Origin of the sequence: Dyadobacter linearis (assembly GCF_907165045.1) — a bacterium.
GTDB lineage: Bacteria > Bacteroidota > Bacteroidia > Cytophagales > Spirosomataceae > Dyadobacter > Dyadobacter linearis.
Genome location: NZ_CAJRAU010000002.1, coordinates 576,714 through 692,056, shown reverse-complemented (window position 1 = coordinate 692,056; position 115,343 = coordinate 576,714). Strand labels below are relative to the sequence as shown.

Below are 115,343 nucleotides of genomic sequence, written 5' to 3'. Positions count from 1 at the left end.
ACTGCTGGTTTTTCTGGAAGTACCGAAAACTGCTGAAAGAACGCTGGCGCTTTTGAAGAACGAGAAATTTGAGGATGTCGATAACATTCCTGCCACGGCATCTTCCGACCTTATCCTGAGAAATCCGCAATATGGTCTGGACATTGCGGGTCTGCTTGCCAAGCTTCCTCCCGCGCAGCAAACATTTTACGCAATGGTATTGAGCAGCGACAAAACGGACTGGACGCCGGCTTTGCGTGATGAGTATTTCAAATGGTACACCAATGCGTTTGGTTATAAAGGTGGCCGCAGCTACATTGGATTTCTCGACAAAGCCCGCCAACGTGCATTGCAATATGTTCCGAAAGACAAATTTGAGTATTACAATGATTTGTCAGGTGCTAAGTTGCTCACAGCCAGCGGGAATGATATCGCTAACGCGTACAGTCCAAAAGGTCCGGGTCGTGGGTGGAAAGTAGAAGAAGCTGTGGCGATGGTACAGGATAGTTTGCAGAACCGTGATTTTGAGAGAGGTAAAATGATCTTTTCTGCGGTGATCTGCGACAAATGTCACACAATCCAGGGAGAGGGCGCAGATGTAGGTCCGGAATTGACGCAACTTGGAACCCGTTTCGGGGTGAAGGATATGCTAGAAGCAATCATCATTCCTGACAAAGCGGTTTCTGATCAATATGCTTCGACGATTTACACGATGAAAGACGGACAGTCAGTATTGGGTCGCCAAATGAATGAAGATGCGAACTTCTACTATATCGCCCAAAATCCATTTGATTCAAAAACGATCCGCAAGCTCTCTAAAAAGGAGGTTACTTCCAGTAAAATATCATCGGTTTCAATCATGTTGCCAGGACTGATCAACGGTTTGAACCCGAACGAACTACGCGATTTAGTTGCGTATCTGATGTCGGGTGGCAACAAAAACAACCCGATTTACACTGAAAACGGTGCGCCGAAATCAGGAAAGTAGATCTCGTTTTTTTTGAGTAGAATATAATTTATTAAGCTTAAGATAGTGGTGCTGCGTGTTGTTCTGTGAGCTGTAAAAAGCAAAACGGGCCGGTAGCATCACTACTTTTTTTGACCAAACACATAGCCAAATTGTAATGACTAAAATTTCTGGCAGAAGGAAAGTATTGAGGAACCTGGCGCTTGGAGCTGGAATCGTACCGTTTTCTTCGTCGCTTTCAAATGCATTTACAGCTTCCAAAAATGCGCTCGGACCAGCATTAAACGGAAAGATAAATCACTCCGTTTGCAAATGGTGTTACAGCAAAATTCCGCTGGAAACATTTGCAGAAGACTGTAAGAAAATAGGGATCACTTCCATTGAACTGCTCGGACCAAAGGAGTGGCCGGTAATTAAAAAGTATGGACTTACCTGCGCGTTGCCCTGGGGAGAAGGGTTGACCAGAAATATTGAAAAAGGATTTAACGATCCGGCCAACCACGACGAGCTTGTGAAAGGTTTTGAAGATGTGATTCCAAAAGTGCAAGCCGCAGGTTACGACAAGATTATCTGCTTTTCAGGAAACAGGCGCGGGATGTCGGATGTAGACGGAATGCGGAATTGCGCCGTGGGTATCAAAAGGTTGATCCCGATTGCTGAAAAACACAATGTGACGCTCGTCATGGAATTGCTGAACAGCAAGGTGAATCACCGGGACTATATGTGCGACCGGACAGAGTGGGGGGCTGGCCTTTGCGATATGATCGGTTCTGAAAAATTCAAGTTGCTGTATGATATTTATCACATGCAGATCCAGGAAGGTGACGTAATTGCGACGATCAAAAAATACCATAAATACATTGCGCATTACCACACCGGCGGCGTGCCCGGCAGACACGAAATCGACGAAACGCAGGAGCTGTATTACCCGATGATCATGAAAGCAATCGTCGAAACAGGATACAAAGGCTTTGTAGGTCAGGAGTTTATCCCAAGCAGAAACGATGATCTTGCTTCTCTGAAACAGGGAGTTACCATTTGTGATATCGCCTGATTTAATTCAAATACTAAAATCAATATGTCAACCAGACGTAATGCATTGAAAAATATTGCAGCCGGAACCGCCGGTGTGCTATCTATTACCGACGTTTTTGCAGCGACAGAAAAAGCACTAGGGCCGAATCTGAAAGGTAAGATCAGGCATTCAGTTTGTAAATGGTGCTACGGAAAAATCCCGCTGGACACATTTGCGCAGGAATGCAAAAAAATTGGGATTACCTCTATTGAACTGCTTGGCCCGGAAGATTGGCCGACTTTGAAAAAGTACGGACTGACCTGTGCGTTGCCAAACGGCGCAGGGATGGGAATTGAAAAAGGTTTCAACGACCTGGCATTGCATGACGAGTTGGTCAAAAGTTACGAAGACCTTTTCCCAAAACTGAAAGAAGCAGGCTACTCGACAGTCATTTGTTTTTCGGGTAACCGCCGCGGCATGTCCGACTATGATGGAATGCGGAATTGTGCGATCGGATTGAGAAGGCTAATGCCTTCGGCTGAAAAGTATGGGATTACGATGATCATGGAACTGCTTAATAGTAAGGTGAATCACAAGGATTACATGTGCGATCACACAGCCTGGGGTGCGGGACTTTGCGAAATGATTGGTTCTGAACACTTTAAGTTGCTTTATGATATTTATCACATGTCGATCATGGAAGGTGATGTGATTGCAACGATCAATCGGTACCACAAATACATCGGGCATTATCACACAGGAGGGGTACCAGGAAGGAACGAGATTGACGAAGGTCAGGAATTATATTATCCCGCAATCATGAAGGCGATTGCCGACACCGGGTTCAAAGGCTTTGTTGCTCAGGAGTTTATACCAAAGCGTGAGCCGATTGCAAGTTTGAAACAATGTGTTGAGATCTGCGATATTGCCTGAGGTAAGGCAGGGTTGTAGTGGATTAATCTTCGAAAACGATCTCGTTTTCATTACAATACTTCAATCGTTTCCCGGCGCGGATCTTTCCAGGATCAGCGCCGGGAATTTTTTTGTTACGAAAGTAAATTTGGCGGTCATCACAGCTACAATGAAATTCTTCGCTGATAATTTTGAATGTTTGGGGACTTGCTTCCTGCATTTCAGTACCGCGCCAAAATACATTGGAAGAATCCTTGGTGAAATATTTTGAAACAACCTGAAAGGATCCGGCGTCTGCATTCGTGACTTTTTCTAACCTGGCTTCTCGGATCACGAATACCTGTGATTTGTCTTTTGAATATCCGTGAGCGAGCGGGACAAACGAATTTACATCTACTGAGTCAATCCGAATGTCATTTGCTATAATTCCTTTTGAATCACTGAAATATTCGATGTAGCCGTGCTGACCAAGATATTTCAAATTTACCGGATCATCGGAAACAATATAGCTGCCCCGGTAAACGTGTCTGCTGTCTTTGTAAAAGCCGCCTTCAATTTTGACGAAGTTTGCAGGATCGTCGGAAAGAACGGAATGCCGGTAAAAGACTGAATTCGAATCTTTGCCTAAACCATAATCCAGAATCACAAACGTTTTTGAATCTGCGCCGTTGATTAACCGACCTGCAAAGTATACCGCCTTATTATCACCAGCGTATTCGGCTGCATACTCGTTTCCCGGGAACCGCTGATCGAAAACTTCGAACTCTGTTGCATCAGCTTCGGTAAGTTCAATAAGCGACGCATTGCTGAACCCGCCGTAGAAATAAGCTTTTCCAGCGTAAACATAGTAGCCGCGGGGAGTCAGGACACCGGGCTTAAATCCAGACTTGCGATCTGAGCACGAGAATATGCCGGATAAAATTCCGAGTAAGCTCATTATAAAAAGGATTTGCGTGACTGGCATATTTAGATTTGCAATGGACATTAGGGATTGACTTTACAAACAAGTAGTCAAAGTTGTCTTTGAATGGCTGAATGTTTCTTTCTATCGGGCGTGATAACTAGCTGGCGGTAATTTCTAGACGATAATTTGATCAGATTGGAAAAGTTGAGATATGTTTTTAAATGCCACGAATGCACGAATTTGCACTGATATTCAGTCGATTCTGCTTGTTATTGACAACATTTTATTCGCTTAGAATTGACTAGACGCAGTCGAGCTGCACCATAGACCGAAATAGTTTAATCTAAGCCGCTGTTATAATATAATCAATTGTTGTATAATTTATATTATGTTAAATAGATATTTGGGTGAGCTCATATGAGCTCTTTGTTCCTCTACCTTACTATATTGATCAGTTTTGATACTATATCTTCCTGTCCGCGGAATTGCAAGATATATTTACCCGCCGGCAGCTCTGAGATATTTATGTGTCCAGTGGATTTCTGGATCAGCTCTCCGGATCGCAGCACTTGTCCATTTAAAGAAATGACACTTACCGACACGCCGCCGCGCCAGCTTCCGCTCAGGTTAAACATCACTTTGTCGCTCGCAGGATTTGGAAAAATATTTGTCTTGTCAGCCAGGTCCCGGCGGATTACAACGATTTTGCTATATGCGAATGTTCCGTCCATATCAATCGATTTCAGTTGATAGTAAATTCGGCCGGCTGCGGATTCGGGATCTAAGAATATATATTCGGCTTTTCCCATCGCAGCAACCTCGCCAATCGTGACAAAGTTTTTACCATCTTGTGCTGCTTCAACCACATACCTGTCGACATCGATTTCGTCTGCTACTCTCCATAGCAAAGTCACCCCTGACTTTTCAGCGATCGCATTGAAATGAATCAATGTCACCGGCAACGAACCGAAGTTGTCAGCTCCCGGGCTTCCTCCCTCCAACGCTCGCACCGCCCAATTGGCGGCACTGTTGTTGTCAGCTAACGGAGTTTTCAATTCAAGAGATTTCCCCCCACCGTCCGCAGACGTCGGCCACGGAGCTGAATCAGAATAAGTTACATCGTCGATTATATTTCCAAATGCATCTGAAAGCAACAATCGCTGTGATCTGTTAGACAAGTTTCTGGTGAATTGGCCGAAAGGTTGAAATCCATATTTCGCAGCAAATGCTGTGGGGTTACTTGCGATCACCAGGAAACCGCCCGCGTCGACAGAAGTATTTGGGGGAAACTGGTAACTTAGACCTAAGCCCGCAAAATAAAGACCCGACAGATTAACCGGACTACTTCCCTGATTCTTGATCTCTATAAATTCAAGATCATTACTGCTTCCCGCCGGACCTGCCGGAGCGTTATACATAATTTCATTTATAACTAACTGCGGAATGACCGGATTCGCGCAACCGCTAAATGAACCGAGATTATTGGTCATCCACGTACTCCTATCCTGGATGAATTGTTTCACAAATGTGATCTGATCGTCGAAGTTCCCTATCGTATGCCAGCGTTCTTCGTCCCGTGCAGCAGCAGCTATTAATTGACTTTTGACAGATTCAATATCATTTTGTATGCTGCTGACATTCAATGGCATACCAGCTTGTGTGAGCGAGTTCCAACGTTTCGCCAGGTAACATCGGTATTCAGGATTATAAAACATTTGTCTGAAAAACCGCGGGCCTTCGTTATTACCATTTTCAAACTGCCAGTCAGTTGTCTTGGAGCGCGGGTCAGTCTGCCCTCCTACCATCCCAAATCCATAATTGAAATCCCAGACCGGCCCTGCTCTTAGTTTCCCACCACGGTCTTTATGGAAAAATGTACTGAATTTATAAGCATCAACGCTACTGCCTAGCTCACTTACCAGCATGTAATCCAGAAATGTGGGAACGTCAATGATCGCGGGAAATCCGTTCGTGACTGAGGAGTTGTTAGCATTGGTCTTATTTTCCAAATCCCGAAAAACATATTCAATGTAGGCAGCCTGCTGGCCGGTAATCACTTCTGGCTCAGGAGTATCGTGAATAAAATCAATTGTTTCGTCATACCCATTCATGTTATTCCCATTCATGACAAACGCTACAGGATCTCCGCCTGTGGTCTTGTCAGCTTTGATTATATAGCCCCCGGTAATCTCGGGCACAGCATTATCACTATTTTCCAAATCTACCAGATCTACCCTATTGCCGTCAACCTTGATTTTTTCCTGTAACATATACACGCCGCGGTAATCTGCATTGACAAATAATTCGCAGTAGATCGTGCGCGACGCATAATGTCCAGCCGCACGAGACATGGAATATGCCAGCTAGTCGCGCATCAGGCTCGGGTCGAATATCAAACCGTTTAAGATCCAGTCGTTTTCACTTGGCAGTCCGAGCAAAGAAACATTTCTGTTATCTACATTATCATCTTGTCGCGTCTCAAAACCGTAGGACTTTTTGGGCGAATTCTGAGAACTCGAACCGCGGATTTCAATCGCAATTCTCCCATCATAATTTAAGCTGGCCGGATTCGTAATGTCCGAATAATTATTCGTCTGCCCCGCACCATTGTAAATAATCTTCATCCCCGCTCCTACCTTCGGGTCATCTAAAATCTCGCCATCCGAGGTAATGACCACAATCGGGAGATTCGTAGAAAGCGATTGAGAAAATGAAGGGCGGCCAAATGCCAGCAGTGAAAGTGTGATAAGTAGAAATCGACAGATCATAACAGCAGCGTTTAGTGTTGGAAAAGGCGAAGACAATATGGTATCAGTCGGACGCTGAAACCAATTAAAAGTAACAGATTGGCCTTTTAATTATTCAAGGTTTAAATAGTATTTATTAAATGGTAAAAAATCAAAGCCACAAAAAAAGAGGGCGCTGATATCAGCGCCCTCCCCTAAAATATTAAAACCTGAAAGGATTACTCCTCTACACAGGCTACGTTTTTGCTGGCAAATTGCTCCAACACTCCGTTAACGATTCCCAAGGTTTCTTTCGCCTCAGCCTCGTCTTTTGCTTGAATAGCTTTTTCGAAGTATGGTTTCGCTTTCTTGAATTTACCACAAACACGACCTTCAATTTCTTTACCTTTTGCCTGATATTCAGTCATGTTCATGTTATCCACTTCGCCTTTCAGGATAACCGCTTCGTTGAAGTAGAATACTCCCAGGTTGTAAAGTGCATCGTAGTTAGCAGCGTCAATTTCCAACACTTTTTTGTAGTTGGTCATTGCTTTACTGCTTGCATCTGCTTGTTTGGCTTTCAGGTCAGCAAGTTGTTTTTCCATTCCGGCGTTGTCGCTGCTTGCTGCTGATGCTTTGGCTGCGCTAACTTCACCCTCCATTTTCGCGATCGCTTCAAGTGTTTCTTTCTTTTTTGCGTTCACATCAGCAAGCTGGCGTTTCAAATCAGCATTTTTTGGCTGTTTTTTGATCAGCCCGCTGATACGTTTTACCTCTCCGTCATAGACTTCGATCTTACCTTTTTCGCTTTCCAGGTTTTTCGTCATAGCAGCAGCTGATTTGTTTCCAGTGCCCATTTTGCTTGACATTTGCTTGATCGAATCGTTAGCTGTACGTTGCATGTTGTCATACAAAATAGCGAGGTTAACGAGGTTCTGCGTGTTTTTTGGGTCAGATTGTGCCAAAGCTTCTAGTTCCTGGATAGCCTTATCTTCTTTACCCGAAGCCAACAGAATGTTCACGATCTCTGCTTTCAAGTCCTTATTGTTAGGAGCTTGTTTCAAACCTGTATTCAGGGTTTCGATCGCCTTGTCGAAGTTATTTTCAGCACGGTATAGTTGAGCCAGACCATAAAATACGCTTGGATCTTTTCCACCATTTGCAGCATAAGCTTCGAAAGATTTTTTAGCTTCTTCTTTCTTATCCAACTGCTGCGCCGCGATACCACCGTACAAAGATGCCAAAGTATCTTTTTTGTTGATATCCTGAGCAAGCGTGAACATTTCCAATGCACCGTTCAGGTTTTTAGCCTGGTATTTTTCAGCACCTTGTTTTACAAAAGCATTGAACAACTGAGTACCCTCTCCTGCTGTAAGTGCGCTGGTCGCTTCTTTTGAAGATTTTCCAGGCTCTCCTTTTTTGGTTACATCAAGTTCTACTACTTTTTTGTAAGCCTCCATCGCAGTTTTTGCTGCACTTGAGTCAACTCCGGAAGCCTGAGAAGCGATGTTTTCATAAAGTTTTGCACGCTCCATCCAAAAAGATGCTTTCGCACTAGCCTTTGGATCGGTCACATCTTTATCACTTTTCTCTTTTTCCTTTCGAAATCCGTCTACCAGAGCCTTGCTAACAGCGTCGTCTTGCGAAAATGCTGCGAAGCTGAAAAGGCTTAGTGCAGATACAAAAATCAGTCTTTTCATAAATATTTACTTTGATTGTGATTGGTTGTTCGAATGCTAAATATAAATCAATTAATATAATTTTTACAAAAATCATGCCTCTGGTTCCTCAGGAGCGTCATTTTCGTCTTCCTCATCGTCTTCGATCACATCTTCATCCAGCTCTTCATCCTCCTCGTCAGTCAGAACTATTTCACCCGCCGCGATCGCTTCCGACAGAGGCATTACGATTACATTACCCTCTTCGTCCAGCTCTTCAGCCTTCTCGTCAGGATCTTTAAGAATGCGCGTTACCGAGGTGATTTCATCAGAATTGTTCAGCCTGATCAGCTTCACCCCTTGCGTATTTCTTCCAGCCAAACGAATATCCAACACGCTCATTCTGATCGCAATACCATTTCTGGTAATGATCATCAGGTCGTCCTGCTCCGTTACTTCGCGAATTGCTACCAGCTTACCTACCTTATCAGTTGCGTTCATGGTTGAAACTCCCTTTCCGCCGCGGTTCGTAATGCGGTAACTATCTATATCCGAGCGCTTTCCAAAACCGTTTTCAGAAACAACCAACAGTTGCGCATCCTCGCGATTGATACAAACCATACCGATCACCTTGTTGTCAGGATCGTTCAGGTTAATACCCCGCACACCGGCTGCGGTCCTTCCCATCGGGCGAACCCCTTTTTCATTAAAACGAACTGCACGGCCGGCACTAGACGCAATGACAATATCGTTGTCTCCGTTGGTCAAAGCTACATTGAGCAGCCTATCACCTTCATTGATAGAGATCGCAATGATACCATTTGCTCTCGGACGTGAATATGCCTGCAGCAAAGTTTTCTTGATTGTGCCCTGCTGGGTACACATAATGAGATAATTATTGTTGATATAATCCTCATCCGACAAAGTCCGCACATTTATTACAGAACGGATAGAGTCGCCGTTTTCCAGACTGATCAAGTTTTGAATAGGCCGCCCTTTTGAAGTTTTGCTTCCTTCCGGCACTTCATATACTTTCATCCAGAACAACTTACCATATTCTGTAAAGATCAGCAGATAGTTGAGCATCGTCGCCGAGAAAAGGTGCTCCGTAAAGTCAGTGTCTTTTGTTTTAACACCGCGTGAGCCAACTCCTCCCCTTGTTTGCGTACGATATTCCGACAAAGGTGTTCTTTTAATATAACCGGCATTTGAAATCGTAATGAGCATTTCGTCATCAGGAATCATATCCTCGTCACTGAATTCCTCTGCTGCAAATTCGATTTTCGTTCTGCGTTCGTCGCCGTAACGGTCTTTGATCTCACCAAGCTCTGTTTTGATGATTTCAAATTTGCGGTATTCGTTTGCAAGAATGTCGCGCAAATCTGTGATCAGAAGCATGATCTCGTCATATTCTTTAACGATCTTATCTCTTTCCAGACCGGTCAACCTTTGCAGACGCATTTCCAGAATCGCTTTCGCCTGGATCTCGCTCAGTGCAAATTGCTCCATCAAACCGCTTTTCGCAGCTTCCGGATCGCGCGAACTGCGGATCAGGGTAATTACCGCATCCAGATTATCCAATGCGATGATCAAACCTTCCAGAATATGCGCTCGCTTTTCAGCTTCTCTCAGTTCATATTCCGTGCGGCGGGTGATCACAACAACGCGGTGATCTACGTAATGTTTGATCAGGTCTTTCAGGTTCAGCAATACCGGGCGGCCTTTTACAAGCGCCACGTTATTTACCCCGAAAGAGCTTTGTAAAGGTGTATACTTGAACAAATGGTTCAGTACGATATTAGGGATCGCATCTTTTTTCAGATCGAAAACAATGCGCATTCCGTCCCTGTCAGATTCGTCGCGGATATCAGAAATCCCGTCCAGTTTCTTATCATTGATCAAACCCGCGATCCTTTCGATCATCGCAGCTTTGTTGGTCATGTAAGGAATTTCAGTAATAATGATCTGCTCGCGTCCGGTTCTCGAAACTTCAAAACTCGCCTTCGAGCGCATAATAATGCTGCCCCGGCCGGTTTCCATCGCAGAACGAACACCGCTGTAACCATATATAATACCCCCAGTCGGGAAATCAGGAGCTTTTACGTGCTCCATCAATTGCGGGATAGTGATCTCGTTGTCGTCAATATAAGCTAGAACCCCGTCGATTACCTCCGAAAGATTGTGAGGCGCCATATTCGTGGCCATACCTACCGCAATACCGGACGAACCATTTACAAGCAGGTTCGGGAATTTGGCTGGCAAAACAGAAGGTTCGCTTAAAGAATCGTCGAAGTTAGGCTGGAAATCAACTGTATCTTTTCCAAGGTCATTCAGCAATTCGTCTGCGATCCTTTTCAGTCGGGCTTCCGTATATCGCATCGCCGCCGGGTTATCCCCATCGACAGATCCGAAGTTACCCTGACCGTCAACCAACGGGTAGCGCAGCGACCACGGCTGGGCCATACGCACCATTGTGTTATATACCGAAGAATCACCGTGAGGGTGATATTTACCTAAAACCTCCCCTACTATACGAGCTGATTTTTTATGGGACCTATTGTAATTCACGCCCAGGTCCGACATTCCGTAGAGAACCCGCCTGTGAACCGGTTTCAAGCCATCGCGAACGTCGGGCAACGCGCGGGAGATAATGACGGACATCGAATAATCGATGTAAGCCCCACGCATTTCATCCTCAATATTAATTGGGATAATGTTTTCACCAGAAGATTCTGCCATAAAGTGTTAGAAAAGAATCGAAATTTGTTAAAATGAGAGATTGAAAATATTCAACTGCTCAGTGAATTAATGCAATAATACCCTTTGTAAAAAGTCAAATTTCGCGATTTTAAAGCATTCTAGCAACTATCTTTTATGCTATTTGGAGCGGCCCGCCCTATATCGATGATCTGCCGCCATTTAGGCCAAAAACCGCTTCAATTAAAACTAAATTGGCATCTATCATTAAAAATCTCTTTCTTCCAACTTATTACATCAAGCTTACTTTCCTACCATTTCAATTATGCCCTTATTACTTACATTCTTTGCGATCCTGGCATTGATCCTCCTGATCGCCTGGCTAAAAATCGACACCTTCATTTCCTTTCTGCTCGTCTCCATCGGACTGGGACTGGCGAGCGGGCTGAGTGTAGCGACTGTAAGTACGGCGATTCAAAAAGGTGTCGGTGGCACACTCGGCGACCTGGTGCTGATCGTCGGTTTTGGGGCAATGCTGGGTAAAATGGTAGCCGACAGCGGCGCGGCGCAAAGGATAACCGACGCACTGATTGGTCTCTTTGGTCAAAAATACATTCAATGGGGAATGGCGCTGGCCGGTTTTGTGATCGGTATCCCGCTGTTCTATAATGCAGGTTTCGTGATCGTGATTCCATTGATCTTCATGATCAGCGCTACTGCCCGGCTTCCGCTACTTTATGTTGGTATCCCGATGCTTTCCGCATTATCGGTTGCGCACGGTTACCTTCCCCCTCACCCGTCGCCTGCGGCGATAGCCAGTCAGCTCAATGCGGATCTGGGACAGACGTTATTATATGGTATCCTCGTTTCCATTCCCGCCATCGCAGTAGCGGGGCCCATTTTTGGGAGTACTTTAAAAAGGTTTCAGCCCAAGCCCGACGAAGATCTTTTTAATGTAAAACCAAGACCGGCCGCCGAGCTACCGGGACTCGGGATCAGCGTTATTACTGCCCTGCTTCCCGTCTTTTTGCTGACGGCCATGTCCGCAATCAAGCGCTATTATCCCGACAACAAGATCATCGGTCTGCTCGCTGAGCCCTACTTCGGAATGCTCGTTTCCGTACTTTTTGCTGCCTATACGCTCGGCATTGCGCGCGGCATGAATATGAAAAAGATCAGCAAATCGATGGAGGAAGCCTTCAAGGGTGTGTCGGTAATTCTGCTAATCATTGCAGGTGCGGGTGTGTTCAAAGAAATCATGACTGCCAGCGGCGTAAGTACCTACATTGCCGAAAGTCTGGCAGGAATCGATATTTCTCCACTGATATTAAGCTGGTCGATTGCGGCTGTAATCCGGGTTTGTGTGGGTTCGGCAACTGTTGCGGGATTAACCACAGTTGGCATCCTTTCACCCCTTCTGGTGAATGCGAATGTGGAACCTGAACTGATCGTACTGGCCATTGGATCAGGAAGTTTGATGTTCTCTCACCTCAACGACGGTGGCTTCTGGCTCTTCAAAGAATACTTCAACCTCAGCATTAAAGACACGCTTCTCACCTGGTCCGTAATGGAAACAATCGTGTCCGTAATGGGATTGCTGGGGGTTTTGGTGCTAAATTTGTTCCTGTAAGCCGCAGGCCGCCCGTTGAAACGGACGGTAATTGATTGCGGCGGCGCGTTGCGATAGACCCGTAACCGTTCTTTGAAAAGAACGGAAATTGATGGCGGTGGCGCGTTGCAATAAACCTATAACCGTTCTTTGAAGAGAACGGAAATTGATTGCGGCGGCGCGTTGCGATAGACCTATAACCGTTCTTTGAAAAGAACGGAAATTGATGGCGGTGGCGTGTTGCAATAAACCCATAACCGTTCTTTGAAAAGAACGGAAATTGATTGCCTTATCTATTAAAATTCAAAATCAATACCCGTTCGTTTCAACGAACGGATAAATACAACCATGATGGAAAATACACCAGAAGCAAATTTCGCGGCCCTTGGCCTGAACCTACCTCCCGCCCCGAAACCGGTCGGCGTTTACAAACCATTATTGATCGTTGATAAACGCTGGGTTTACGTCTCCGGTCATGGAACTGTGCAGGACGACGGATCCCTGATCATTGGTCGCATTGGCAAAGACATGGATGCAGAGCAAGGAAAGCTGGCCTCTCGTCAGGTAGGACTGGCGATTTTGTCGACATTGAAAGCCAATCTGGGCAGCCTTAACCGCGTGAAAAGAGTAGTTAAAGTGCTAGGTATGGTTAACTGCACGCCGGATTTTGAAAAACATCCATTTATCATCAACGGAGCCAGCGAGCTTTTTGCGAAGGTTTGGGGCGAGGAAAACGGAATCGGAGTAAGAAGCGCGGTTGGAATGGGCAGCTTGCCGGATAATATCCCTGTGGAGATCGAGGCGATGTTTGAGCTGGAAGAGAAGTAGTTTAATTTTGAATGATTGAATGACTGAATGATTGAATATTAAACATTCAGTCATTCAGTCATTCAGTCATTCGATCATTCGATCATTCAATCATTAATATGTGGTATCAACTTAACAAGCCCGACGAAGTCATTTCGCCTTCGCTCCTATTTTATGAAGACAGGATCCGGCATAATGTGCGGAGTATGATTAGTATCGCAGGTGGCGCCGACAGGTTGGTACCGCATATTAAGACGCACAAATGCGCCGAAATTGTTGCTATCCAACTCGAACAGGGAATCAGTAAGTTCAAATGCGCTACGATTGCGGAAGCGGAAATGCTGGCAAATGTTGGCGCGAAATGGATTCTGATCTCCTACCAAATGGTTGGGCCAAATATTGACCGGCTCTTTAAATTGAAGAATGCGTTTCCTTACGTTACGTTTTCTTCGCTGGTAGACAACGAAAAGTCGGCTGATCAACTGAATGCGGCTGCATTGGACCAGGATTTGAAAGTTTCCGTTTTTCTGGATGTAAATAATGGTATGAACCGCTCGGGGCACCCTACCGATGTCACGTTGCTGTCACTGTACAGGTATCTCACGACGCTTTCGCATGTAGAGTTTGGCGGACTTCATATATACGATGGTCACATCCGTAATCCCGAGTTTTCCGAGCGTAAAGCAGCGGCGGACGAAGCATTTAATTCCGTTCTTCCACTGATAGACCTTGTTAAAAACGATATTGGTCGCGACCCGATGATTATTACAGGCGGCTCGCCTTCCTTTACTGTGCATGCATTGCGCGACAATGTTTTCCTTAGTCCGGGCACAAACGTTCTTTGGGACTATGGTTACGGCGACCGTTTCGATGGGCAACCTTTTGAACATGCGGCGTTGATATTGACCCGCGTAGTATCTAAACCCACAACCGGAACTGTTACGATCGACCTCGGACACAAAGCAATCGCCGCCGAAAATCCAATAGAAAATCGCTTTCGACTGCTAAATCTCAGCGGTTATACCGTCGTCGGACAAAGTGAGGAGCACGGCGTTTTGCAGGTATCTGCGGAAGTTTGGGATACGGTCAATATTGGCGACGTGCTGTATGCATTGCCTTACCATATTTGCCCGAGCGTTGCATTGCATGATTTTGCTACCATAATTGAAGACGGCGCTGTGAAGGCGGAATGGAAAATAGTAGCCCGTAACAGAAGACTGAGTATTTAACCCAGATTATTACAAAGATGTTTTTATTTGACGCACACCTTGACCTTTCCATGAACGCCGTGGAGTGGAACCGTGACCTGACCCAGGACCTTTACACAATAAGGGACAGAGAGAAAAATTTGACCGACAAACCCGACCGCGCCAAAGGTGTTGTGAGTTTTCCGGAAATGCGGAAAGGCAATATCGGTGTTTGCGTGGCTACGCAAATTGCCCGGTACGTGAAGCCCGACAGTAAAATTCCCGGCTGGCATTCGCAGGCGCAGGCCTGGGCGCAAAGCCAGGCGCAGATTGCCTGGTATAAGGCGATGGAAGAAGCTGGTGAAATGTTCCAGATTACTACTTTCGAACAGCTTTCCAAACACCTCGCGCTTTGGGAAAATGCTGCGTCGACAGAAAATCTGCCGATCGGCTACATACTGAGCCTGGAAGGTGCCGATTCTTTGATCAGTTTGAAAAACCTGGAAATTGCGTACGGATACGGGCTGCGGGCGATCGGTCCGGCGCATTACGGACCCGGCGTATATGCGTATGGTACAGATTCTGATGCTCCTTTGGCACAAAAAGGAAAAGACCTGCTGCGCGAAATGGATAACCTGAACATGATCCTCGATGCGACGCATTTGTGCGACACTGCATTTTGGGAAGCGATGGATATTTACAAAGGGCCTGTGTGGGCTAGCCACAATCTCGTTCGTGCGATCACCCCGCACAACAGGCAGTTTTCAGACGAGATGATCAAAACGCTTCTGGAAAGAAATGCGGTGATCGGAATGGCGTTTGATGCCTGGATGATGATTCCTGGCTGGGTACGGGGAAAATCGACGCCCGAAAGTACGGGACTGAAAATCGAGCATATCGTTCAGCATATTGATCACATCTGCCAGATCGCCGGTAATGCAAATCATGTAGGTATCGGTTCGGATCTCGACGGTGCCTACGGAAAAGAGCAGTCGCCGGGTGATCTGGATTCAATCGCCGATTTACAGTCGATCACTTCCCTGCTCGCTGCACGTGGCTATTCGGAAGCTGATATTGAGAAAATTATGTGGAAAAATTGGGTAGAATTCCTGCGTTCCGCCTGGAACTGACAGTGTTAAGTTTCGATTAGACTGAATTTATAAAATCTAATACTTTCTTAATATTATAATAAAAGTATTATCAAAAAAGCTTCGCAACTTTGGAAAAGAATTCCGGTTGCGAAGCTTTTTTATTAAAGCGTCCTTGTAATCATACTTATTTGGATTAATTATAAATAAGTACGATATTTACTCACAGTTCGGAGCAGCGGCGAATGCCGGTTTTATCAAATAATATCCTTCATCAAAAAAATGGCCCGTAAGTACAAGATATCATTCAGAACACGAATACAAAATAACAAGTCTTTCCAAAGACTGCACGATTGCCTTAAACAGCTTAATGTGAAACATTGGGCTTACGATTTCCAGGACTTTATGTTGACCCTTACCTCGGAATTATCGGATTTTACCCTGATCCAGGCCACTTTACGGTCGGCGGGTTATGTTTGTCACTTTATCAAGTTGGAAAACCTGAACGAGGCTGGTGACTTCTCGTCAGCCAGCGCTGCCTGATACTTTCAGATCGGTGATGTGAAGATTTCTTTTCGCTTGTTTTATATGTATTTATTTCGAGCGGTAGAAAATTGAGAGACATCACCGATTGTTAATTGGCTAATTAGTATTGCCTTCGTAAAAAAAAGTCAAGATCGAGACTATCATTAGTATAATGCAGGTTGGTTGTACCATTGGGCTGAAATAAATAATTTAACGAAATGCCTTTCTCTGCTATTTTAGTTTCATTTTCATCCCACTCACCAGTTGTTTCTTCAAATTCAAGCAGCACTTTTGCGTAAGAATTTCCTTTTGAACATTTTACAAAAAAACCTACTATCTCAGGTTCCAATGTCAAGTTATATTTGTAGCCACTAGTCGGTGCTACACAACGTTCATATAGCAAGGATGACTTCACCTCGCTTCGGTAAATGGGATGCACTCCATATTTACTTATAATTCGCAACGGGTGTTCAAAATTGGAATTAGCTTCAAGCCAGATGTCGCATTTGGAAGTATCATCTTTGACACATAAAGTTGCTATATCAAGGCCGAATAAATTCACCGCTGGTATTGGTGATGTCGATTTATGTTTGGTAAGGTATCTGTTATAGATTTGAATGTTCCTGCACTCATTTATATCAAATGAAGCAATCGTTGAAGAATTGAAGGCAATTTCTAATAGACTGATATTTAGTTTAATAGTATTGGAATCTAGCCAACGCGACAACTTCACTGGTACAAATCCCTTCTTTTTAATCGCTATTTCAAACTTAACTCCCTTGTTAAATTCAGCTACGAAGTATCCGGCCGAGTCAGTTCTAACACTTTGCTCAACCAGCGACATATCGTCGATTCCGCTTTCTTGCCTACAAAATATCAACACATCGGCATTCTGTAACGGTAATCCAGTAAGCCCGTTTCTTACTCTACCGGACACAATAACATGATTATAATTTGAAGTACACGCTTGTGTAACAACAGTCGCCATGGCGACAAGCAGATAATAGAGCTTTCTCACGCAGGTTTACAAATGTTCCTGGCAATATGCCCCTTAAAATCATAAATAAAGTTATCCGATTTTTTAACGGTCGATTTTGGCAGATTGCGATCCGCCTCCTTACACTAACTGAGAGCTACTCCGAAACCGAAGAAACCATAAACGTCAGGAAATGAAAGACTTCATCCTGACTTCTGATATGATTGCGCGCGGCAGACAGATCGTCACCAATCTTGATCGTAAATGAAGTGTCCGGCAATGCTTCGAACATATCCTCATCGGTGGTATCATCTCCAATCGCGAGTACAAAGTCGTAACTGCCATTATCCACAAACATCCGCGTCGCTGTACCTTTATTGAATGCGGTTTTTTTGACTTCCACCACCTTATTTCCGTCAATCACCTGCAAATTAAGCTCCGGCTGAATGTAATTTTTGAGTTGCCACAAAAGCTCCTGCGCTCGCCTGGTCGCATATTCCTTTTCATCGGCAGTACGGTAATGCCACGCCAGCGAAGTTTCTTTCTCCTCAACAAAAGCGCCGGGGCACCTTTTCGCGTACATATCCATAATCGGGCGGATACTCTCTTTCCATCCCTCCTCATAATCGGCATTGAGCATCCACTCTTCCGAACCTTTCGTTTTCACGAGTGCGCCGTGCTCTGCGATAATATGTACCGGCAAATCATTGAACAGATCGCCCAGAAATTGTTTATCACGGCCACTCACAATCACGACGGTATCCCGCTTCGCAATTTCACCGATCAGTTTCTTTACATCTTCGGAAATAATAGCCTTCGCCGGGTCCGCCACGATCGGCGCAAGCGTACCATCGTAATCGAAAAACAGAATCCTGTCAGTTGAAGCTTCGTAAGCTTGTCTGATCGCGTCGATACCACTGGTGTTCAGAAATACCTGGCGCAATCTATCGTGTTCTTGTTCTAGCATTGTCATTTGGGTAAAAAAGTCATTGGTCCACGCGAAAACGTCGTAATCCTTAATACGCTCGCGCATCGCATCCATTCGTTTGGTTTGCTCTTCGACGGGCATTTCAAATGCCTGCTTGATCGCATCGGCAATATCCTGGCTGTCAAGCGGATTAATAATGATCGCCTCTCCCAACTCCGCCGCCGCTCCCGCCATTTCACTGAGTATCAGCACCCCTTTCCGATCCTTGCGACTGGCTACATATTCTTTACACACGAGGTTCATCCCGTCGCGCACGGGTGTAATAAGCGCCACGTCGCTGGCTGTATACATGCCCACCAACTCGTGGTAAGGCATTGAGCGATATTGATAAATGATCGGCTGCCAGTATATATTGCCAAAGTCTGCATTGATCTTGCCCACGGTCTGGTCAATATCTGATTTCATCTGCTGGTATTGCTCAATCGTGTCACGCGAAGGCACTACTACCATCACAAAAGATACCTTTTCATGCCACTCAGGATATCTTTCCAAGAATCGCTGATAACCTTTCAACCGGTGGATAATACCTTTTGAGTAATCAAGCCTGTCAACCGAAAAGATCACTTTTTCTTTAAGCGACTGCCGCGCATCGTTTCGCGCCTGCATCACTTCCGGTTCGTCAAATGCCGCATTGAACTTCTCAAAATCAATACTGATCGGAAACGAATCGACTTTGACTATCCGGTTACTCATATTAATGTAGTGCAGCTTGTTTCCATATTCAGAAACGAGCCGCGCAGCTTTCAGGAAATATTCAACATAATCATTGGTATGAAATCCAACCACATCGGCACCAAGTATCCCATCGACCAGCGCTTTCCGCCACCTTACCGGCAGCATTCTGAAAAGCTCATAGGACGGAAACGGAATGTGAAAAAAGAACCCGATTTTGTTCGAAGGATACTTCTCGCGGATCATGCCCGGCAGCAGCATTAACTGATAATCCTGCACCCAGATCGTGTCGTCCGGTTCCAGTATTTCATCTAGTTTTTCAAAAAAGAGCCTGTTGGCAGTCTGATAAGCTTCGAAATATTCATCATTAAATCGGGCAAGGGAAGGAAAATAATGGCAAAGCGGCCAGATCAAGTTATTGCAAAAACCTTCGTAATAATTCTCATTTACCTCCTCGGGAATAAAGACAGGGTGTGCCTGAAACTCTTCATTTGCAAGCGATTGCCCTTCCAGTTCTTCTCTCGTGTTCTCCGAAAAGCCTACCCACTGGATCTTCTCACTGGTATTGAATTTTGGCATCCGGGTGTCCTTTACAAGAGACAAAACTGCCGATACCAGTCCTCCTGAATTTTGGAACAGACGGACCTGATCATTTTCCCGGACTAATTTGAAGGGTAATCGATAAGCAACTATGATTAATCGTCCGGAGCTACCTGAATTTGTTAAATTTTCCATACGCGGTTTCTAATCGGCAAAACCTGTGCCAGAAGCGTAGAATTGACGTAAATAGCCCAGATGAATTCAATTTGTGCCTGAAAGACTACTAAATGACAGCCCTGACAACGACACCTGCCCGACATATTCCATGTCCGGTTTTATGATGTTTTCACTCCCGAAATTTTGCCTTTGCGTGGATTTGCATTAGCTTAGCTACGCAACCTCTGTTATCATATTACAGGAACGCTTCTAGTGATGCAAATCGGCGAGAGTTGATTGCTAGCAATGAAAATTGCTGTTTTCCGCAGAATAATATGATAACTGAACACAAATGCAGGTTTTTAATAAACCTCAGATTAGTCCAGGACTACAATCATGTAATCGCAGATTAATGCTGTGCCACTCTTTGTTGTGGGTTGCCGGCGGTCAGAAATGGCCGCCATTTTTTATGCCCTCACCAATATGCATTTTCCCTGCCGCAGCTACTCCCGATCTTTTTCAAAAATAATCCTGCTTACAGGCAACCGTTTGCCGGGTGAGTTCCTTATTATCGTGATTCATCCCGACCGCCTTTGATCACCCTCGCAATCATTTACGCAGCCCAGCAACAAGATGCGTATGCGCAGCGGCAGATCTTTGATTGCTACGGAAGGATCCTGTTCCGGCTGGCGAAAAGATATCTCGCCGATGTGCCCAAAACAGAAGACGCAGTTTCCGAATCTTTCTATATCATTTTCAAAAAGCTGGGAAACTGCCAGTTCGAAGCGGTGCCGCCATTTGAATTATGGATTAAAAAAATTGTCGTAAATGAATGCCTGCATATTCTCAGGAAAGAAAAGCGAATGGAATTGCTGACCGAACAAGATCAGGAAAACTATGCAATCGACACCGACACTATTGAACACTTAACGGCAGAAGAGATTTTCAAACTCATAGAAAGCTTACCCGCAGGCTACCGGACTGTGTTTAATTTATACGAAATAGAAGGGTACCCACACGCTGAGATCGCTCAAATGCTTGGAATCAGCGCAGGTACCTCGAAATCGCAGCTCAGCAAAGCGAAGAATATGCTACAAAGAAAAGTTATCGAATTGGATCCGGCTTATGCAAAACGAAAGATTGTTTGATAAAATAAGGGAAGCTTCGCAGACCAATAATGCCGGAAGCGAAGACTTTAACCCGGAGAAAATCTGGGCTAGTGTAAAAGAGAAGCAAAAACCCAAAACCGTGTGGCTTTGGTGGCCTTATGCAGCTGCGTCAGTTCTGTTGTTGATTGTAATTACTATTTCGGTATTAAAACCGGAAAAACAGCAAGTACTGGCAAACAAAAGTATAACCCCAGCTATTTCCCCAAAATTACACGCCGATAAGTTACAGACTGATAATAAGCTGGTTGGAAAAATAAATCCGGGTTTTGAGATAGTTACAAAGCCAATAAAAAACCAGCCCGATCAAGAGGACTTCAAACCTGAAAATCAAATATCCGTCAATGAAAATACGGAGGTGGCCGCGCCTCAGGTTGCTGATATTCCCACTGTTACACAACCAATTGAAAGCAGCATTAACATCGCGAATACAGTTGCCGATTCAGTTACCGCGAAGCCGCGAGCTGAGAAAGTGCTCATCGCAGATATTGACCTACCGGAAGAAAACACCGTCCAGCTTTCCGCTTTGCAGCGCATATTCGATCAGGTAAAAAAAGACAGGAAAGCAAGGAAAATGCGCCTGCAATTTGACAGAAATGTGGGTAAGCCAACATTCTGGTCTTTTGTACAGCAAAGTTTCGTCGAATATCCGACAGTTGTTAAACCATCCCCGCCGCAAAAAAATCTGGAAATGAAGCATTGAATTACTTAATAACCAATCTATTAGCCATGAACACAATCCTTTTGACCCTCGGAACACTCCTATCCTCCCACCCTAACCCCACGCCACCCGACACCATCATTTTGAATGCAGGTAAAAACAGCAAAGTGATATTTTACGGACAGTCTCCGGAAGATCTTAAAAAGCTGGAAATGCTGGATTTAAATAAAATCCTGAAAGAGTTAAATGGCACTCAGGCCGGCACAGAAGAAGCTCAAAGACAACACGTTACACTAACCAACACAGATTTCATCAGCGAACCTGCAAAACTTTCAAAGTCCCAGCAATATCTCGCAAATACCTTCCTGAATTTGCACGTCGGGGCCGGGTATAATATCAACCGATATACATTTTTCCAGGCTTCTCCGGCTGTGATGAACCACCCTACCGGCACGCTGACATGCGACATTGTGATGCAAAATTTACTGACGAGCAGCCTGTCCGTCGTGCACGATATGAAGTTCATCGACCGGCCCCGGCACATTGTTTCACTGCGTTATGGAGCAGGAATCGGACTGAATATCCAGCGGTACCTGCATTGGAACCTGGTGGAGCCCGTGCTGTTTAAAGATTTGAAACAGGTAACCGACCGGGCGAAGCAAGTAATGAAAGAAAATCAGATCACGCCATTGAAGTCGGATTTTAATGCTTTACAGACCTACATACAGGTGGCGCCTCGTTTTGCGATGAAGAATAAAAAGGGCCAGTCGACCTTTTACCTCAATGCAGGAGCCAGAATCAACTACAACAGAAATTTCCAAAACGCCAGCCCATCGTTGTATTCGAATGCCGTAATTATCAATAACCCTTCCGGAACCACAGTGGTGGACGATAAGGGGCCGATCATCACAGGCGGCGGGTATGGTGTTTATAGTGAAAGACACACGCTCGGACTGAGCTATGTCGCCGAGATCGGCTATAAATGGATCGGACTTTTCGTGCTCTATTACCCGAATTATGTGGAGTTGAAAACGAGCCCGCTGAACGGAACAGACACAAAAAATCCCGGCTTTTCACCTGGGAAAACCGGGAAACTTGGGTTCGCTTCTTTTGGGATCAAACTCGGGCGCTAAGACAAAATCTTCACAGCCTGGCGCGCGATCATCAACCATTTTCCATTCGATTGTTTTTGCCAGACCTGCAAAACTTTAATGTTGGCCGTTCCCGGACCTTTTCCCGCGTCGTTCGTTTTAGCAGTAAGAATATGCCGCACAATCGCTGCATTGCCGGTAATTGTGATCGTTTGTTCAGTCAGGTCCATGGTGACGAAATCATACTTTTTGCTGATCAGCGATTCCACAAAAGTCTTCTGATCTTCCACCAGACCATTCGAATGTCCGTAGCTCAGATCCTTTGAAGAAATTTCTTCCAGACCCTTTTGGTTTGGTTCTACCAGCAATGCTTTCAGCGCCTCGACCGCTTTTGCAACTTCCGCTTCTTCTTTACTTTGGGCCATGCTTTTTTGTGAAAAAATTAGGGTTAACAACAAAACGGCCATTCCGCCGAACAACTTGGATCTTAGTTTCAGGTAAGTCATATTTTTAGTTTTATATCAAATCTTGCTGTTAAAAATACCAGGCGGCTCAACTATACTTGCCGGAAAGCCAACAAATCGTATTTCGCTACAACCTGAGCTGGCTTGTAACCTACTGCTGGTTGGTGGTCAATGCGATCAGCGGGCAGCTCACGGTAGTCAGGTACACCGGACCTCGAATACCTTCCGCCGTAAAGCATTCAACCGGAGAATTGAAGGTTGGCCCTTTTCTGTAATCATTTTCGCGCAGCTCGGCAATGTACTCGGCAAGCAACTTCCTGGCAGACTCCGGTTCGGTTTGAGCAATCAGCAATGCCACCCAGCCCACGGGAGTGCCCCAATACGATCCATTCTGATACGTGTTTTTTGGAACGATCGCACTTTCCCAGGCCGTTTTTTCATTAAAATCCTGGTCGGTCAATACGTGCCGCACACTTCCTTTGTAGGATAATGTTCCTTTTTTAAATGCGGCGGCAAGAAAAGAACTCGCGATCTCGACCTGCTTTTTATCCAAAATACCCCAATAGGAAGCCAATGCAGTAGCCCACACATCAGGCTGGGCACTTTTGCCTGTCGAAGCCAGCAGCATTCCATTTTTATCCAGAAACGTTGCAGGAATAGCTCGCTTGATCGTTTCTGCAATCTTCAAATAGGATGCCCCTTTTTCTCTGTTACCCGTTTTCTCAAAAAGCGCTGCGAGCTGCTTTGCCGCGCGATATTTCAATAGGGAAGGATATACCAGCTTCCCGGTAATCCGGATCGCGTCGCGGAATCCGAAATCCACGCCTCTGAAAGTTTCATTTGTAAAAACGAGCTGATCCGTCAGATCTGCTGGCGGAACTCGAAATGCGATTTCAAGTCTTTCCAGTATTGTGCTTCCATTGGTTTTATGTTGAAAAAACTGCGTATCAGATGTCGTTTTGAAATAGTGATAACCCATTTCTATAAAGTAAAACTGATCGCAATACGGCGGCGTCATTCCGTACTCTTCCGTTCCCTGCCCGATGTAATCGTAGGTGCCGGGAAAGTAGATCGGCCTATTATCATCGACGCGAATATGGTCTGCAATCGCGCCAAACGGCACCATACTTCCGCCTTTCGTAATCCACGTTTGGTCGCATTGAGTGGCTGCGGTGAGTATCAGCATGTGTTTTTGTTCGGCTGCGGTAACCATTCCTGTTTCCAGTGACATCGCATAATCGCGTATCCAGAACGAAGGGTAAGTGCTCCGGCCGCCGGGACGGATGAGCGTTCCACCGGTATTGTTTTTCCCATAAGGCGCCGGCAGGCTTTGCCCGGGGCGAATGCGCGAACTGTCGAGCACATCCCGGGTCATTTTTCTCAGAAAATCCATATCTGCGCCGGAAATCAGCGCGCTATTCTGGGCAAAAATCGTGGTGGTTACAAATAGGTACAGGGAGGTAAATGCAGCTAGCTTTCTCATTAGTAAAAAAGCAGTTACGTAAGTTATTTTACCGAAACAAGGATAGAAAATAACGATACCTGCATTTTATTGACCAATACTTAAACCCCGGTGACTTATGCTGCTACAATTACCCTTCAAACAATTTGCGACGGCTACTTTCCTGCTATTCACATTTGTCCCTGCGCTTGGCCAGCAATTGCCTGTGATCAAAGCCAACACTCCAAAAGCCAAGATCAGGATCGGAACGCATATTCAGGAAGGTTCCTGGGGGATCGATGCTAGCGTAAAACCGGATATATTGGATGTATATGTACCTGCGGCAAACATTCCCGTCACCTTTATTACCGACCAGGATTCGATCCAATTCCAGGTAAAACCCAACAGCTTTCAGGAATTTGTGATCCTTGTAAATGGAAAAGACAGCGCCCGTACCGCGATCAAAGGCATTCCAATAGTACCGCGTGCACATTATTCTGAGGAATATAAAAAGTCACATTCCGGCAAAACTTCGGTTGAGATCCCTGCTTTTTACGAGCTGATCAATATTGTGTTCGCCCTCACCGCAGAAGGCCGGAAAGATAACGGGCTGATTATGAAGAACACCCCCTACTACACCGACGTCATGCAGTGGTTTGACAAGTTCAGCGACGAGCCGGTTGTGAAAAGTATCAATGCTGAACTGAGTGAATCGGATGCATATTCCGCCCTCAAAATGGACGCATATTCTTTCGGGCTTGAAGGTAACAAAGTGGTAAAAAGCCCCGTTTACGATCGGATAGGATTTTCAAATTCCAATAATCTGCAACACCAGGTCGCTGGTTTACAGGATTTTCTGGTCAAAAGTAACTTCCCTGAGTTCTTCGCTAAACACCAACCCTACTACAATGAACTGATCGTCACCTATCGCGACTCGATCGGCGTGCCCGAAATGCAGAAGTGGCTGAATACCAACTTTCCGTCGACCCGATACGAATCTTTCAAAATCATTTTCTCGCCGCTGGTGGCCGGAAATCAGTCAGCTACCTGGTTTAATTACGACGGCTTCAAAGAAGCGCAGGCGCACGTCAACTTTCCATTCAGGAACAGGAAAGTGCCACACATACTTTCAAATGAAGCACAATTAGTCGCCGCCGGCAGCATTCTGTTCACCGAATTGAACCACGCATTCATCAATCCCGAAAGCGAAAAACCTGAGTACGTGACGCGAATCCAAAAAGCATTTACCGACCTCAGCATTTGGAATGATCCTGACAAGCCCGCTAAATATTATGAAAGCCCGTCGGAATCCTTCAATGAATACATGAACTGGGCGCTCGTCTGCCTGCGCTACGCAGATTATGCGCCGAAAAGCGAACAACAGAGATTGGTTAGTGATACTGAAAAAATGTTGGTAGAAATGCGCGGTTTCCGGAAGTTTGCCGCATTTGACCAGTTTCTGGTCCCGCTTTATAAAAATCGGAAAAAGGGGCAGGTATTGGCTGACCTTTACCCGCAAATCGTAGCATGGTTCGAAAAGAATGGAAAATAAGTACTATTCTTTTCGAATATATTAAAAGTATTATTTTTACCAAACTTACTAAACTGTTTCTACTTTTTCTACATTAACGTACATCATGCCGGGTTTTTCTGGGTGATAGCTAATGGGCAAGGTATTGTTGCTACGCGCCCGCAGATAAATATCCTCGTCAACTTCCACCCACACCCCAACAGGATCCAGAGCATGAACAATGTGAAGAAAGTGCCTCCGAGTTTCGTAATTGCCTTTTTTAGTTTTCGTATCCCGGATCGTTCCGTGACCTTTCCGGATAAATGTTTCCCGGGGATATAACCTTGCTTTACGCATTCTGCCGACGAAAGCTGGAATTTTCTTGATCAAATAAGAGAGTACCAGTGGAGTTGTCAGCAAAAGAAAAAACTGAAATGTGGGTATTCCCGTTTTCTTTTCGTCGTTGAGATCATTTATTTGCTGCCAGTGCGCAATTCTTGCGAAGGAGAGCAAAAAGGCAAAAGCAGTTCCACCGATATACAGTATGCGCGACACGATCGTAGTTACTTTTTCAAGCCGATTCACGGTCCGGTCTCCGTAAAATTCCCTGTCAGCCATATTCAAATGCTGTTTAATCCAATCGATAAAGTAAGTTTGAAAACTATATTACTGTTTTTACCTTACCCAACATAAAAAATGATGACGTTAAGAGAATTGTTTTACAGCCACAAAGGAAATCTCGTCCATAAGTGGGACCATTATTTTGATGTTTACGAAAAGCACTTTGCCAAATACCGCGGACAAAAAGTCAATATCCTGGAAATAGGGATTTCGCACGGAGGTTCCATGCAGCTCTGGAAGAAATACTTTGGCGACGGCGCACACATTTATGCTATTGATATCAACCAGGACTGCAAAAAATTAGAAGAGGAGAATACGACCATTTTCATCGGGTCTCAAAGTGACAAAGCTTTTCTTGAAAGTGTTGCAGCGCAGATTCCCGATCTGGATATTATCATCGACGACGGCGGCCACCTGATGGACCAGCAGCTGACCTCATTCGAAACGCTTTTCGGGAAAGTAAAGGAAGGCGGCGTGTATCTGGTTGAAGATACCCACACTTCATACTGGACGGAGTTTTACGGCGGATTGCGCAAGCCGGGTACATTTATAGAGTATTCCAAAAGCCTCATCGACCCGCTTTACGAAAGCCACCTTCACGAAGCTAACCAGTTAACTTACAATGATATAACCAGAAATATCAGCTGTATCTCCTTTTATGACAGCGTTGTTGTTTTCGACAAGGAAAAGCGGAAAAAGCCATTTCACAAACAAGTCGGCAATATGACGATCACGCCTTACGTACAAATGGAAAAGAAGCAGGAAACCTTCTGGGACTCATTAAAAAACAGATTCAAACCAAAATCAAAACACAGTTTTGAAGAGAATGACGGAGGATTTGTTTGAATGAGTGCCGAACGGAGAATCCGTGTTTGCACCATTTTTTGTATATTGATTTGAAGATCAAGAAAACCGAACTATGAATTTTGGACAAGTAAGCATCGATCCGGACATTATGAGTGGCACGCCCGTGTTTTCCGGAACGCGGGTTCCCATCAGGAACTTGTTTGATTATATTGAAGGAGGAGAAAATCTCTCCGAATTCCTGGACGATTTCCCGTCAGTTTCAAAAGAAGCCGCTTTGGCCGTTCTCGAAATGGCAAAGCAAACACTATCTACCGAAAAGGTCCTCCATGAAAATTTTGCTTGACGAAAGTTTGCCTCGCAATTGAGCATTACGCATCAACCCAACTTCTCTACAAACTGCATAAAATGAGCTTTTAATCCGTTCCAATCTTTGGCTTCAATTAATTTTTTGTCAAAAAGTTGCCCGCCGATTCCCAGGCCGTTTGCGCCGGCGTTTAAGAAAGCGGTCATGTTTTCGAGCCCTACTCCGCCGGTTGGCAGCAATTTGAGCTGGTTCATCGGGGCTTTCAGGTCTTTGATGTACTCGGGGCCCAGGGAAGTGGCGGGGTATATCTTGACCATTGTCGCGCCGAGCGTCCAGGCGTTGTAAATTTCAGTAGGTGTAAATGCGCCGGGAAATATCGGAATGCCCTTTTTTACGCAGGATTTAATCACTTTTTTGTTGATCACCGGGGTCACAATAAACTGAGCTCCGGCTTCGAGTGCAGCTTCCAGATCGTCTTTTGTACAAACCGTGCCGGCGCCGATATTCAGTCCCTCGCTTTCATTTGCAATCGCCCAGCTGATCATTTCGGCAGCATCGGGCTTATTCATCGTGATCTCAACGGTCGTGAGCCCGGCTTCCCGGAAGATCGGCAGGATCTGCTTCACATCTTCCAGTGCCACATTGCGGATAATCCCGACAATAGGCGCTTTTTCAAACATCGTTTCTGAAAATTTTCCTTTACTCATTGTGTAGTTGGTCCAAAGTCAATTCTTGTGTTCTATCCGGCAAATATCCGTAAGAATTAGCAACCGGGAAATCATTTTAAATAACAATGCCCACGCTTTACGTAAAATGCCTGTTATCTATGCTTTCCCTGAATATAAATTTGTCTCACGCATCCTCTATTCATAAAAGTGTCCCTAAAAGACAAAAATTTCTTGCGGCGACTGCTCGATCAGTCGCAGTTGCCCCTGTCTGAAAAAGATTTCTGGCAATATTCCTTCTATTACTGGGGTCTGTTCGCCCTGATCACTTTGTGGCAGCTGACGATGCTGTGGCCCATGCGGGAAGGTTACGAATTCAGGCCGCACGAAACGTTTATCTGGCTGCTCGACGGGCTTTTCTGGTGGTCTACTTCGCCGCTCGTACTCTGGGCTTCTCTCAAATTTCCGCTCGCGTTTAAAGGTACGCCTGGCTCGCTGCTCAAAGCGACGCTCATTCACCTGCTCATCGTCACGTTTTTAAATGTATTTGTGAACCTGGTGCATTACTATATTACCAACCCACTCATGTTCAGTCTGGTAGGCCAGTCAATTCCGATGGAAAGCTATCTGTTTTCCTTCTATTTCGGATTCACGGGAAGCTTTGCACAGTACCTGCTGCTGGTTGTGGGTTTCAACACAGTTTCTTACATTTATCGTTACCAGGCGCTGAAACAGCAACATTTCGAAACGGAACTTAATAACGAACAGCTCCGTAGCCAGCTCGCCACAGCCCAGCTGCAATCGCTCAAAATGCAGCTTAATCCTCATTTTTTGTTCAATACCTTACATGCAGTGGTAAGTTTGATGGTTAAAAATGATAACCGGAAAGCGATCGTGATGGTCACTACCCTAAGCGACCTGCTCCGCGCGGTGCTGATCAACCAAAAAGCCGATTTTATACCTTTGCAGGAAGAACTGAAACTCACCCGGCAATACCTAGGTATTCAGCAGATCCGGTTTCAGGATAGGCTGAAAGTGGAATACGAAATCGACCCGGCCTCAGAATTGTATCCGGTTCCGCAGCTTATTTTGCAGCCGCTCGTCGAGAACTCGATCACCCACGGCATTTCCGACCTGACTACCAATGCATTGATCCGTATTACCAGCTCAGTGGGCGCAAAAGGACTGATTATCAGGGTTTATGACAATGGTATCGGCACAAAAATTTCTACCGAAGGAATGGGACTCGGACTAAAAAACACAACTTCCAGACTCCAGCAAGCTTACGGCGAAGAAGCAGGACTCACCTTCGAGCGGCCACCCGAAGGCGGCACGCTAGTAACACTTTCATTTGAAGGTGAACCCAAAACCACAATCAAGAAACCAAATGAAACATACCTGTCTGATTATTGATGACGAGATCCTGGCCCGGGATGTGATCCGTACTTTTTTGCAGGATGATCTCACGATAGAAGTGATCGGCGAGGCTTCGAATGGTTCCGAAGCGGTTGTGAAAATATTGCAGCACCGGCCAGACCTCGTTTTTATAGATATTCAAATGCCGGAACTGGACGGATTCGGGGTATTGAAGGAAATATGGTCACACCACCAGCCTTTCGTCGTTTTCACTACTGCTTACGATCAATATGCGCTCAGGGCATTTGAAGTAAATGCGATCGATTACCTGCTCAAACCTTTTGACGAGGTGCGTTTTCACCAGTCGCTCGGGCGGGCGAAAGAGCGGCTCGGCCAGAAAGCGCAGCCGCGTATCGAGGAGCTCGTCAGTAACTTGCTCCGGGATCAGCGGGACAAGACAGGCAACTATCTGCAAAGAATTTTGGTCAAGGAAGCGGGTAAAATGTACCTGGTCAAGACCCAGGATATCAGCCATTTTTCAGCCGACGGCAACTACATTTCCTTATTTACCACAGCTAAAACCTACACGATCTACGAAAGTCTGAGCAGTCTCGAAGGCCGCCTCGATCCCGAAGTGATGATTCGCGTGGGGCGCTCCAATATCGTGAATATGAACTACATATCAGAGCTGGAAACCTACTTCAACGGAGAGTATATCATTCATCTGACCACTGGCGACAAAATAAAATGGACGCGGGGGTACCGGGATAATATAAAAGCTTTTTTGACTAAAATGGGCTGACCTGCCCGGAAGCTGATCAGCCCAATATGCATTTTAAATAATATAACCCTCAGCTTAAATAGTTCTGCTTCAAGAATGGCGGTTTTCAGCGCATTTTGAAAAACAATTCAATACCCTGTTAAAACTTAGCCATGTTCCTGAAAATTTCTACCTCCACCAGGTCTGCGTCCGCACGCAGCCGACGCCTCAACGCGCCCCATTACGGGCGACCGATCCTGTTCGCTTCCACCACGCTTTTGGTATTCGGCGCATTCATGCTGTCGAGATCTGTCAAATGTTCCGAGCGCCCGGTTAACCGTGAGCAGGCGATCCACGCCACCGCCGCCCGCTGGTGTTACGATCCGATGAGCCGCAAGCTCGTCAGCAAACCTGTACCGCTCGTTGAAACTTCCTGCCTCATTCAAATCCGCATCAGCAGAATGGTTGAGAAGATAGCCAAACGAAATGCGCCGGGCAGCGGAACCGCTAGCTTGTAACCGACCATTGCAATTCCTCAACTGGTTCTTTCACAGGCACTTTACTCTCGATTTCCGGCGGCAGCAATTTGTACATCACCGGCGTAACCAGCCGGGATAACAAAGTGGAACTGATCAATCCGCCGATCAGCACGAGCGCCAGCGGGGAATATAACGCACTGTACTCGATCACGAGTGGCAGCAGACCCCCTATTGCCGTGAGCGAAGTCAGCAAAATCGGTACAAAACGGATTTCACCGGCCTCAATGATCGCTTCTTCGATCCCTTTTCCCTGCTCGCGCAGTTGATTGGTGAAGTCTACGACCAACAATGAATTTTTCACTTCAATACCCACCAATGCGATGAAACCAATGGTAGCAGTGAATGAAAGCGTCTCGCCGGTGAGAAACAACATCGCCAGACCTCCCACTATCCCCAGCGGGATCACGGAGAGTACGATCAGGATGCTTTTGAAGGTCTTGAATTCCAATATCAATACACCCAGAAAACCGAATATCGTCACGAGAATGATCAGGCCCAGCCCGCCAAAACTTTCCTGCTGACTTTCCTTTTCGCCGGCCACCGTGAAAGTCTGCCCTTTTTCAAACTTGAATGCATTAAGCTTCAAAGTAATCGCATCATTCAGCCGCTGCACATTGAAGCCGGGCTTCACGAATGCCGAAACCGTTACGTATCGATCTTTGTCGTAATGCCGGATCTGGTTGGGTGAACTTTCCAGCTCGATCGTCGCGACATTTTTCAAGGGAATACTCGCGCCGGTTGCAGAGGTCACATATAGTTTGTCAAAAACGCTGTAATCCTGGACCGACGCATTTCGGGGTACCGACACGTTCACATTGTAATTATCGGCTTTTCCCACATCCTCCCGGTAAGTAGCAACATTCAGGCCCGCCGCACCAAGCCTGACCGTACGATCAATCTCAGCGGACGAAATACCCAGGGTACCTGCCTTTTGCTTATTGATATTCACCCTCAGATCAGTCGGCTGCACAAGCAAAGGATTATTTACGTAAATGGTACCCTCGGTTTTGGCAAGCAGATCGGCGACGCGGAATGCTGTTTTGCGCAGCTGATCGAGATTTTCACCATAGATACGGTACGCGAGCGGCGCTTCTATCAGCGGCCCCTGCTCAAAATCCTTCACCTTGATCTCGGCTCCGGGATAACGTTCCAGTTTTTTCCGCAGCCGCTCGATCACCTCCACTTTCTGTTCGGTTTCCAGCCCTTCCACCTGCACAAAAATTTCCGCAAAGTTCTCACTTTCATTACGTTGGATCACATTGTAATAGACCCGCGGATTTCCTTTACCAACATTCGTCGCAAAAGATGTGATCAAAGGTTCCTGTTTCAGAACGCCTTCAACATATTTGGCAACCTGATTGGTCTTCTTCAGGTTGGTACCCTGCGGCAGCTCAATATCCACCAGAAACATCGGCTTTTCAGACTTGGGAAAAAGGCTGTTTCCAATCATCGGAATAAGGGCGAGCGAGCCGGCGAAGATCAGCCCGGCCACTATCAGGGTTAATGCAGGCCGCTTCAATGCCTTGTCGAGAATACTTCCGTAAGTGCCGTGAATGAGCCTTTTCATTCCGCGGAGCAAGAAGTTACCCTCTTCGCTCGCGTGTGGTTTCAGGATTACACTTGATAAAAAAGGTACTACTGTGAGTGAAACGAGCATGGATGCAAATACCGTCGTGATCACAGAAAGCGGCAGGCTGCGGATAAAGTCGCCCGCGCCTTCGGGCAGAAACACCAGCGGCAGAAATGCGAAAATCAGCAATATCGTACAACCGACCACCGCCATTCCGATCTGCGACGAAGCCTTGATCGAAGCCTCCACCCGGTTATAGCCCATTCGCAGGTACCGTTCTATATTTTCAACCACCACAATACTGTCGTCGACCAATATACCCAGCGCCACGATCATCCCGACAATGCTCAGCTGGTTGATATTATATCCCAATAAGTTCATGATAGTCAACCCGATAGCAAGCGACAACGGAATGGAGATCATCACCACCAGCGATGCCCGCGTGCCCAGCGGCAGCAATGTGAGCAGTACCAGTATGATTGCGATACCAAAGTCACGCGCAAAGTGGGAAAGCCGCGTGTCGACACTTTTAGCCTGGTCAAAAACCTTGATCAGGTCTATATTCGGGGGCAAAGTAGCTTTAAATTTCTCTACCACGGGAATCACCTGATCCTGCACTGCAATGATATTCTCACCCTCTTTCTGGCTCACGTTCACGAAGCTGCACCGGTAACCGTTCAGCCGGGTAAGGTGCGTTTCGTCTTCATAACCCAACTTCACCTCGGCCACGTCTTTTACGTAAACTATTTTTCCATTGGCAGTAGAAACCACCGTATTGGCGATCTCATCCAGCGTGCGGTAATTTCCACTGGTTTTGATATTCAGCTTTTTGGTCGACATACTAATGCTCCCACCCGGCACATTCACGTTTTCACTTTGTAGTGCGGCGATCACCTGGTTCTGGGTAAGCTGCTGATTGGCGATCTTTTGCAGGTTCAGGTTCACATTCACCTGCCTTTCCGGAACGCCCGAGTAGTCAACTTTTTTGAGACTTTTAATCTTTTCAAGCTGCTCTTTAAAATCCTTCGAATGCTTTTTCAGCTGCGCATAAGTGGCATTTTCACTGATCAGCGCATATTGGTAAATGCTTACGTCCGACGGTATCTGCTTATTAATTCGGATATCGGCAATATCGGCAGGTAATTGCCCGCGCAGACTATTGATCTCGCGCACCACTTCCTGGTATTTATCGTCGGGATCGGAACTGTATTTGTACTGGATCTGCATGACAGCCAGTCCGTCCTTGATATCCGTGATAATATGCTTCATATCGTCAAGCTCGTTGATCTTCTTTTCCATCGGATCGACTACGAGCTGCTCCATATCTTTCGGACTCGCGCCCGGGTAAATCACTACCACTGTAAATTGCGGCGGGTGAATATCCGGATCTTCGCTCCTCGGCATCGTGAAAAGCGAGTAAATGCCCAGCGCCAGTACGGCCAGGAATACAACCAGCGTAAACTGGTAATTTTTGACAGCAAATTCAGGTAATTTCATGATTTCGTCCGTTGCGTTTACTGTACAATTTTAATCGCCGAACCGTCTGTGAGGTAGGCGGAACCTTCCCTGATCACCTGAGTCCCGGCTTCAAGACCAGATAATATAAATGCCTTATCGCCAGACAGGTAAGCAATTTTCACCTGCTTTCTCAGTGCTTTCCCCGAGCCAGCCACGAATACGTAAGCGCTATCGTCTTCACCCTCGATCAATGCATCCAGGGGAACGGAAATCATGGTGGTTTTTTCTTTCGGGTAAATGCTCACTTTCGCAAAAAGTCCGCTCGCCAGCTTGGAAGCCTGCTTATCCACTTGTATCTCAGCCTGATATAATCCCGACCCCGCTTCGCTTCCCTGCGCGAGGGAAGTTACTTTTCCGGTAAAAGTTTGCGGGTAAGCGTCAAAAGTGATCTCTGCTTTTTCGCCACCCTTCAATCTCGCCCAATCCTTGTCCGTAAGGCCGCATTTAACAACCCAATCCTTGTTGCTCGTACTGCTTACGAAAAGCACCGGCGCGCCGCCCTGTACCTGTTCGCCCGCATTCTGGATTTTCTGGATCACTACACCGTCGGTCGTAGAAATGATCCTGGTTTGCGACATATTGAATCTGGCGATATCAAGCTGTTTTTCAGCCAGTAACATAGTTGTCTGACTATTTTCAAGCTGTTCTTTCGTACTTACACTATCCCTGTACAAATTGCCAATCCGCTGCGCGTCACGTTGCGCTTTCAGGAAATTCTCTTCCGCCTGACTCACCTGCGCCGCAATTTCAGTAGTATTCAATGTAGCGAGCACCTGTCCTTTCCGAACCCGGTCGCCCTCTTTAACCAAAACACTTTGGATAATCCCGCCAACTTTAAATGAAAGTCTCGCCTCGTTATCCGAGCCTAGCAGCCCCGATGTTTCCACCGCCTGCGCCTGATCGAGCGACGTGGAACTGATGATTTTTACCGGAATTGTCGGATCGGTTTCTTCCGGCTTCTTTTCTTCCTTGCAGCCCGCCAGCAGGATTCCCGCGCTGAGCAGCAGTATGAGGTTAATTTGAGTAGTCGTTTTCATATTGATTTAGTTTGAAAATACATAGCTGGCCCTCGCCCGTTCCAATTCTGCGGAGCGGGTTTGAACGTTGAGATAGGCAATACTTTGTTGCAGCTGATCACCAATCAGGCGGTTCTGCGCGTCGAGAAGCTCGATATACAGCAGCTGGCCTTCGCGGTAAAGCTTTTGCTGATCGTTGTAATATTGCTGGGATAATGCAGTCTGACTTTTGGAAGCCTCGAAAAATTGAGAAGCCGAACGGAGCCGGTTACCTGCGGTTTCTACCTGTAATGCAAGTTGTTGCTCTACCTGATCGATCTGCTGGCCGGTTGCCTTGCTTTCCAACGCCGCCTGTTTGGCTTTATATTGAACCCGGTTTCCGGCAAATACCCGCCAGTCAAGCGTGAGGCCGAACAGATAATAGCGGGTATCGTTATTGAATTTGATAAAATCACCCTGCGAGCCGAGGTCGATGAATGTGGAAAGTCTCGGCAGCGCCGCCGCTTTGGCCAGTTGCTCGGATAGCGAATTGATTTTGGAAAGGGATTCCAGCTTTAAAAGCTCCTCGCGCCGGCCTGGCTCTGCGTTACCGTTTTGCACAGTATCGACCTGCATTTCAGTCAGTTCCATTGGCGTATCCAACGGATTATTCAGTAAAAAATTGAAATAGGCAACTGCGCTGCGTGACTGATTCCTGGCATCTTCCAGCCGCGCCTCCAAACCGATCAGCTCGTTTTCCGACCGGCTTACCACCGTCCTGATCGCCTTGTCGTTTTTGACCAGCGCCTGATTGAAGCGAAGGTTCTCCCGAGCCAGTTTCACCGCATTTTCCAGGATACTAACGCCCTCCCTCGCCTGCACAAAAGCATAGTAGCTTAACTTGATCTCTTTCACCAACTCCCTCTTATATACGTCGAGCTCCGCCTGCTGAAAATTGATCTGTTCTTTCCGGATCCGGGAATTGTAGATGATCTCCGCATTATAGATCGGGAGCGAGGTCCTAAACTTGGCGTCGTAATAATTATTCGGGTTGAAAGTCTGGTTTACATTATCGACTTGAGGAAAAACCGACGAATTGGTGAGCTGGTTAAGTGAGCTATAAACCGGATTAAGCAGGTCCCCGATCGGAATACTGATCTTCCTGCCCCCGCGGGAGTCAAGGTAAGATGTATTGAAATTAACTTCCGGCAAAAAGAAACTCCTGGCTTCTTTCAGCGCATACATATTTCTTTCGAGCAAAAAACCCTGCTGCCTGATACCCTGGTTGTTTTTTAAACCTTGCTCAATATAATTTTGAAGCACTGTATCCTGCGCCGCAACCGGACCAAACAGACAGGAAAAGACAATAGCGTAGCCCAACAGCCGCCGCAAGGGCACCTTAAAGATTGCATTCATAATAAGTGATGTTTATTTACTAAACAGTGTTCATCAAATGGTAAATTTTTTTACGTTTTCAGACTTTGAAAGAAATTTTCAAATGAGGCATTAACAATATCCCGTACCACATCGTCGGGCATTTCCAGAATACACATTCTTTCCCGGATATAAAGGGAAACTAGTCCGTGAACGAAGGACCACACAGAAACGGCTGTGATGTATTTATCGGCGGGCCTGATCAGTTTTTGATCCAGACATTGAGTCAGGGTATCCAGCACGTAACCGAATGCGCATTCGCCGGCATTCCACCTTTCCTCATGCTTGATCTGCGATAAAGGCGCACGCATGATAAACATCAGATCGTAGTAATCGGGGTTTTCAAAAGCAAAATTAATGTAAGTACGACCGATCGCGCCCAGGCGTTCATAAGGGTTACTGATCGTGTCGTGCTCGCGGAAAAGCTTGACAAGGAGATCGAATGCATTTTCGTGAATTACATAGAAAATTTCATCTTTGTCCTTGAAATACAGATAGATAGTAGCCGGACTGTATTCTATATCCTCAGCAATGTTACGGATTGACGTCTTGTCGTAACCATGCTTCAAAAATAGCTGAGTTGCCGATTCAATGATCAGGTTCCTCATATCCTGCTTCTCCCGCTCTTTCCTCTCCTTGATTGCCATAGATTCTACAATACGCTGTGAATATACTAAACAGTGTTTAGCAAATGTACATTAATTTTTCAAAAAAGGATAAAAGGCAGGATATTATACTTGAACGGAGGTCTCTTTCACTTAATTTGCCACACTTATCTTCGTGAATCTTTCCTGTATTATCAAATGAAGAAACTGTTTGCTCCTGTTGTACTGGTAATTATCACCTGCCTGAATACCTTCTCACAAGTTGCTCAGAAACCTAATATCATCATTTTTCTGGTCGACGATATGGGCTGGCAGGATACTTCGGTGCCTTTTTGGAACAAGACAACTTCTTTTAACCAAAGATATAATACCCCGAATATGGAGCGGCTGGCGAAAGCAGGTACCAAGTTTACCAATGCTTATGCGATGCCGGTTTGTACCCCTACCCGCGTGAGCCTGCTGACGGGCGTGAATGCCGCGCACCACCGCGTCACGCACTGGACTTCGCCGGATCAGAATAAGAATACGGATCATCCAGACTCGGTTTTCAACGCGGTTGACTGGAATATCAATGGTTTGAGCCCGGAGGCTGGCATTCCGCATACTTTTCACGCCACTCCGCTACCTGCGGTTTTGCGGAATAACGGCTACTTCACCATTTTAAGCGGAAAAGCGCATTTCGGCTCTTCCGGTACCCCAGGTGCAGATCCTACAAATCTGGGTTTTGATGTGAATATCGCCGGCAGCTCCATCGGGCATCCTGCGAGTTACCTCGGCAAGAAAAATTATGATGCGCCAGCGAAAGGTAAGCCCAGCCGGAATGCAGTGCCCGGCCTGGAAGCTTATCACGGAACAGACACTTTTTTGAGTGACGCGATTACGATAGAGGCGCTGAAAGCTTTGGAAAAACCAATTAACGAAAAGCAACCTTTTTTCCTTTATCTCTCGCATTACGCGGTGCATACGCCGATCAATGCAGATCAGCGGTATCTTGCCAGGTATTTAAAAATGGGCCTCGACAGCGTTGAAGCGAAATACGCAACGCTTGTGGAAGGAATGGATAAAAGTCTGGGTGATGTGCTCGACTACCTTGATAACAAGAACATTGCGAAGAATACGGTAGTCATTTTTATGTCAGACAATGGCGGATTGAGCCGCACGCCACCGCGTGGAGGGAAAGCGTGGACGCACAACCTGCCGCTGAAAGCCGGCAAAGGTTCCGTATACGAAGGCGGCATTCGCGAGCCGATGCTGGTGCGCTGGCCAGAGGTAACGAAGCCGGGCACCGTGGCCGGGCAATATGTGATTATCGAAGATTTCTTTCCAACAATACTAGACATTGCGGGTGTAAAAAATCCTGAACTGATACAGGAAACGGACGGGGAAAGCTTTGTAAAAATACTTAAAAACCCGTCTCTCAAAAACGACCAGCGCGAGCTTGTGTGGCATCATCCCAATCGCTGGACGCCCGACGAAGGTCCGAATATCCATTATGCGAGCGCAATGCGGAAAGGGCATTGGAAACTGATCTATGATTACAAGAAAGCCAGTCTCGAACTGTATAACCTGAAATCCGACATTGGTGAAGAAAATAACCTGGCTGACTCCAATCCTGCGAAAGTGAAAGAACTGGCGAAGCTATTTACCCAAAAACTAAAAAAGTGGGACGCACAGTGGCCCACTTTTAAAACCACGGGAAAGCTGGTCCCGTGGCCGGATCAGGTTATTAAGCAATAAGCTACCTTACTTTCCTGTGCCCGCAGGCAAGGATGATAATTTTTCTTCGTCTTTGCTGATATCTCTTTTCAGCTCTTCAATATCTTTTGTCAGGCGATCGAGCTGATCGGCTGCTCTTCTTGCCCGCTTAGCCTCTTTGTTGGCTGAGCCGGCACTTTTGCTTGCCCGTCGTGCTGCCCTTTTGTCTTGCGGATCATTCCCCAGCTTGTCAGCAGCTTCCCTGTTGGCGTCTGCTGATTTTTGCGCGGCCTCTGCACTTTTCGCTGCTTCGTCGGTTTTGCTTTGAAGCTCATTTTCCAGCTTCGCAAGTTCCAGTTTGCGGTCATTTAATTTCTTGCTCAGTTCAAGAGCCTCTTTTTGGTCCTTCAATAGATTGATAGAGTCTTTCGAAACCACTTGCGCCGATAGCGAGCAAGTCATTATTGCTAACACCAGGGTTCCTACTACATTTCTGATTTTCATTGCTTTCTTATTTAAATGAGGTAATGCAGTTACAAGTGCAAAAACCGTACCGGCGAATAAGTCATGCCTTTACTCACTTTTCTGATTTTAGAAATTTATTAGAATGACGTTTCAGCGCGGTATTAAGGAATTTTAATCGCCGGGAAACGGTTATTTACTGACTCTCCTAGCCGAATTCGCGTAAGGTGATACCTCTAAAAACCTATCAAAAGTGAAGCCCGTTTTACGTTTTTTGCCCTTTGTCAGTCTGCTCTTCTTTTCTTCCTGCGACAGCCTGTTTTTATACAACCCCAACCAGGTCACGCTTCATAACGGAGAATCCAATCTCAATGCACGGAACGTCGCCGCGCTCGTTTCCCAGCCGCCGCCGGATACCCTCAGATTCATATTGATGGGTGACTCGCAGCGCTGGTACGACGAATCCGAAGAGTTTGTAAAAAGTGCCAACAAGCATCGGGATATTTCATTCGTACTCCACGCAGGCGACATTTCGGATTTTGGTCTTTCACAGGAATTTAAATGGGTCAACCGCATTCTTTCCAAGCTGCATGTGCCTTATATGACGGTGATCGGCAACCACGATATTGTCGCCAACGGCCCCGATGCTTACCGCAAAATGTTCGGGCCGATGAACTATTCCTTTGAATACGGCAGCCACAAATTCATTTTCATCAATACCAATTCCCGTGAATACGCATTCGACGGAACTGTACCGGATGTGAACTGGCTGCGGAAGGAGCTGGCGGATAACCCCGAAAACAAGGATATGATCGTGATCGCGCACATTCCGCCTTACGACAACGATTTTGACAAGAACCTTGAAAAAGAGTACGGTGAGCTGCTCGGCAATAACCCGAATGTGCACATGAGTCTGTACGGTCACCAGCATTCATTCAACGACGGGGAATATTACAAAGACGGTGTTCGCTACGTGGTCACGACGAGCATGGGTGCCAGGGGTTATTTGAAGATTAAGGTATGGAAAGGCGGGCAAGAAGTTGAACGTATTAATTTTTAAGGAAATGAGTAAATATCTGCTTTTAATACTTGCTTCGCTGTCCTTTGCCGCGGAAGCGCAGGAAGGTCCGAAGGCAAAGCGCTGGTACCTGCCCGATCACATGAAGCTGCAATTCGCGGGCGGCACAGGCTTTTTATCGGGCGGGCCTGGGTATAATTCAAGGAACAAAAAACTCGAAACCGACTTCCTTTTCGGCTATCTGCCCGAAGAATTCGGCGGGGACGCATTGATCACCATTACCGGAAAAACGACCTATTCGCCCTGGCGGGTCGCGCTCAAAAACGACTACTACCTGGCGCCCGTTTCAATTGGCATGTACCTGAGCTATACGTTCGGGCCACAGTTTGACTCGAAGTGGCCGGCCTACTATCCGAAAGGTTACTATTGGTGGGCGACTGCATTCAGGCCGGGCATTTACGCGGGCGGAAAAATCGGTCGGGAAGTGACGATGCATTCGCGCAGGCGGGGACTGGAATTGTATTATGAGATCGGCACATACGATCTGATGCTGATCAGCTATGTGCAGAACACAGGGTTTCTTACGCCGGGCGATATTTTAAATCTGGCTATCGGATTGAAGTTCGCATTCTAGGCCAGATCTTCTGTTTTTGATGAAATATCCCTGATAATATCGTCGAGTGAATGGGCTGAATGCAGGATATGTTCGAGCAATTCGTCTTTTTCTGTTTCTGAATTCTCGTAGTTCCTGAGAAGGTCGATCAGTGACATCATTCTGGCAAGCGGCGCCCGGATCACGTGCGATTGCATCCACGCTATTTCCTGCAATTTCTTGTTCCGTTCTTCAATCTCAAATACATACCGGCGCTTTTCCGTAACGTCGCGGCCGATCGAAATCCAGTGCGTAAGCGTACCAGCCGCATCTACAACGGGGTGAATGGAGAGGTTGATAAAATAGTGCTGCCCGTCACGCTGGTAGTGCAGCGTCTCCGCTTTCAGCGATTTTACATTGGTAATCGCTTCTGCAAGTCTGGCAAAATCGTTCTCAGGCAAGTTGAACCCCTTCAATAACATTGGATTCTGACCGATGACGTGGGCGGGCGTGTAGCCTGTGAGACGGGTAAATGCGCCATTCACATAAAGTATCCGAAGCTGCGCAATATCGCCGGGTTCCGATTGCGCGATCAGTACCGCGTCATTTGTATTGGTGATCACGGACCCGAGCAATTTCAATTCATACTCTTCCTGTTTTTGCTGGGAAATATCGCGCAGCACGCCGATCATACGCACTGCCCTCCCCGACCGGTTTCGCCGGATATAACCGATCTCTTCCACGAATGCATAAGTCCCGTCGAACCTTTCAAAACGATAATCAGCTACCCATTTTTGCTGGTCTTTATCGGCGAGCCGCAGTTCCAGACTCTGTACGGTAGCAACGCGATCGTCCGGGTGCAGGTGGCTCGCCCACTCTTCCAGCTTCATTTTTTCGGTGCCGATCTTCAATCCGAATAACCTTACATACCCGTCGCCCCATTTCACATGGTCGTTGATAATATCCCAATCGTAGATCGCATCGTTGGTAGCCATATTCAAGAGTTCGTAACGCTCGTTACTTTTCCGCAGGTCGTCAATGGCCTGCTTCCGCTCCGAAATGTCGATGCCGATACATTGAATTTCCGTTGGCTCGCCAGTGGAATCCGTCAATGCGATGAAGTGCCAGAAAACTGTCCGTGCTTTTTCACTTTGCTGTACGTGATCCAGCTCAACGGTACACATATGTCCCGGGTTGTGTAGGCATTTCTTAACCGCATTGATTGCGTCGGCGCGATGATATTGGCAGACGACCATCAGGCAGTTTATCCCGAGAAAATCGTCACTATTATAAAACCAGCGGAAATCTTCGTTGAAAGTACTGTTGTAATAAGTGTACTTTCCCGACAGGTCGGTTCGTACCACGTAGTTGGTTTGCGAATCGACGAGGCTCCTCAGTCTTGACTCGCTCGCGAGCAGCTTATCCTGGATATTCTTGCTGGCCGTCGTATCGAGGCACGCGCCGATCAACATGATCACCTTTCCGTTCTCATCCAGCTTGGTCTTTGTCCACGTTTTCAGGTAACGGTATTCTCCCGAGGAATGCACAATTCGTTCTTCAAACTCGACTTCGCTTTTAGTGGCTATTGCATGCAGGATATTGTCATGGACCCGCTGCATATCCAACGGATGCACGAGCCCAAGGTAGTTGTCCATAGAAGGTTTAAAACTGCCGCGATCCAGTCCGTAGATGGTGTACAGCGTATCCGACCACACGATTTCGTTCGTACCGGTATCCCATTGCCAGGTACCCAGCCGCGCAAGCTCCTGCCCCTGTGAAATGAGCATCGCCGCGTCGGCAATAAGCGATGCATTGCGGCGGCTTTCCAGGATTACAGTCAGAAGCGCGACCGCTTTATCGATAAGTTTCAACTCGTCTGCGTCCGGCAACCTTATTTTGTCATAATATGCTGCAAATGTTGCGATTACAGTACCATCTGACAGGATAATAGGATGTGACCAGCATGCGAGCAGGCCCTCATCCAGGGCAATATCCTTGTAGCGCTCCCAGCGGAGGTCGGTAGCAATATCATCTACAATCACCAGTTCGCGGGTAAAGGCCGCAGTCCCGCATGAACCTGTAAATGGGCCGATCGCTAAATCTTCGATTCCCCGGATATAGGATTCCGGCAAAGAAGGCGACGACCAGTTTTTCAGCTTATTGTCTTTAATAGCCAGAATCGAACACTTCATATCCGGGAAGATCTGCTCGATCCCCAACAGGTACCGATCGAGTACGTCGGTCAGCAACGAGTCTTTCTGTGCGCTCAGCTCGAGCACTACTTTTTCCAAACGTTCCACATCTTCCAGGCGCTTGGTTTCGGTAATGTCAACCATAAAACCGCATAACAACGCGCCGGATTCCTGACCCACGATGGTAACAATATCCCGGATCCAGACCACTTCTCCGTCTGCACGGATCATTCTGTAATCAAACCGGTGACTGGCGCCCGGCTCCGAGAGCAAAGGACAGAACTCTGGTAACGCCGCTCGGTCAGCAACGTGCATGTGGTTTTTCCAGAAATCGGGTTCGGAAAGCCACTGCGCTGCTGTAAAACCGAGGATCTTCTCTACCTGATCACTCACAAAACGAAACTGTAAAGTGGTAGCATCGGCCTCCCAGACGATACCGTCTATGGTTTGGATCAGATTTTCGCTTTGTGTGGCTTTGCTTGTTTCCGTTACGTCCGTAGAAGTAACAAGCAGCAACCGGCCTTGATCGAGGGGCACTATATCCAAGGAAAATATGCTGCTTTCCTGCTCCCCGGTGTGAAGTTTGTTTTGAAAAAAAACGTCGGGGCCGAGCTGTTGCGGGTTACCGGAACGTTTCACATCTTCCAACAGCCTGCTCCATTCCTGCCGGCTTTGCTCCGGCATAAGATTAAAGTGTTCAAAAAACCCTTTGCCGACCATATCAGCCGCAGATAATCCGCTCACTTTCTGCCATTTGCGATTGACAGCTACGACTGTAAAAACAGGTGAATCAGCTTCCAGCACCACTGCCGGCGCGGGTAACATATCAAACACTACATGAAAATCAATATTCACCATGCCCATATTCAAATCACACTGAAATATCGATATTTTATAGAACTAATTAGGTATGATTCCAAATAATGATGAGCTCAAAGCGCAATGAGCATAATTTATCTGCCTGAGATCGGCACATTACTTGCGGCATTTATGCTTATATTTCAGAATATAATCGCCTTACAGCAACCTGGGCCTGCTTTTAAAAAAATACCGAAATTCAACCCGATGAATATTTTCAACCCGCTTATTTTACTCGCCGCCTACTGCATCGGCCTGGTTTCCCTGAAATTGACTGTGTCCGATACAACTCCTTCGGATACAAGTGAAAATATAACGATGTGCGGGCCGGCTTATACCCGGCAATCGGGCCTCGATGAAAACGGAAAATTTGTGGGGGTACTTCCCGGCTGGGGCTCCTATTCGTTTCCGGTCACCACTACCGTCGACAGTTCCCAGTTCTATTTCGATCAGGGCTTGAATATGTATTATAGCTACCACGTGCGCGAATCCGTGGCATCTTTCAAGGAAGCAGCTCGGCTCGACCCGCAAAACGCGATGGCATATTGGGGACAGGCGCTTGCAATGGGACCGTACTATAATGCGGCGCACAGCTATCAGAAACCGGCTGAGATTACAGAAGTTTTGGCTAAAATGAATGCGGCAGCTGCAAGCGCGGGCGTGAAAGAACAAAAGCTGATCAAGGCAATGAACACGCGGTATTCCGACGGGCCGGGTGACGCCGAGCGGCAAAAACTGAATACTGCTTATGCAAAAAGCATGAAATCGCTGGTAGCTGAGCATCCGGAGGAGAAAGAATTTAAGGTATTATATATTGATGCCGTGATGCTGCTCCACGCGTGGGACTTCTGGAACCGCGACGGCCTGGCCAAATCATGGACACCGGAACTGGTAGCACTTTGCCAGAAAGTATTGAAAGAAAGCCCAAAACACCCCGCAGCCCTGCATTACCATATTCACCTGACGGAAGCTTCCCGGAACCCGGGCGTAGCATTGGGCAGTGCCGAAACGCTGCGCGACCTGCTTCCCGGCGTAGCGCACATGGTACATATGGCGAGCCACGAATATGAGCGTAACGGACTGTATTACAAAGGCGTGGAAGTAAACAACCTCGCCGACGACAACCTTTTGCGCTACGATATGGTCGCCAAAAATCTTGGTCTGAACAAGCATTCACCTCATTATTTTGCGGTTCAAACCTACTGCGCGCTGACGGGCGGCATGTACAAAGACGCGCTACGTTACGGCCAGCGAGCCCGGAAAAGTGTTGCGCCTGCCTACGAGACGACTTACGATCAGTACCTTTTCATGCTGCCGGTAATGGTGAATGTGAGAATGGGCAAATGGGAGCAGATACTGAACGATACCGTAAAACTGGACCCTAAATGGACTTACGCCGGCATTTTGTCCAACTTCGCGAAAGGGGTCGCGCTCGTGAATACCGGCAAGACAGAACTTGCAGCGCAGGAACTAAATAGTCTTCGTGAAAAGATCAACGACCCGATTCTCACCAAACGCAGGATACCCTTCAATTCGCCGGTTGAAATGGCGCGGATCGCCGAGAAGATCCTGACCGGAGTAATTTCTTACGCACAGAAAGACCAGGCAAAAGCAATCGCCAGTCTGCAAGCGGCGGTGAAACTGGAAGATAATCTGATATACACAGAACCCAAAGACTGGCCAATCCCGAGCAGGCAGTTTTTAGGTAATATTTTGATTAAAAGTGGCCAGACTGCATTAGCTGATCAGGTTTACAAAGCAGATCTGGTAAAAAACCCGGGGAACGGATGGTCGCTGATGGGCTTGTACCAGAGTGCCAAAGCGCAGGGAAAAACACAGCTGGCAGCGAAATATACCGGGCAATACAAAGCACCTTTCGCGCACGCCGACGAACTGCCTGCCGGCTCTGTTTTTATGAAGTAAGTGTCGTTCAGGTCTTGTTACAATTAGTCTGCATTCACTATTAAATCTCCGCAAGTGAAAATATTCATATCGGCAAGTCTGCTTCTGTACTGCATTACGGGCGCATTTCAGGTCACTTACAGTCAGAGCCGGCCTACTTTCAAGGTGAAGGCAGGAGATTATCCCGACAAGATCATTCCTGTTGCAGACCAGTTCCAATATCCGACTTTTCAGAAGGGTAAGGTTCTTTTTTACGGTGGCCGGATGGTGGAGGCTATGCTGAACTATTCTTACCTGAGCGGTGAGATACTCTTTTTAAAAGATCAAAAAGATACACTGGAACTGCTCGACAAGAAAATGATCAAGGTAGTCGACATGCAGGGCGCAATTTTTTATAATGAAAAACAATATGGGTTTTGTGAAATGGTGTCTAATTACGGGGATATTAAACTAGCCAAAAAACATCTGCTCGCGCGGATCGGTAACGAAAAGGGCGGGCCTTACGGAATATCCTATACTGCCTCATCTGTAACTACTTACAGCTCCTATGCAAATGCGAATGCGCCGGGCGGGAGGAAACTTAAGATGGATACGGAAGCGATTTTCGGGCACCGCATACTTTACTTTTTTGTGGATAAAAATGACCGGTACATGATTCCGGGTAAGACCAGCATTACCCGCCTTTTCCCGAAATATAAAGAACAGATCGGCGAATATCTGAAAGAACACCCGGTCAATTTCACCGTAGAAGAAGACCTCGAAAGACTGCTCAGTTACAGCCAGAATTTGAATCAACAACTAAAATGAAAATAGCTACTTACAATGTGAATGGCGTGAATGGCAGGTTGCCGGTATTGCTTCGCTGGCTCCATGAAACTGCGCCCGATGTGGTGTGCCTGCAAGAACTGAAAGCCCCTCAGGAAAAGTTTCCCCTGAAAGCGATCGAAGATGCAGGTTACCAGGCGATCTGGCACGGACAGAAAAGCTGGAATGGCGTCGCGATCCTGTCACGCGGTCACGAGATCCAGGAATTGCGGCGAGAACTTCCTGGTGATGAAGAAGATACACATAGCCGGTACATCGAGGCAATCATCAACAATATGGTCATCGGCTGCCTGTACCTGCCGAACGGAAACCCGGCGCCTGGCCCGAAGCTTGAATATAAACTGGGCTGGTTTGAGCGGCTCCATGCCCACGCCGCCGAACTGCTCACCCACGATGTGCCCGTGATCCTGGCGGGTGACTACAATGTAATGCCGACCGAACTTGACGTGTACAAGCCAGAGCGCTGGGTCGATGACGCGCTTTTCAGACCCGAGGTCAGGGAAGCTTTCAAGAATTTGGTTGACCAGGGCTGGACAGACGCATTGCGCAAAATTTATCCTAACGAAGTGATCTATACTTTCTGGGACTATTTCCGAAATGCATACGGCCGAAACGCCGGGCTACGCATCGACCATTTTCTCCTAAGTCCGCACCTCAAAAAACGACTGCTCAATGCCGGCGTGGACAAGGAAGTAAGAGGGTGGGAAAAATCCAGCGACCACGCGCCTACCTGGATCGAATTATCGGAGGAATAGCTAGCTCCCTCAATATGTTTTTCCTAATTTTGTAACCTTCAATAACAAGGCGACTTCATGTGATAAGCAATTTCTTTCAGACTAAATAAAACGGGCAGATCTTCATTTGCGCCCGCAATTATTCACTCATTTTAAGAAAGAATTATGCTTTTTCTGCAAGATGTCGCTTACGCGCATCCCAATGGAGATCTGCTGTTTGCGCAGATCGATCTATCCATCCATAAAAATGACAAAGTATCCCTGATCGGGCACAACGGTTCGGGAAAATCCACATTGCTGAAACTTATGGCGGGCATTTTGCAGCCGACGTCGGGCAATGTAAAATCGGATTCTAAGCCGTATTATGTTCCACAAATCACCGGTAGACTGCACGACTTGACCGTAGCGCAAGCATTAGGTATTGACCACAAAATCAATTCATTAAAAGATATCCTCGCAGGAAACGTCACCGAAAAAAATCTCGCAATAATTGGTGACGACTGGGGCATTGAAGAGCGCTATCAGAAGGCTTTCTCACATTGGCAGATCCCGGAACTGGATTTGGAACAAGCAATGGACACATTGAGCGGCGGCCAGAAAACGAAGGTGTACCTGGCGGGAATTTTGATTCATAGCCCGGCAATCGTGCTCATGGACGAGCCGAGCAATCACCTAGATCAGGTTGCTCGACAAATGCTTTACGAATACGTTGAAAATACCTCAAATACACTCGTTATCGTGAGCCACGACAAGCAATTACTCAACATTCCACAGACTGTTTACGAACTGAGCCAGCACGGAATCAAGCTTTACGGCGGCAACTATGACTTTTATTTTGAACAAAAACACATTGAAAACGAGGCGCTGAGTCACGATATCCGAAGTAAGGAAAAAGCATTGCGCAAGGCGAAAGAGCTTGAAAAGGAAACGATGGAGCGGCAGCAAAAACTGGACGCGCGAGGCAAAAGGAAACAGGAAAAAGCAGGTCTGCCGCGAATTTTAATGAATTCGATGCGCAACGATGCAGAAAAAAGCACTGCCAGAATAAAAGATATTCACACGGAAAAGACGGGGGCGATCGCACGGGAAGTGAGCCAGTTGCGCAGTGAGAGGTTGGACGCCGGTAAAATGAAGATCGATTTTGATCATTCTGGCTTGCATAAAGGTAAGATACTCGTGAAAGCCGAACAGGTCAATTTCAGCTATTTGGAACGAAATCTTTGGACAACACCTCTCAATTGCCAAATTACCAGCGGCGAGAGAATTGCGATCAAAGGGAGAAATGGCTCGGGTAAAACGACCCTTATCAAGCTGATCCTAGGGCAGTCGCAACCGACTGAGGGAGCGATAGATTCAGCAAATATTAAAACCATTTATATTGACCAGGAATATTCGCTGATTGATAATTCGCTGACAGTTTATCAACAGGTACAACACTTCAATTCCGGCGCATTGCAGGAACACGAGATCAAGATCCGGCTTAATCGCTATTTGTTTGGGCAAACGGAGTGGACAAAACCTTGCAGCGCATTGAGTGGCGGCGAAAAAATGCGCCTTGTACTCTGTTTACTCGCCATTGCCAACCAGGCGCCGGATATGATCATCCTCGACGAGCCTACTAATAATCTGGATATTCAAAATACAGAAATTCTTACGAACGCTTTTCACGGATATGAAGGAACGCTGCTCGTGATTTCGCACGATGTTATTTTTCTCAACGAAATTGGAATAACCCGCACGATTGATCTGGACCTCACCGCCGGTCACACTTCAATGGATCAATATGTTGATTGAAAGTAAAATCGTGACAGTTCGCAGCGAAAGGAAATGGAAAAATGAAGGCGCCGTGTAAATTTGAGAGCAAAAAAAGTGCGACCAGCATCCACAGCGCCCGGGAATGAACAGACGGTTTGGCCTTATTGAAAAATATTCGGATTCACTCCGGCGCAACCGGCTGCATTACATTGTATTAAGCGGCTTATTGCTTTGCCTCATTCCCGCTTGGGGATTTGCATTATGGGGTAACCGGTATTTTTCCGATCCAGCTGTGCTGGTTGGCGGCAGTCTGCTGAATCTACTGTTCTGCCTCACCGCATATCTGCTCAATCTCAGCGGCTCGCGCCTTGTCCCGACGATATACCCTGATACGCACCAATCGATCCACCGGGTTGCAGTCTGGTTTGGGCTTTATGTGGTGGTGAATGTTTTCCTGCTGAGCGTCAGTCTGGCGCTTTATCACTGGCTTCACATTTTTGGCTATCAGTTTCAAAAATTCATAGCGTCGTGGCTGGCGCTTTCCCTACTGGGCGGCTCGCTGCTCACAGCCGGGCTCACAGAGCTATTTTTTGCATTTGAACAATGGAAAACAAACCAGCACGAACTGCAACAACTGGAACACAAGCAGTTACAAACAGAGCTGGAAATAGTAAAACAACAGGTCAACCCGCATTTTCTTTTCAATTGCCTCAACTCACTTTCGGTATTGATTTACGAATCGCCGGATGTTGCCGAAAAATTTGTTGATGAAATGTCACAGGTTTACCGGTACCTGCTGCAAGTAAATGCACCGGAAAAAGAGGAAAGTTTGGTGACGCTGGAAAGCGAGGTTCGTTTTATCAAATCCTATATATATCTTCTGAAAACGCGTTTTGAGAGCGGCATTCATGTGCAGTTGCAGATCGCCGACGTTTATATTTCCGGCCAGCTGGCGCCGCTGGCACTGCAAAGTTTGCTCGACAATGCAATCCGGCATAACATCGTTTCTACCTCCACTCCGCTGCGTATCACGATCAAAACCACGCCGACGGGGCAGCTGGAAGTTTTTAATAATATACAAAAACGCGTGGTCGGTATTCCTTTCGGAAATGCCGGCCTCGCTACCCTGATGTCGCGTTACAAGTTGCTTTTCAACCAGGCGGGCACCATTCAGGTACGGGAAGAAGGCGGTTTTTTCATAGTCACCCTGCCTTTGGTCTACACATGAAAGCTACGTTGAATTTCAGTAGTCTGGGGCGGCTGATCTGGCTGAGTTTGTTCGGCCGGTGGATGTTTGTATTGCTGGTACCCTGGTTTGTCCCAACGATCAGTTACCTGCTGATTGGTCCGCCTTACCTCGCCAGCGTTTCTAATTTTTTGAAAGGGACATTCATGGTGCTGGTGATGACAACGCTGGCATTTATACCTCACGATTGGGCCGCGCAGTACATCACGCGCCGGTTTCCGTCGTTCAACTCATCGCTCATGCGGGCGGCTTACACCGCTTTGGCGTTCCTGGTCCTGACGGGAATTTACATTACCGTTTATGGTGCGCTGATCATTTATTACCGCCCCTTAAATGCACAGCTCGACGCCGGCAAAATGGTAAACGTGTATCTTTTTGAGCTCGGGGCGGTCATTTTGCTTACCTGTCTGTATGAGGTCAATTACTCGCTGGCCAAATGGAAAGAGATTAAAACCAATAAGGAAGCGATTAAAAAGGCGGGGTTGCAGGGGCAGTTGCAAAGTTTAAAAAGTCAGGTAAGTCCCCATTTTTTGTTCAATAGCTTAAATACCCTTTCCGCATTGATCGTCGACGAACCTGAGCGGGCCGAGCAATTTGTGGATGAAATGGCGAAAGTATACCGGTATCTCCTGCAAACCAATCAGGAAGAACTGACTACGCTGGCTACCGAAGTGCTTTTTATCAAATCCTACTACCACCTTTTAAGAACCCGGCATGACAAAGGGCTGGAACTGATCATCGACATTGACGAAGCGGATATGGAGAAGTTCATTCCGCCGCTCACTTTGCAGCTTTTGGTTGAGAATGCGGTGAAACACAATACTATTTTGGAAAAAAAACCACTTTATATCGAGATCCGCTCGCTCGGGAAAAATCTGCTGGAAGTAAAAAATAACCTTTTGGAGAAGTCGACACCGGTCATGTCGACCCGGCTCGGTCTCGCCAATATCAAAGCCAAGTATGAATTGCTTTCAGAAAATCAGCCCGCGATCGATGCCGGTCCCGACTTCTTCATAGTCCAACTTCCCTTACTTACCGCCAAATCAGAGAACCAATGAATATCTTAATTGTCGAGGATGAGAAACTCGCTGTCCGGAAATTGACCAAGCTGTTGGAAGAAGTAGCGCCGGATTTTGTGATCAAAGGCGCCACGCCGAGCATTGAAGCGACGGTGGAATGGATCAGCGAAAACCGTGCGGCCGGAGAAAGCGAGCCGGATATTATTTTCCTGGATATCGAACTGGCCGACGGGCAGAGCTTTGAAATATTCAACCGGATCGAGATCAAAAGCACGGTCATTTTCACCACTTCTTATGATGAATATGCATTGCAGGCATTCAAGGTAAAAAGTGTCGATTATCTGCTTAAACCGGTTCAAAAGGAGGATTTATTAAGAAGTATAAACAAATACTACGACCTCACGAGCGCCCGCTTAGCCCCCTCTCCTTCCGCGCTCCCGACCGACATTGAAACGATATTAAGAAAGCTGCACCAGGCGCCGGTGGAATACAGAAAGCGCTTCCTCGTGAAACAAGGAGCGCGCATGCTTTCGGTGGAAACTTCCGAAATCGCTTTTTTCTACATTGATGAAGGTTTGTGTTTTTTCAAAAACCACCAGGGTCAGAAATTCGTGGTCGACTACAAAATGGAAGAACTCGATGAATTTCTTGACCCTGCCCGCTTTTTCCGCATCAACAGAGGGATTATCGTTACCCACCAGGCGGTTACTCAAATGCAGCCTTACTACAATAACCGCCTGGCTCTGACACTCAAGCCTGCCTTCGAAAAAGAAGCGATCGTGAGCAGGGAGCGGGTGAACGATTTTAAAAACTGGATGGGGAAATAGCCGCAGCCGAGAGTGCCTCGTGTGTGCTGCTCAGGCGCCTGCGGGCGATCGGAATGTTTTTGCCGCAGTGCAACTGGATGTTGTCAAACCAGCGCTGCCTGATATGGTAGCGGTTGACAGAATACGATTTGTGGACCCGCACAAAGTCGCCGCCCAATACTTCCTGAACCGTTTTGAGGCATTTGGCCACGAGGTAGCGGTTGGATTTCGTACATACAAAAGTATAGTTGCCCACGCCTTCAAGGTACGCGACATCGCGGCCCGCAACGGACAAGGCTCTTCCCAGGTGGTACACTACGATTGCATTCGATCCCTGGAATTCATTGGGCTGACGCTGGTCAGCGAAATAATCATGGCTAATAGATGTTCTCATTTGAAAGTGGTTTATTTGACGTAGCTAATAGGTGTTATTTTGTATGTCAAATATCTCAAATGGGCACATCAGGTAAAATGGTATTAGGTCTGAATTGTGGTTTTCAATGGTTGAATCATATCAATTGCCATTTTAGGTGTTAAGCTAGTTTTTGAAAATTTCACATAAACCTGTCCCAATCCTTCCAAACCGGCTCATAACCCTTGCTTCTGATCAGTTGCGCAATCTGTGCGGGCGTCCTCTCGTCCGATATTTCAAACTGTTCCAGCGACTCGGGAGCAACCGCATAGCCGCCGGGGTTGGTTTTGCTGCCCGCACTGATAGAAGTGATTCCCAATGCAATGCAATGATCTCTGAACTTTTCAGATTCCCGTGTAGAAAGCGAGAGCTCAACCTCCTCATTCATAATGCGATAGGCGCAAATAAGTTGTACCAATTCCCTGTCGGTCATCTCTACTTTAGGTTCCAAACCTCCCGAGAAAGGGCGTAATCGGGGAAATGAGAGACTGTAACGCGTTTGCCAGTAGGTTTTTTCAAGATAGTCGAGGTGCAATGCGGTAAAAAAACTGTCCGTTCTCCAATCTTCGAGGCCGATCAGCACACCCAGGCCCATTTTGTGAATACCGGCTTTTCCCAACCGGTCGGGCGTTTCCAGGCGGTAATTGAAGTTTGACTTTTTCCCTTTCGGGTGATGTTTTCTATAATCTTCCTGGTGATAAGTTTCCTGATAAACCAGCACTGTGTTCAACCCAAGCGGGATAAGCTCCTCATATTCATCGGTATCCAGTGGCTGCACTTCCAGGGAAATCATCGAAAAATGCGGCCGGATCAGTTTCAGCACTTTTTTAAAATAATCAACATGAACCGTCTGGTTCGCTTCGCCGGTTACCAGCAAAACGTGATCATAACCCAGCGCTTTGATCACAGCAATTTCTTGCAAAATCTCGTCTTCGCTCAGCGTGCGTCTGCGCACCTTATTATCCAGACTAAAACCGCAATAAGTACAGATATTCGTGCATTCATTGGACAAATACAGCGGGATATACATCTGGACGGTTTTACCAAACCGCTTTTGCGTCACTTTCTGACTTAGCTGCGCCATCGGTTCGAGATAGGCAGCGGCAGCCGGGGATATCAGCGCTTTGAAATCTTCCAGTGTTCGCTTTTGTTTAAATAGCGCATTTTCCACGTCAGCGGCGGTTTTTTGGTAAATGCTTTCTTTCACCTCGTCCCACTTATGCTGCTCGAATATCTCCTTAAAGCTCATCTAAAAACGCGGTTAAGGGGCTGCTCGCGACTGCCCTGTTTTTCTGGTCACCCAGCTTCGCTTCAAATGCCATTCTCCCGGCCTCGACGGCCATTTTGAATGCGATCGCCATCGCCACCGGATCACCTGCGACTGCAATGGCGGTATTGACCAGCACCGCATCGGCACCGATTTCCATAGCCTTTGCAGCGTCGGAAGGCGCACCGATTCCTGCGTCGACGATCACAGGTACCTTACTTTGCTCGATGATAATTTCCAGAAAATCGATCGTTTTCAACCCCTTATTACTGCCAATCGGCGACCCAAGCGGCATCACTGCGGCCGCGCCTGCCTCTTCCAGTCGTTTACACAAAACCGGATCTGCGTGAATGTAGGGCAATATCACAAAGCCCAGCCTGGCCAGTTCCTCCGTTGCTTTCAGGGTTTCAATAGGGTCGGGCATCAGGTATTTGGGATCCGGGTGAATTTCCAGTTTGAGCCAGTTCGTTTCCAGTGCCTCCCGCGCAAGCTGCGCAGCAAAAACCGCCTCCTTAGCATTCCTGACGCCGGAAGTATTAGGTAGTAAAATAATTTGGGGATGATTTAAATGCAGCAAAAGATCATCCTGCCGATCCTGCATATCGACACGCCTGAGTGCCACCGTCACCAGCTCCGAGCCGGAAGCAACCAATGCTTTTTCCATCAAAACCGAAGAACTAAACTTACCCGTGCCGGTGAACAGCCTGGAAGTGAATATTTTATCTGCTATCGTTAACATAGTATTTGCTGGATATTCTGTATTGTTTTCTTTGTATTTTCTGAGTTAATCAATGCCGAAGACATCGCCACGCCATACAAGCCCGCCGCTTTCAAACCTGCAATATCTTCTTGTCGAATGCCGCCGATCGCGATGATCGGAATGTAGCACTTACGTAAAGAGAGTTCATGTAAAATGCGCTGGTAACCTTCCAAACCAAGGATCGGGCTGAGATTTTGCTTGGTCGTCGTGAAACGATACGGTCCCAGACCCACATAATCAGCGCCTTCTTCAATTCGCTGAATTACGTGTTGCAGTGTATTGGCAGTGCCACCGAGGATCATTTCCTCGCCCACAATTTTCCGGGCTTCGCGCAAAGGCATATCATCCAGCCCCAGATGCAAACCGTAAGCATTTACACTTTTCGCTACATGAGGAAAATCATTGATGATTAGTTTTGCATCAAAGCTGTCACACAGAAACTTAGCCTTTTCCGCCAGTTCTAAAACCTCATCTTCCGGCCTGCCTTTCACCCGCAGCTGAATCCATTTACAACCAGCCTCCAATGCCAATAAAATGCTCTGAACATGAGAAATTTCACCATTCTCATTTGACACAAATTGCAGCCTTCCATCTCTTGTTATCCGGCGGCTGAAGCCGCCGGCAATTGATTTTTTTGGGCTTTGCCCTTTTGCAATAAATTGCTCCGGGCTTGTCTCAATTGCAGCAGGAAACTGCTGGCGCAGCTCAGCCCCAATCAATTGCCGGGGGCTTAAGCCCCCGGTTCCCAGATTAAATGAATCAATTGGATCAATTGATTTAATTGATTCAATTGATTTTAATGATTGATTTTCTTGCCAGACTGCGCCAAGCAGAGCCGCTCCATCGAAGTTCATTCCTTGGATTTTTTGAATATTAGATGCATTGATCCCGCCCAGTGCGATCACTTTCGGTGCGTTTCTATTTTTTGCTAAAACGAAATCTTCATCCAAGACACCTTTGTAACCTGCTTTTGAAATACTATCGAAAACCGGCCCGAAAAAGGTGTAGCTGAATGCATCGGATAATCTTTCCAGCTCCGCCAGGTCATGAATAGAAGTGCTGAGCCGGTAACCTTTTGCGACCAGATCTCGCCAAATCTCCTCACCGGTTGCTTCACGCTGCTTTTCGGGAAAATGCAATCCTTTTATACCAAATTCCGCTGCGAGATCGTGGTGCTGGTGCAACGAAAGCCTGCTGTGATAGTCCGGATCAATGGACTTGATCAACTCACACAAGTCTTCTCTTGAACACTCCGGCTTCCGCAAATGCAGATTTACCATTCCATCCTGAAAAAGCCGGTTGATTGCATTCCCCTCGCCTGGAAAGAAGTCAGGACGGGATATAATAATGATTTTCATTTAGTTATAGATAAATTTCACTGCCTCTATCCGCAAACTCACGCGCCTTTTCCTGCATACCTTCCACCAGCGCCGACTCTTCCATGAGCCCGTTTTCCTCGGCATAGTCGCGCACATCCTGCGTAATTTTCATCGAACAGAAATTGGGTCCGCACATGGAACAGAAGTGCGCGATCTTGGCTCCTTCCCCAGGTAAAGTTTCATCGTGAAATTCCCGCGCAGTGTCCGGATCGAGCGATAGGTTGAACTGGTCTTCCCACCGAAACTCGAACCTGGCTTTGCTCAATGCATTGTCGCGGTATTGCGCGCCGGGGTGTCCTTTGGCGAGGTCGGCCGCGTGGGCCGCGATCTTGTACGTGATCACGCCGTCTTTCACATCCTTTTTATTCGGCAATCCTAAATGCTCCTTTGGAGTAACATAGCAAAGCATTGCAGTACCGAACCAGCCGATCATCGCAGCACCGATCGCCGACGTAATGTGGTCATAACCAGGCGCAATGTCCGTAGTAAGCGGCCCTAGAGTATAGAACGGCGCTTCCTGGCAATGTTCCAGCTGCTTTTCCATATTCTCCTTGATCAAATGCATCGGCACGTGCCCCGGACCTTCGATAATAGTCTGTACATCGTGTTTCCAGGCGATTTTCGTGAGCTCGCCTAGCGTTTCCAGTTCCGAAAACTGCGCGGCATCATTTGCGTCCGCAATGCAGCCCGGTCTCAGTCCGTCGCCCAACGAAAACGCCACATCATAGGCTTTCATAATCTCGCAGATATCCTCGAAATGCGTGTACAGAAAGTTCTCTTTGTGATGCGCCAGACACCATTTCGCCATGATCGAGCCGCCGCGCGACACAATTCCAGTGAGCCTTTTGGCAGTGAGCGGAATGTATCTCAGCAAAACCCCCGCGTGAATTGTGAAGTAATCCACACCCTGCTCCGCCTGCTCGATCAGCGTGTCGCGAAACAGTTCCCACGTCAGGTCTTCGGCTTTGCCATTCACTTTTTCCAAAGCCTGATAAATCGGCACGGTACCGATCGGCACCGGCGAGTTACGGATGATCCACTCGCGCGTTTCATGGATATTCTTGCCGGTCGACAAATCCATGATCGTATCTGCGCCCCAGCGACAAGCCCAAACCGCCTTCTCTACTTCCTCTTCAATGCTCGACGAAACCGCCGAGTTACCGATATTGGCATTGATCTTGACAAGGAAATTCCGCCCGATAATCATCGGCTCGCTTTCGGGGTGATTGATATTAACGGGAATTACTGCCCGCCCGGCCGCCACTTCCTGCCGTACAAATTCGGGCGTAATGAATGTTTTAGGGGTATTTGCGCCAAAGCTATGACCGGCGTGCTGGTGCGACAGTGCATTTGCTTTCCCATTCAATTCGCCGATATGCTGCTCAATGCGCTGATTTTCACGAATTGCGATGTACTCCATTTCCGCCGTAATAATCCCCTTTTTAGCATAATGCAGCTGCGAAACGTTCTGTCCCGGCTTGGCACGGAGTGGCTTGCTGATATGCGCAAAACGCAGTTCATCGAGCTTGCTGTCCGACAACCTTTGCTGTCCATATTGCGATGAGATCATATCCAGCTGCTCCACATCCTGCCGCGCTCTGATCCATTCCGAACGCAATTGCGGCAACCCTTTTTTTACATCGATTTCCAGATCAGGATCTGTAAACGGGCCGCTGGTATCGTAAATAGTGACGGGCGCATTGGGCTCGGCAGCTCCGTTTCGCCCGTGGATTTTAGTATCGTGAAGAGACACTTCACGCATTGCGACAGAGATATTGTGCAGCTTTCCAGGCACGTATATTTTCCGGGAGGCAGGAAAAGGTGTTCTCGTGATCACGCTGCTCTCAGGAGTTTTTTCGATTTTCATCAGGATACAGGATTGAGGTAAATACCGCCGGGAAGACGGTACTCACCGGTGAATAATTGAAGTCGGGAGTTGGAAAAGTGACTGTTAGCCGCCCTGTGTGGCTTTGATCAGCGTAATGCGGTCGTTGGGTTGGAGCAAGTGTCGCTCCCATTCTGATCTTGCGAGCACAGATTGGTTGATCGCGACAGCAATACCTGTGGAAGTATCCGGGAAAAGGCCGGACAAAAGTTGCTGCACCGAATATGCTTCGGGAATTTCTCGGGATTGATCGTTGACGGTAATTTCCATTCTGAAAAACGTTTTGTGAGAAAAACTTCAGGAATGGACCTTATGGAAAGATTCATTGAGATACAATAGCAGTATCTCTTACTTTTCCCTTCGGCAGTACTAACTGCATCAGGTTCAAAGGGTATTATCTCAGTCCGCATATCGGGACACCCCTAAAGTTTCGACAAAGCTATTTGAAAATACCGGTTATCAAAATTTGTTTTTGCAAAATTAAGACGGGCATCTTTGCCGTCTTAGTCTTTAACCAGTAACTTCCATATATTAGTAATCTTTACAATTAATCGAGATATGATCTGTTAACAGCTTAAATATGAGATGCTATGAAAACGCCTGTTTTAGCTACAATTCTGTTTCTCGCCACCTGTGCAACTGCTTTATGTCAGGAGCAACAAAGTAAAAAAACTGCGGCTTCCAGGTCGAAAGTCACGATCCGGGTTTTGGATAGGGAAACTTTCAGACCAATCAACGCTAACATTCTCATCGTAAGCCAGAATGCGGGAAAGCAGATTGTGCCGCTCATTCAGGACAATAATTATCAATACAAAATTCCAGTCACAGATACCACCACATTTTCCATTTATGCTCCGGGTTATGAGACATTGAATGAATCCATTCTTGCCGACGAGATCAATGCTACCGAAGTGTTTTATCTGACGCCGAAAGCAGCTGGAAATGAGAAGGTTGCAGAAAATACGGAGGCTAATACCAACTCAGAATTTACCAGACCCGTACTTCGGGAGGATATTACATCAACATTGTATTTCATCCAAAGCAATACAAACATGGCCGGCAGGTCGCGCCCGGAACTGGAACAGGTCGTTGATTATATGATCAGGCACGAGGATCTTCAAATCGAATTGGCCGGCCACACCGACAATGTCGGCGATGCGGATAAAAACTATGTTCTGTCCGTCGATCGGGCAAGTGTGATCAGGCAATATCTTATTTCCAGGAATGTTTCCCCATCCCGGATCAAAAGCAAAGCATTTGGCAGCACAATGCCAGTCGCGCCAAACGACAGCGAGCGCAACCGTAGGTTCAACAGGAGAGTTGAAATTAGAATGAAACCGACAATTTACTGAGTAGTATAAGTTTCGACTTTGGGCCTATTTTTTTCGAGCCTCGTCGATCAGCCCCGCCATCGCGGCGCGGACAGCTTGCCTGTAACTTATGCTGGCCGATTTGTTATATTTCGAAAATTCTTCCAGTATAAGTGGCAGGTAAATGAACTTCCGGTCTTGTTCATAATGCGTCCGCAATCGTTGCGTATCACCTGCATTACCCCTATTTTGGGAAATAATGATCTCCCCTGCACGAACGAAATGTTCGTAAACGCAGGCTTTCCAGGCTGTATAGCCCTGGTTGGACATTACTTTTTTAATTGGCTCAAAAAGACTTTCCGTTTCGGAAAACATATTTCCCGGAAGCTCATCGACCACCGGGTTCACAAATGAATGCCCGAATTCATGTGTACTAAGTTCCAGGAGATGTTTTTGATCGTTGAAACCCATATCAAGTGTTAGCGAATCTTTAAAATTTGGGATGTGAAATGCGCCAAAAACATGGAAAGCAAAGGTCTTATCCTGCGCCCCGTATTTGACCCCGAAACCCATTCCCGGCGGGATAGTAAGGCTTGGAACCAGCTTGTAAGCGTCAAGGTGAGCCTGGTAAAACTTTTCCATGGTCGGTATGAAGCTGCTGTCAGGCAAGCCGCTTTTTACCTGTGCTATCGCATTCGCGTATTTCGGTTGGTTTTGTGTAAGGTAAGTGTCAAAATCAACTTCCCGCCATAACCCGTTCATCGCGTCAATAAAAGCTACTGCATTCGTTTTCGCTTCTGTTGTATCTTTTTTTGAAGAAAACCGGAGATAATAGGTGGGATCAATATCGTCTCGCAGCTTCGCATTAGGAAAATCGTCGAGCTGAACAAGGAGATTAATGAAATAATCCAGCCAGATATCCTGCGCAAAACCGATCGCGACGGCCAGATTTTTGCTGTTTTCGAAAGCTTTATATTGGCGATACAAATCCAGTCCGTATGCATAACGCGCTTTCGTGCGGGGCGAATAATCGCTCGTTTCGGCCTGCGCGCCTTCGTAGCCAAGGAAATAAACGAAGCCCAGCAGCTCCACATTTTTATTTACTTGGATTTCAAACCAGCGCTTCTTTTCAGAAGGAACCTGAGATTTACTAACAGTGGAAGAAGTCCATAAAATAATTAGCAGCAGCGCAAATTTTGCATTCATTTTCGAAAGCATTAGTGTTTGACCAAAACACAAAAAAAGCGCACAAAAACGCTTAAAGCGCCCTGCAATGCATTTTGGGACGTCCAGAATCGCGTTTCCGGACAGCTACTTCTGAGCCGGCAGGTACTGTGAAGGCGACTTACCGGTACGCTGACGAAATACCTGATTGAAAGTAGATTTCGAATTAAAACCCGCCTCAAAAGCCAGCGCCAGTACGGTCTTATGCTGCTCTTTCGGATCCCCCAGTTTGCATATCACCTCGTTCACCCGGAACCCATTTACGAAACTGGTAAAATTGGAAGCGCAATGCGTATTCACCAGGTACGACACGTAACGGGCAGGCAAATTCAAATGCGCAGCGACATCTTCGAGCGTAAGGCGCGATCGGGTATGCAGCGCGTCGGTTGTGAAAGCGGCGTGCAGCCGCTGCAATTCGGCCAGATCATTGTACTGAAAAAACTCAGGTTTCTCAGTTGATTTTGGTGCCTGAAGTGTGGGCAGGATAAAAAAGTCGGGGTTCAGGTAGCCTAGATAACCCATTCCAAACAGGCACACTGTGAGCAGAAAATTCACCCACGAGAAAATCGGCCAAGCTAATATCACACCCGAGAACCAGAGCACAGTCAGCAAAATCATAAAGCCAAATAACCCATATAAACGCAGGTATTGAATCGGTTTCAACCTGGCCAGCTGCCTCTGCCAGGCAATACGGAACCGCGAAAGCTTCTTTGCGTAGATCCATAAAACAAGAATCATCCCGACTATTGGCAGTATTTCAGTCCATAAAAACCAGAAATTATTATCGAGCAAAGATGTCCGCTTCAGTTGCAAGGAGCTGGCATATGCCTGCCAGAAACAGCGAAAACCGATCTCCGCGGCAATGGGAAGAAAGAATAGCCAGTATTTTTTTTTGAAGTGATAATCGGGCAAGGTGGTAAGCCGCGCGAAAAACCACAGCGCAAGAGGCAGCACCAGATAACTCTGATAGTTCCAGAAACGAAACGCGCCGGCTTGCTGGTGGTAACGCACCTGCATCCCCCACGCATTCAGCAGCTCCTGCGAAAGGACAAAAAGGATTAACCCAAGGAAAAAACTGGCTTTCGGACCTCTCGCCCCCCGCACGATCAGTGACAGGCTCAAAATAAACCCCTGCCCAGCAGCTAGTAAGAATGCAATTGCTTTCCAGTTTTCCATGGTATATTGAAAGTAGCCTGCCTCACCAGCGGCAGTTCTTTCACAAAAGCAATTCGGGGATTAAACTTAATGTCTGGTTACAAAACCATTAAATAAATTACATTTGTTCTAGTAGAATTTCCATTATTGTGCGTTTGCAGAGTATAGTCCCATTGGTTTATCTGCTTCAATATGTCTGACTTACCCATCATAGACGAAGACAGTGAGTTGCTTCTGCTGGTTGCGCGGGGGGATGAAAAAGCTTTCAGTACCATTTTCAACAAATACCACAACCGGCTCGGCTCCCACTTATTCCGCATTACCAGGTCACACGAACTGGCACAGGAAGTGGTGCAGGATATATTTTTAAAGATCTGGATAAACCGCGAGGAGCTCTTCTCTGTCCGTAATTTCAAAGGGTATTTGTACGTAATATCTAAAAACCATGCACTCAACTGCCTGAAAAGGAACGCACTGGAAAACGAACTGACCAGCGAGCTGGACGATAATCAGGATTTCGCTACTGAGGACAATTACGAGGAAAGTACCCAATACCTCCTGCTCGACGAAGCGATCGACCGCCTTCCGCCCCAACAGCGACAGGTTTATTTAATGAGCCGCCACGAGCGATTGAAGTACACAGAAATAGCCGCGCGCCTCAGCCTGTCCCGGGAAACTGTGAAAAGATATTTGCAGATCTCGTCCGAGTCAATCACTTCTTATGTTCGTAAAAAGCTGATTGTGAGCATATTTATCTGCTCTATGTTTTTATTTTAAAAATATTTGCAGGACAATACCCCCTTTTATTCAATTTTTCCTGTCTTAGATACAAGAACGCTTTCTTACAAATCCTAAATGCTTTTTAGTATGGAAACATCCTCTTCCAGGCTGGCGCTGCTATTCAGTCGATACTATTCCGGGCTGGCAACGGATCCGGAAACGAATGAGCTGATGCACCTGATCAGGATGTCAGAAAACGACGAGACGCTCGCCGCGCTGATTAGAAACGCCTGGGAAAGTTTGCATCCGGATGAAAAGGAATTTTCGGAAGAAGAGAGCGGCAAAATGCTCCACTCCATTTTACAAACAGCTGAAAACCAGCGCGAGGAAGAGGAGGAACAAGAAAAAGTACGTCCGATGCGGTGGCTGCGCTATGCAGCAGCTTCACTGCTGATCATCGCCGGATTTTCGCTTTACTGGCTGAAAAACCGGCCCGAAAAAGTCCCGGAGGTTTCGGTCACCGGGCGGCAGGTCACTGACATTCCACCCGGTGGCAACAGGGCAATGCTCTCTTTGTCAGACGGTCGTCAAATTCCGCTTGACAGTGCCGCCAACGGGCTGCTGGGCAGTCACGGCGCAGCCAGTTTCACGAAAACCGGCGACGGAAAACTTCGGGTCGCAGTTTCGGAAAATTTACAAGAAACTAATAATCAGAGCAATAGACTTTCCACACCCAAAGGCGGGCAATACCAGGTTACCCTCCACGACGGAAGTAAAGTGTGGCTGAATGCATCTTCCTCGATCCGCTTCCCGACGGTTTTCGCGAACAATAACCGCACAGTCGAGATATCGGGTGAAGCCTATTTTGAGGTAACGAAAGACAGGAAAAGACCATTTAGAGTCAGATTCGGCACTTCGGAGGTAGAAGTACTGGGTACCAGCTTCAATATCATGGCTTACCGGGACGAAAGTGCATCGAAGACTACGCTTGTTGAAGGTTCGGTGAAATTGCGGAATAAAAAAGGTTCGAAAAAGCTCACACCCGGCCAGCAGGCGACGATTTCGGCCAACGGTGCAATCCAGACAGCCGCGGTTGATATTGATCGGGAAATTGCCTGGAAAAATGGCTTATTCTACTTTAAAGATTCTGGTATTCAGGAGATTATGCGGCAGGCGGCCCGGTGGTACGACATCGATGTGAACTATGAGGGTAAAATTCCAAAGCGGCAGTTTACCGGCAAGGTTTCCAGAAACGTAAATATCTCCGAACTGCTGAATATGCTCAGGTATGCCGGAGTGAACGCCAGGGTAGAGCAGAATAAAGTGGTTGTAAAGATGTGATAGCAATGCTGCGTATACAGTATATCGTTAATAGTGATTTATTCTATTCCTAAATCTAAAAACTATGAAAGCCAAGAGAAAAGCACCTTCGTAATTGCTCCACCTGCGCTGCCGGACATCAAAAAAGGGAAGATGCTGCGAACATCTTCCCGGAAAGTCCAGATCGTGCGAAAAAACCTTTGTGACAAAGTCTATTACAGTATATCTAAACCTTACAAATATATGCAATTAAACCTTTTACCACAGAAAGGGGGATGCAGCATCATATCCGTGCCTCCCAGACTGATCTTGACAATGAAACTAATCACGTTTCTGCTGGTGGCGACGTTATCTCAGGTAGCGGCCAATGGATTTAGTCAGAAAATTTCGCTGAACGAGAAAAACGTTCCGCTGGAAGTCGCGCTCACTGCTATTGAAAAGCAGACAGAATACCTGTTCCTATACGATAAACTCGATATTCCGAAAGGATTAAAAGTCAGTCTGAATATCAGAAATGCGTCTATTGATCAGACTATGAACCAGCTGCTGAAAGACTTGCCGCTGTCCTACAAGATATTCAACAAAAGCATTGTGATCAGAAAAGAAGTCCGGGCGAAGGAAGAAAGCCTGCTGATTCCGGCTGTGAAAGTCAAAGTACTGCATACCATCGCGGGAAAGGTGTCTGACGATCGGGGCGACGGTCTTCCAGGGGTGAGCGTACTGCTGAAAGGTACGCAAAGCGGTACCACTACCGACGCTCAGGGAAGGTATAGTCTGGATGTGAGTGACGAAAATACCACGCTGATTTTCAGCTTCGTAGGTTATATCAGTCAGGAAATAGTGGCAGGCAGCCGCACGGAAGTGAACGTGCAGCTGCTGGGTGATATCAAGGCGCTGAGCGAAGTAGTCGTAATCGGATATGGTACGATCAAGAAAACGGACCTGACCGGCGCGGTGGGATTGGTATCGAGCAAACAAACTGAAAATCAAGCGGTACCGAACCTGGCGCAAGCATTGCAGGGAAAAGTAGCGGGCTTGAATGTACGCCAGACGAACGGCGGCCCCGGTGCAGGTGCCGAGATCCGGATCCGTGGAATGGGCAGTTTCGGAGCAAGTGCTTCCCCGCTGGTGGTAGTCGACGGTATTATCACAAGCGGCGGCCTGACCGACCTCGACCCGAACAGTATTGAATCGGTAACCGTACTGAAAGACGCTTCTTCGGCGGCCATCTACGGTTCGCGCGGCGCGAATGGTGTAGTGTTGGTCACTACCAAAAGAGGGGCTATTGGCAAGGAAGTGATCAGCTTTCAATCCATGTACAGCTTCGACCGGCCGATCAACAAAATTGGTACCGTGGACGCGGCTACTTATGGTGCGATGGTGAATGATTTTTATGTCAATCAGGGCAAAGAAGCGCCTTATGCTGATCCGGCTTCACTCGGAAAAGGTACTAACTGGCAGGACGAAATCTTTCGCACGGGAGGAAAACAGAATTACTCGCTTTCTTTCAGCGGCGGTACGGAAAAGAACCTGCACGCGATCACGATGAGCTACTACAAAGGCGACGGTATTGTACTTAATTCCAGATACAGTCGCGCTAACTTTCGTGTAAATAATGACATTCAGCCACTGAAAGGACTGAAAATCGGAAGCAGCTTCGGGTTCAGTTACGGCGCATTGAAGCAAGGCGACCCGCAGGGTGCCGTGAATGCGGCGCTTATCTACGCCCCGAATGTGCTGCCTTACAATCCCGACGGAAGCTACGGAATCGCCGACCGCGCAGGTCAGCCGACTACCATGACCGCGCCGCTGGTGTACGCATTCGAGCGGACAAACGTCGATAACAGACTTGGCTTATTGGGTAATCTGTATGCTGAATATGAGATCGTTCCGGGGCTGAAATTCAAAACCAGTATCGGGGCCGAATATATCAATCTGGATATCAAGAACTTCGTGCCTTCCTACAACTTCGGACTGGGTAATTCCAACGGGATCGCTACGCTGAACAGGCAGGTGAACAGCACGAAAAACTACATTATCGATAACATCCTGACCTATGGCAAAACGTTCGGCACCAATCACCACGTGGATCTGATGGCGGGTTATACTTTCCAGAATGAGCGGTATGAATTTGTGCGGGCATTCAGGAATACATTCAGCAGAAATGATGAGAACCTGCAAGTATTGGACGCCGCCACTTCCAACGATCTGGCGCGCGGCAACTACACGGAATGGGCATTGCAATCTTATCTCGGACGTCTTAATTATGCATTTAAAGAAAAATACCTGCTGTCTTCGAGCATCCGGATCGACCAGTCCTCCCGCTTTGAAAAGAGCAACCGGACGGGGATATTCCCTTCTGTATCAGCCGGCTGGGTGCTTTCAAATGAAGAATTCATATCAGGAAAACTTGGGCCCGTCAGCTACGTGAAGCTCCGGGCGGGTTATGGCGTACTCGGCAATCAGGATGTGGGGATCTACCCTTACCAGTCGCTGATCGATTACAGTCTTTTCTACAATTTTGGTTCTTCTCAAAATGTAGTTTCAGGAGCAGGCCCGACTGCCCTGGCCAACCGCAATATATCCTGGGAAAAAACAACAACGACCGGCGCCGGACTCGAATTCAACCTTTTCCAGGACAGGCTGGGCTTTATCATCGATTATTACGACCGCCGAACTTCCGACGTACTCGTTCGAGTGCCGCTTCCGAGCATTTCGGGACTGGCCACCTATCCTTACCAGAACATAGGCAGCGTGCGTAACAGCGGGATGGAATTTACAGTCGATTACCGTGGCAGCGCATTTGACCAGAATTTCACTTACAACCTGGGTTTCAATATCACGATCAATAAAAACGAGGTGACCAAACTGGACAAGGGGCTGGACATTATCCAGGCGGGCGGCGGCCAGGGCGGTGTTGAAACGCGCACTTCGCAAGGTCACGGGATCAACTCATTTTACGGTTATGTGCACAACGGTATCTTCCAGACCACCGACGAAATCGCGGCCTCACCCTTGCAGCCCAACGCGCAGCCCGGTGATATTAAGTTCAAGGATTTGAATGGAGACAATGTTATAGATGACAAAGACCGGACCTATATCGGCGATTTCCTGGCGAAGCAGATCATTGGTTTCAATGGCAGCGCACGCTACAAAAACTTCGACCTTGCCCTTTCGGTGACCGGAGATTTTGGAAGATACCAGAACATCTTCGCCAGCGGGTTTGCAGCCGCGCGCGCAGCAGAATCGACGAATATCATGTGGGCCGATCGCTGGACCGGGCCGGGAACGAGCAACTATGTGCCGCGGATTATCGGTGGTGATCCGAACAACAATTCCCGCTCTTCGGATTTTTGGGTGAGAAGTCAGGATTACATCCGCATTCAGAATGTACAGCTGGGTTACGACTTTTCAGGCGAGGCGATCAAAAAGGCGGGATTAGGCAAGATCAGACTTTTTATTGCCGGACAAAATCTGCTCACATTCACCAAATACCCAGGTTTTGACCCCGAAACGCCAGCAACCTCCTACCCTATTGCGCGCTCACTTTACATGGGATTGAACCTCGGTTTTTAAAAAAATCAATATCAGCTACGTATCCAATTTATACGAATGAAAAAACTAACTTTTACGATCGCGCTGCTGGCTGTGCTGGCGGGCGGCTGCAACGACAAACTGAACCTGGAACCGATCGGCTCGGTGTCGCAGGACGGATTTTATACCACCGCCGATGATGCAAATGCGGCTGTGGTGGCTTGCTATAATGCAATTCTGGCCTACCATACCGGCGGAAGTACCAGCAATACAACGGGAATGGATATGTGGGGAGATATTCAAAGTTCCGACGCCGAGCCTCATCCCGACGGTGTGGCCTGGAACCAGATCTACCAATATACATTGCAGCCCAATAACGGGGAATTGTCCAATCAGTGGTTTCAGATCTACGAAGGTATCTACCGCTCCAATCAGGCCATGGAAAAAATCCCCGGGATCGAAATGGACGAAGCCCTGAAAGGCCGGCTGATCAAGGAAGCATATTTTCTGCGTGGCTGGTGGATGCTGCGCCTTGCCAAAATGTACGGTGACGCGCCATTGGTAACCAAAACGCTGGGTATCGACGATTTACTGATACCGAAATCAACGCAGCAGGAGCTGTTTGACCAGGCTGAAAAAGACCTGCTCGAAGCTTCCACCCTGCCCGATACTTACGACGATGCAAACTTGGGCCGCGCCACTTCCTATGCGGCCAAAACGGTATTGGCAGAGCTTTATTTGTGGGAGAAAAAATGGGCGCAGGCCAAGCCGCTCCTGGAAACCGTGATCAACTCGGGCAAATTCGAACTACTGAATTCCTATTCCGCATTGTTCGACGGTTCGGTTGAAAACCACAGTGAATCCATTTTTGAAATACAATACAAGGCGAATACGGGTAAAAACCTGGGTAACTTCTCCACCACGTACAGTGCGCCAAACGGAGAGGGATATGTGCCCGGCGGAGGCTGGGGCTGGATCCGACCGACCCAGGATCTGGTGAATGAATATGAAAAAACACCCAAGGAAGATCCGCGCCTCAACTATTCGATCTTTCGCAAAGGCGACAATTTCGAAGGGCAGATTTTTAAAGACGTAGTGAACGGAACCGGCTTTGCTTTGAAAAAATGGGTGATCTCCGGGAAAACCGGCGCTGAGATAGAGCAGAATTATCCATGGCATACCTCTGCAAATTTCGCATTGTACCGCTACGCCGAGGTACTGCTTATGTATGCTGAGGTTTTAAATGAAACGGGTAGTCCGGCCGCGGCGGTACCTTATATTAATCAGGTCCGGGCGCGTCCGTCGGTGAATATGCCGGCGCTGGCTACCAGCCTGAACAAAGCGCAGGTTTTCGAGGCGATCCGTCACGAAAGAAGGGTTGAATTTACTTTCGAGGGTAAAATTGCATTCGATCTGCGCAGGTGGGGTATTGCAGGGAGCTTTTTAAGATCGAAGGACCGCTGGCAGAACGATACGAAGATAAACCCGCAGTGGGGAGGCAATTTCTTCAAATATGTGGACGGAAAGCATGACTTTTTCCCGATCCCGCAATCCGAGATAGACAAGTCTGGCGGCACATTGGTGCAGCATCCAAAGTGGTAACAACAAATTAAATTTTTAAAAATGAGCTTATTTAAAAATAAAACACTGCTGCTGCAAATCGTATTTGCCTGCATTTGCTGGAATGTATCCGGTCAGTCAGCTCCGAAAACGGTTTCTCTTTTTGACGGAAAAACCCTGACGGGATGGAAAACGATCGAACCCGCTGAAATGAAGCTTTGGACAGCGGCCGACAGCTCCCTGAAAAGCGGCGACGGCAAAAACAAGATCGATGCGAACAGATACCTTTTTACAACCAAAGAATACGGCGATTTCGAATTCCGATGCCTTTTCCGGCTCACCGGCGATGCAAAAACGGGCATGATCAACAGTGGTATTCAGTACAGATCGGTAGTTGAGGGTGGTAAAATGGTGGGGTATCAGGCAGATATCGGTACGGGCTATTGGGGCGATATTTACGATGAGCACCGTCGCGGCAAACTGATCGGCGGCGACCTGAAAACGCTTAGCCACGTTTTGAAAGAAAACGACTGGAACACGTACATGATCCGCTGCAAAGGCAACCGGCACGAGCTGTATATCAATGGCGTAAAGACCTGCGACTATATGGAAACAGACCAGAAAATGCCTCAAAAGGGAGTGATAGCAGTGCAAATACACAGCGGCGGAGTAGCCCAGGTCGAATTTCGCGACCTGGTGCTCACCGAGCTGTAAAAACATTTGATCCGGTAACAGCAAATCCATTTATTTATGAGGCTACAAAAATTCACTGCGGCATTCGCGGTTATAATAGCGCTTTGCCTGCCCGACAGCAGTCAAGCGCAGAAAAAAGATAAAACGCAATCGGTACGGACCAAAGTAAACACGCCCGAACAGGAGCTGGCCGGCTTCAAGCTTGCCCCCGGTTTTGTGATCGAGCTGGTTGCCAGCGAGCGTGACAGTATTGTCAACCCCGTGGACCTGACCTTCGACGACGCGGGTCGGCTCTGGACCCAAACGGCCAGAATGTACCCGCTCGACCCTATCGCCGATATCCAGTGGAACGACCTGCTGCGGCTGATGGACAACCAGGAAGAGCAGAAAACACACCCCAGTTTCAGGCGCATTCTCGACCTGTATCAGGGAAAAACAAAGGGTAACGACAAGATAATCGTCATTTCTGACCTCTATAAAAAGACACCGGCGAAAGCCACGATCTGGGCGGACGGACTGACGATCCCGATGAGCATCCTGCCTTACAAATCGGGTGTGTATGTGGCGCAAGGTTCAGAAATGTTCTTTTTGGATGATAAAAACGGCGACGGAAAAGCTGACGAACGCGACCCGCTGCTAACCGGATTTGGCTTCACTGATACGCATACCATGGCGCATACGCTGGTGCGCGGGCCGGGCGACTGGATTCATTTCAGTCACGGCGGATTGAATAAAGGCGAGGTAACTTCGCTCAAAAGCGACGCAAAAGCCAAGATCGATTTCAGTAAGATCGCGCGGTTTTCACTGGATGGAAAAAAGGTAGAGCTGGTGAGTTCGGGGCTCAATAATATCTGGGGTTTCCAGTTGCGGCACAATGGACAATGGTATGGTTCGGAGGCGAATGACCTCGGCTACTCGGTCGTGCAGCTCGAACCGGGCGTTGGTTTTCCAGGTATTGGAAATGACCGTTTGCGTCCCTACCAGCCATTTATGCCGCCGCTGCACACTTTCAGAGTGGGCGGAACGGGGATTTCGGGTACCGCTTTTCCCGACGATGCTTCGGGCACTTTTCCAGCTGAATACAAGGATGTAGCCTTTTTGGCAAATCCAATTACCAGCTCGATCAACGCGGTGAAAATGGTCCGTAATGAAGATGGTACCGTCACTTCCAGCCACTTACCCGACTTATTGACCTCGGAAGATGATTGGTTCAGGCCCGTGAATATGGAGTTTGGCCCCGACGGCTGTCTGTATATTGCTGACTGGTATAACAAAATCGTATCTCATAACGAGCTCCCTACCACCCACCCGGATCGTGATAAATCGCACGGGCGCATTTGGCGGATCAGGCACGTGAGTCAGCAGCCGCGCGAGGTACCTGACTTTTACAAAATAAAAACTGAGGACCTGACGGGTTACCTTAAATCGCCTTCACTCTGGCAGAAACGCGCGGCCTGGCACCAGATATCTGATCGTCCTATTGCCGAAACCTCGAAGCTCGCGCCCGAGCTGATCGCTATCGCGGCAGACGAAGCGGCCGATCCCGTCGCGCGCATTCACGCGTTATGGTCTTTGGAAGGCATTAAAAAATACGATGCTGCACTGGTAACGAAACTTTTGCAGGCTTCTTCCTCCGATATCCGCCGCGAGGCGCTCCGCTCGCTGAATAGCTTTTCATTGCAACCGACCGAGATTGCTGCATTAACGAAAAATCTTATCGAAGACAAAAATCCGGCAGTGCGCTCGCAGGTGCTCCGGACGCTCACCGACGCGGGTAATGCGGATCAGAGTGTCATTGAAATTCTCGTGAAAGCATCAAAACCCGAATTGCCCGGCAATGCAATGGGCGGCAGTTACGAGCGGCGTTTTGAAAGGTTTTTGGCAAGAAAAGCATTGGAACAATCTCCGGCGGCATTACAGGAATTTATCAATTCGCCAGCGGCGGCCAATGTGCCGGCTGTCAATATGCTTTGGGCGGTACAGGCTTTACCGGAAGGTCAGCGCGAAACTGCGTTCCTTAAATTTTGGCCAAAGGCAGAAATGTCGGTACTGGATGAATCTACTTTTGTGAGTATGGCGGGAATGCTCAAAAACAGCGACATTAACGAGACTATGAAGCAGTTGACCGCTGATCCGGCGAATGCGAAAACGTACATTACGTTCGCTTTGCAGAACCAATCGCAGGTACAATCACCGGAAATGGCTGCGATACTGGCCGCTCCGGTGAAAACTTTACTCACCAGCAATACGCAAACGGATAAAGACCTGGCACTCGACGCGATCGGCCGGTTTAAGATCGAGCAATCGAGCGCAGCAGTGGCCGGTATGATCAGCGACCAGCTGCCTGACAATACTTTGCGCCTCGCCTTGAAAGCCATGGAAGTAAGTCCAAAGCAGAACCAGCCCGTATTTGCGAAGGTCGTGCAGGACAAGAAAATGAGCTTCGATATTCGCGCAGCCGCATTGAACAGTTTATCCAAAACCGACCCCGCCGCAGGCAAGCAGGCTTCGCTGAAATGGGTACCTGAATTGAACCAGAATGAAAAAACAGAACTCGCCTCGATCCTGTCGGCTTCCAGCCAGGGCGCAGAGTTGCTGGTTTCGATGCACGAAAAGAAACTGCTCGACCTGTCCGCCTTCGATCTTCCAGCGGCCGAGCGCATTTTGAATGCTAACAAAAATGACAAACGAAGCGTCGCGATTATGGAAGGTGTGAAGAAACGCGACGAGGAAAAGAAGAAAGAGTTCAAAGGTAAGCTGACGAAATATATGACCGTGGCGGAGAAGAACGGCGGGAATGCGGAGGCCGGGAAGGTATTGTTCCAGACTTGCCTCGCGTGTCACCAGGTAGGTAGCAAAGGCCAGAATATTGCGCCCGCGCTGGACGGATCGGCGAACCGCGAAAACGAGGCGCTGCTTACCGCAATCCTCGATCCCGATGCGGCTGTGGAGTCGGGTTATGCAGTATATCGGGTAAATAAGAAGGATGGAACCAGTGTGGAAGGCTATCTCGTGAACCGCGATAACCAGGGTACTACGCTCGCATTCATGGGCGGCGCCAAGGTTTTTGTGGAAGCGGCGGCGATCAAAAGCCAGAGTTTCCTCGGCGGTCGCTCTTTTATGGTCAAAGGGCTGATCGACAGCTATTCAGACAAGCAGGTAGCTGATTTACTTTCCTATATTAAAACATTAAAATAGCAATTATGGTCAGGCATTTCGGGGTTTTTCAGTTTAAAAATTCGGTTACGGACGAACAAATCGTACATTGTTTTAAAACTATGATGGAAATGGTCGGGCAGATCCCAGGGCTTCTCGACATGGAACACGGACCTTACGAAAGTCCGGAAGGCATGAACGATGGGTTTACGCACGGTTTTGTGATGACTTTCGACAGTCCGGCTTCCCGCGACGCCTACCTGCCCCACCCCGTGCACGAACATGCGAAAGATGTGGTAGTACCGAATCTGGAACGGGTGGTAGTTTTTGATTTTGAGGTAAAAAATTGATGCATGAATATGTTTTCGAACGAAAAGTACATTTTGTTACTAGGCTGTTTTGATACAAAAGGCGACGTTTTCACCTTTCTGCGCCAACAGATCCTTGCCCAAAAAGAACAGATCATTACGATCAATACGGGCATTTTCGGTACAACCGACGCATTTCATGTTGACTTTGAAGCCGAGGCTGTCGCGATCGAAGGAGGTTATGATCTCGCACTGCTCCGTTCGGAGCGCGACCGTGGAAAGGCGATGGATATCATGGGGCGCGGCGCGGCACAGATCGTCGCCCGGCTCGTGGAAGAAGGAAAAGTGAAGGCGGCAATTGGAATGGGCGGCGGCGGCGGTACTTATATTACGCTCGCCGCAATGCAGCAAATTCCGTTTGGTATTCCCAAACTCTGCCTGAGTACCGTCGCTTCCAAAGACCTTTCCCGGCAGATCGGTGACAAGGATATTACATTAATGCCGTCGGTCGTGGATGTGGCCGGCACCAACCATATTCTGAAAAGGCTGGTAGCACAGGCGGCCGCGGCTATTTGTTCTATGGCAAATGTGCCCGCGACCGAAAACACCGAAACCGCAGGCTGCATTGCGATCAGTATGTTTGGAAATACGACCGCCTGCGTGGACAAATGCACGGAATTACTGACCAAAAAAGGGTACGAAGTGCTGGCATTTCACGCAACAGGCGTGGGTGGCAAAACAATGGAGGCACTGATCCGCGAAGGGAGTTTTGATGCAATACTCGATGTTACGACGACCGAGCTCGCGGATGATCTCTGCGGCGGCATTTGCAGCGCCGGTCCTACCCGGCTCACGGCCGCTACCGAAATGGGTTTGCCGCAGATAGTCGTGCCGGGCTGTCTGGATATGGTCAATTTCGCCCATTTGGATACCATACCTACCCAATACAAAAACCGGCAGCTTTACAGCTGGGCGCCTGATGTGACGCTGATGCGGACCAATGTGGAGGAGAATTTGATACTTGGCCAGCGGCTTGCGGAAAGGGTAAGCGCCTCGCTGGCACCGGCTTCGATCATTATCCCATTGCGCGGTATTTCGCAGGTAGACTCGGAAGGCGGGATATTTTACCAGCCACACGCAGATGCCGCATTATTTGATTCGATAAAAGAACACGCGGCCGACCATGTGGAAGTAATCGAATCTGACCTGCATATCAACGATCCTGCATTTGCGGAGACGCTGGTTAACAATCTGCTGTTACTTTTGCAAAAAAGAGAAAGCTTAAAAATTAAGTATTAATACCATCTAATATGCCGAACCAATGGACCGGTAAGGGGAATCCTTACACAAAACAGGAAGTTAGAGACCGCCTGAAAAAGACTCTAGACGAGGGAAAAGCGATCATCGCGGCGGGCGCGGGAACGGGGATCAGTGCCAAATTCATCGAAAAAGGCGGCGCGGACCTCATTATTATTTACAACTCAGGAAGATTCAGAATGGCGGGCCACGGCTCTACTGCGGGCTTAATGGCTTACGGCGATGCGAATGCGGTAGCGATGGAAATCGGTGAGTTTGAGGTATTGCCGGTAGTCGAGGAAATTCCGGTGATATGCGGTGTGCATGGCTCAGATCCCAGGCGCAGAATGTGGCACCATTTGCTGAAAGTAAAGGAAATGGGATTTTCGGGAGTCAATAACTTTCCTACCCACTGTATTGTTGATGGGCATTTCAGGCAGGTTTTGGAAGAAACGGGAATGGGCTTTGCCAAAGAAGTTGAAATGGTAAGACTGGCCACGATGATGGACCTGTTCTCTATCGTATATGTAGCTACGCCGGAAGAAGCGCGGCAAATGGCGGAAGTGGGCGCGGACGCAATTGTAGCGCATGTAGGCACGACCGTCGGCGGCTCAATCGGTGTTACGGGCGCGGCTGTTTCCATGGACTATGCGATCGAACGTACCCAGGCGATCGCCGATGCGGGCCGGGAAGTGAACCCTGATATCTTTTTCCTCGCCCACGGCGGACCGGTGAATACTCCCGACGATGTGCGCGAAATACTTAGCAGAACCGACGTTCACGGATTTGTCGGCGCCTCTTCGCTCGAAAGAATGGGGATAGAACAATCGCTCACGGATTTGACGCGCGACTTCAAAAGCATTAATCTCAGATAGAAAGCAAAGCCGGTTACAGTTCAAATGGCACGACTTTTTGATGTTGCGATTACATCACCTAGAAAGAAATTCGTGCATATATGGCTGTAATCGGCGAGCTTATCAAAAAAGCGCTTGATTTCACGGGCAGGATCATCAGCGATCCGGACCCGGTGGAAGCGCAAAAAAACGTTCTGAAAACCCTGCTGGAAACGGCAAAACTTACCGCTTTCGGAAAGCAATATCAATTCTCCGAAATCCTCGAAAGCGACGATATCATCTCGGAATTCCAAAACCGCGTACCTGTTCACGATTACGACAAAATATTCGGCGAATGGTGGCACTTCCTGCTCGAAGGACACCAGAATGTGACCTGGCCGGGCGGACAGAGCTACTTCGCACTCAGCAGCGGCACGACCAGCAATAGTAAATACATTCCAGTAACGGACGAAATGCTCGGCTGCATTCGTAAAGCAGGTATTTCAGAAATCGCCACAATCGGTGCATTTAATTTACCCGGTGATTTTTTCACCAAACAAATCTTAATGCTTGGCAGCAGCACCAACCTGATCCAGAAAGACGATCACCAGGAAGGCGAGATCAGCGGGATCAGCGCGAGTAACCTGCCGACTTGGTTTGGCGGATTCTATAAACCCGGACCTGAAATCGCAGCCATTTCGGATTGGGATGAAAAGGTAAAAAGGATCGCGGAAGAAGCGCCTAACTGGGATATTGGCTGCCTTTCGGGCATTCCGTCATGGATTGAGCTAATGTTGAAAGAGATTATCAGCTATCACAAACTCAACAGTATTCACGAAATCTGGCCGAATCTGATGGTGTACACGACGGGCGGCGTGGCTTTCGAACCATACCGGAAAAGTCTTGCGAAACTGTTCGCCCGACCGCTTATTTACATAGATACCTACCTCGCTTCCGAGGGTTTTATAGCGATTCAAAAGCGGCCTGAAACTTCTTCGATGGCGCTTTTCCCGAACAATGGGATCTTTTACGAATTCGTCCCTTTTAACGGCGACAATGTGGATGAAAATGGATTGGTAAAACCGGGCGGCACGGTGTTATCCCTAGCCGAAGCCGAAGAAAACGTCGAGTATGTATTGCTGCTATCGACCGTTTCCGGCGCGTGGCGCTATATGATCGGCGACACGGTAACAATTACCGACAAAGCGCGGGCGGAGATCAAAATCACCGGCCGGACCAAGCATTTTCTCAATGTGGTCGGCTCACAACTTTCTGTGAACCAGATGAATGACGGCTTGCGTGTGATCGAGCAGGAATATGATGTTGTAATAAAAGAATTCATCGTTGCAGCCGTGCACAGGGGCGATGAGTATATTCACAAGTGGTTTTTAAGTTGTGATAAAAGTCCCGACAAGGTGAAAGTCGCGGAGTCGCTGGATGCGACTTTATCTGAAAACAATAAAAACTATAAGGTAGCCCGCAGCCGCGCATTGAAAGGCGTGGAGGTGGAACTGATACCTGAGGAGATCTTTTACAAATGGAGTGAGGAAACAAAAAAGAAAGGCGGGCAGGTGAAAATCCCGCGCGTGATGAAAGAGGAAGATTTCCTTGAATTCGCTGCATTTGTGGAGAAAAACCTAGGTTAACCCCTGTTCCTTCGCTTCCAGTTTCCGGACCTGCTCTACGATATCATCCGGCGAAAGATACAGGCGGGCAATTTTCTGCTTGTATTTTTCGGGAAGGAAAGTGTGGTCGAGGATGAAGTGTTTGGTGCTGAGAATGTATTTACCCAAACCATGACTTACAGCAAATGTATCGGCCACGCGCTCGGCTTTCTTTACAAACCTGGTTGAAAAAAGGTACCCTATTCCAAACCGGATCATGCCGAACGTATCCCGGTTTTCATAATCCATTACATGCCCCAGTTCATGCCCGATCCAGCCGACCATAATGTCCGGCGGGATCTGGTGAATGGGGATTGCCGAGTTAGTGAGCTGGAATAACGCGCTGATATTGATTTGGTAAGCCCGCTTGCCCCCGAACATGGTACCAATCCTCGGCTGCGCCTGCATAACCGATCCTTTGATCTTCTTTTTAAACAAAAAATGTATTTCAGTCTCTTTCAATTCGGGGTAAAAAGAGAGTGCTTTCAATACCTCCGCTTCAATCACCCGCGGGATCGTCTTATTCTGTCTGAAATCCTCTATTTCCATCGTAAACTCAACTATTTCCCGAAAAATGTACGGGCAATAACAAAGAATTATAATCGTGCCTGTTTACCCAGACCCGGCTGGCGTACCAACTCTCCACGGCATGCTATTTTGAAACTTCGAAGTAGGCTGGATGGAAGCGCTTCGCTTGACCAATCAATTTTTAAAGCTTCACAGATCCGCTTTCTCAACAATTTTTAATTTTTCAATTCATCAACATTCCAACACAATGAAAACAAAACTAACCTACTACGCGCTGGCTGCCATGCTGTTTTCGCAGCCTGTCCTGGCCCAGATTGTCTCCCAGGACTCTTTGAAGGCCCTTGACAATCAAAAGGAAGCGATCAAGATCAGTCAGGATATTAATGACAAAAAAATAAAGCTGGCTGAAAAACAGAAAGACCTTCTGGAAAAAGAACAGGAAATGCAGAAAAGCGCACAAAAAGCGCAGGCCTCAGCGGACGCAAACAGACAGGCGGCGGCTGATCTGACTGCCAATCCGCAGGATAAGAAACTGTCGGGGAAAGCCAACAGTGCCGCGAAGGATGCCCAGCGTGATGCTAAAAATGCCCGAAAAGATAGCGAGGGCATCGAAAAGCTTAACAAGGATATTGCCGAGCTCCAGAAAGATATTCAGGAAGGCGAGCAGAAGCTGGCTGGAATGGGACAGCTCGTTTCGCCGGCTTCTGCTGCAACGGTTACCACACCGGTAATCAGCAGCCAGTCGACGCAAAATAACGGTCAGATTACGAACAGCTCGGGTTATGCGGGGAATACTTCGGGCGGGCAGAATGCAATGCCGGCTCCTGCAACCAATAGCGGCAACCCGAATGTGATCCAAAGGAATATCACTTTGGATTCGGCCAATGCAAACAACGCGAATGCGTTCGCGCAGCGGCTCGTGGAATCTACCTACAAAAATTACCCGCAGCAACAGGGCCAGCCTGCTATTATTATCAACAATATCATTGTTCCACCGAACTACAACCAGCAGGAACTAGCCGCCGGAAATGCTGGAAGCCGTTTTTCCAATAGCCAGGATCAGCAGGATTATGAAGATTACAAAGCGTGGCTGAGATTCAAACGTGGCGAATCTGCCGCGCCCGGGCAACAACGCGTTTATGCAGCGCCTGCCAGCCCTGCCGACGCGGCATACAGCGAACCGATGACGCGGGAAGAAAGGTTGACTTTCAGAGAACGATTTGGTGAAAAACCTGCCCGCAACTCTGGCCTATGGGTGATCCCATTGGTGGGTATCCATGCTTCTAACTTCAATGCAAACTTCGATGATGGCAAGTATGAGGGCCGATCGGGCTGGAATGCGGGACTAGATTTCCGTTTCAGGATGAAGAAATTTTTCATTCAGCCGGGTGTACATTATCTGAGCTCTTCGATGGACGTGACCAGCGAGGATAGTGTTTCAACTGCTCCGCTCCTGACAGGTCCGAGGATACATTCATTGAAAGCTCCCTTAATGCTTGGCGTGTACCTGACGAAGGCCAAAGGCGGTTTTTTCCGGTTCAATATCAAGGGCGGTGTGGTCGGAAATTATGTATTGAGTGTGGACGATACCGAAAATTCACGCTTTAACAAGGACAATATTGAAGAGTTTTCTTATGGTTTGAATGCCGGAGTTGGCCTTGAATTCGGCTTTGTAACGCTTGATCTTTCGCATGAATGGGGAATGAGCCCTTTCCTGAAAGCGAATGATCAGAAAAACAATGTGCTGAGAGCGACACTGGGTTTCAAGTTGTAATCTCATTTGCATACAAGAAAAAGACGGGGTCGGAGCACATTTGCTCCGACCCCGTTTTTACTTTTCAGCAGCTTTACTGCGCTGCGGGCCCCATCTTGAACTCCGCGCCCATAACAACCATTAACGAACTTTCTTCGGCTTTCGGATTCACAAAAACGACGTACAAATCGTGCAGTTTCCCGTCGGCGCTACCCGCATTTTTGATAGGGATATTTAAGGATGTGGGTTTAAAATCCAGTTTCTCAGCAGGTTCCAGAACAATCGACTCGCCTAAGAGTTTTCCGGTCGGACTGTCGAGCCGCAATTCCACTTTTCCGCCGGCCGAATTCAGTTGTGGCTTGGGAGCCAGCGCTTGTAACTCCAATTCGGTCACCGCATTAAGGTCGACTTGTTTCAAAACCATGTAAGAACCTGATTTGGAAGCGATTGCGAGATTGATTCCACCGTTTGATATTTTCATGATGTTCTCGTAAACGTCAAAATTGTGCATATCAACTTTCGCATTCCGCAGGATAACCGACTCTTCCGATCTCAAAGAAGATAATCCGCTCGCGCCTGCATCTTCATAAGCTGCCCGCACGATGAAAATCCCTTTTCCTTTGTCCCCAGCCGGCAATTTTGCCTGGTAAGTACCTTTCAGCGGCAGCGACTTTTCCTTCGGCTTTTCATTCACTACATTCAAAATATACTTCACCATTTCGGAAGCGTCGGCCGTTGAAAGCTGCGGGTGCGCTGCCATTGCAGTCTCTCCCCAAACACCGCCACCGCCAGCGATCACCTTTTTCGTCAGTCGCTCCACCGCCGATTTATCGTCTTTATATTTCGCCGAAACCTCCCGGTAAGCCGGCCCGATCGACTTTTTATCAACTGCGTGACAAGCCTTGCAATCGCTCGCTTCGATCAACCTTTTACCCGAACTGAATGCTGCGCCTGCATCCGCCGAGCGGTGGCCCTGCGCAATTGCGATCTTGTCATATCCTTCCGGCAAATAATTTATATTCACTGCAACACGTTCAGCATCAATCCCTTTACCTAATGTTCCGTCTTCTTTGTCAGATACCTTGATATCGTAATTAAAGGGTTTATCGGGCGTGTAAAAAGACTTGTTGCTCGCCGGCATATCCAGGGTCAGCACGGGCGGTTCGTTTCCAACGGTAATTTCCATCGCTTGCGTGCTCACCCCTCCTTTTCCGTCGTTTGCGGTGAGCGTAGCTTTGTAAACGCCCACTTTCGCCAGGCTCAGTGCTGCATCCTGGGTATTGATGGTTTTGGCAAATCCGTTTTTCGAAGTGATTTTCCAGGAATAGGTCAATGCATCTCCGTCGGCATCGGAAGTACCTTTTGCGCTGAGTTTAAGTGCAAGCGGCGCAGCTCCGCCCATTTTATTGGCGACCATTTGCAGCATTGGTTTCCGGTTTCCGCCATTGTATTCAATCCGGATCAGGCGGGCATCGTCGTTGGCTGAAAACCAGCCGGTACCATATTCCAGCATGTACAGATCGCCGTTTTCAGCGAACTCCATATCCATCGGATTAGAGAATTTATAGCTCGGCATGAAACGTTCCATCGCCTTGTAATTACCCTCTTTATCCATCGTCACCGACATGATCCAGCCGCGCATCCAATCGTAGGTCAGGATCTTTCCATTATAGTAATCAGGAAATGCGCGCGCAGCATTTTTGAATGCATCCGAGTAAAAAACGGAGCCTGCCATCGCATTCCGACCGCCTGTTCCGGTTAACGGAAACTCAGGAGAAGCGCCGTAAGGATACCAGATAAATGCTTTCTGAGCCGGTGGGAGTACTTTCAGCCCGGTATTGTTCGGTGAAGTATTGCTTGGCGCATTCACGTCCCACTTCTCCATCGATTTCTGGCCGGCAAAATCATATTTGTTATAAGCCTTATTATCCCCTACAAAATGCGGCCAGCCAAAGTTGCCAGCCTTGCGTGCCTGCCCTACCTCGTCGTAACCAGCCGGTCCGCGGCTTGAATCGGGCTTGGCCGCATCCGGGCCAACCTCTCCCCAATATACGTAGTTCTTTTTCTGATCTACCGAAATGCGGAACGGGTTACGGTGGCCCATTGTGTAAATCTCCGGCCGGGTATCCGGCGTGCCTTTGGCAAACAGGTTACCCTCGGGAATCGTGTATCCTCCGTCGGGTTGTGGCTTGATGCGGATGATCTTGCCACGCAAATCGTTGGTATTCGCCGAAGATTTCTGCGCATCCCACGCCATTCTTCCTTCACGCTCGTCGCTCGGACTGTACCCGTTTGAACCGTGCGGATTAGTGTTATCGCCGGTCGACAAATACAGGTTACCAGACTTATCCCAGGCAATGGAACCGCCTGTATGACAGCATTCTTCGCGCTGCGTCGGAACTTCAAGCAATACTTTTTTAGAATTCAAATCGAGCTCGTCACCTTTCAGCTCGAAGCGTGCCAGCACATTTTTGGGCGCTTCCGGGACGGAGTAATACAGGTATATCCAGTGGTTTTTCGCAAAATCAGGATCTTTATTCAAACCCAGCAAACCATCCTCACCCATCGATTCCTTACCTTCCTTGTTCACATATTTTGTACTTACCGGAATTTCGGCGATGGTTTTCAGTTCATTTGTTTTAATATTAAAAAGCCTCACCTGGCCCTTCCGCTGGATGAATAGGATACGTCCGTCGTTCAACACGCTCAGTTCCATCGGCTCGTCAAGTTTCTCTTCAAGCACAACCTTGGTAAAACGGTTTTCCTCTGGTCTGGATTTGGAGAAATCGATCGCTTTGGGCATGTCGCCTCCCGCTGATGGCAGCCCCGCTGATGGCAGCCCCGCAGTATACTGAATACCTGCCCAGAGATGGTTCAGGAAAAGCGGCTCCGAGAAAGTTTCGTCGGTGTGCCCCATTGCAGTGTAAAACGAGCGGCCGCCGTCGAATTCCTGATACCAACCCATTGGATGAAAATCAGGGTTTTTGCCTCCTATATAGCTCTTTTCGTCTATTTTAAGAACGACCTTGATATTCGGGGAGATATTTTTGAAACTGTAAAATTCATCGGTCCTTTCAAATTCATCGGGCATTCCCTGCGTAGCCCAGTGGTTTTTTTCGGTTACGATAAACTTGCCTTTCTGCACATTACTCGGCGTCATCGGGTGATCGAGAAAGTAAGCGCCTGCAAGATTGCCGTACCACGGCCATTCATATTCGGTATCTGTGGCTGCATGAATACCCACATAGCCGCCGCCTGCCTGAATGTATCTTTCAAATGCAACTTGCTGCGCATCGTCGAGCACGTTTCCGGTCGTGTTCAGGAAAATTACAGTATTGAATTTTTGCAGGTTCTTCTCATTGAACTGGGCAGCGTCTTCCGTAAAAGTGGCGCTGAAACCTTTTTCCTTCGACATTTTTTCAATCGCCGCATTGCCCGCTTTGATTGATTCGTGCCTGAAAGAAGCGGTTTTACTAAATACCAGCACTTTGAAAGCCGGTGACTGAGCGATTGCCAGACTGGATATCAGCCATAGGCTCACAGTCAATACGCGTATAAGTATAGGTTTTGTTCTCATCGGTTAATTTTTGATCCGTAAACAAATCTAGCCTTATTCTCCTTATTGTCTTAAAGCTAGACAATAAATATTTTCAAAAAATTTTCTCCTATTAATTCTTTGTTAATTTATAGTTAAGTAAAAATTATTGGTGTAAACATAGTTTTGGAACAGATCGCCAGGCTCTTGCAGCGGCACTGTTTCACCTTTAACCAATTATTGATACACATGAAAAAGAACTGTCTACTATTGTTTATCTCGCTGTTTTTTGTCCTGCCCGGATATGCGCAGGTCATACCCGCAGACGATTGCGAATCGCTTACCGGCTGGGGCGGCGGCGGAAATGTACTAAGTCTGAGCAGCGACGCACCTGCGCAGGGAAGTTCCTCCATTCAATCGGAAGGCGGCAATACCGAGCGTTTCACAAGGCATTTTTCGACCCCGATCAATACAGGTATCGCAGCAAGTGAGCTGAATATTTCCTATCTGCAATTCTCCCTTTTTGTTTCAGATATTACCAAGTTCAGCAGTTCGGACGGACAGTTTGAAATTACCAGCTCAGGCAATCCCGACACCGACGAATTCAACTGGGGAACCGCCAGCGTGAACCTGCGTAACGGATGGAACAATGTAGTGCTGCGCCTCAGTGCGGCGGGCAAGCAGGGTAACCCGAACCTGGCAGCGATCAATTTTTTCAGGTATTATAAACCGATTAATGCAGGCGAATCTGTGATTGTCAAGATCGATGATTTGCGTTTTACAAAAGGTTATCAGGGAAGTGAGCTGATCGGCGCGAAGATTTTCAGTGCTGCCGACGACAATGCAGGCTGGTCGGGAAGTGACGCAATAACTGTGGACCCGGGGAATAAAATATTGGGCAACGGCTCTCTGACCAAAACGGGATCGGGCCAGGACTGGTTTATCCATAACCGCGCACCGTTCAATACGGGAGTCAGTGAGCAAGGTATTGTTAAGTTCTGGCTGTATGTATCCGAAGCGGGCGCTCTTTCGGGAGCAGGCAATATCGTTTTTTCCTCAGCCGGGCAGGCTGGCACCGACGAATATCGCTGGAACCTGGCATCTCAAAAAATACAAAATGGCTGGAATCACCTGATCCTGCATCTTTCCGAAGCAACCAGGCAAGGAAATCCAAACCTGAGCGCGATCAACTATTTTAGGATAAGGCAGCCTGTCGGAGCGCCGGTCACGGTCAAGATCGATGAGATCGAATTTTACGAACCCGCCGTGGCGACTACGGCTGATCCTACTGCGAACACGCTGAACGGAAAGGTGATGTTTGGATACCAGGGCTGGTTTGGACTTCCTACCGACGGACCTCCTGCGCATAACTGGTGGCTGCACTGGTTTGGCGGCACACCCGAACATGCGAATGCGACGATCGATATGTGGCCTTACATGGGCAATTATCCGCAAAACGAGCTCGTGGCTACGAATATGACTTACAGTAACGGAACGCCCGCGAAACTGTTTTCAAGTTACAACTACAATACTGTAGACGAGCATTTCAAATGGATGCGCGAACATGAGGTCGACGGCGTTTTCCAGCAGCGTTTCCTGGATTATTTCCGGACTACCGATACCCGCGTGCACCGGCATTTTGACAAAGTGCTTGAAAACGTGCAGACCGCGAGCTATAAGTATGGGCGCGTTTATTCGATCATGTACGACCTCTCCGGCGCTGATGCAACTTCTACCGAGGAGGTTATTGCGGACTGGAAGCGGCTGGTGGACGAAATGGGCGTGACCACGGAAAGTAACTATTTATGGCATAAGCAAGAACCGCTGGTCGCATTGTGGGGACTGGGACTTGCCTCCAACCCGGAAGCGACAGCGGAGCGTTCGGAAAAGCTGGTGAGGTGGTTTAAAGAAGGCGATCCAGCCGACCCAACCGACGATCCGAAATACCGGGCTAATGTAATGGGCGGATTAAATGACAACTGGCGCGAGCATTCGGCAGCGTGGCTGGCGGTTTATGATCTGCTCGATGTGATCAGTCCGTGGTCGGTGGGGAGGTACAATACCGAAAGTGGCGCGAATGCATTCGCAATCAATAGTGTAAGACCCGATATGGCATATCTCGCACCTAAGAACATCGACTATATGCCCGTTATATTTCCCGGCTTTTCCTGGTTCAATCTTCAAAATGTCCGCGACAATCCGTCAGCCGCTGTCAAAAATTCTATTCCGCGCAATGGTGGCAGCTTTTTGTGGCAACAGTCTCAGAATGTGATCAATGAGGGAGCTAATATGATTTACCTGGCGATGTTTGATGAAGTGGATGAGGCGACTTCATTTTTTAAAATGGAGAAGTTCTCTAACCACACACCAAAGGGAGGCGATACCTGGTTCCTGTCGCTCGACGCCGACGGTTACGACCTGACGCCCGACTGGTATATGGCGCTGGGCGGCTACACGAAGAAGGTTTTAGCCGGAAAAGCGACCAACAGCTTGTCGGTGCCGCTTTACCCCAATGCACTGTCGACTACCGCTGGAAGTCCGCTACCGGTAACGCTCATCAGTCTGAGTGCCGTAAACCGGGAAAACCAGGTACAGATCGAGTGGCAGACTTCTCAGGAATCCAACAGCTCACATTTTGAGATACAGCGCAGCAGCGACGCGCGGACTTTCAGGGAAATCGCCAGGATTAATGCGCAGGGCAATGCGACCAATACCACAAACTACGGATATCCGGACTCTGGCTTGCCGGGCGGGCAGTATTACTACCGCCTGAAAATGACAGATCGGGATGGTACTTATGCTTACAGTAATATTGTTACTGCTGAGATTGCGGGAGCTATTGAGGTAAGTATTTATCCAAATCCTACCTCCTCTTCTCTGAAAATCAAGTCTGCGGGGAAAATCGGACAGATTGATATTCTCAATGCGAGCGGTCGCAAATTGTATACTTTTAAGACTGATAAATCCTCATTTGAAATGGACATAATCGGCTGGAAACCGGGCATTTACATCGTCCTCATCGACGGAGTTGAGCGGAAAATAGTGAAATTATAATTGCATAAAAAAATAGCTCCCGGCATTCCTGAGAATCGGAAAGCCGGGAGCTTCTACGATCTTTTTTGTTAATCTTCTTTATTTATTTTGGTCATCATTCGCGCAATAAATTCCCTCAGGCCTTTACCGTAAATGATACTCAAAGCCAGGAAAACCAATGTGGACCCGATCAGGATCACATATCCCAGGAAATAGCTGTCGAGCGCTCGGTTGAGCAGTTGCCCGAGGATCAGGATGATCGTGATACCAATCGTTAATGCGATCAGCGCCATAATTCCGTAGTAGGTTACCGGCGAAGCTATTTTGGCAACGAATGCATTAAATTCTGCCTTGATCTGGTCGAGCTTATCATCAATGAATTTGGTAAAAATAGCAAAGGGACTTTTTTTCGCACCTTTTTCCGCATTCTTGGTCTCTTCCGGCGCAGGTGTACCTGGTCCGTGATCCACCACAACTTCGTGCCTCGATATAAGAACCGCGTGTTCGTTGGGCGAAATCGCGATACCATCAGATCTGGCATAAACCTTGGTAAACTCCGCACCGAAATACAGAATAATAGATGAATAATAGATCCAGGTAAGCAGGATTACAATAGACGCCGAAGTTCCGTAGGCGGCGCCAAGATCGGACTGACCGAGGTAGAAGCTGATCGCGAATTTCCCGATCGCGAACATGATGGAGGTGAAAGTAGCACCCACCAGACACTCCTTCCAACGCACGTGTCCGTCGGGCAGGATCTTGAATATCACTGTAAACAAGGCAGTTATGATCACCAATACAAGCCCGACATTCAGAATTGAAAATATGACCACTGAAACTTCCGAAAAGTACCTTTCCAATCTGTTACTAAGCAAATCCACCGCTGCATTCACGCCGAGCGAGACGATCAGGAGAAAGCCTAGCGTGAGGATTATCGAGAAAGACAACAGCCTGTTTTTGAGGTATTGCAGCCAGCTGCGTTGCGGCTTGGACTTTATCGCCCAGATGTAATTAATAGAATCCTGGATTTCAGCAAAAACCCCCGTCGCACCGATCAGCAGCGTTACCCCTCCTATTGCAGCGGCCAGTTTGGACTTGTCGGTGATCGCGGCATTCTTAATCAGTTCCTGTACCTGCACAGCCGCCTGCTTTCCCACTAATCCGCTAATCTGGGCATACAATTCACCCTGAAAAGCCTCTCTTCCGAAAAAAATGCTGACGATAGAAATGATCAGGAGCAGCATCGGGGCCAGTGAAAATATGGTATAGTAGGATAAGGCCGCGGAAAGTTTGAGCACATTATCCTCCATAAATTCGGCAAAACTATCCTTGATCAGCGTGATAATAAACTTGATGCGTTGCATATTATAGTGTTGGTCAATGGTGATATTACCAAGCCCACACTACAAAAAACAATCATACCAGAGATCAGGCGGGCAATACCTGCCTGACTTTTTTATAGCCGGGATACTCTTGCCAAAAAGCATCCCGGCTTACTGAAAATACGATGCTGCTATTCTTTCAAAAATTTCAGACGCAAGATTGTCCCGGTTTTCATTGTAATCTGCACCATGTACAAGCCTGAGCCCAGCGTTTCAACCGGTATCGCCAGCGCATCACAATTAGATATCTTACCCGCTTTTCGTTTCCTCCCGGCTATATCTGTGATCAAATAGGAACTTGCGTCGCAGGGCTGCGGCAAAATGATACGAAGTACGCTTTTGACCGGATTCGGGTAGAGCATTGCGGCTTCCGGCTGGGGGCGATTCACAGAGACCAGATTTGAATACATATAGGTCTGATCGTAGTCGATCTGTTTGAGGCGGTAATAGCTCCTGCCACCCAGCGGCAGCTCGTCGGCAATCCTGTACCAGTTCGGCTGAGAGCTCGTTCCATTTCCGGGTACGGATTTAAGCAAAAGCCATTTTTTAGCATCAGCCGACCGCTCCACTTCAAAATGATGGTTATTCAGCTCACTGCTCGTTTCCCACGTTATTGATACCTGATTCTCAACGGGTTTGGCATCAAACCGTACCAATGTGACAGGCAGCGGGTCCGAGCAGGATTGTATTGCAATATCGTCCAGCCGCAGTTCGTCCCGGGCGCCGCCAATCGTTGGATCAATGCAATAGTATCTCCATAAAAGCTGCACGTAAGGCTGGTTCAGGGCAGCGGCGGGCAATTTTACCCAAGGCATCATTTGCGAATGCCCGGCAGTGGCTGACCTCACATATTCCACAGGCTGGCTGCTGGTGTTAAGTACATCGGTGAAAGGGCCCGTTTCGGAGAGCCGGTATTGCAACCGGATCGCGTAAGGGCGGAAATTGGGCGTAACCGTACCGCCTGTCCACTTCACACTCACCTGCGTTTTGCCGGTTGTGTTGAGTGCAAGAATAGCCCCTCCCAGCTTCATCCCTGCATAGCCCGGGTTGCCAGCGGCATTTCCGGTATTGATAAACGATATTCCTTCGTCGCCAAGCCCGCTGATCCTCGTCCGGCTAGTAAGATCATACGCGCCACTTGTAAACCCAACTACTTCCGAACTCAATTCCGGATCATCGTTGGCCATATATACAAATCCCATATGCGCGGGAAACGTCCCGGCGGCGGCATTGGCCGCCCAGGAAGTGAGAAGGTACACGCAGGCGCTTTCATCGAGCGGTTCCGGAAATTTCGTCGGCGCTACGTCTGTCCCGAAAACCGCCCGGTAATTGGAGCCCGAAGACGGAACAAACTCGATCGTGGGTGTAATTAGCACATCGCCGTTGGTAATATTTTCCCATTGTAAAAATTTAAAACCCGGCTTGGGAATTGCGGTAAGCGCTATTGATACATCTTTAAAATAGGTTCCCTTCCACGGATACGGATTTCCTGTTAATCCCGGTGTTGTTGGCAGGATATCGATGGTGTTCACGCGGACAAACCCGTGTGCTGCATTAGAGACATTTACTGTGATCTGCCGGGTCCCTTCGTTCAGACCAAACTGGCTTTGAATGTGGCTGCGCGCAATGTTCGGGCGGTTGGTTGCAAAGTTGACCATGAGTTGGATATTTGCTTCCCAGGCGTCCACGCTGGCAGGCCGGTTCCAGCGTTTGATATTTTCAGGGATCTCGCCGCTGATCGCATTTTTACAGGATTCAATCTCCGCCAGCAGTCGTTGCGGCTGAAAATAGGAGTTGATCAGATCTGCATACCTGTTGATGAATTTCTTTTTGAATGTTGGATTTGGCAAAAGGTATTGCAATAGAAAATCGGGCGCACCCAATGCTTTTCCGAATTGATTGGCATCGACCTCTTCAAAACTCAGGTCAACGTCGAACAGCGACCATCTCCACCGCCCGTCCTTACCTTTACCCGCCGCCGGGTTGTAGGGGACTTTGTGCCGCCAGTAAGTGACGTTTCCATAGGGCCAGTCCCAGTTGGCAGCGTATAGTTCGAGCACGCAATAGTCGATAAAATTATCCATGTCCATTCGTTCCAGCGCATAATTATAGCTGCCGGCGTCGGCCATATTATGGGTTTTAATGTAATTGGAGAGATCACCATAATGCCCCGAATTCCCGGAAATATCGGGATCGGCGAAGAACTCGATGTGATCCGGTTCCAGCGCGTAGTGACTTGCGTAATAGTATTCGTCGAGACGCTCCCTTACGTCGTGAATTCCCCAATATTCTCCGTTCAGATAGGTCACTGCCGGCCGGTAATCCTGCAATTCCATATCAAGTCCCTTCGCAATCTGATGAATGTAGGCGTCTTTTAGCAACATTCTCTCATAATCATTTCCGGAATTCCTGAGTAACAACCGTTTGAACGTATGGAAATTAAGCGATGGAAAGATAGGGTAATCGATATTGCTCTGCGACGCGTTCTGACCGGTCGAGTAGAGCCGGAAACTCTTTTTGTCGTGCGTTCGCGAACCTGCACCATGAATACGCAGCCCCAGTTCCTGGTTCATCACTGGCACACCATCTACCAGCATTTCCACATTCACGGGTATCTCGTCGCTTCTGTAATAGTTGCCAGCGGGTACACCGAATGAACCAGCAGCAGGATTTGCATTGCGCCAGTCGACGAAATCTTTGCCAGCCACACCAATCCCTTTCACGTAATCGAACATATGATCCGGATTAGTCTTAATTGAAAATACAGGCAGGTTTGATTTCGGCTGACCGTTTGGTGTAAACCAGTACGACCTGGAAATGGTCTCGCTGGGCAACTTGCCCGTCTCATACACTTTGGCCCTCACCACCATCCCCTTGTAAACCGGCTTGACAGGGACAGCTGCATAAGTGGGCGTGAAGTCGTTGGTCGTAGAGATGGAGGCATAAACGTCGGGTTGAGAAGACTTGTCGGTGATGGACAGATTTAACGGGGAATTTTGCTTTAAGGTCAGAAAATTTCGGGTCAGCGTTGGCCCGGCAGACTGTCCGGGGTTTTGCGGATACTGGTTTTTGAACTGGTAGGCGGTGCCGGGTGCGACCGTGTTGTTCTTGTTCGGCTCGGAACCGTCGGTCGTGTAATAGATCTCTGCTCCCGGAACAGCAGAAGTGATGGTAAGTGTAAAAGGATTTTGGAAAAAACCACTTGCCGCGCTCATGGCAGGCGGCTCCGAAATGCCAGTGAAGGAATTGGCCGCTACATTGCCTGCATTGGGCGAAGAAGGTGAGAAAAAAACGATATCCGGACCTCCGTTTGTCTTTCGTCCATAAGAAATATCCGTCCGCTGCTTTGGAAACCCAAGGTGATCTACGATAACCTCACCCGGTGTCGACAAGAAAAATTCCTCTCCGTCCCCGCTCAGGTTGAAGCTCAGGTGACGGGCCAGGTGGGTTTTACCGCTCGCCCAGAGTATCAGGTAGGAACCGGCCGGCATTACGTAGTCACCGGTGCCTGATGGCAGCTGAAATTTTTTGAGCTCTCCGGGATCATCGGAAACATAGTAGCCACCAAGATCCACCGTGGTGCCACCTGCATTATACAGTTCTATCCAATCTTCGTCCTCACCTACCTGATCCTGATAGGCGTTGGAATTGGAAGCCATTAATTCGTTAATAAAAACAGATTGTGCGTTGCATTTGGGAAAGACCAGGCTGGCCAGCATCCAAATTGAAAGTTGTAAATATTTCATGATTCGGAGGAAATGATACAGTTAAAATTTAGAATAATTGTATCAGATTTACCAACGGGCAAGCCGTCAATTATTTAACGGTATCATTTTTAATGCTCTAATTATCAATTATTTACAACATATCGTCAATTGTCCTCACTCCTACTACGCAGCTGCTAATTGTTCTATATGGCCTGCAAAAAAAGCATCGGATCCTACTACACAAATTCATGCATTCAGAATATTATTCACGGAAGTTTCAGTGTAGAATTTGGCGCGTAAAATTTGTCGCTGCTCAGTTACTCTGTATTTGAATTTCTTGAAACAGTACATATTAATGGTTCCGTATTGTTCTGATTGCGTCAGTATTGATACGCATCTGAAAACAGTTCCTGCCCGGGCCTAACAAGAAAGCGCGCCTGTTACGAGGCGCGCTGCAAAAAAAACGAAGAGCTATCGGAGACTTTTTCTGCTTTCAGGAAAAACGGCTTCGGGCATCGTAAGCAAGGCCGAGTCCGACGCTGGAAAGCTTGTTTTCTTCTGACCATTCAGCCGCAGGGAATAGCTTGCGGAATTGTTCCTGAATGAGCGGGATCTCGGTAGAGCCGCCGGTCATGATCACCAGGCTTATCGCTTCGGGCAATATCCCGGCGGCTTGCAGGCATTCCCGCGCCGCGCTCACGATCTTCTCAGTTTTGGATGTAATAGCAGCATTGAAATCTTCTCTGGCCACATCAATGCGGAGATCCTCGTCGATAAAATCCAGTGCCGCGGCGAAACGCTCCCTGCTGGCCAGCCCGATCTTGATCTTCTCCGTTTCCGCCAGTACCGCGTGCCCGGTTTCCTGTTCCAGCACGTTGATCAGCCTGCCGTAACGTACAGGGTCATGCGTTTCCCGCAGTAATTGTTTTGCCTGAAAAACGATCCGGTTTGTATACAGGAAGTTTACTTTGCTCCATTCCGACAAATCGAAATAATGGTAAGACGGAACTTCCAGGTTTTTGGCACCATATCTGGTCCTGAATCCCAGTTCGGGCATCATTTCAGCCAGACTCAGGTCTTTATCAAAATCATTTCCACCCAAGCGCACACCGGTATTGGCAAGAATATCGCTGTTCCGGTCGGACTTGCGTGCATTTTCCTTCGAAAGGCGGATGATCGTAAAATCAGAAGTTCCGCCGCCCAGGTCTACCACGATTGCCAGTTTCTCGCCGGAAAGCCTGCGCTCGTGGGCGAATGCAGCTGCAATTGGTTCATATTGAAAACCGACGTGCTCAAAACCAAGGCTCGTTGCAACCGCTTTCAATTCGCTCTCGGCGCGCTGATCGGCGGCAGGATCGTTGTCTACAAAATGTACGGGCCGCCCCATTACCACGTGCCGGAGTTCGGTCCCGCAATCGGCCTCGGCTTTCCGCTTCATCTGGTCCAAAAAGGCGGCGATGATCTGGTGGAACTTCATCAACTCACCGTTTACCATCGTTCCCTGGCGCATCGCAGGTGTGCCTAGTACCCGTTTGAGGCTGCGCATCAGCCGGCCGGGCTGGCGTGTCAGAAACCGTTCTGTCGCCTCGCGCCCGAAATAAGCGTGATTGTCTTTACGCGCAAAGAACATTGCGCTGGGAATGGTAGTATGGTCGTTTTCGACCGGGATCAGAAAAACATCGTTTTGATCCGCGACCGCCAAACTGGAATTGGAAGTGCCGAAATCAATACCGCAAAAAACAGGAGGTGTCATTGGTCTGGAAAATTGGGCGCGCAATTTCTGATTATTTGCCCGGCAATGCAAACTTTTTAGTAAAAGTTCGTCGATTGCACCACCTGGGGGCGTGTATTAATAGCCGCGTAGCTATTTCGCTACAAAGGTGTTTTATAAATTTTCCGTAAAATTGCCTTTCGGTTAGTCTGGTGGCTAAACTATCTATTGCCCTCCATCGTACATGTCATTACTCCGCCTTAGCAACGCGGGGCTTTTCTACACACCTTACCTGAGGTAAATAGTTCGGGTGCGCATTGACAACTTTACTGATGAAGAAATATTTCGGTTCGCCGGTACCTGCATATACCTTAAAAACTTTCCTACTTTGTTTTGCCGCCCTCTGGTTTTTCACAGAATGCCAAAAGTCAATCAAACCGGCGCAGGAAGACCAGCTTGAAATGTGGATCGACAGCCTGGACCGCCATTCCAGAAAAATCGGGATCAAAAATGCGATCCACACCCTCGACTCCATCATGGCGACCCGCCCGAAAAAGACTTTCGCCGACCGGATGCAATATTACAAATTCATGAAAGTGTTGTGTCACCGCGATTCCACGCTGAGTGAAGAAGCATTGAGCTATACGGATAGTCTGCTGCTATTATTTTCGTCCGTGCAGGTGCGTGAAATGTATCCGGCTGAATATTCGAAAGCGTTACTTTTAAAAGGTGATGATCTTTTGAAACAAAAAGAATATTACCGGGCTTACCGGAATTACTACCACGGCAAATCCTTTCTGACAGGCCTGGGCGAGATTTGCGAATGTGCCAGGTACAGCAGCCGGATCGCGAATATTTCTTACAAAGAAGAAAACTACTATCAGGCGATCGAATATTGGCAGCAGGAACTGAAGGAACTTGCCAAATGCCGCGAAGCAGACAATTTCCAGTTACAATTCATTGAAAAACAAGGTAGTATCCGCAATATCGGAATGGCATATATTCATTTGAATCAGCCGGATATTGCCTCGGACCAGTTTCGCAAGGCTATGGATTTCATTGACAAAAATGAATCGAAATTTCCGCGCGAAAAGAACTTTATCAAGTTTGCGCGCATCGTCATTTTACTGAACCAGGCGGAAGCTCATGTACTAAAAAAGGAAATGAAGATCGCCGAGAGGCTGCTGAAAAAATGCCTGCAACACGATCCGGAGATTGACTGGTCAATGGAAGTAGAGCGGGATTCCCGTCAATTACTAGCCAGGATTTATATCGAAACAAAGGAGTTCAGCAAAGCAGATGAACAGCTGCGCATATTAAAGAGTGTGACCGGCAGTGCGAACGATGCGGCTACCGCCAGTTTGCACCAAAAATTGCAGGGTTCAGTTCTGTTCGGGCAGGGCAGATTTGAAGAAGCGGGCAGGTTAATGCTGGCCAGTCAGGAAACCGACCGTAACAACAAACTGAAAAAGAACATAGAAAATAAGAGTGACGTGAGTGTGCTTTTGCAGCAGGTACAGCGCGAACACGAAGTGGAGCTAGTTGCCGAAAAGGACGCTCAGAAGGAGCTGATCCTACGTTTTGTTATCCTGATCTCGATCACATTGTGTGTGATCGCGTACCAGATCTGGCGCAGCGCCCGGAGAAGTGCGGCCAATTTGCGCGCCGTCACCGAACTCAATAAGGCTGTGACACAAAGTAATATCGTATTGCAGGATACCGTGAATGCGCTGGAACATGCAGAAGCTGAAAATCAGACAGTTTTAAGGATTGTAGCGCACGATTTGCGCAGCCCTATCGCCGCGATGATCTCCGCCTCTCATCTCATTTTCTGGGAACATACCCCTTCCAAAGATCAGCTTGAAATAGTAACTGCGATGCAGCAGTCGGGTGAAATGGCGAATGCGCTGATCAGTCAGATTTTGCAGTCAAGTGCTGATCGAGAGAAGATCTCTACCAGCAACATTGCGTTGCCGGAGATCGTGCAATCGTGCGTGGATATGTTGAGACACAAAGCCGGCGAAAAGCAACAAACCCTCGACTTTCAATTTGAGGAAGTCACCGCGCCGGTAGACAGGGAAAAAATATGGCGGGTATTCTGCAACCTCCTCAGTAATGCGATCAAATTCTCGCCGCCGGGCAGTACCGTACTGGTTAATTTACAGAAGCAAGGCGCGCAGGTATTGCTGACGGTCCGAGACCATGGCATCGGTATTCCCGACGAATTGAAAGGCGAGATTTTCCTGCCTTCCGACAATGCGAAACGCTCGGGAACGGCGGGTGAGCAATCTTTTGGTATCGGATTGTCAATCTGCAAACAAATCGTGGAAGCGCACGGTGGAAGGATCTGGTTTGAATCAGAAAGCGGAATCGGGACCGCATTTTTCGTTGAGCTGCCGGCTATGCCGCTGGACAGCTAGTCATTTGCATTACACAAAAAATGGGGCGCCCGAACTGATCGGGCACCCCATTTATATTTATTTCAAATCAGATTATGCGAGATCAAACCTATCGAGGTTCATCACTTTGTTCCAGGCTGCAATGAAGTCTGTCACAAATTTCTCGCTGGCATCCGAGCTCGCGTAAACCTCGGCGATCGCTCTCAGCTCCGCGTTAGAACCGAACACAAGATCGGCGCGGGTTGCAGTCCATTTTGGCTGGCCACTTGCGCGATCAGTTCCCAGATAAACTTCTTTATCATCGCCCATTGCTTTCCAGGCGGTATTCATATCCAGCAGGTTAACAAAGAAATCATTGGTCAACGCGCCTGGTCGTGAAGTAAATACACCATTTTTAGAACCATCGAAATTTGCATTCAATGCGCGCATGCCACCTACCAATACGGTCAGTTCGGGCGCGGTCAGGGTCAGCAATTGTGCTTTGTCGATCAGCACCTCTTCGGTAGATACCGACAACTTTCCTCTGCTGTAATTGCGGAAACCGTCCGCGGCAGGTTCCAGGTAACCCATTGATTCAATGTCGGTCTGATCCTGCGAAGCGTCCATTCTGCCCGGTGTGAAGGGAACGGTGACAAAATGTCCAGCATCTTTCGCGGCTTTCTCAACAGCAGCACAACCCGCCAAAACGATCAGGTCGGCCAGTGATACCTTTTTCCCTGTTACCTGAATTGCATTGAACTCACCCTGAATACTTTCAAGTACATTTAATACCTTTTGCAATTGCGCAGGGTTATTCACTTTCCAGTCCTTCTGAGGCAAAAGACGAACGCGCGCACCATTAGCACCTCCACGTTTGTCGGAACCGCGGAACGTCGAAGCCGAAGCCCATGCAGCCGATACCAATTCCGACACGCTCAGGCCAGAGGCCATGATATTGGATTTCAATGCATTGATATCATTTTCGTCGATCAAAGCGTGATCAACTGCCGGGATTGGATCTTGCCAGATCAACACTTCCTGCGGTACTTCCGGACCGAGGTAACGTTCGCGCGGGCCCATATCCCTGTGCGTCAGCTTAAACCATGCACGCGCAAAAGCATCGGCAAATGCATCCGGGTTTTCGAGGAAACGTCTTGATATCTTTTCATAAGCCGGATCAAATTTCAATGCTACGTCGGTAGTAAGCATTCTCGGCGCGTGCTTTTTGGAGCTATCGTATGCATCCGGGATAATTTCCCCTGCATTTTTAGCAACCCACTGATGCGCACCGCCCGGGCTCTTTGTCAGCTCCCAATCAAATGCGAACAGGTTTTCAAAAAAGTTATTGCTCCACTGCGTGGGCGTTGTGGTCCAGATCACTTCCAGTCCGCTGGTAATCGTGTCAGCGCCTTTTCCGGAGCCAAAACTGTTACTCCACCCAAAACCCTGCGACTCTACATCAGCAGCTTCTGGCTCGTTTCCAACGTGTTCGGAAGGCGCGGCACCGTGGGTTTTTCCGAAACTGTGTCCACCCGCAATGAGCGCAACGGTTTCTTCATCGTCCATCGCCATTCTTCCGAAAGTGTCACGAATATCCTTCGCAGACGCGATCGGGTCCGGGTTTCCGTCTGGCCCTTCGGGATTCACATAAATGAGGCCCATGTGCGCAGCTGCAAGCGGCTTTTCCAGGGTACGGGAGTGAATTCCTTCACCCGGATCTTCGTCTGACGATACTACGCCGTGCCCAGCGACGCCGGCTACACCATGTGCATAGCGACGGTCATTACCAAGCCAGGTGGTTTCAGCTCCCCAATACACATCTTCATCCGGCTCCCATACATCGGCACGTCCGCCGGCGAAACCGAAAGTTTTGAAGCCCATTGATTCAAGAGCCACATTTCCGGTCAGGATCAGTAGATCCGCCCACGAAATTTTATTACCATATTTTTGTTTGATAGGCCAAAGCAACCTGCGCGCTTTATCAAGGCTCACGTTATCCGGCCAGCTGTTCAGCGGCGCAAATCTTTGCTGACCTGAACCTGCACCACCGCGACCATCAAACACGCGGTAAGTACCTGCACTATGCCACGCCATACGAATAAAAAGCGGCCCATAATGACCGAAATCTGCCGGCCACCAATCCTGGGAATCCGTCATTAATGCATGCAGGTCCGCCTTTACTGCCTGCAAGTCAAGGCTTTTGAAAGCCTCCGCGTAATCAAAATCTGCGCCGAGCGGATTGGTCTTGTTGGAGTGTTGGCGCAGGATATTCAGTTTGAGTTGGTTAGGCCACCAGTCGCGGTTCCTTGTACCGCCACCGCCTACATTGCTGGTATTCATTGAGCCGTTGTGGAACGGGCATTTTGAAATGTCGCCTGATTCGTTTTCCATTGTTATATGTTCATGATTAAATCAATAATAAACTGCACTTCTTATCGTGAGGTCGGCAATATATACGTTTGTTACGTATAATCACAATCGATTAATTCTATGAATTGATAGGCTTAGTCTATTATTGTTGGCCACGAATGCACGAATAGGCACGAATGCGTTTGTGCATTAAAATCAAGAAACCCTTGCATCTACCGGGATAGGTGCAAGGGTTTTTTCGTGTGTGTGCAAATTACTTGTTCAGGTATTCCCGTACTGCATTTGCGGATGTTCCTACGGAGTTGACTGCCTCTGTTAGTTTGTCCTGGGATACACCCAGTGCCTCTGTCCAGTATGCCACTTCATAATCTTCGTTTACGTTGATCCGGCTACTGTCTGCCGGCCCCCGTTTGGTTTTGTCGTCAGCCATTTTGATTGAAGTTTGTTGATATAGAAACTAGTAAAAAACCATACCGGGGCATATTCAGGCACATATTTGGTTTAGATCTAGCATTCAATCCTTCTCTGCTATATTAAATAGCTGTTAAGATATCATCACCAAGCACAACTTAACATTCGGGTAAAATACGTGTACGTAGTTTTGCGCCAGTTGACAAAACTGATTACCGCATTTGATCCGATAAATGAAAAGAAGGGACTTTTTTACCAATAGCGCGGCAGGCTTACTGCTCGGCCCGATTACGTTCTCAGGAAAGCCTGAAAATATACATCCTGTCAAAACCAGGGACTCAGCCAAAAACATCATTTTCATGGTTAGCGACGGCATGAGTACCGGCACGCTGAATATGGCCGATCTGCTCTTGACACGGAAAGAAGGTCGTGAAAGCGCGTGGATGAAATTGTATTCGGAAAAAACCGGTCGACGGGCATTTATGGAAACATCGTCTTCCAGCGCGCTTGTCACCGATTCGGCAGCTGGAAGCTCGGCCTGGGGCGGCGGAAAAAAGGTACCAAACGGAAATCTGAATGTAAATGCAGACGGTAGCTTCAACAAACCTATTTTACAAAAATATAAAGAGGCAGGAAAATCGGTAGGCTGCGTTACTTCGGTGACGATCACCCACGCGACACCCGCCGGATTTTGCATTAATAACAAATCACGCGGCGACGAGTCGGAGATCGCCGACCAATACCTTGACCTGAAATTCGACGTAATGATGGGCGGCGGTTCCGAGTTTTTTAGTCCTGAAACCAGGAAAGATAAGAAGGACCTTTTCGCTGCCTATACTTCGGCAGGCTACAATCTGGCCAGAAACCGCGATGATCTGCTCGCGTTAAATAGTGCCCGAAAACCGGTACTCGGGGTATTCTGCGAAGGCGCCCTCCCCTATTCGCTGGATACATTTGAGGATAAAACCCTTCAAAGCAGCGTACCTACACTCGCAGAAATGACGGGGAAAACGCTTGAACTTTTATCCAAAAACCCGAAAGGATTTGTTGTTCAGATCGAAGGCGGAAAAGTGGACTGGGCGGCGCATTCCAACGACGCGGGCGGACTTCTCTACGATCAGATCGCTTTCGACGAGGCAGTTCAGGTAGCACTCGATTTTGCGGCGAAGGATAAAGAAACGCTGGTGATCATCACCACCGACCACGGCAATGCGAATCCCGGACTTTTCGGTTCGGATAAGAATTTTGATATGCTGCAAAAATTCAGGCATACCAACAACTGGATCATGGGCGGACTGAAAGAAATGCTCTCGCCCGCACAATTGATCGAGCGGATCGAGTTCGCACAGGGTTACGCAATCCGGACTGAGGAAGCTGAGAAACTGCTGAAACTGTTTGGTCTGAAAAATGAAAAGGGACTTTACATCACCAATAAGCCACTTTTTAAAGAGTTTGGATCAATTCAAACTAAATATACAGGTATTGGCTGGGCAGGAATGGACCATTCTTCCGACTACGTAGAACTGGCTATGTTCGGGCCAGGCAGTGAAAAACTAGACCCTTTTGTCAAAAATACGGACCTGCACAACTTCATGCTCGACGCGACGGGTGTTGCGAGGGTCTAAAACCAACTTTTCTTTCCAACCGATTGGCGCTGTTCCGAGTCTGAACAATAAACTCGCTCAGCTATGAACAAACTACTTCTTATTTTACTGGTACTATTTGCCTTCTCACAGTGCAAGAAAGATAATCCCGCACCCGAGCCGCTTCCCGAGGTTGCCTCGATCGTCGGTAAATGGCGCGTGATTGCATACGGCCGGACTGTTGGTGATTCTCTGGTCACAACCCCGGCTGCCGCAGGCGATAAGGAGATTTACGAAATCCGGTTTGATGGAATGTTCCTGAATGAAAAGGGCTTTTTGCCTTGCTGCATGTCTCAAAAGCTGGTCATAGACGGTCAAGTGTTTGTGCCAAAGCCTCTGGCACCTGTAAAATCTGACCCAAGTTGTATGGTTGTGGATTGTATGCCTTGTCCGCAGATCAAGATCACCCGGCCGGTTGCAGAAAATCTGCTGATCGAACCCTGCACAGGGCTTTTCCTGACGCTTGCTAGGGAAAAGTAGTTTGACTAACGTCCGGGGCAAATCCGCAATCAACAATTCTTCGCATTAACCCCCATCATTTGGCTCGATTCCCCTCCGTAAGTGGCGGGCGTAACTGGTAAATTTGAAGCTTAAATCATTGGTATTCAAGATTTTTCTTCATTTCAAATCTATTAGTTATGTCAAAAAACGTCATATTTTTTCACGGGGGCGGGTCGAGAGAGGATTTTAAAGCGGATGAAAAGCTCGTCGTTTCGCTCCTGTCTGAACTCGGAGTGGATTATTCGGTCCATTATCACTATTTGCCCAATAACGGAACGCCGGACCTGGGCCGTCGCGAACAGATCGGGAAAGAGATTTCGGCAAGTGCGGATGGTGTAATTCTGGTCGCGCACTCACTCGGCGCTTCGATGCTGCTGGCTTACGTATCTGAAAATGAAGTGGAAAAGCAAATTGAGGGCATTTTCCTTCTTGCAACACCCTTTTGGGAAGGAAAGGAAGACTGGGTAAATGCCTTCAAGCTCCAATCCGATTTCGCCACGCGCATTGACAAAAATGTTCCACTTTTCTTTTATCACTGCAAAGACGACGAAGAAGTAGCCTTCTCGCATTTCGAAATTTATAAGCAAAATCTCCCCCACGCCACCTTCCGCGAAGTTCAAACCGGCGGCCACCAGTTTAGTGATGGTTTGAAAGTAGTTGCGGCGGACGTGAAGGAGTTGTGAGATAATAAGGCTTAGATCCGGGGGTTGTCATTTGGGTTGAATTCCACGATCCATTCAATGCCGTACTTGTCTCTGAACATGCCACCGTATGAACCCCACGGACTATCGCCAATAGGACCTTCAATAGCTCCGCCTTCGGACAGTCCGTTGAATATTTTATCCGCTTCTTCGCGGCTTTCCGCACTTACTACTATTTTTGATCTGTTCTCATTTTCGTTGGTTGGTCCCATCATTTCGGGAACATCATTCGCTATTAATACATTGTTTTTTCCTAGTGGTAAAGAAATGTGCATGATCTTATCTGCTTCATTTTCTGACACTGGAAATGCGTCGCTTGCTATGTCTTTAAAGCGAATAATTTTCGCAAATTCTCCACCAAAAACTGATTTATAAAAATTAAATGCTTCTTCGGCATTTCCATTGAAATTGATCCAGGGATTAATTGCTTTCATGATTTTATATTTATTGTTTAGCTTTTACGATTTCTGCGATAAGGTAACAAGAAGGTAGGGGCTTACCATTGCATAGAATCTCGCTCTACCAATAAATTACTGTTCATTTTTCTGTTTTTTAATTGTCGCTAATACTTCATCAAGCTGGCACTGCCCGACAAAATGCTGTCCTTTGCAATATTCAATTACAATTCCAGCTTTTGTTTGTCCTTCAATAGTTGCGTTTTTAGCTTGGGGTAATCTACGTCCTGCACCGCTACTTTGCGATCGATCGCCTGCACGGCAGCCGCGGCCGCACTCTGGCCCAAAATCATGAACACTGGCTCCATCCGGATCGAACCATAGGCAATGTGTGAGCTTGACAAACAAACCGGCACGAGTAAATTTTCACATTCAGCTTTTTTCGGGATAATGGATGCATAGGAAATGCTGTAAGGTTGCTTTGGATGCACGCCGATATCGCCTTCATTCTGTACAAAACCATCTTCCTTAATATAACGCTGCGCATTGTGGGCGTCCAGCGCATACGAGCCCATACCGATGGGTTCTGATACCGCTTTTTTGCCTAATGTTTCATTTTCAGTCATTACGCCGTGGCCAATCATGCGCCTCGCTTCGCGGACATAAATCTGGTGTGGCCAGCCGCCATTATCCTTGAATTCATCTTTTGGCAATCCCCATTCACTGGCTTCCGCACGCACGTCAGCCGGAACAGCCGGATCGTTGGCGATAAAGTACATCAGGCCTTTCTGGTAAAGCTCGTGCTCTCTGATAATTTCTTTGCGACGCTCGTAAGTTGCCTCGGGATAATCGTAGTTCTGACCAATAAAGTCGGTGCTGAACGGGCCGTGGTTGTTAGTATCTGTCTTCCGGTTGGGAATAGGATCGTATTTTTGAAAAGTCTCTGTCCAGCCTGCTTTGTAAACGCGCGCCAGCAGCTCATATTTAGCAGGGTCGTAACCTGCCGGCTTGGTGAAAGCAATGCGGTTATCAGGGTGCGACGACAGGCACATACGGAAGCAATAGGCCTGGATTTTGTTATCACCATCGCCGTTTTTGCCTATTTTTTCATTCGAAACATAAGGTAGCAGGCCGCTCTTCGGATCACCTTCGATCTTATATGGACTGATGTTTTTCTGAAAATAGTGATTGTGCTGAAACACACCCGCCTGAATACCATTCCATTCTTCATTGTAAACACTGTTCGCTTCGCGGCCCACGTGGTATTTTACTCCGGCAGCAGCCATCAAATCCCCTTCATAGGTGGCGTCGATGAACATTTTACCCTTGAAAGTCTTGCCGCTTAACGTTTTCAGGGATGTGATGCGCCCATTGTTTTTCTGAACACCTGTTCGGCTGCGGTCAAGCCACTCGTCGCGGTAGATCTTTATATTATTTTCTTTCACAAAATCCTCAAAAACCTGTTCGGCCACGTGTGGTTCAAAAATCCACATGGTACGCTCTGCTCCGTCCATCGCGGGTGTTCCCTGGCCTTTGTTGCCGTATTCGTCTTTTTTCTGCCACTTCCAGGTTTCAGGCTTGTCGTAGCGCATGTATACGCGATGATAAAACTCGCGCGCGAATCCGCCGATAACCGACTTATCGCCAGTGTCGGTGAAGCCCAGCCCGCCGGAGGAGAGGCCGCCCAAATGCTTGTCGGGCGAAACGACCAAGACGGTTTTTCCTGATTGAACCACCTGCATAGCCGCCGTGACAGCCGCAGAAGTGCCGCCGTAAACGATCACATCAGCCTCAAAAGATTGTGAAAAAGTGAGGGTCGGCATTACCGTGAAAAGGATGCTTACCAATGCCAGCAGTCGCATCATTTTTATTTTCGAAAACATAAATTGTGATTTTTGGTAAATACTTAATGAGTACCCGGATTAGTAACCAAGCAGCTTTTTCAGTTGGGCAGGATAACTATTGCCTTCCACGCCGCCACCGCCATTCGTAATGCTGTCACCAAAGCATACGAGCCTCCTGTAAGGCGCATTGACCGAGATCAGCTTTTCGTAAACTGCCACAGCAATGGTCCGGTAACCATCGGGCGTAGGGTGAATACCGTCGTTTTTATTGCTGTTGGCAACATTCTGGATCAGGCTGCCGGCCTCTTCGCCCACATTGCCCACTTTGTCGAAGATGTGATGCAAGTCCAGAAAATGCAGCTTTAATTCTTCTGCTACATGTTTAATCGTCGCATTTACCTTCATCAATCGGGATTGATAACCCTCGGGTTCGTAAAACTCCTTGGGGTGACGTGTGAAAAGGTAGGGTTCATACCCGGGCAAAATGGTCATCAGCAGCACCTGGCTGCCCGAGCCGGTGATCATCCTGATAATCTTGCGCAGGTTTTGTTCGAACTCCGGCAGTGGAATGTGTTTACGGCTATTCATATCGTTGGTACCGATCATCAGGATCGTGAAGTCAGGCTTGTGCGAGAGGCAGTCTTTTTCGATTCGGGCAAGCAGGTCAACGGTATTGTTCCCGCCAACTCCCGCATTGATAATGAACGGCTCCTCGGCCGCTGGTTGCACCGGCATCGCATTACCGGCCCAAGCTGCGGCCGGTAATGCAAGTGCGGTGTGCAAAAAATGTCTGCGGTGCATATCAGTACCCGGGGTTCTGTGTCAGGTTTGGATTCACGTCGCGCTCCGTTTGCGGGATCGGCAAAAGCTGGTGGTTCTCCGTAACCTGGATCGTCGGGTTTTGCGCTTTGATCGCCTGCACCAGCTTGCCGGTGCGAACAAGGTCATACCAACGGTGGCCTTCGAAAGCCAGTTCCAGCCTTCGTTCCAGCAAAATCGCATCGCGGAACGCAGCCTGGCTGAGAGATGTTGGAAGCGCCGCCAGCCCGGCCCGCGCCCGGATTTTGTTCACGGCCGCAAAAGCTTCGGCATTTCCGGCTCCCAGCTCGTTGAGCGCCTCTGCATACATCAGTAGCACGTCGGCATAGCGGATCACCGGGAAATTGTTGCTGCCTTCATTGTTGCCGGTTGCCGACGGATCAAGATATTTATAAACATATCCCGGAAAATCGACGCTGGCGGGAGCAGCCGGAGTAGATGTGGCCGAATAAATGCGGATGTTCACGTCCCGGCGCTTGTCAGCAGCGGTGTAGGTTTCGTACAGGTTTTTGGTAACCGGATCGTCGCCAAAACCGGAAATGTTATTGACACGGTCAAAGTTCGGACGCATGTAACCCTGCATCCAGCTTCCTTCAACGAACCCGCCACCGAGTGCCTGTACTTCAAAAACAGCTTCTTTTCCATTTTTATTGGCAATCGCGAATGCTTCGGGATAAGTAGCCCACAGATCATAAAGGCCAGAATCGATTACCTGTTTTGCTTTTGCAACTGCATTTGTCCAGTCCTGACGGGTAAGGTGCACTTTTGCAAGAAAAGCTGTCGCTGCTCCCTTGGTCGCACGTCCGCGGTCTGCACCTGAGTAGCTGGCCGGAAGTACCGCTTCCGCTTCGGTGAAATCCTTGATGATTTGCGCATACACTTCCTCCTTTGGCGTTCTTGAAATTTGCAGGTCGGTCAGCGAAGTGGTTTCTTTCAAAACCAGCGGCACATCGCCGAAGAACCGTACCAATGTGAAATAGTAAAACGCGCGCATGAATTTGGCTTCGGCGATCAGGCGGCCCTGCAATGCAGCGTCCATAGTAATCGCCGGAATGCGCTCGATGGCTGCATTGGCCCGGTTGATAGCTCTGTACTGCGCGCTCCACGTCGACTGGAATGTGCTGGTAGCCGGCGTAAATGTGTATTTGTCGAGATCGTTTTTGGCCTGGTTCGCAGTAGATCTCCCGCCGCCCCATTCCGCGTCGTCCGTGGCCTGGTCCTGTACAATCCACATTACCTGGTTATACAGATCCTGGGTATTCAGCTGATCATATACCGAGCTTATCGCAGCAATGGCGTCATCTGAATTTTTATAGAAATTGGTTGGCGTAAAGGCGGATTCAGGTACCTGGTCAAGTACGTTGCACGACGATGCGACCGAAAGTGTTACCAGAAATGCTAATATTTTTTTCATGTGGATTCTGCTTTAAAATGCTTTGAACTTTTAAAAACCTACATTCAAACCAAAAATCAGTGTTTTGGCTGCCGGATAACTCGCATAGTCGAAGCCCTGGCTGCGGCTGTCCTGGCCAAAGCGGTTCACCTCCGGATCATAACCCGAATATTTCGTCCAGGTCAAATAGTTCTGCGCGGAAACGTAGAAACGCACGCCTTGCAAATGCAATGCTTTCGTCGCAGTTGCCGGCAGTGTGTAGGCAAGCTGGATATTTTTCAGGCGCAGGTATGAACCGTCCTCGATCTGGCGCGTCGAAATGCGGTTGGCAGGGCGCGTAGTCGAAGCTCTCGGAATGTCCGTATTGGTATTTTCCGGTGTCCAGCGGTTGAGCATATCGCGGCTTTGGTTGTTGGTTCCATTCAGGTATTCGAGCTCGAAGCGATTTGCATTCAGGATCTGATTTCCATAAACACCCTGGAAGAAGACAGTCAGGTCAATGCCTTTGTACGAAAATGTATTGTTGATACCACCGATGAATTTCGGCTGCGCGCGACCGATGATGGTACGGTCATTGTCGTCGATCCGGCCGTCAGCTTTCAGGTCCTTGTATTTGCGGTCGCCGATTTTGCGTGCATTCGCATCTACGAGGACTTTCAGTTCTTCGTCGGTCTGATAAAGTCCATCGGTTTCGTACCCAAAAAACGACCCGAGCGGCTCCCCTACCCGGATAACGCCGGAATTAACATTCTGCGCGATGTTGGCCACTCCACCTGCGAAAATCTGCGGCGCGCCACCAATGTCAAGTACCTTGTTGCGGTTCAGTGCATAGTTAAAATCGGTTTTCCATTTGAACGCGCCATCGATATTGTAAGAAGTGATAGTCAGTTCAATTCCCCTGTTTTCAACTTTTCCAAGATTTTGGATCGCGCTGGAAAAGCCGGAAGTACTCGGGATCGTCACACTCAGGAGCAAGTCGCGGGTGCGTTTGATGTAAGCGTCGGCCGTGAAGCTCAGGCGGTTTCTGAAAAGGCTTATGTCGATACCAATATCGGATTGCGTAGTTGTTTCCCACGAAAGGTCCGGATTCGCGATCTGGTTAGGCCCTATACCCGTCGATACGTTGTTTCCAAATACATAGTTCTGTGTTCCCAGTAGCGAGTAAGCCGGATAATTACCGATCCCATCCTGGTTTCCTGTCGAACCGATCGTGGCCCTTACTTTCAATTCACTGATTGACTGAATGTTCTTAATGAAGGGTTCCTCCGAAGCACGCCATGCCAATGCAAGAGACGGGAAGAAACCGTAGCGCTTGTTAGCACCGAAGCGGGAAGAACCGTCTGCACGGAAGGATGCGGTTAAAAGGTATTTTTCATTAAACTCATAATTCACACGCCCCAGATAAGATTCCAGCCCCCAGGTACCAATGCCCGACGACGGTATCAATGCGACAGAACCGGAACCGATGTTGCCTGTACCCAGATTATCATTCACAAAATTACGCGAGGCCGCAGAACTGTTCTCAGTACGGTTGGCCTGTTGCGTATATCCTACCAGCAAAGTCAGATTATGCAGTTTGTTGAAATTTTTGGTGTAGGTCAACAGGTTCTCGTTCAGCCAGGTAATCGACTGTCCGTTATTAACTCTACCCACCCCACCCTGCGACAAGCCACTCGAAACACTTCTTGGAAGGTAGCTATCCTGCTTCTGCATAATTCCATCGATACCGAGAACAACTCTCAGGTTCAGTCCCTCGATGATCTGATATTCACCGAAAATATTTCCGAATACACGGTAGGCTGTATTTGTATTCTTGCTTTCCCGCGCCAATGCAGCCGGGTTATCTGCGGTAAAAGTAAGGGCCGGATGGTTCATCAGATAGCTTCCGTCCGGATTGTAAACGGGCAGGATCGAAGGAAACTGCAGGGCGGCCATCGTAACAAGGCCCGCACTGCCCAGGTCACCATCTGTGCGCGACTGGTTAGTAACAGTACGGTTGACCGTGAGGCTGTTACCCACCTTGATTTTGTTGGTAAGCTTCCGGTCCAGGTTCACGCGGAAAGAGTAACGATCGAAGTCCGAGTTGGTAACGATGCCTTCCTGTTTATAATAGCCCCCTGAAAGCGCGTACTGCGTTTTGTCATCACCACCACTCATCGAAAGCTGGTAGTTGTAGGTCGGTGCGCTGCGGAAAATCTCTTCCTGCCAGTCGGTACCTTCGCCGAATGCTTCGACTTGCTGGGGCGTATAAACCGGATTGCGTCCTTCATTCGTATTGGCGTCGTTCACGAACTGTGCGTACTCCCGCGCATTCAGTACAGGATACTTGCGACGGACTGTTTGCACACCGTAGAAAGCATCCAGGGTCACTGTCGATCGGCCTGCTTTCCCTCTTTTTGTAGTGATAATGACCACACCATTTGCCCCTCTTGAACCGTAAATGGCCGTAGAAGAGGCATCCTTTAAGATTGTCATCGACTCAATGTCGCTGGGGTTGAGCGTACTCAGAACGTTGAAGTTCGAGCCGCTGTTGGACACGTCATTTTTAAATGGGATACCATCGATCACATAAAGCGGCTCATTGTCCCCCTGGATCGAGTTTCCTCCGCGTATACGGATCGTCGTTGCACCGCCCGGCGCGCCTGAATTCTGCGTGATCTGCACGCCGGCTGCCCGACCCTGCAAAGCCTGGTCCATGGAAGTCACCGCTACTTTTTTGATCTCGTCGACCGGAATGGTCGATACGGAGCCGGTAAGGTCACTTTTCTTTACCTGACCATAACCTACGACCACGACTTCCTGAAGGGACTGATCTTCCGGTGCCATCGTTACATTGATTGCACTCTGGCTGCCCACAGGCACTTCTTTGGTCACATAACCCACGAAACTGAGCACCAGTACCGCATCGTCGCTTTCAACATTCAGTTGAAAAACGCCTTCCACATTGGTGGTTGTGCCGGTTTGAGTGCCTTTAATCACTACGCTTACGCCGGGTAGCGGCTGGTTGTTTTCATCCGATATTTTCCCCGAAACCTGCCTTTTGACGCCTTTTGGCTCAGCCGGCGCTTCCATTCCCGGGCCTTCTAGCCTTTTTAGGATAATGATTTTACCCGAGATCTCATATTGCAGGTCAAGCGGTGTCAGAATTTGATCCAGTACTTCGTAAAGTGGTCTGTCATTGGCATTAACAGTTACTCTCCGTGTAGATTTAATGATCGTCGAGCTGAATACAAATCGGACGTCGACCTGCTTTTCCAGCTGAGTGAGTACTTTCCTGATTTCACTGCCGTTGGCGGAAACCGTAATTTTTTCAGAAAGAAGAGATTGCCCAAGACTATTGTGCGCATACCCTGCACCCATGAACAAGATCGCAAGCATCAGCTGTGTTATTGTTATTCGCATCGTCCAAAGTAATACCCGGCGGTATTTAAAGGGTTTTTTCATAGATTTGATTGTTTTGTTAGATTGAAAAATCCGGCAAAATAATCCCTGCCTCCTTTCAGGGAGGAAATGGCGACGAACCAATCGGGATATTTCGGAGCCGGTGATGCTCGAACATTACCGGCTCTTTTTTTATGTTTAACCTTTCTGTTTTCTGTTCGTTAAGAGGTTATTGCGTGATAAAATAGGTTAATTCTTGCACCCGTTGCTGTGAATGAGCACCTGTCCGTCGACGATCTCATAACTGGATTCGACTGCCTTGCAAATGATGTCCAGCTTGTCGTGTAATGTCAGCCCTTCAAGAACAGCTGTGAGCAGGCAGTGTTTCAACAGCGTGGTATCATAAATGATATCAATGCCATAAGCCTTTCCCAGGGTGTTCAAAACGTCACTTGCCGGGGTATCTTCAAAGACAAATTTTGGAGTTTCAGATACGGAGACGACTATTTCGGGCTTTTCGACCAATGTTTTTACCATTTTAACCTCATTGCCGGCGTAAATGATCTTCTGGTTGGGCTTCAATATCATCCCGTGCAGTGATTTGTCTTCCAATTTCTTGAATACGTGCGGGTCGGCTTGCGCAAATACGGCCACCTTACCCGTTTTGACCTCAACGGTAACCTCGCCCTTATCTCCGGACGCATTTACCCGAAAGCTGGTACCTAATACCTTCGTTATCAGTCCATTCGCAAATACCAGAAACGGCTGATCGGGATTTTTCCTGATATCAAAGAAAGCTTCGCCCGTAAGATAAACCTCCCGTCTTTCCTCGTTGAAGGGTTCGCTGTACCGCACGCGACCTTTTGGGGCAAGACTAATATGGCTGCCGTCACTCAGGATAAGCTCCATGGTGCGGGCAGTTCTATTGATTTTTTCAACAACAGAATAGCTTTTTCCCTTCGTGGTTTCCTGTTGTACAAGTTGTGACTTTTCCTTTTTGTTGACCAATATAGAATAGGCCGTCCAGCCTAGTAATGTGATAAGAATAATAGATGCCGCAAATCGCATCCAGGTCGTGAAAGGCGCTGATATACTTCGACGGGGCAGTTTTTGAATATGGGAATTTTCTCCGTTATAGTGGGCAATAGTTCTTTTTACAATTTTACTGATCTCCTCATCGCTGATTTCGGGCTCTTCGATCTGCATAAAAAGCAAAATAGCCCTGGCCCTTTCCACCTTCTCCGCCATGTCAGGATGGGCGTTGATCCAGTTATTCCAAAAAAGGGTGTTGTCTTTATCAGGCGACAAGATCCATTGACGAAAATAGTCGTCCCAGACGAAGTCATCAATAGAAAAATCGGAGTATTGGTCCATGCAAGTTGATTGTCTCTAAATGAGTATAGACGATTTTCATGGCTGGATACCAATAAATTTTGAATTATTTCTAAAAAAAAGGAAGAGAAATACCAGATCGGGTAATAATCAGCGCATTAGGAGCAAATGCAGAAGGCCAGCCAGCATGTACGCTACTTTCCTGCCCTGTTTCAATTGCCGGATTGCAATTTGAAGAAGATTCGAAACTGTTTGGGGGGTTATCGCCATTACTTTGGCAATCTGCTCGCGGCTCAGCTCCTGGAAAAATTTGAGGTAAACCACTTCTTTCTGACGCTGGGGAAGTTTGCCAATCAGATCCTGTATGTGCCGGGTCCTGGCGATCGTCGTTTCCTCGGCGATAAACTGTTCCTCTACCGAGAATTCTACGCAAAAATCATAGTCTACTTCCTGTAAAGTTTCCCCGTCGCAGCTGCGGGCAGAAAGCCGCGTCCTGAACATCAGTCGTCGAAGCGACGCCATCAGATACGGCTTGACCGCAGCATCGGGATTCAGATTAGCTCTCCTCTCCCATAAAGCCATGAAAAGGTCCTGAATGCTATCTTTTACAAACTCCTGGTCTTTGGAAAATTTGCATCCATATCTGAATAGCAGGCGGAAATTACCTGACATCAGCCGTTCGAACGCTTGTACGTCACCGTCCAAGAAATCCTGCCAAAGCAAAAGGTCTTCGGGATTAGTGGACGCTGATTTCATAATTGAGTGAAAAGATCACTAAATAAGTAAATCTTGGTCGCAAACCCAATTTATGCTAAAAGAAAAGTTTTATTCATTCCGTGTATCATCCAATTACGAAGTTCCCGTTGCAGACTTAGGAAGCATTAAAATTCTACCCTAGATTGTCGGGCGTTCTCCATCGATCCCACCACCTGTTATGCCGAGAATTGGGAGGATATCACATGCGACTGTCACATATCAATGTATAATTGCGTATTAAGTATCTTGTAAACAAAACGATACAACTATGAAACACTGGTATATCATTTTTTATATTCTCTCAGTACAAAGTCTTTTTGCACAGTCTGGTCGCTTCACTGTAATCGGACGGATTTCCAACCCTGACACTTGCCGGACAGCACGGGTGATGATTTACGATGGCCGTGTTTTTAACGTTCCTCTAAAAGATGGTGTATTTAAGCTTTCGGAGAGTCTGGCGCACCCTGTTTTGGCTGTTGTCAGCACCTCACAATCCCATGCTGGGTTAGGAATGTGGTTAACAGCTGATACGATTCGAGCTGAATTTGAACGAAGGAAATATGAGGATATCGACAAAAGGCTTATCCAGCCAACCGCTGTTTCCGGCAACAGAGAATCTGAGGATTATTTAATGGCAGTGAATACCATGAACGGTTACAGTAAACTTGGGTTGTCCGAGTCCATGATCAACCAAAAAAAGGCAGACTTTGTGCGCGGGTATGTTTCAACTCATACAAGCAGTTACTTATCACTTACTCTGCTCCAATTACATAACGATTACTTGGGAATTGGTAGCAGCAAAACTCTATTTAATGCATTGTCAGCTGAGTTGAAGAGTTCAGATGAAGGAAAGAGTTTAAAGAAAGCACTTGAACGAAATGAAGCAAACGCAATTGGAAAGAAAATCAATAAAATAAGTATTTCTAACACAGGTGGAAAAGCAACAATTATTCCAAGTCAGACCAAGCAATATAGCCTGATCAATTTCTGGGCTTCCTGGTGTGGCCCATGTAGGTTGGAACACAAAGATCTTGTTAAAGTATACAAGAATATTGATCTCAATAAAGTCGATTTTTTTAGCGTCTCTATTGATACTGACAAAGCAGCTTGGCTAGCGGCAATAAAAAAAGATGGACTTTTATGGACCCAACTTTCCGATCTAAAAGGTTCTAAAGGACCTGCTGCACGGCATTTTAGTATTTCATCAGTTCCTTACTTACTCCTTGTGGATAAAGCCGGCGTAATTAAAGCCGTTGACTTCGAAGCAGCAAAGAAATTCATTGCCGCAGATGAAGTCGAACAAAAGTAGTCTTGCAAGCCGTTACAGCACAAGATGTTTACGACGTAAACAGGTTGTTATACAATAAGTTAAAGCGATTCTGGTGAGCAAAACCTCTCCGGTCTCCCCTGCATACACTGCCTGCCCGCCAAAATCCAAACTCTCGCCTAAGCTGGCAATATAAATTGGAAGGAACATATACCTACCAAACCAAATACAGTAAACTATGACCAAATTCCTTCCAATCTAATTTATATCTCACTACCCGTCGGTATCTGGTATTAAGCTAGCCTTGTAATCATGCAGCCTATAAATTCATTACCCGCCATTTATCAGCCTCTTGCGACTTATCTGGTGCGTAAATATGAAATTGACGAAGAAAGATTACAAAGCATTCTGTCATGTTTTAAGGCGGTAAAAGTTTCCCGCAACGAGATACTTATCAGTTATGATGAGGTTTGCAAGACGCACTACTTTATAAATTCCGGCTGTCTTCGGCTCTTTACGGTAAACAATGCGGGAATTGAAACTTCCCGTTATTTTGCCTTTGAAGGCATGTTTGCCACTGCTCTTCCAAGTTTCATAGATCAGAAGCCTGCATTAGAGTATTTGCAGGCAATTGAAAAATCAGAACTGCTCGCTATATCCCGTAAAGACTTTTTCCAACTTGTAGACACCACCAGCGAGTTCAGCAACATTTACAGGGAAATACTTGAAATTGGATTTGTGAATGCTCAAAAACGTATTTATGGCTTCCAGGGGTTTGATGCGCTTGAAAAAGTAAGGTGGGTCATCGCGTCTCAGCCTAACTTCTTGCTTCGGGTATCCAACAAAATGGCCGCTTCCTACCTGGGAATTTCTCCATCTACGCTGAGCCGTGCAAAATCAAGGCTTTAAAACGTTGACATAGGTCAACATTCAGGGAAGATTGAAGTTGTAGTTTTGCAAAAAAAAATAATGACAATCAGACTGTTAATATTACTTCTTCTACTTCCAACTGCTTTGATTGCGCAGGCCCCATTGGCGTTGCAGGTGGCGGTAGCCCTGAGAATGATGATTTGATTGCAAAATCCGCCAGCATTCAGCAGGCGGGAATTTTTACAGAACTTAACCAACCTTAAAAATGAGGAACTTACTTCTTACGCTGGGTCTTATCCTGAGCACTACACTGGCTCACTCGCAGGCAAAAACGTTTCAGTTATCAAGTCATATCCTTGACATATCTAAGGGCACGCCGGCATCAGGTGTACCTATTCGACTTGAAAAAATGGACTCTGATAAAAAAACTTGGTCGGTCATTGACGAGAAAGTGACGGATGCCAATGGCCGGATCTCAGACTTTCTAAGTTCAGAAAAAGCCGATAATAAAGGCATTTACAAATTGACTTTTTTAACAGCTGATTATTTTAAGAGCCAAAACACAAATAGTTTTTATCCATTCATCGAAGTGGTCTTCGAAATTAAAGACAGCAAGCATTATCATGTACCAATCACACTCTCGGCTTACGGTTATTCTACTTACAGGGGCAACTAACCTACCCATCTATGGCCTGGAATGTCATTTATCCCAATTCAGCTGGACATCTGCAACGCTTTTATGCGCCTTTTTACCAAGTAACTCAGCCAATTCGGGATCACCTAAAATCTCTCTTTGGGTTTTTAGTGCGTTCCATAAGTTTTTAAGGCCATCAGTACTGCTCGCGTCATAGATTTCGCCTGCGGCAATATGCCAGCGGCACTGGTACCAACCGTAGTTTTGCGGGTAATTTGGCCCTATCTGACTATAATTTTTTTCCAGCTCTTGCAGTGTGTTATATTTTAATGTAGACCTGTCAGTGGTTGCAACGGCCATTTTAGGAAATGTAGTCAGCGCATTCAAAAGCTCAGGCTCCTTTTCAGCAATGTAAGTATGAAGCAAAATGTTTGGAAATAACTCGCCCATCCACCTGCGCTGCATGACCAAACCGCCCTGGTTATGATAAGCATGACCTAGTTCATGAATTGCCAGCAAGTCAAAGAATGGCTCCATATTCAGTCCGCCATTCTTATCTGTATAGGCTTCCTTAACGGGCCCGGCATATATGGCTGGAATTTTGTCAGTAGCTGGAACCATGCTTTTCCAGTGATCATTGTTTTCGGCAGCCACTATCAGCGTTTTATTGCTGGTATAATGAGGCATACCGTAAAAAGGAAATTTGGTGAAGTTTTTCCAATCACCCGGCGAGAGTATCAGAAGGGTTACTGTTGGCGTAAATTGTAACAGCTCGGTGTAGAATGCTTGCACGTTATCGAGTTGCTGGGCCATGCGCCTGGCCTTTGCTTCCGACCCGCTACTGTAATAAGTATCTGTTTTAAGTCCCTTCAAATGCGTCAATCCTTCATAAGACTGTGCATTTACAGGATTGCAAATGAGAAGAAAGCACGCGATAAATAATGCCAGATGAGATGTTTTCATGATCTTTTTATCACAAAACTATCTTACAAGTTGACCCTGTGCCTAGTATAAAATCGACATTTTCTCAGTAACGAATGTCCTTTTGCATACGTAGCGGCGTTGAAAGCAGTTCTTGTTCTATCCTAGAAGGATTTACCCCGGCAAAGATCTTGAAGTCCCTGATCATGTGCATTTGATCAAAGTATCCTGCTTCGTGCGCTATTTGTAACCAGCTGATTTGGGGGAAATCTTCCCGAAGCCTGTATGCTTTGGAAAATTTTAAAATGCGGGCATAGAATTTCGGGTTCATGCCTATTCTTTCTTTACATGTCCTTTCAAATTGTTTTAAGCTCAGACAGGAAAGTGACGCCGTCTTCTCAATAGACATTGCACCATTAGTTGCCAGAAGCGCGCGAATGGCAGCATCAAAGGGCAACGCCTTTCTGAGACCGACTACCCTTTTTAAAAGGAATTCTTCGACTATATTTTTACCTTCCTGTACGTTGCCTATATTTTGTAAGCGCTCATTGACGCTTCGCATTTCGGCATCAAAAAAATCCAGTGCATCAAACCCGCTATCAGCCAACCTGTGCATAGGAACGTTCAAGATGCGGTACATGGCGCCCGGCAGAAAGTCAACGCGTACCGACCTGAGACGTTTGTGCACTTTGACATTTACACGGGAAAGCTGGGGACCGGTAAGCAAAACAAGTGGCTGCACTTCAAAACTCGCTAACCCGAGACGGCCCATCGATACAGGATCATTGCAATAAAACATCAATGATTGAAAAGGCGAAGGCGGAAAGGGTGTTACCACCTCACTAACTCCATCCATCAGCGTCAAATCTACCGTCAATATGTTAAGTACATATTCATGGAGCGCCGGGTGCAACAGGTGTGTTTTTACTTCCATTTAACGTGCAGGTCTAGCAATAATTATCGTTGTATTCCCAAGGTACAAAAAACAGGTATAACACATTGTCTTAGATGTATTTGCATCGTTTATATAAACGGGAAAATAAAGTTATAGACCTTAGCATACAGTAATATCGCCGTTTGAATGAACCAGCTGTGCATAAAGAGATTGGCGTGATTGTAGACGGTGTAAAAATTGGTTCGTTTTATTACATACCTGATGGGCCTAGAATCAGATCTCCTATTTCGACACTAAATTCAGTCTACCTTCCCTATCCTAGTGATTACTTGGCGGCGTACATTAGACTAGCTAGATGTCCGAAATTGAACAACAATAAAAAGCACAAAAGGCCATTTCAAGTGGGCTGATTTATTTTTTAGCTCATGGTACAATAGTTGACGTACTGGTATAAACGAACCTGAACTAACTCAACTTACATGCTGCAATCCTACCTTAAAATCGCCTTTCGCAGCCTACTAAAAAACAGGTTGTTCTCGATCATCAATGTGGCTGGCCTTGGGCTGGGCATCGCTGCATTTATATTGATCTTTGAATATGTTGCCTTTGAAAAAAGCGTCAACACGTTCCATAAGAATCTGCCAACCTTATACCGGATGCTGGATAGCCGGCCCACCGGCGATGTTTTTG

General features: G+C 47.5%; 89 protein-coding genes, 1 pseudogene and 1 riboswitch (2 of these 91 cut by a window edge). Of the genes and pseudogenes, 48 read left to right on the top strand and 42 right to left on the bottom strand.

Annotated elements, in window-relative coordinates; translation table 11 throughout:
- From KOD92_RS08955 to KOD92_RS08945, 3 genes are all read left to right on the top strand, one after another.
- Nucleotides 1-967: the 3' end of a c-type cytochrome gene (locus KOD92_RS08955; RefSeq protein ID WP_215233199.1), read on the top strand. The gene continues 1,730 nt to the left of window position 1, outside the view; 967 of the gene's 2,697 nt are visible here — the last part of the coding sequence; its start codon lies off the left edge, out of view; its stop codon occupies nt 965-967.
- Between the two features lie 136 nt (nt 968-1,103).
- Nucleotides 1,104-2,000 carry a hydroxypyruvate isomerase family protein gene (locus KOD92_RS08950; protein WP_215233198.1) on the top strand — a complete coding sequence of 299 codons (897 nt, stop codon included), beginning with the start codon at nt 1,104-1,106 and terminating at the stop codon, nt 1,998-2,000.
- A gap of 24 nt (nt 2,001-2,024) precedes the next feature.
- On the top strand, nt 2,025-2,894 hold the full coding sequence (locus tag KOD92_RS08945; RefSeq protein ID WP_215233197.1) for a hydroxypyruvate isomerase family protein: 870 nt from the start codon (nt 2,025-2,027) through the stop codon (nt 2,892-2,894).
- Nucleotides 2,895-2,916: 22 nt separating this feature from the next.
- Here KOD92_RS08945 and KOD92_RS08940 read toward each other — a convergent pair whose 3' ends face one another.
- The 5 genes and pseudogenes from KOD92_RS08940 to gyrA all read right to left on the bottom strand — a co-directional run bounded on the left by KOD92_RS08940 (nt 2,917) and on the right by gyrA (nt 10,900).
- Nucleotides 2,917-3,810, bottom strand: coding sequence for a DKNYY domain-containing protein (locus KOD92_RS08940; RefSeq protein ID WP_215233196.1), 894 nt, complete (start codon nt 3,808-3,810; stop codon nt 2,917-2,919).
- Between the two features lie 401 nt (nt 3,811-4,211).
- Entirely contained in the window at nt 4,212-4,508 is a 297-nt protein-coding gene (locus KOD92_RS27405) for a T9SS type A sorting domain-containing protein (protein ID WP_255567384.1), read from the bottom strand.
- A 387-nt stretch (nt 4,509-4,895) separates the two neighbouring features.
- Nucleotides 4,896-6,401, bottom strand: a pseudogene (locus tag KOD92_RS27400) (CotH kinase family protein); the annotation flags it as partial.
- A 341-nt stretch (nt 6,402-6,742) separates the two neighbouring features.
- Nucleotides 6,743-8,203 (bottom strand): tetratricopeptide repeat protein, encoded by a 1,461-nt coding sequence (locus tag KOD92_RS08925; protein ID WP_215233193.1) that lies wholly within the window; start codon nt 8,201-8,203, stop codon nt 6,743-6,745.
- Nucleotides 8,204-8,275: 72 nt separating this feature from the next.
- Nucleotides 8,276-10,900, bottom strand: coding sequence for a DNA gyrase subunit A (gene gyrA / locus KOD92_RS08920; protein ID WP_215233192.1), 2,625 nt, complete (start codon nt 10,898-10,900; stop codon nt 8,276-8,278).
- Nucleotides 10,901-11,183: 283 nt separating this feature from the next.
- Between gyrA and KOD92_RS08915 the strand changes: the two genes are divergently transcribed.
- Nucleotides 11,184-12,488: a gluconate:H+ symporter gene (locus KOD92_RS08915; RefSeq protein ID WP_215233191.1), complete on the top strand. Its 1,305-nt coding sequence runs from the start codon at nt 11,184-11,186 to the stop codon at nt 12,486-12,488.
- Here the strand turns inward: KOD92_RS08915 and KOD92_RS08910 are convergent.
- Entirely contained in the window at nt 12,471-12,722 is a 252-nt protein-coding gene (locus tag KOD92_RS08910) for a hypothetical protein (protein ID WP_215233190.1), read from the bottom strand. The two genes, KOD92_RS08915 and KOD92_RS08910, sit on opposite strands and share 18 nt — an antisense overlap.
- A gap of 96 nt (nt 12,723-12,818) precedes the next feature.
- On the opposite strand from KOD92_RS08910, the gene KOD92_RS08905 reads away from it, so the two are divergent.
- The 4 genes from KOD92_RS08905 to KOD92_RS08890 all read left to right on the top strand — a co-directional run bounded on the left by KOD92_RS08905 (nt 12,819) and on the right by KOD92_RS08890 (nt 16,092).
- Nucleotides 12,819-13,295, top strand: a complete 477-nt coding sequence (locus tag KOD92_RS08905; protein WP_233791711.1) for a RidA family protein — start codon at nt 12,819-12,821, stop codon at nt 13,293-13,295.
- Between the two features lie 98 nt (nt 13,296-13,393).
- A complete protein-coding gene (locus tag KOD92_RS08900) occupies nt 13,394-14,503 on the top strand; it encodes a D-TA family PLP-dependent enzyme (RefSeq protein WP_215233188.1) in 1,110 nt (369 codons plus the stop codon).
- Nucleotides 14,504-14,520: 17 nt separating this feature from the next.
- Nucleotides 14,521-15,591: a dipeptidase gene (locus KOD92_RS08895; RefSeq protein WP_215233187.1), complete on the top strand. Its 1,071-nt coding sequence runs from the start codon at nt 14,521-14,523 to the stop codon at nt 15,589-15,591.
- Between the two features lie 330 nt (nt 15,592-15,921).
- Nucleotides 15,922-16,092, top strand: a complete 171-nt coding sequence (locus KOD92_RS08890) for a hypothetical protein (protein ID WP_229254603.1) — start codon at nt 15,922-15,924, stop codon at nt 16,090-16,092.
- Nucleotides 16,093-16,195: 103 nt separating this feature from the next.
- Here KOD92_RS08890 and KOD92_RS08885 read toward each other — a convergent pair whose 3' ends face one another.
- Together KOD92_RS08885 and KOD92_RS08880 are read right to left on the bottom strand one after the other, a co-directional pair.
- Complete coding sequence (locus KOD92_RS08885) at nt 16,196-17,092, bottom strand: carboxypeptidase-like regulatory domain-containing protein (RefSeq protein WP_215233185.1); 897 nt, start codon at nt 17,090-17,092, stop codon at nt 16,196-16,198.
- 115 nt (nt 17,093-17,207) lie between these two features.
- A complete protein-coding gene (locus tag KOD92_RS08880; protein ID WP_215233184.1) occupies nt 17,208-19,445 on the bottom strand; it encodes a bifunctional alpha,alpha-trehalose-phosphate synthase (UDP-forming)/trehalose-phosphatase in 2,238 nt (745 codons plus the stop codon).
- A gap of 554 nt (nt 19,446-19,999) precedes the next feature.
- On the opposite strand from KOD92_RS08880, the gene KOD92_RS08875 reads away from it, so the two are divergent.
- Genes KOD92_RS08875 through KOD92_RS08865 form a run of 3 tightly spaced genes read left to right on the top strand, consistent with a single transcriptional unit; the run spans nt 20,000 to nt 22,366 of the window.
- Nucleotides 20,000-20,554, top strand: coding sequence for an RNA polymerase sigma factor (locus tag KOD92_RS08875; protein WP_215233183.1), 555 nt, complete (start codon nt 20,000-20,002; stop codon nt 20,552-20,554).
- Nucleotides 20,532-21,275: a hypothetical protein gene (locus KOD92_RS08870; protein WP_215233182.1), complete on the top strand. Its 744-nt coding sequence runs from the start codon at nt 20,532-20,534 to the stop codon at nt 21,273-21,275. The genes KOD92_RS08875 and KOD92_RS08870 overlap by 23 nt, the downstream gene beginning before the upstream one ends.
- 26 nt (nt 21,276-21,301) lie before the next feature.
- A complete protein-coding gene (locus tag KOD92_RS08865) occupies nt 21,302-22,366 on the top strand; it encodes a hypothetical protein (protein ID WP_215233181.1) in 1,065 nt (354 codons plus the stop codon).
- Here KOD92_RS08865 and KOD92_RS08860 read toward each other — a convergent pair.
- Together KOD92_RS08860 and KOD92_RS08855 are read right to left on the bottom strand one after the other, a co-directional pair.
- Complete coding sequence (locus KOD92_RS08860) at nt 22,363-22,749, bottom strand: nuclear transport factor 2 family protein (RefSeq protein ID WP_229254602.1); 387 nt, start codon at nt 22,747-22,749, stop codon at nt 22,363-22,365. The genes KOD92_RS08865 and KOD92_RS08860 overlap by 4 nt on opposite strands.
- Before the next feature lie 190 nt (nt 22,750-22,939).
- Nucleotides 22,940-24,271: a glucosidase family protein gene (locus KOD92_RS08855; protein ID WP_215233180.1), complete on the bottom strand. Its 1,332-nt coding sequence runs from the start codon at nt 24,269-24,271 to the stop codon at nt 22,940-22,942.
- Between the two features lie 97 nt (nt 24,272-24,368).
- Between KOD92_RS08855 and KOD92_RS08850 the strand changes: the two genes are divergently transcribed.
- Entirely contained in the window at nt 24,369-25,781 is a 1,413-nt protein-coding gene (locus KOD92_RS08850; protein ID WP_215233179.1) for a DUF4932 domain-containing protein, read from the top strand.
- Nucleotides 25,782-25,829: 48 nt separating this feature from the next.
- Here KOD92_RS08850 and KOD92_RS08845 read toward each other — a convergent pair whose 3' ends face one another.
- On the bottom strand, nt 25,830-26,357 hold the full coding sequence (locus KOD92_RS08845; protein WP_215233178.1) for a hypothetical protein: 528 nt from the start codon (nt 26,355-26,357) through the stop codon (nt 25,830-25,832).
- 78 nt (nt 26,358-26,435) lie between these two features.
- Here KOD92_RS08845 and KOD92_RS08840 point away from each other — a divergent pair, with 78 nt between their 5' ends.
- Nucleotides 26,436-27,206, top strand: coding sequence for a class I SAM-dependent methyltransferase (locus tag KOD92_RS08840; protein WP_215233177.1), 771 nt, complete (start codon nt 26,436-26,438; stop codon nt 27,204-27,206).
- Between the two features lie 73 nt (nt 27,207-27,279).
- Nucleotides 27,280-27,510 carry a DUF433 domain-containing protein gene (locus KOD92_RS08835; RefSeq protein ID WP_215233176.1) on the top strand — a complete coding sequence of 77 codons (231 nt, stop codon included), beginning with the start codon at nt 27,280-27,282 and terminating at the stop codon, nt 27,508-27,510.
- Nucleotides 27,511-27,542: 32 nt separating this feature from the next.
- Here KOD92_RS08835 and KOD92_RS08830 read toward each other — a convergent pair whose 3' ends face one another.
- Nucleotides 27,543-28,178, bottom strand: a complete 636-nt coding sequence (locus KOD92_RS08830; protein WP_215233175.1) for a bifunctional 4-hydroxy-2-oxoglutarate aldolase/2-dehydro-3-deoxy-phosphogluconate aldolase — start codon at nt 28,176-28,178, stop codon at nt 27,543-27,545.
- 192 nt (nt 28,179-28,370) lie between these two features.
- Between KOD92_RS08830 and KOD92_RS08825 the strand changes: the two genes are divergently transcribed.
- From KOD92_RS08825 to KOD92_RS08815, 3 genes are all read left to right on the top strand, one after another.
- The gene (locus KOD92_RS08825; RefSeq protein ID WP_229254601.1) at nt 28,371-29,549 is read left to right on the top strand and encodes a sensor histidine kinase; all 1,179 of its coding nucleotides are present in this window, start codon (nt 28,371-28,373) and stop codon (nt 29,547-29,549) included.
- Nucleotides 29,524-30,294: a LytR/AlgR family response regulator transcription factor gene (locus tag KOD92_RS08820; protein WP_215233174.1), complete on the top strand. Its 771-nt coding sequence runs from the start codon at nt 29,524-29,526 to the stop codon at nt 30,292-30,294. The genes KOD92_RS08825 and KOD92_RS08820 overlap by 26 nt, the downstream gene beginning before the upstream one ends.
- 254 nt (nt 30,295-30,548) lie before the next feature.
- Nucleotides 30,549-30,770 (top strand): hypothetical protein, encoded by a 222-nt coding sequence (locus KOD92_RS08815; protein WP_215233173.1) that lies wholly within the window; start codon nt 30,549-30,551, stop codon nt 30,768-30,770.
- Here the strand turns inward: KOD92_RS08815 and KOD92_RS08810 are convergent.
- From KOD92_RS08810 to KOD92_RS08795, 4 genes are read right to left on the bottom strand one after another with little or no spacing between them, the layout of a single operon-like run.
- Nucleotides 30,760-33,858, bottom strand: coding sequence for an efflux RND transporter permease subunit (locus KOD92_RS08810; protein WP_215233172.1), 3,099 nt, complete (start codon nt 33,856-33,858; stop codon nt 30,760-30,762). The genes KOD92_RS08815 and KOD92_RS08810 overlap by 11 nt on opposite strands.
- Before the next feature lie 17 nt (nt 33,859-33,875).
- Complete coding sequence (locus KOD92_RS08805; protein WP_215233171.1) at nt 33,876-34,916, bottom strand: efflux RND transporter periplasmic adaptor subunit; 1,041 nt, start codon at nt 34,914-34,916, stop codon at nt 33,876-33,878.
- Nucleotides 34,917-34,922: 6 nt separating this feature from the next.
- Complete coding sequence (locus KOD92_RS08800) at nt 34,923-36,290, bottom strand: TolC family protein (protein ID WP_215233170.1); 1,368 nt, start codon at nt 36,288-36,290, stop codon at nt 34,923-34,925.
- 50 nt (nt 36,291-36,340) lie between these two features.
- Nucleotides 36,341-36,955, bottom strand: a complete 615-nt coding sequence (locus KOD92_RS08795) for a TetR/AcrR family transcriptional regulator (protein ID WP_215233169.1) — start codon at nt 36,953-36,955, stop codon at nt 36,341-36,343.
- A 156-nt stretch (nt 36,956-37,111) separates the two neighbouring features.
- Here KOD92_RS08795 and KOD92_RS08790 point away from each other — a divergent pair, with 156 nt between their 5' ends.
- A complete protein-coding gene (locus tag KOD92_RS08790) occupies nt 37,112-38,650 on the top strand; it encodes a sulfatase (protein WP_215233168.1) in 1,539 nt (512 codons plus the stop codon).
- Between the two features lie 6 nt (nt 38,651-38,656).
- Here the strand turns inward: KOD92_RS08790 and KOD92_RS08785 are convergent, their stop codons facing one another.
- On the bottom strand, nt 38,657-39,112 hold the full coding sequence (locus KOD92_RS08785) for a hypothetical protein (protein WP_215233167.1): 456 nt from the start codon (nt 39,110-39,112) through the stop codon (nt 38,657-38,659).
- Nucleotides 39,113-39,323: 211 nt separating this feature from the next.
- On the opposite strand from KOD92_RS08785, the gene KOD92_RS08780 reads away from it, so the two are divergent.
- A complete protein-coding gene (locus KOD92_RS08780) occupies nt 39,324-40,130 on the top strand; it encodes a metallophosphoesterase family protein (RefSeq protein ID WP_215233166.1) in 807 nt (268 codons plus the stop codon).
- 4 nt (nt 40,131-40,134) lie between these two features.
- Nucleotides 40,135-40,722 carry a hypothetical protein gene (locus KOD92_RS08775; protein ID WP_215233165.1) on the top strand — a complete coding sequence of 196 codons (588 nt, stop codon included), beginning with the start codon at nt 40,135-40,137 and terminating at the stop codon, nt 40,720-40,722.
- Here KOD92_RS08775 and KOD92_RS08770 read toward each other — a convergent pair.
- Nucleotides 40,719-43,730: a PAS domain-containing protein gene (locus tag KOD92_RS08770; protein WP_215233164.1), complete on the bottom strand. Its 3,012-nt coding sequence runs from the start codon at nt 43,728-43,730 to the stop codon at nt 40,719-40,721. The two genes, KOD92_RS08775 and KOD92_RS08770, sit on opposite strands and share 4 nt — an antisense overlap.
- A gap of 84 nt (nt 43,731-43,814) precedes the next feature.
- Here KOD92_RS08770 and KOD92_RS08765 point away from each other — a divergent pair, with 84 nt between their 5' ends.
- The 7 genes from KOD92_RS08765 (at nt 43,815) to KOD92_RS08735 (ending at nt 52,038) form a co-directional block, all read left to right on the top strand.
- A complete protein-coding gene (locus KOD92_RS08765) occupies nt 43,815-45,653 on the top strand; it encodes a tetratricopeptide repeat protein (RefSeq protein WP_229254600.1) in 1,839 nt (612 codons plus the stop codon).
- Nucleotides 45,654-45,707: 54 nt separating this feature from the next.
- Entirely contained in the window at nt 45,708-46,439 is a 732-nt protein-coding gene (locus tag KOD92_RS08760; RefSeq protein ID WP_215233163.1) for a hypothetical protein, read from the top strand.
- Nucleotides 46,436-47,212, top strand: a complete 777-nt coding sequence (gene xth, locus KOD92_RS08755; protein WP_215233162.1) for an exodeoxyribonuclease III — start codon at nt 46,436-46,438, stop codon at nt 47,210-47,212. The genes KOD92_RS08760 and xth overlap by 4 nt, the downstream gene beginning before the upstream one ends.
- A 144-nt stretch (nt 47,213-47,356) precedes the next feature.
- Nucleotides 47,357-48,985, top strand: coding sequence for an ABC-F family ATP-binding cassette domain-containing protein (locus tag KOD92_RS08750; RefSeq protein WP_215233161.1), 1,629 nt, complete (start codon nt 47,357-47,359; stop codon nt 48,983-48,985).
- A gap of 103 nt (nt 48,986-49,088) precedes the next feature.
- The gene (locus KOD92_RS08745; RefSeq protein ID WP_215233160.1) at nt 49,089-50,174 is read left to right on the top strand and encodes a sensor histidine kinase; all 1,086 of its coding nucleotides are present in this window, start codon (nt 49,089-49,091) and stop codon (nt 50,172-50,174) included.
- Nucleotides 50,171-51,250 (top strand): sensor histidine kinase, encoded by a 1,080-nt coding sequence (locus KOD92_RS08740; protein ID WP_215233159.1) that lies wholly within the window; start codon nt 50,171-50,173, stop codon nt 51,248-51,250. The genes KOD92_RS08745 and KOD92_RS08740 overlap by 4 nt, the downstream gene beginning before the upstream one ends.
- Complete coding sequence (locus KOD92_RS08735; protein ID WP_215233158.1) at nt 51,247-52,038, top strand: LytR/AlgR family response regulator transcription factor; 792 nt, start codon at nt 51,247-51,249, stop codon at nt 52,036-52,038. The genes KOD92_RS08740 and KOD92_RS08735 overlap by 4 nt, the downstream gene beginning before the upstream one ends.
- Here the strand turns inward: KOD92_RS08735 and KOD92_RS08730 are convergent.
- From KOD92_RS08730 to thiS, 6 genes are all read right to left on the bottom strand, one after another.
- Complete coding sequence (locus tag KOD92_RS08730; protein WP_215233157.1) at nt 52,016-52,411, bottom strand: LytR/AlgR family response regulator transcription factor; 396 nt, start codon at nt 52,409-52,411, stop codon at nt 52,016-52,018. The two genes, KOD92_RS08735 and KOD92_RS08730, sit on opposite strands and share 23 nt — an antisense overlap.
- Nucleotides 52,412-52,571: 160 nt before the next feature.
- Nucleotides 52,572-53,678 (bottom strand): 2-iminoacetate synthase ThiH, encoded by a 1,107-nt coding sequence (thiH, locus tag KOD92_RS08725; protein ID WP_215233156.1) that lies wholly within the window; start codon nt 53,676-53,678, stop codon nt 52,572-52,574.
- Nucleotides 53,668-54,435, bottom strand: coding sequence for a thiazole synthase (locus KOD92_RS08720; RefSeq protein ID WP_215233155.1), 768 nt, complete (start codon nt 54,433-54,435; stop codon nt 53,668-53,670). Before KOD92_RS08720 ends, thiH begins: the two co-directional genes overlap by 11 nt.
- Complete coding sequence (locus KOD92_RS08715; RefSeq protein WP_215233154.1) at nt 54,429-55,814, bottom strand: thiamine phosphate synthase; 1,386 nt, start codon at nt 55,812-55,814, stop codon at nt 54,429-54,431. Before KOD92_RS08715 ends, KOD92_RS08720 begins: the two co-directional genes overlap by 7 nt.
- Nucleotides 55,815-55,818: 4 nt before the next feature.
- Nucleotides 55,819-57,702 carry a phosphomethylpyrimidine synthase ThiC gene (gene thiC / locus KOD92_RS08710; protein ID WP_215233153.1) on the bottom strand — a complete coding sequence of 628 codons (1,884 nt, stop codon included), beginning with the start codon at nt 57,700-57,702 and terminating at the stop codon, nt 55,819-55,821.
- A gap of 84 nt (nt 57,703-57,786) precedes the next feature.
- Entirely contained in the window at nt 57,787-57,990 is a 204-nt protein-coding gene (thiS, locus tag KOD92_RS08705) for a sulfur carrier protein ThiS (RefSeq protein WP_215233152.1), read from the bottom strand.
- Nucleotides 57,991-58,058: 68 nt separating this feature from the next.
- Nucleotides 58,059-58,154: riboswitch (TPP riboswitch) on the bottom strand.
- 156 nt (nt 58,155-58,310) lie between these two features.
- On the opposite strand from thiS, the gene KOD92_RS08700 reads away from it, so the two are divergent.
- Nucleotides 58,311-59,072 (top strand): OmpA family protein, encoded by a 762-nt coding sequence (locus KOD92_RS08700; protein ID WP_215233151.1) that lies wholly within the window; start codon nt 58,311-58,313, stop codon nt 59,070-59,072.
- A 24-nt stretch (nt 59,073-59,096) separates the two neighbouring features.
- On the opposite strand, the gene KOD92_RS08695 is transcribed toward KOD92_RS08700, so the two are convergent.
- Together KOD92_RS08695 and KOD92_RS08690 are read right to left on the bottom strand one after the other, a co-directional pair.
- Nucleotides 59,097-60,236: a DUF4932 domain-containing protein gene (locus KOD92_RS08695; protein ID WP_215233150.1), complete on the bottom strand. Its 1,140-nt coding sequence runs from the start codon at nt 60,234-60,236 to the stop codon at nt 59,097-59,099.
- A gap of 105 nt (nt 60,237-60,341) precedes the next feature.
- Nucleotides 60,342-61,430: a helix-turn-helix domain-containing protein gene (locus KOD92_RS08690; protein ID WP_215233149.1), complete on the bottom strand. Its 1,089-nt coding sequence runs from the start codon at nt 61,428-61,430 to the stop codon at nt 60,342-60,344.
- A gap of 171 nt (nt 61,431-61,601) precedes the next feature.
- Here KOD92_RS08690 and KOD92_RS08685 point away from each other — a divergent pair, with 171 nt between their 5' ends.
- The 10 genes from KOD92_RS08685 (at nt 61,602) to KOD92_RS08640 (ending at nt 76,475) form a co-directional block, all read left to right on the top strand.
- A complete protein-coding gene (locus KOD92_RS08685; protein WP_215233148.1) occupies nt 61,602-62,186 on the top strand; it encodes an RNA polymerase sigma factor in 585 nt (194 codons plus the stop codon).
- Nucleotides 62,187-62,276: 90 nt separating this feature from the next.
- The gene (locus KOD92_RS08680) at nt 62,277-63,470 is read left to right on the top strand and encodes a FecR family protein (protein ID WP_215233147.1); all 1,194 of its coding nucleotides are present in this window, start codon (nt 62,277-62,279) and stop codon (nt 63,468-63,470) included.
- Between the two features lie 294 nt (nt 63,471-63,764).
- Nucleotides 63,765-67,025, top strand: a complete 3,261-nt coding sequence (locus KOD92_RS08675; protein WP_215233146.1) for a TonB-dependent receptor — start codon at nt 63,765-63,767, stop codon at nt 67,023-67,025.
- Between the two features lie 36 nt (nt 67,026-67,061).
- A complete protein-coding gene (locus KOD92_RS08670) occupies nt 67,062-68,585 on the top strand; it encodes a RagB/SusD family nutrient uptake outer membrane protein (protein ID WP_215233145.1) in 1,524 nt (507 codons plus the stop codon).
- 21 nt (nt 68,586-68,606) lie between these two features.
- Nucleotides 68,607-69,257 carry a 3-keto-disaccharide hydrolase gene (locus KOD92_RS08665; protein WP_215233144.1) on the top strand — a complete coding sequence of 217 codons (651 nt, stop codon included), beginning with the start codon at nt 68,607-68,609 and terminating at the stop codon, nt 69,255-69,257.
- A 36-nt stretch (nt 69,258-69,293) separates the two neighbouring features.
- Nucleotides 69,294-72,434, top strand: coding sequence for a DUF7133 domain-containing protein (locus KOD92_RS08660; RefSeq protein WP_215233143.1), 3,141 nt, complete (start codon nt 69,294-69,296; stop codon nt 72,432-72,434).
- 5 nt (nt 72,435-72,439) lie between these two features.
- On the top strand, nt 72,440-72,742 hold the full coding sequence (locus KOD92_RS08655; protein ID WP_215233142.1) for a Dabb family protein: 303 nt from the start codon (nt 72,440-72,442) through the stop codon (nt 72,740-72,742).
- A gap of 3 nt (nt 72,743-72,745) precedes the next feature.
- Nucleotides 72,746-73,999, top strand: a complete 1,254-nt coding sequence (locus tag KOD92_RS08650; protein ID WP_229254599.1) for a Tm-1-like ATP-binding domain-containing protein — start codon at nt 72,746-72,748, stop codon at nt 73,997-73,999.
- A gap of 11 nt (nt 74,000-74,010) precedes the next feature.
- The gene (locus tag KOD92_RS08645; RefSeq protein ID WP_215233141.1) at nt 74,011-74,871 is read left to right on the top strand and encodes a phosphoenolpyruvate hydrolase family protein; all 861 of its coding nucleotides are present in this window, start codon (nt 74,011-74,013) and stop codon (nt 74,869-74,871) included.
- An 80-nt stretch (nt 74,872-74,951) separates the two neighbouring features.
- The gene (locus KOD92_RS08640) at nt 74,952-76,475 is read left to right on the top strand and encodes a GH3 family domain-containing protein (RefSeq protein ID WP_215233140.1); all 1,524 of its coding nucleotides are present in this window, start codon (nt 74,952-74,954) and stop codon (nt 76,473-76,475) included.
- On the opposite strand, the gene KOD92_RS08635 is transcribed toward KOD92_RS08640, so the two are convergent.
- Nucleotides 76,467-77,042, bottom strand: coding sequence for a hypothetical protein (locus KOD92_RS08635; RefSeq protein ID WP_215233139.1), 576 nt, complete (start codon nt 77,040-77,042; stop codon nt 76,467-76,469). The two genes, KOD92_RS08640 and KOD92_RS08635, sit on opposite strands and share 9 nt — an antisense overlap.
- A 226-nt stretch (nt 77,043-77,268) precedes the next feature.
- Here KOD92_RS08635 and KOD92_RS08630 point away from each other — a divergent pair, with 226 nt between their 5' ends.
- A complete protein-coding gene (locus tag KOD92_RS08630) occupies nt 77,269-78,795 on the top strand; it encodes an outer membrane beta-barrel protein (RefSeq protein ID WP_215233138.1) in 1,527 nt (508 codons plus the stop codon).
- A gap of 73 nt (nt 78,796-78,868) precedes the next feature.
- On the opposite strand, the gene KOD92_RS08625 is transcribed toward KOD92_RS08630, so the two are convergent.
- Entirely contained in the window at nt 78,869-82,351 is a 3,483-nt protein-coding gene (locus tag KOD92_RS08625; protein ID WP_215233137.1) for a ThuA domain-containing protein, read from the bottom strand.
- Between the two features lie 207 nt (nt 82,352-82,558).
- Between KOD92_RS08625 and KOD92_RS08620 the strand changes: the two genes are divergently transcribed.
- Nucleotides 82,559-85,363 (top strand): T9SS type A sorting domain-containing protein, encoded by a 2,805-nt coding sequence (locus KOD92_RS08620; RefSeq protein WP_215233136.1) that lies wholly within the window; start codon nt 82,559-82,561, stop codon nt 85,361-85,363.
- 68 nt (nt 85,364-85,431) lie between these two features.
- On the opposite strand, the gene KOD92_RS08615 is transcribed toward KOD92_RS08620, so the two are convergent.
- The 3 genes from KOD92_RS08615 to KOD92_RS08605 all read right to left on the bottom strand — a co-directional run bounded on the left by KOD92_RS08615 (nt 85,432) and on the right by KOD92_RS08605 (nt 92,184).
- The gene (locus KOD92_RS08615) at nt 85,432-86,706 is read right to left on the bottom strand and encodes a YihY/virulence factor BrkB family protein (protein ID WP_215233135.1); all 1,275 of its coding nucleotides are present in this window, start codon (nt 86,704-86,706) and stop codon (nt 85,432-85,434) included.
- A gap of 149 nt (nt 86,707-86,855) precedes the next feature.
- Nucleotides 86,856-90,470 (bottom strand): CotH kinase family protein, encoded by a 3,615-nt coding sequence (locus KOD92_RS08610; RefSeq protein ID WP_215233134.1) that lies wholly within the window; start codon nt 90,468-90,470, stop codon nt 86,856-86,858.
- 454 nt (nt 90,471-90,924) lie between these two features.
- Nucleotides 90,925-92,184 carry an Hsp70 family protein gene (locus KOD92_RS08605; RefSeq protein WP_215233133.1) on the bottom strand — a complete coding sequence of 420 codons (1,260 nt, stop codon included), beginning with the start codon at nt 92,182-92,184 and terminating at the stop codon, nt 90,925-90,927.
- A gap of 290 nt (nt 92,185-92,474) precedes the next feature.
- On the opposite strand from KOD92_RS08605, the gene KOD92_RS08600 reads away from it, so the two are divergent.
- Nucleotides 92,475-94,562 carry a tetratricopeptide repeat-containing sensor histidine kinase gene (locus KOD92_RS08600; RefSeq protein WP_215233132.1) on the top strand — a complete coding sequence of 696 codons (2,088 nt, stop codon included), beginning with the start codon at nt 92,475-92,477 and terminating at the stop codon, nt 94,560-94,562.
- A gap of 72 nt (nt 94,563-94,634) precedes the next feature.
- Here the strand turns inward: KOD92_RS08600 and katG are convergent, their stop codons facing one another.
- Nucleotides 94,635-96,911 carry a catalase/peroxidase HPI gene (gene katG, locus KOD92_RS08595; RefSeq protein WP_215233131.1) on the bottom strand — a complete coding sequence of 759 codons (2,277 nt, stop codon included), beginning with the start codon at nt 96,909-96,911 and terminating at the stop codon, nt 94,635-94,637.
- Between the two features lie 232 nt (nt 96,912-97,143).
- A complete protein-coding gene (locus tag KOD92_RS08590; RefSeq protein WP_215233130.1) occupies nt 97,144-97,320 on the bottom strand; it encodes a DUF3606 domain-containing protein in 177 nt (58 codons plus the stop codon).
- 214 nt (nt 97,321-97,534) lie between these two features.
- Between KOD92_RS08590 and KOD92_RS08585 the strand changes: the two genes are divergently transcribed.
- From KOD92_RS08585 to KOD92_RS08575, 3 genes are all read left to right on the top strand, one after another.
- Complete coding sequence (locus tag KOD92_RS08585) at nt 97,535-98,926, top strand: alkaline phosphatase (RefSeq protein WP_215233129.1); 1,392 nt, start codon at nt 97,535-97,537, stop codon at nt 98,924-98,926.
- Nucleotides 98,927-98,989: 63 nt separating this feature from the next.
- Nucleotides 98,990-99,424 carry a hypothetical protein gene (locus KOD92_RS08580; RefSeq protein ID WP_215233128.1) on the top strand — a complete coding sequence of 145 codons (435 nt, stop codon included), beginning with the start codon at nt 98,990-98,992 and terminating at the stop codon, nt 99,422-99,424.
- A gap of 158 nt (nt 99,425-99,582) precedes the next feature.
- On the top strand, nt 99,583-100,128 hold the full coding sequence (locus KOD92_RS08575; RefSeq protein WP_215233127.1) for an alpha/beta hydrolase: 546 nt from the start codon (nt 99,583-99,585) through the stop codon (nt 100,126-100,128).
- 11 nt (nt 100,129-100,139) lie between these two features.
- On the opposite strand, the gene KOD92_RS08570 is transcribed toward KOD92_RS08575, so the two are convergent.
- The 7 genes from KOD92_RS08570 to KOD92_RS08540 form a co-directional block, all read right to left on the bottom strand.
- The gene (locus KOD92_RS08570; RefSeq protein WP_215233126.1) at nt 100,140-100,580 is read right to left on the bottom strand and encodes a VOC family protein; all 441 of its coding nucleotides are present in this window, start codon (nt 100,578-100,580) and stop codon (nt 100,140-100,142) included.
- Between the two features lie 185 nt (nt 100,581-100,765).
- Nucleotides 100,766-102,364: an FAD-dependent oxidoreductase gene (locus KOD92_RS08565; RefSeq protein ID WP_229254619.1), complete on the bottom strand. Its 1,599-nt coding sequence runs from the start codon at nt 102,362-102,364 to the stop codon at nt 100,766-100,768.
- 99 nt (nt 102,365-102,463) lie between these two features.
- Complete coding sequence (locus KOD92_RS08560) at nt 102,464-103,186, bottom strand: SGNH/GDSL hydrolase family protein (RefSeq protein ID WP_215233125.1); 723 nt, start codon at nt 103,184-103,186, stop codon at nt 102,464-102,466.
- 1 nt (nt 103,187) lies between these two features.
- A complete protein-coding gene (locus KOD92_RS08555) occupies nt 103,188-104,618 on the bottom strand; it encodes a RagB/SusD family nutrient uptake outer membrane protein (RefSeq protein WP_215233124.1) in 1,431 nt (476 codons plus the stop codon).
- A 30-nt stretch (nt 104,619-104,648) separates the two neighbouring features.
- A complete protein-coding gene (locus KOD92_RS08550; RefSeq protein WP_229254598.1) occupies nt 104,649-108,041 on the bottom strand; it encodes a TonB-dependent receptor in 3,393 nt (1,130 codons plus the stop codon).
- Nucleotides 108,042-108,227: 186 nt separating this feature from the next.
- Nucleotides 108,228-109,352 carry a FecR family protein gene (locus KOD92_RS08545; protein WP_215233123.1) on the bottom strand — a complete coding sequence of 375 codons (1,125 nt, stop codon included), beginning with the start codon at nt 109,350-109,352 and terminating at the stop codon, nt 108,228-108,230.
- Between the two features lie 108 nt (nt 109,353-109,460).
- On the bottom strand, nt 109,461-110,066 hold the full coding sequence (locus tag KOD92_RS08540; protein WP_215233122.1) for an RNA polymerase sigma factor: 606 nt from the start codon (nt 110,064-110,066) through the stop codon (nt 109,461-109,463).
- A gap of 268 nt (nt 110,067-110,334) precedes the next feature.
- On the opposite strand from KOD92_RS08540, the gene KOD92_RS08535 reads away from it, so the two are divergent.
- The 3 genes from KOD92_RS08535 to uraH all read left to right on the top strand — a co-directional run bounded on the left by KOD92_RS08535 (nt 110,335) and on the right by uraH (nt 112,879).
- A complete protein-coding gene (locus KOD92_RS08535) occupies nt 110,335-111,375 on the top strand; it encodes a TlpA family protein disulfide reductase (RefSeq protein WP_215233121.1) in 1,041 nt (346 codons plus the stop codon).
- A 270-nt stretch (nt 111,376-111,645) separates the two neighbouring features.
- Nucleotides 111,646-112,242, top strand: a complete 597-nt coding sequence (locus KOD92_RS08530; protein ID WP_215233120.1) for a Crp/Fnr family transcriptional regulator — start codon at nt 111,646-111,648, stop codon at nt 112,240-112,242.
- Nucleotides 112,243-112,468: 226 nt separating this feature from the next.
- Nucleotides 112,469-112,879: a hydroxyisourate hydrolase gene (uraH, locus tag KOD92_RS08525; protein WP_215233119.1), complete on the top strand. Its 411-nt coding sequence runs from the start codon at nt 112,469-112,471 to the stop codon at nt 112,877-112,879.
- A gap of 24 nt (nt 112,880-112,903) precedes the next feature.
- Here the strand turns inward: uraH and KOD92_RS08520 are convergent, their stop codons facing one another.
- Both KOD92_RS08520 and KOD92_RS08515 read right to left on the bottom strand, forming a co-directional pair.
- Nucleotides 112,904-113,800 (bottom strand): hypothetical protein, encoded by an 897-nt coding sequence (locus tag KOD92_RS08520; protein WP_215233118.1) that lies wholly within the window; start codon nt 113,798-113,800, stop codon nt 112,904-112,906.
- A gap of 64 nt (nt 113,801-113,864) precedes the next feature.
- Entirely contained in the window at nt 113,865-114,692 is an 828-nt protein-coding gene (locus KOD92_RS08515; protein ID WP_215233117.1) for a helix-turn-helix domain-containing protein, read from the bottom strand.
- A gap of 440 nt (nt 114,693-115,132) precedes the next feature.
- Between KOD92_RS08515 and KOD92_RS27395 the strand changes: the two genes are divergently transcribed.
- A protein-coding gene (locus tag KOD92_RS27395; RefSeq protein ID WP_229254597.1) for an ABC transporter permease crosses the window boundary here: on the top strand, nt 115,133-115,343 show its 5' portion. The gene runs 146 nt beyond the window's last position; only the first 211 of its 357 coding nucleotides appear in the window; it begins with the start codon at nt 115,133-115,135; its stop codon lies beyond the right edge, outside the window.

Coding starts and splice junctions, on each gene's coding strand:
- KOD92_RS08640 (WP_215233140.1), top strand. CDS start 74,952: ATGGCTGTAATCGGCGAGCTTATCAAAAAAGCGCTTGATTTCACGGGC.
- KOD92_RS08770 (WP_215233164.1), bottom strand. CDS start 43,730: ATGGTGAATATTGATTTTCATGTAGTGTTTGATATGTTACCCGCGCCG.
- KOD92_RS08820 (WP_215233174.1), top strand. CDS start 29,524: ATGAAACATACCTGTCTGATTATTGATGACGAGATCCTGGCCCGGGAT.
- KOD92_RS08685 (WP_215233148.1), top strand. CDS start 61,602: ATGTCTGACTTACCCATCATAGACGAAGACAGTGAGTTGCTTCTGCTG.
- KOD92_RS08590 (WP_215233130.1), bottom strand. CDS start 97,320: ATGGCTGACGACAAAACCAAACGGGGGCCGGCAGACAGTAGCCGGATC.
- KOD92_RS08540 (WP_215233122.1), bottom strand. CDS start 110,066: ATGAAATCAGCGTCCACTAATCCCGAAGACCTTTTGCTTTGGCAGGAT.
- KOD92_RS08775 (WP_215233165.1), top strand. CDS start 40,135: ATGAGTAAATATCTGCTTTTAATACTTGCTTCGCTGTCCTTTGCCGCG.
- katG (WP_215233131.1), bottom strand. CDS start 96,911: ATGGAAAACGAATCAGGCGACATTTCAAAATGCCCGTTCCACAACGGC.
- KOD92_RS08635 (WP_215233139.1), bottom strand. CDS start 77,042: ATGGAAATAGAGGATTTCAGACAGAATAAGACGATCCCGCGGGTGATT.
- thiC (WP_215233153.1), bottom strand. CDS start 57,702: ATGAAAATCGAAAAAACTCCTGAGAGCAGCGTGATCACGAGAACACCT.
- KOD92_RS08545 (WP_215233123.1), bottom strand. CDS start 109,352: ATGGACCAATACTCCGATTTTTCTATTGATGACTTCGTCTGGGACGAC.
- KOD92_RS08625 (WP_215233137.1), bottom strand. CDS start 82,351: ATGAGAACAAAACCTATACTTATACGCGTATTGACTGTGAGCCTATGG.
- KOD92_RS08660 (WP_215233143.1), top strand. CDS start 69,294: ATGAGGCTACAAAAATTCACTGCGGCATTCGCGGTTATAATAGCGCTT.
- KOD92_RS08675 (WP_215233146.1), top strand. CDS start 63,765: ATGAAACTAATCACGTTTCTGCTGGTGGCGACGTTATCTCAGGTAGCG.
- KOD92_RS08765 (WP_229254600.1), top strand. CDS start 43,815: ATGAGCATAATTTATCTGCCTGAGATCGGCACATTACTTGCGGCATTT.
- KOD92_RS08865 (WP_215233181.1), top strand. CDS start 21,302: ATGAACACAATCCTTTTGACCCTCGGAACACTCCTATCCTCCCACCCT.
- thiH (WP_215233156.1), bottom strand. CDS start 53,678: ATGAGCTTTAAGGAGATATTCGAGCAGCATAAGTGGGACGAGGTGAAA.
- KOD92_RS08895 (WP_215233187.1), top strand. CDS start 14,521: ATGTTTTTATTTGACGCACACCTTGACCTTTCCATGAACGCCGTGGAG.
- KOD92_RS08720 (WP_215233155.1), bottom strand. CDS start 54,435: ATGTTAACGATAGCAGATAAAATATTCACTTCCAGGCTGTTCACCGGC.
- KOD92_RS08645 (WP_215233141.1), top strand. CDS start 74,011: ATGCCGAACCAATGGACCGGTAAGGGGAATCCTTACACAAAACAGGAA.
- KOD92_RS08830 (WP_215233175.1), bottom strand. CDS start 28,178: ATGAGTAAAGGAAAATTTTCAGAAACGATGTTTGAAAAAGCGCCTATT.
- KOD92_RS08910 (WP_215233190.1), bottom strand. CDS start 12,722: ATGGGTTTATTGCAACACGCCACCGCCATCAATTTCCGTTCTTTTCAA.
- KOD92_RS08740 (WP_215233159.1), top strand. CDS start 50,171: ATGAAAGCTACGTTGAATTTCAGTAGTCTGGGGCGGCTGATCTGGCTG.
- KOD92_RS08560 (WP_215233125.1), bottom strand. CDS start 103,186: ATGCACCGCAGACATTTTTTGCACACCGCACTTGCATTACCGGCCGCA.
- KOD92_RS08535 (WP_215233121.1), top strand. CDS start 110,335: ATGAAACACTGGTATATCATTTTTTATATTCTCTCAGTACAAAGTCTT.
- KOD92_RS08840 (WP_215233177.1), top strand. CDS start 26,436: ATGATGACGTTAAGAGAATTGTTTTACAGCCACAAAGGAAATCTCGTC.
- KOD92_RS08870 (WP_215233182.1), top strand. CDS start 20,532: ATGCAAAACGAAAGATTGTTTGATAAAATAAGGGAAGCTTCGCAGACC.
- KOD92_RS08735 (WP_215233158.1), top strand. CDS start 51,247: ATGAATATCTTAATTGTCGAGGATGAGAAACTCGCTGTCCGGAAATTG.
- KOD92_RS08835 (WP_215233176.1), top strand. CDS start 27,280: ATGAATTTTGGACAAGTAAGCATCGATCCGGACATTATGAGTGGCACG.
- KOD92_RS08800 (WP_215233170.1), bottom strand. CDS start 36,290: ATGAATGCAATCTTTAAGGTGCCCTTGCGGCGGCTGTTGGGCTACGCT.
- KOD92_RS08655 (WP_215233142.1), top strand. CDS start 72,440: ATGGTCAGGCATTTCGGGGTTTTTCAGTTTAAAAATTCGGTTACGGAC.
- KOD92_RS08805 (WP_215233171.1), bottom strand. CDS start 34,916: ATGAAAACGACTACTCAAATTAACCTCATACTGCTGCTCAGCGCGGGA.
- KOD92_RS08520 (WP_215233118.1), bottom strand. CDS start 113,800: ATGAAAACATCTCATCTGGCATTATTTATCGCGTGCTTTCTTCTCATT.
- KOD92_RS08665 (WP_215233144.1), top strand. CDS start 68,607: ATGAGCTTATTTAAAAATAAAACACTGCTGCTGCAAATCGTATTTGCC.
- KOD92_RS08570 (WP_215233126.1), bottom strand. CDS start 100,580: ATGAAAGCAATTAATCCCTGGATCAATTTCAATGGAAATGCCGAAGAA.
- KOD92_RS08745 (WP_215233160.1), top strand. CDS start 49,089: ATGAACAGACGGTTTGGCCTTATTGAAAAATATTCGGATTCACTCCGG.
- KOD92_RS08580 (WP_215233128.1), top strand. CDS start 98,990: ATGAACAAACTACTTCTTATTTTACTGGTACTATTTGCCTTCTCACAG.
- KOD92_RS08670 (WP_215233145.1), top strand. CDS start 67,062: ATGAAAAAACTAACTTTTACGATCGCGCTGCTGGCTGTGCTGGCGGGC.
- gyrA (WP_215233192.1), bottom strand. CDS start 10,900: ATGGCAGAATCTTCTGGTGAAAACATTATCCCAATTAATATTGAGGAT.
- KOD92_RS08715 (WP_215233154.1), bottom strand. CDS start 55,814: ATGAAAATCATTATTATATCCCGTCCTGACTTCTTTCCAGGCGAGGGG.
- KOD92_RS08750 (WP_215233161.1), top strand. CDS start 47,357: ATGCTTTTTCTGCAAGATGTCGCTTACGCGCATCCCAATGGAGATCTG.
- KOD92_RS08550 (WP_229254598.1), bottom strand. CDS start 108,041: ATGAAAAAACCCTTTAAATACCGCCGGGTATTACTTTGGACGATGCGA.
- KOD92_RS08555 (WP_215233124.1), bottom strand. CDS start 104,618: ATGAAAAAAATATTAGCATTTCTGGTAACACTTTCGGTCGCATCGTCG.
- KOD92_RS08850 (WP_215233179.1), top strand. CDS start 24,369: ATGCTGCTACAATTACCCTTCAAACAATTTGCGACGGCTACTTTCCTG.
- KOD92_RS08950 (WP_215233198.1), top strand. CDS start 1,104: ATGACTAAAATTTCTGGCAGAAGGAAAGTATTGAGGAACCTGGCGCTT.
- thiS (WP_215233152.1), bottom strand. CDS start 57,990: ATGGAAATTACCGTCAACGATCAATCCCGAGAAATTCCCGAAGCATAT.
- KOD92_RS08610 (WP_215233134.1), bottom strand. CDS start 90,470: ATGAAATATTTACAACTTTCAATTTGGATGCTGGCCAGCCTGGTCTTT.
- KOD92_RS08730 (WP_215233157.1), bottom strand. CDS start 52,411: ATGAGAACATCTATTAGCCATGATTATTTCGCTGACCAGCGTCAGCCC.
- KOD92_RS08900 (WP_215233188.1), top strand. CDS start 13,394: ATGTGGTATCAACTTAACAAGCCCGACGAAGTCATTTCGCCTTCGCTC.
- KOD92_RS08650 (WP_229254599.1), top strand. CDS start 72,746: ATGAATATGTTTTCGAACGAAAAGTACATTTTGTTACTAGGCTGTTTT.
- KOD92_RS08905 (WP_233791711.1), top strand. CDS start 12,819: ATGGAAAATACACCAGAAGCAAATTTCGCGGCCCTTGGCCTGAACCTA.
- KOD92_RS08530 (WP_215233120.1), top strand. CDS start 111,646: ATGCAGCCTATAAATTCATTACCCGCCATTTATCAGCCTCTTGCGACT.
- KOD92_RS08815 (WP_215233173.1), top strand. CDS start 30,549: ATGCTGTCGAGATCTGTCAAATGTTCCGAGCGCCCGGTTAACCGTGAG.
- KOD92_RS27405 (WP_255567384.1), bottom strand. CDS start 4,508: ATGGACGGAACATTCGCATATAGCAAAATCGTTGTAATCCGCCGGGAC.
- KOD92_RS08700 (WP_215233151.1), top strand. CDS start 58,311: ATGAAAACGCCTGTTTTAGCTACAATTCTGTTTCTCGCCACCTGTGCA.
- KOD92_RS08515 (WP_215233117.1), bottom strand. CDS start 114,692: ATGGAAGTAAAAACACACCTGTTGCACCCGGCGCTCCATGAATATGTA.
- KOD92_RS08810 (WP_215233172.1), bottom strand. CDS start 33,858: ATGAAATTACCTGAATTTGCTGTCAAAAATTACCAGTTTACGCTGGTT.
- KOD92_RS08845 (WP_215233178.1), bottom strand. CDS start 26,357: ATGGCTGACAGGGAATTTTACGGAGACCGGACCGTGAATCGGCTTGAA.
- KOD92_RS08680 (WP_215233147.1), top strand. CDS start 62,277: ATGGAAACATCCTCTTCCAGGCTGGCGCTGCTATTCAGTCGATACTAT.
- KOD92_RS08785 (WP_215233167.1), bottom strand. CDS start 39,112: ATGAAAATCAGAAATGTAGTAGGAACCCTGGTGTTAGCAATAATGACT.
- KOD92_RS08630 (WP_215233138.1), top strand. CDS start 77,269: ATGAAAACAAAACTAACCTACTACGCGCTGGCTGCCATGCTGTTTTCG.
- KOD92_RS08605 (WP_215233133.1), bottom strand. CDS start 92,184: ATGACACCTCCTGTTTTTTGCGGTATTGATTTCGGCACTTCCAATTCC.
- KOD92_RS08855 (WP_215233180.1), bottom strand. CDS start 24,271: ATGAGAAAGCTAGCTGCATTTACCTCCCTGTACCTATTTGTAACCACC.
- KOD92_RS08925 (WP_215233193.1), bottom strand. CDS start 8,203: ATGAAAAGACTGATTTTTGTATCTGCACTAAGCCTTTTCAGCTTCGCA.
- KOD92_RS08600 (WP_215233132.1), top strand. CDS start 92,475: ATGAAGAAATATTTCGGTTCGCCGGTACCTGCATATACCTTAAAAACT.
- uraH (WP_215233119.1), top strand. CDS start 112,469: ATGAGGAACTTACTTCTTACGCTGGGTCTTATCCTGAGCACTACACTG.
- KOD92_RS08615 (WP_215233135.1), bottom strand. CDS start 86,706: ATGCAACGCATCAAGTTTATTATCACGCTGATCAAGGATAGTTTTGCC.
- KOD92_RS08940 (WP_215233196.1), bottom strand. CDS start 3,810: ATGAGCTTACTCGGAATTTTATCCGGCATATTCTCGTGCTCAGATCGC.
- KOD92_RS08585 (WP_215233129.1), top strand. CDS start 97,535: ATGAAAAGAAGGGACTTTTTTACCAATAGCGCGGCAGGCTTACTGCTC.
- KOD92_RS08795 (WP_215233169.1), bottom strand. CDS start 36,955: ATGGCAATCAAGGAGAGGAAAGAGCGGGAGAAGCAGGATATGAGGAAC.
- KOD92_RS08945 (WP_215233197.1), top strand. CDS start 2,025: ATGTCAACCAGACGTAATGCATTGAAAAATATTGCAGCCGGAACCGCC.
- KOD92_RS08860 (WP_229254602.1), bottom strand. CDS start 22,749: ATGGCCCAAAGTAAAGAAGAAGCGGAAGTTGCAAAAGCGGTCGAGGCG.
- KOD92_RS08565 (WP_229254619.1), bottom strand. CDS start 102,364: ATGCCGACCCTCACTTTTTCACAATCTTTTGAGGCTGATGTGATCGTT.
- xth (WP_215233162.1), top strand. CDS start 46,436: ATGAAAATAGCTACTTACAATGTGAATGGCGTGAATGGCAGGTTGCCG.
- KOD92_RS08880 (WP_215233184.1), bottom strand. CDS start 19,445: ATGGAAAATTTAACAAATTCAGGTAGCTCCGGACGATTAATCATAGTT.
- KOD92_RS08915 (WP_215233191.1), top strand. CDS start 11,184: ATGCCCTTATTACTTACATTCTTTGCGATCCTGGCATTGATCCTCCTG.
- KOD92_RS08695 (WP_215233150.1), bottom strand. CDS start 60,236: ATGAATGCAAAATTTGCGCTGCTGCTAATTATTTTATGGACTTCTTCC.
- KOD92_RS08620 (WP_215233136.1), top strand. CDS start 82,559: ATGAAAAAGAACTGTCTACTATTGTTTATCTCGCTGTTTTTTGTCCTG.
- KOD92_RS08690 (WP_215233149.1), bottom strand. CDS start 61,430: ATGGAAAACTGGAAAGCAATTGCATTCTTACTAGCTGCTGGGCAGGGG.
- KOD92_RS08790 (WP_215233168.1), top strand. CDS start 37,112: ATGAAGAAACTGTTTGCTCCTGTTGTACTGGTAATTATCACCTGCCTG.
- KOD92_RS08575 (WP_215233127.1), top strand. CDS start 99,583: ATGTCAAAAAACGTCATATTTTTTCACGGGGGCGGGTCGAGAGAGGAT.